This window comes from Paludibacterium paludis, from assembly GCF_018802605.1.
Lineage (GTDB): Bacteria > Pseudomonadota > Gammaproteobacteria > Burkholderiales > Chromobacteriaceae > Paludibacterium > Paludibacterium paludis.
In genome coordinates, this window is record NZ_CP069161.1 from 2,394,171 (window position 1) to 2,509,513 (window position 115,343).

Consider the following 115,343-nt stretch of genomic DNA (forward strand, 5'->3'; position numbering starts at 1 on the left):
CAGCGCGCTGGCGGAGATGGTGACGAGACTCGGTCTTGGCGCGCGCGAGCGCCTGGTGCTGGCGCTCGCGCTGGCGCCACACCTGCGCCCGCAAGCGCTCGATCTGTTCTTCGTGAAAAACACCCATTTCGACCGCGGATTCAGCGAGTTCGGCGGCACCCGGTCGCAACGCCATGCGGGATTCCTGCCCAGCGGAGAAACAGCGGCCTTTCTGGCGGCGGGTGGCAACCTCGCCGAACGCATCGCGCTGCTCGAGCTCTTTGACACCCGTCATCCGTTCGCGCGCGAAGGCATTGTGCGGCTTGACGGCGACGTGGGCGGAGAGCCGCAGTTGAGCGCGCTTCTGGAGGTCAGCGCCGAAGCCCTGCAACGATTGCAGTCAGGCGTGTGGCACAAGCCGGATTACAACGCCCGGTTTCCCGCCAAACTGGTCGAATCGGCTCTGGGGTGGGATGACCTGGTGCTCGCGCCCGACACGTTGGACGAGATCGGCATTGTGCGCGCCTGGCTTGAACGCGGTCCGGCGCTGATGAACGAATGGGGCCTGGGGCGGGCGGTCAAGCCCGGTTACCGCTGCCTGTTCTACGGACCACCCGGCACCGGCAAGACGCTCACCGCCACGCTGCTCGGCCAGAGCGCCGGCCTGGACGTTTACCGGGTCGATTTGTCCATGGTGGTGTCCAAGTACATCGGTGAAACCGAAAAGAACCTCGCGCGCGTGTTCGACCAAGCGCAGAACCGGCGCTGGATCCTGTTTTTCGATGAGGCGGACGCGCTGTTCGGCAAACGCACCGCCACCACCAACAGTAATGACCGCCACGCCAACCAGGAAGTGGCCTATCTTTTGCAACGCGTGGAGGATTTTCCCGGGATGGTGATCCTGGCGAGCAACCTGCGCGGCAATATCGACGAAGCCTTTTCCCGGCGTTTTCAAGCCATGATTTATTTCCCCATTCCCGATGCCGCCCAGCGCCTCTGCCTGTGGCGCAACCTGTGCCGGCCCGAAAGGCTCGGCGACGATATCGACCTGCCGAAACTCGCCCGGAACCATGAGCTGTCCGGCGGTTCGATGGTCAACGCGCTCGCTTTCGCCGTGTTGCAGGCCTCCTGCGAAGGCGAAACGCGGCTCGCGATGCGCCATATCGAAGACGGTCTCGCGCGCGAGATGCGCAAGGAAGGGAGACTGTCATGACCGGCAAACGCAACGCTATCCGGCTGGCGGGGCTGGTGATGATGTGCCTTGCGCTGTCAGCCCGCTCGTCGCCGGATGAACCGGTGGCGCAACCGTTACCGCTGACAATGACGAAATCCTGCCGGTATCGCGTGGATGCCTCGCCGCCGGCCGGCGCGTGCTTGCCGGGTGTGGAAGCCCTGAGCCTGCGCAAGTCGCGCGTCACCGCCCTGCCCGCGGCGCGCAAGGACCGTCCCTATCTGTACCGTTTCCAGCCGCAAGGCGGCAAACCGCCCTACCGCTTCCTGGAGGTCGGCGAAGGGCTGCCGGCGGGCATCCTGCTGACCCAGGACGGCAATGTGGTCGGCAACAGCGGATCGGCCGGACGCCACGAATTCACCGTGGAATTGCGCGACCAGTCGGGGCAGGTGCTGCGCCAGCGGTTTTCCCTGAGCGTGACGGAGCCCAAACCGCGTCCGCGCCCCGCGTCCACGCCCGCCGCTTCCGCGCCGGCTCAGCGCGTCATCGAGGCGCTGCCGGACCGCAGCGCCGGAGCGATCCTGGCACCGCAGGATGTGTTCGTCAGCTATCTGCTCGGCCAGTCGACGCTCGCTTCGATCAAGCCCGGCAAGCCCAAACCCGCCGGCAACGCGAGCGACGCGAAAGCGGACGAGGCGCCATCCCTTGCCGCGTCCGCCCCCGCCACGGCTCCGCCACGCCCGGTACCCGCCGCCAGGATGATGCTGCCGATCGGCCCGGCGGGCTCGCTGATTCCGCTGGCGAATATCGACCCGACCGCGCCGCTGCCGGGCGACGATCCGGACGAATTCGGTGTCATGCAGGCGACGGCGCCGGTCCGGGCCGCGCCGATTACCGTCAAACCACCGCCCAAACCCGCCATTCCCGAAGAGCCGGGTATCGGCGAGCTGAGCGAGGCGGCGGTGGCGCAGTTGCGGCAGATCCTGACGCCGTTGGTCGGTGTGGAGTATCCCGGCCGCGACCTCTTCGCGGCGGCGCTGGACGCGAAAGTGTGCCGTTTCGCCGCGGAACTGACCAACCGCGCCGCCCAGGAAAAGCGCCTTGCCTCGCCGACCCCGCGGCAATGGCAAACGCTGTGCCGCACCGCGTGGCTGACACCCCGCGCCGCGCCGCCCGTCGTCGTGCCTCCCGGGCACGTCAGCTGGCGCGATCTGCCGCGGCGGCTGATGCCGCCGAAGGTGCGCGCTTGGCTCATCGACGCGGCCCGGCAAACGCACCCGTTCCGTCCGGCCGCCGTGCCGGCGTGGCGCGCCACCGGCTGCAATTGTCTGATGAGCGCGCAACAGGGCAAGGTGGTCGGGTTCTTCCCCGGCTGGCACCTTCCCCCGAAAAGCCTGCCGCTCGATTTCAGCCTTTACGAGCGGATCCTTACCCTCGCCCAACCGTTCGATGAGGAAGGCCACGTCACGCCCTTGAAACCGGGAGCGGAAGAGCTCGAGTTTTTCCGGGCGGTGCGCCGATTCGGCAGCAAACTCGACCTGACGCTGTACCGCCGGGACTGGGTGTTCCTGCGCAGGCTGTCCGAGGCGAAACGCGCGCTGATCGCCCAGACCGCGGCGGCCGAAGCGAGGCTGTTGGCCGATACCCCGCTCGAGCGATTCGGCGCGAACTGGCAGGACCGCGTGCCGGGCAATGGCGCAGCGCGCCTGGCCGATGGCATCGTGCTGTACCTCGATCAGATTCCGGCGCCGGGCGACGACGGCTATGCGGAGTTCGACGCCTTCCGCGACGCGCTGATCAAGGCGCTGATCGAAGAGCTGCGCAAGGGCGGGCGCGCCTACACCCTCTCACTCGTCGTCAACGGCAACGATCTTCTCGGGCTGCGCCAAGCGGACAAGCCCGGTCAGACCGGCGCCCCCGCCTGGACCATCGACAAGCTGTTCAGCTACCTCCTGCTCGCCGAGGATCCAAGGATCGACAACCGGCGCATTCTCGCCGGGAAGAACGGCGAAACCGGGCGCACCAATCTGACTTTGCACTACGTGGTGTTGCTGCCCGAACCGGTCAACGACACCAAGAAAGCGCTGCGTGAACTGGCGGAGCTCTCGCCCGCCCTGCCCGGCAACAACCGCCGGGTGTTCTTGCGCAAGGTGCTGCCGCTGGTCTCGCTGGGCAGCGTTCCCGAGCAGCCGCTGAAGGACGACATGGCCTACTTCTCGGACAACTTCGGCGGTATGGCGCTGTGGCCCAAACCCGAAGCCGACGCGAAGCTCGCGGCGTTTTTCGCGCAGTCCGTGCAAAGCGTCATTCTGGGCAACGAGTCGCCCGAGACCCCTGTCTGCACCGTGGTATGCGACTGGCGCTGGCCGTTGCGCGCGCTGTTCGGACTGTTTCTCGCGGCGGGCCTCGTCTCGCTCCTGCTGTACGCCGTCTCCTGCCGAGTACGCGCCCTGGGGCGGCCCTATCAGCTCTACCTGATCGCCATCGCGATCGTCCCCATCGTCATCGGCACGTTACTGATGTCCTGCGACCCCGACCTCGTGCGCCTCGGCCTGAGCACCTACCTGCTCGTCGCCGTGCTCGCCGCGGTCATCCTGAGCCTGCTCATCCCGCTGCTCAAGCCGAAAGTGGAGAAACCGTGACCATGAAAGCCCGTGAACACGCCCCCCGGACAAGCACCGACACCCATGATGCCCCCCGTCAGCCCAAAGGCGCGCTGCAACGGCAGGTCGACGAAAGCCCGCGCCAGCTCGCGCAAGGAGAACGGCTGGCGCAACTGCAAGCCGACACGCACCCCAACGGCCTACCCGCTCAACTGAGGCACGGCATTGAAAACCTTTCGGGCCTGGACATGGGCGACGTACGCGTGCACCGCAACTCGGACAAGCCCGCGCAACTGAACGCCCACGCCTATGCGCAAGGCAGCGACATCTACCTGGGACCGGGACAGGACAAACACCTGCCCCACGAAGCCTGGCATGTGGTTCAGCAGAAACAGGGACGCGTCAGGCCGACGGTACAGATGCAAGCTAACATTCTATTGAATGATGAAAATAAATTAGAAAAAGAAGCCAATGTAGCTGGAGAGAAAGCACTACAGCCAATCAATATGGATACCTCGAAAAAAGAAATTTATCAATTTCACAACAAAAACATCATCCAAATGTCCAATAAAAAGGAAGAAACGGGCAAAAAGAGAAACAACAAGGAGGTCGATAACAAAACCAAAACACCTAACAAAAAAATAAAAAAAACACTTACAAAGAGAAAGATGACGTAACTCTAAAAATATTAAAAGAAACCCTGCAAAATAACAAAGAAAAATCCAACCAAGAAAAATCCAACCCAGAAATATACGAGCGGAATAATGCACAAAAAAATTTTAACGAAGCTTTAACTCTTATAAAGGACAACTACAAAACAGCTCCAGAGGAGGGAAGGATAGCATACCAAAAAACACTATCGGAATACCTCGGAAAAAATCTCGACAGAATACCACGAGATATGAAGGACTTTTATTTGTCTATATTTTATAATGCAAAAAGCACTGAAGCAGAAAAAGAGTTTTCTAAAATAACTGAAACTTTCAAAAAAGAAACAGAAATGTCAACTGGCAGAGCAACATTTAGTACCACCCCTAGAGAGCATGCCGGACATAGATGTACGCTGAAAGATCTATTTGGCGCTGAATCATTATCAAATGAAATAGATCAAGACGAACCTCAGGCCAAGCTTGGCAAAAACGCCTCGGCTGAAATATCAGCAGCCACAATCGCACCTAAACAGATAGAACGAGACTCTGCTCCAGCAGGTTATAGTAAAATCGCGGCAAATGAAATATACCTCCTCACAGGCATACCGCCCAACATGCAACCTGTCACCTTTGACGCCGGCCATCTAATTGGCGACCAATTAATCGGCGGCTTATTCAACTCAAATAAAGAAGGCAATATCACACCTCAGATCACCAAATTTAACACTCCAGCGTATGTCAACGCATTGGAAAATCCAATAAAAAATGCGGTAGACCCAAATCCAGAAAAGCACAACAAGACCAATTCCACCGAAGTAAAAAATAAAGAAAATCACGTAAGGATAGAATATAAAGTAGATCTTGAATATGATTCTGATTTCATCATACCAACAAAGAAACTTGTATATGCAAAAATAATCAAAGGGGACATAGATGAAACAGCAAATAAAATCACAATAAATAAAAAAACTTTCCCCATAAATCATGAAGTCAAATTCAATAGATCAATACCCAGCAAATGGAGTGCTTCGGCGAAATCCGCAGACAAAAAAACACCAATACATATAAAAACCACTAGAGAAGCGAAAACATTCAAGAACCTTGTTAAAAAGCATGAAGAAAAAAAAGATCTGTCCAACACTCCTGAATTCAAATTCACACTAGAACACACAGACAATGGAAAACTGAAACAATATCCAATTAACGAAAAGAATAGAAAAGACAAAAACGCTGGGAAAGACGACTTACACCTCAACTCTATAACATACATTCCAACACCGAAATTTAGCATAACAAAAGAAGATGCCATTCTTGCCTTAAAAAAAACATTTCCATATATAAGCGAAAACGAAATTATAGAGCTATTTGCCAATAAAAAATAACCAAACACAAATCGATGGGTCGCTCTGGTGTATCAATGGTTCGAACGTCCGCGCGCATACAGTCGCGGCTGGGGCGAAAAAAACGCACCGGCGAATGAGTCGGCTGATCACGCTTTGGGACGCCGTAGAGGGGGATGGGGAACCAAGCTCCCTATCGTCACCGATGGTGCCGGCTTGCCGCTGAAGGTGAGGCTCAGCCCCGGCCAGTCTCATGAGTCCCGGTATTTTGAACTCTTGCTTGAGGCCATCCGGATTGGCCGTCGGAGCGGAACGGTACGGCAACGACCGCAAAGGGTGGCGGGTGACAAGGGGTACAGCCATCGATGGATTCGTCAATGGCGGCGTAAGCGGGGAATACCGGCCGTCATTCCCGAGCGTAAAGACCAGAGAGCCCACCGTCGGGGCCGACCGCCCAAGTTCGAACGGGAACAGTATAGGCGGCGCAACGTGATCGAACGCTGTCTTGGCTGGCTCAAAGAAGCGCGCGCCGTAGCGACACGCTACGAAAAACTGGCGCTACATTATTTGGCAAGCATTCACATTGTCATGATACGACGATATTTGAGGGCCTTAGCAAACAGAGCCTAGATCCAGGCCGATCATTCTCCAGTTTATGGTGATGCTCCCCCCTTCCTGAGCCGGCATCGAGGTGCCACCACGAGATTGCTACCCCCTCACTGCCTGTGAAGGGAGATCCATCCCATAAACAAAGTTCTTACCAATCCACCGGACTCAACCCCTCCCGCATGGCGTAGCGGGTGAGTTCGGCGATGGTTTTGATGTCGAGTTTCCGGAAGATGTTTTCCCGGTGGGTGCCGATCGTTTTGGTGCTGAGAAACAGGCGGCTGGCGATCGCCTGGGTGCTGTGCCCCTCCGCGAAGAGCTGCGCCACCTGGCGCTCGCGCGCCGTGAGTTTGGGCAGCCTGATCCGCTCTTCGACACTCTGCGGGGCACGGCGGGCCTGCACCACGGAGCCGATGAGCTCTCCGCTCAGGTAGATCTGGTTGGCCATGACCCTGCGTATGCCGCGGGCGAGCTCTTCGTACGAGTTGTCCTTGAGCACGTAGCCGGCGGCCCCGGCATCCAGCGCATCGAGCACCGACTGGGGCCGGTCGGTCACCGACAGGCACAGCAGTTTGCAAGGCAGCGCCTCGGCGCTCAGGCGTCGGATCACTTCAAGGCCGTTCATGATGGGCATGGCCAGATCGGTGATCACCACATCGGGCTGGAGGGTTCGAGCCAGTTGCAGGAGTTCCATGCCGTTTTTCGCCTGGGCCAGCACCTGAATATCGTGCTCCCGCTCCAGCAGCGCGATGAGACCTTCGCGCAGGATGGCATGGTCGTCGCCGAGAATGACGCGAATGCTCATGACCGGCTCCCGGGCATCGATGGCCAGACCAGTTCGGCGCACACGCCCGCGCCCGCGCCCTTCTCCGTGCGCAAGGTCAAGCCGATGCCTTCGGCCCGCAACCGCGCGGGCAGGCGGCACAGCCCGCTCCCGCCGGCACGCGGCGCCAGAATGCGTTGCGGATCGAAGCCCGGACCGTCGTCCCGCACGGTCAGTTCGATGCCTCCGCGCCGCTCGCGCAGCCGCAGGGCAATACGCGCCTCCGGCGCATGCTTGCAGGCGTTGACCAGCAACTCGCGCGCGGCATCCAGCAGAAGGCGGGCAACAGGTTCGGGAAGGCTTATCCGGACAGCAGGGCAATCGGTGCCAATGATCTTGCCGGCCATGGTCCCGACCTCGCGGGCGACGGACTCGCAGCGCTCCGCGAAATCGTCGGCATTCGGCATTCGCCCGCCGGGGTTTTCTCCCTGTAACTGACCGATCAGTTCCCGCGTGGCCCCCAACGCCTCCCGAACCAGTCCGCGGCAATGCGCCAAGGGAGCCGGGTCGTTCGCGCCGGCGCGGGCATCGTCAAGATGGATCAAGGCAAAAACCAGACGTTGGGCCAACTCATCGTGCAGCCGCCGGGCGATCTCCTCGTTCGCCGCTACGAGCTGCCCGAATCCCGCTTCGTATTCGATGCCGCATTGTCGCGATCCATGCATGATATCCTCTTGTTCTGGCATGTGACGGCCGGGCGCAGACTGCGTGAACTCGCCGTCGCTCTCGTGTCTGTAAGACAATAATCAAACTGACTGGATAGTTTCTGTTGAACGTCTTATCAAAGATACCAATAGAATAAATACTACCAAAAAACATTCCCATTCTGGAAGATTTGACGCTACCCTCTGGTACAGGCGGAAGATCCAACGCCAATGCGAGTGCTCCCTGTCCCGTGACGACTTGATTGCCGTGCCCCATGACCCGACGATTACCGCAATGAATACACCCGACATCCCCCTCCCGCGCCTGCGACTGCGCGACTTCACCGGACATGACCTGCCCTTCGTCTATGCGGGCTTGTCCCATCCTGACGTCATCAAGCATTACGGCATTTCCTATGACAGTATCGACGCCTGCCAACTCCAGATGGACTGGTTCCAATCCATCCGGCGGGATGGTACCGGCCGCTGGCTGGCCATCGAACGCAAGGATGACGGCCAGCCGATCGGCGCCATCGGACTGAGCTCGCTGTCCCGCGAACACCGGTGCGCGGAATTGGGATACTGGCTGCTTCCCCAATTCTGGGGGGAAGGCTACATGCGCGAAGCGCTGGCCGGTTTTGTGGAGTATGCGTTTCGCGAATTGGGATTGCACCGGATCGAGGCGGAAGTGGAACTGGACAATACCGCGTCGCAAAAGCAGCTGGCCGCCGCCGGCTTCACTCTGGAAGGTATTCGTCGGGAGTGCGAAATGAAAAATGGCGCCTTCCTTTCCCTGGCCGGCTACGCGCGACTGAGCACCGACCCCGACCCGCGCGCCGGACGCGCCAATGCTGCCCACACTTGAGACCGGGCGCCTAGCGCTGCGGCAGCGCGCCCTGGCCGACCTTCCGGAATGTCTGGCGATGGATCGCGACCCGGAGGTCACGCGCTACATCGAGGGTCCCTGGACGGATCCCGTGGCGCACGAAGCATTCGTGCGCGAGCGGATCGCCCGTTGGCCAGGACCCGACTTCGGCTACTGGACGGTCATTCCCCGAACAGGGCTGTCATGCGTTCTTGGCTGGATCATGCTGCTGCCCACCTCATCCCCGCACAGCGCCGAACTTGGCTGGCGTTTCGCGCGCGCCGCGTGGGGAATGGGCTACGCGACCGAAGCCGCCCTCGCCGTCATTGCCCACGCCCGCCGGATCGGCACGGTGCGCAGCCTGATCGCCGACATCGACACGCGCAATACCGCCTCGCGGCGGGTCGCCCACAAGCTTGGAATGAGGCCTGACAGCGCGCATGGGACGCGTGGCGAACAGCGCTTCGAACTGTCTCTGGACGACATCCGCGCGCACTGACGTTGCGTTCGCGGCCCATGCCCGCCCAGCTCTCCGTCGCTCGCCGGATTTTCCCGAGAGAAACGCCGTGTCACGGGGCAAGGCGCGTCAGCGCGAGTCGGCGCGCAGCACGGTCACGCCCAGCGCATCGATGGCGGCAAGGCACGCCGACGCCGCGTCGTGCTCCACGATCACCCCGCTGACCTCGGCGCATGGCGCGATCACCCAGGGCGACGCCGCATCGAGCTTTTCCGAGGACGCCAGCACCCAGGTTTCGGCGGCACGGCCCATCAGCGCGCGCTTGATGCCGCTCTCCTCCTGATCCCCCGTGGTGAGTCCCGCGCCGGCGCTGATGCCGGTCACCCCCATGAAGTACAGATCGGCGTGGATTCTGCCGGCCATTTCCACCGCCGCCGCGCCGACCGTGACCATCGAATGCTTGAACAGACGACCACCGATCAGCACCACATCGATACCCTCGTGATCCGTCAGTTCCACCGCGACGGTCGGACTGTGGGTGACCACGGTGGCCACCAGATCGCGCGGGAGCTGGCGGGCCAGCTCCCGGCAGGTGGTTCCGCCGTCCAATAGCACGATCTGCCCCGGCCGCACCATGGCCGCCGCGGTTTTCGCGATGGCGCGCTTGCCTTCCGGCTCCACCTTCGCCCGGCCGGCCAGGTTCGCCGTGGCCGGCGACGCCGGCAGAGCGCCGCCGTGCACCCGCAGCAGGCATCCCCTGGCGGCCAGATCGCGCAAATCGCGCCGGATCGTGTCCTCGGAGACGCCCAGCTCACGGCTGAGCGTGGCGGCCACCACCAGTCCTTCCTCGCGAAGCCGGCTCAGAATCCATTGTCGGCGTTGACGGGTCAGCATCGAAGTCTCCCCATTGGCATCAAGTTATGCACGATATTACTTGTTAGTGCACGATACTGCACGATATTATGCATAAAGCATCACCTTCATTCACCCACAGGAAGGCGCACGCTCATGAACGATCCCATCCGCATCGTCGCGGTGGAAGTTCTTTCCGACGACTGGTTCATCCTGAAAAAAACCACCTTCGACTACCGTCGCCGCGACGGCAGCTGGCAGCGTCAGAGCCGCGAAACCTATGATCGCGGCAACGGTGCGACCATCCTGCTTTACAACAGGGAGGCGCGCACGGTTATCCTGACCCGCCAGTTCCGTTTTCCGGCGTTCGTCAACGGCTCCCCGGACGGCATGCTGATCGAAAGCTGCGCGGGCCTGCTCGATCTTGACGATCCGCTGACCTGCATTCGCCGGGAAACCGAGGAAGAAACGGGATTCCGGGTAACGGACGTGCGCAAAGTGTTCGAGGCCTACATGAGCCCCGGCTCCGTCACCGAAAAGCTGTACTTTTTCGTCGGTCATTATCAAAGCGCAAACCGGGTCCGCGACGGCGGCGGAGACGCCAGCGAAGGCGAGGATATCGAGGTGCTGGAATTACCCATAGAGCGGGCGATGGCGATGATCGACAGCGGAGAGATCCGAGATGGCAAGACCATCATGCTGCTTCAGCACGCCTGCCTGCACGGTCTTTTCGAACACTGAACCTTGTATGGCGATTACCGTCCGTTTCGTGCGGGCGGACCTTATCCGGAAAAAGCGGTCGGCGCTCTTCTTTCCTGTCTAACGTCATACACACGCTTTCTTGTCCATGACATGATATCGGAATACGTGAAGCATGATCGAACCCCCGATTCCGCGACGCCTCATGAGGAGCGCCCTGCCCATGGCGACAGAAACCGAATTGACACTGCGCTTGCCGCCCGGCCGGAATGCCGTTTTCCGCCGTTTCATCGCCCGGCACGCGGGCGAACACAACGGCCCGGTACGGGAGCGTCTGCGCCGCATCCACTACGACACCGAGGATGTCTCGCTGGCGCGGCACGGCCTGAGCCTGTGTCTGATCCGGCAGGACGGGCGATGGCGGCAATGTCTGACGCGGCGGGGACGGAGTAGCCGAACACCACGAACCGTTGAGATGCCCCTGAACGGGCCGGCACCGGGCCTGCATGGATTCGCCGGAACGGCAATCGGCAAGACCCTGGCAAAAGCGGTCGGGAACCACGCCATCGTCCCCCGGTTTTCCGAGACGTTGATCCGGACCGTCTGGATCGTGGGCGGATCGTCCGGCCGGCGGATCCGCGTACAACTCGATCAGGGCTCGCTGCGCGGTAACGGCCGGATGTTCGCCATCAACGATGCGACCTTTGCGCTCGAGCAGCAGGGGCCCGCCGAGGCCCTGTACGCGCTGGCGCTGGAGGTGGCCGCCCGCTTGCCCGTGGAGCCGGTCGCTTCCGACCCCGGCGCGCGCGGCCGCATGCTATACGAGCCCGCGCAAGCGCCCGCGCCGTCACGGGCATGCCGCTTGGAGCCCGAATCGGGAGAAACCCGTTCCGGAGCCTTCCGTCTCGTCGTCCGCGAGTGCCCGCGCCATTTGCGCGCCAATGTTCCGGGCATTCTTGACCGCTCCGACCCGGAGTGCATCCACCAGGCTCGCGTGGCGTTGCGCCGGCTGCGCAGCGCGCGCGCCCTGTTCTTGCGTGCGCAAACGGACGATGCCTGGACGATCATCGACACCGAAGCGCGCTGGCTGGCCGGCCGGCTTGGCGCCGTGCGCGATCTGGACGTGTTTCTGGATGAAACACTGGCTGGCGCGGGAACCAATCATGACGACATCACGGCGCTGGCTGCCGCTATCGCGGCAAAGCGCGAAGCGAGCCGTGGAGAGCTGGCGGCAGCGCTGACGTCGTCCCGTTACGGCCTGTTTTTGCTTCGTCTGACGCTCTGGCTGGCGCAAGACGGAACCGGCAAGACCGCATGGAACGGATTCGCCCGCCGTGCGCTTGAGCGGCGCAGGCGCGCGCTCGAAAAGCCCCCCCCTGTCGCCGGCAAGGAGAAAAAACGGCACATATTGCGCAAACGGGCGAAGAAGCTGCGCTATGCGGCGGAATTTCTCGCGTTCCGGTTCGATCGCCGGTCCGTTCGGCGTTATCTCGCGCCACTGAACGATCTGCTTGCCGTTCTGGGCCGGATGAATGACGCCGCCGTGGGGCGCGCCCTGCTGCTCCGGCTCGCCGAAGACACTCCATCGCTCGCACCGGCCGCGCGGACGGTGATCGCCCGCCTCGACGCCATGGAAAGCCGCAGGAAACCACAATTGGCGCGCGCTCGCCGGCGGTTGAGACATACCTCTGCGTTCTGGTGAGGCGGCCGCCGCGGATTCACCCCTGCCAGGTATCCCGGATCCGGCGGATTTCGGGCAAAATGGAGACAAATGTCCCGACGTAGTCCGGCGCGAAATGCGATCCCGCCGAACCGGCGATTTCCGCCACGGCAGCCTCCATGGACCACGGTTCCTTGTAGGGCCTTCGCGTTGTCAGCGCATCGAACACGTCGGCGATCGCCACGATCCGGGCGCTCTCGGGAATGGCGTCCCCGGCCAGGGCATCGGGGTAACCGCTGCCATCCCATCGTTCGTGATGACGGAGCGCCACTTCGGCCGCCATCACGAACAGCGGCGTATCGCTTTTTCTGAGGATTTCATAGCCGATATCCGTGTGCCGCTTCATCACATCCCATTGTTCGGGCGAGAGCCTGCCCGGGAACTTCAGGATGTCGTCGGGTATACCGATCTTGCCGGTATCGTGCATCGGCGCGGCCAGCTCCAGCATGTCGGCGCGCTCGGCCGACCAGCCGGCGGCAAGCGCCAAGGCCCTCGCGTAGGCGGCCATACGCCAGATATGCGCGCCGGTGTCCGTGTCGTTGTAGTGTCCGGCCTCGCCCAGCATGAAAATCGCTTCGCGCTGGCGGTTCTCGACCTCGCGCGCCTTCACCAGCATCAGGTGCGTCTGGATGCGGCGCAGCACGATCGGCGCGGATACCGGCTTCTGGATGTAGTCGACCGCGCCGACATCGAACCCCAGCGCCTCGTCGTCCACCGACTCCATGGCGGTGACAAAAATCACCGGAATGGCCTGCGTCTCTGGCAAGGCCTTCAATTCGCGGCACAACTGATAACCGTCCATGTCCGGCATCGAAATGTCGAGCAGAATCAGATCCGGCCGGTGCTGCCGCGCCGCTTCCAGCCCCTTTCTGGCGTTTGTCGCGAAAACGAGCTGATAGCTGCCTTTGAGGATTTGCCGCAAAAGCTGCAGGTTGTTGGGTTCGTCATCCACCGCCAGGATTTTTTTCAGCATGGCCTCACTCCTTCACTTCCCCCGAGCCACCGGAGAGTTTTTCCACCTCGTCCCGTGCCCCGTCAAAATCGAAGGCGGCAATCCGGGTTCGTAGCGGGGCCAGAGCGGCATCACCCACGCATCGGGCCAATTCGTCGATCACGGGTTCCACCACATCGGGGTCGAGCGAATCCAGCCCCGCCCGGATCGCCGCCAGAAGCCGCGCGACCGTCGATGGATCGGCGTCGCCCGCCCACGCGGATCCGCCATCCGGCAGCACCAGCCGGGCGATGCCGCGCGCGACCTGGGTCAGCTCATTCGCCAGATCATGAAGCACGGCCCCGATTTGCTGCATGTCGCCCGATTTGAGCTGCGCATCCACATGCGCGGCCAGGCTCGCCACCCGATCCAGCGCAAGGTTCGCCGCCACACCCTTGAGCGCATGGGCGACCACTCGCGCGCGCTCCTTGCCGTTCTCCTCGCCAAGCCGGCGCGCCATTTCACCGGCGTCATCGGCATTGCGCTCGGCGAACTGGATCAACGCTTTGGCATAGGCCTGCGCGTCGCCCCAGGACAGCAACGCCCGCGGAACATCGGCGCAGCGCGATACCGGGGCAAAGTCCACCTGAACTCCCGTGGCTCCCTCCATATCGCGGGCAAGATGCAAACTGCCCCGGCCTTCCGGCACATGCTGCTCCATAGTGGCCAGCAAATGGTTGAAATCGATCGGTTTGGCTTCGATTCCGTCCATGCCCGCGGCGAAGCAGCGGCGATTGTCTTCGCGCATCACGCTCGCGGTCAGCGCCAGAATCGGCGTGCGCGCACCAGCGGCCGACTCGAGGGCACGGATAGCGCGCGTCGCCTCCAGGCCGTCCATTTCCGGCATCATGACGTCCATCAAAATGATATCGAAAGACTCGTGACGAATTTTTTCCAGGGCTTCCAGACCGTTTTTCACCCACGTCACCTCGTGCCCCTGACGTTTCAGCCGCAAGGTCACCAGGATGGCATTGGCCTCGATATCCTCGGCCAGCAACACTCTGAAAGTGCGCGGTGACTGAAATTCGTCGCAGGTGACAAAACCCTCGTCGGGCAAGCATTCCTCGCCCTGGCTCCAGGTCGGCATCCTAGCCGTGAAATGGAAAACCGACCCCTGTTCCGGCTCGCTTTCCACCCAGACCTCGCCCTCCATCAATTCGACGATCTGCCGGGTGATGGTCGTTCCAAGCCCGGTGCCGCCGAACCGGCGGGTCGTGCTGATGTCGGCCTGGGAAAACGCTTCGAAGACTTTTTCGACCTGTTCCGGCGTCATTCCGATACCGCTGTCGCTGACGGAGAAGTGCAGCATGTCAGGCCGGTTCGCCGCTGCCACGGCAAGCCGCACGCCACCCTTTTCGGTGAACTTGATCGCATTGCTGACCAGGTTGAGGATCACCTGGCGCAAGCGTGTCGGGTCTCCGACAAAATGCACCGGAAGCGAAGCCGGGTAATCGACAGACATCGTCAACCCTTTTTCGGCGGCGCGATGCTCGATCGTCCCCAGCGCCGCCACCAGCGTGTTGGGCAGATGGAAGCCGACCCGCTCGAGGGTGAATTTGCCGCTCTCGAGCTTGGAGATGTCCAGGACATCATTGATGATGCCAAGCAATGACTTGGCCGAACCGAGAATGGTTTGCACATAGCGCGTCACTTCGGCGGACAAATGCCGCTCCTGCAGGACAAGTTCGGCGAAACCGATGATGGCATTCATCGGTGTGCGGATTTCGTGACTCATGTTGGCGATGAATGCCGCCTTGACCCGAACGCCGGCCTCGGCGTCTTCCTTGGCTCGCTGCAATACCGCTTCGGCGCGTTTCTGGGAAGAGATATCGGAAATGAACCCGACGAAAAGATGGCGATTGGCGGAGATCTGCGCGTGCCCCACCGACAGATACGCGGGAAACTGTGTGCCGTCCTTGCGCCGGGCCAGCACTTCCCGTCCGCGTCCGATGACCGTGCTGCGGCCGGTGGCGAGGAATGCCTCCAGGTGGCGCTGGTGCAGGCCCGACTCCTCCGCCGGCATGAGAAGGGAAACATTCTTGCCGCTCACTTCCGCCAGCGACCAGCCGAAAAGGGCTTCCGCGGCGGGGTTGAAAGTATGGATCAGCCCGTGTTCGTCGATGGTGACGATACCGCTGACCGCGGTCTGCACGATGGCCTTCACCTCGGTGGTGGCGATCGCCACCAGTTCCTTCAGGTGATCCCTGTGCCGGGTCAGTTCCGCCTCGGCGGCCTTGCGCTCGGAGATATCGGCGATGATGCCGACGAACATCGGCTCGCCGCCGACCTGCATCGCGCCGACGGACAAATGCATCGGAAATGTCGAGCCGTCCTTGCGTAACCCCTCCACCTCCCGTCCCTTGCCGATCACGCGCGGATTCCCTTCCCGCAAAAAGCGCTCAAGGTAACCGTCATGCTCCGAGCGATAGGGTTCGGGCATCAGCATCCTGACATTCCGGCCGGCCATGTCGTCCGCCGCATAGCCAAAGAGCCTTTGCGCCGCGGGGTTGATCGTTCCGATGATCCCGCGCGCGTCGATGGTGATGATGGGATTGGCGGCCGTATCGAGAATGGCGCGTGTCATTTCGAGGCTGACGGCGAGCTTGCCCTCCGCCTCCTTGAGCTTGCTGATGTCGGCAATGATGCCGACGAACAGCGGCTTGCCGCCGACTTGCATCGCGCCCACGGACAGGTGCATCGGAAACGTCGAGCCGTCCTTGCGCCGGCCCTGCACCTCCCTGCCCTTGCCGATGATGCGCGGCTCTCCGCCACCAAGAAAACGCGCCAGATACCCGTCGTGCTCCGACCGGTAAGGTTCGGGCATCAGCAAGCTCACGTTGCGGCCCAGCACGTCGTCCCTGGCGTAGCCGAACAGTCGCTCGGCCGCGGGGTTGAAGGTGCTGACGAGTCCCGACGCATCGATGGTGATGATGGGATTGGCCGCCGTATCGAGGATGGCCCGGGTCATCTCCTGGCTGGAGGCGAGATCTTCCTCGACATGCCGCTGGCCGGACAGATCGACGACCGATCCGACAAATACTCGAAGTTGGCCAAGCTTCACCTCGCTGACAGCCAGCCACATCGGGAATACCGTGCCATCCTTGCGCAGGCCGACGACCTCCCGGCCCTTGCCGATGATTCTGGGATTTCCTTCGCTCAAATAACGCGCCAGATACCGGTCATGCTCCGAGTGGTAAGGCTCGGGCATGAGGCGGGAAACATTGTTTCCCTGCACCTCGTCCGCCGAAAAACCGAAAATGCGCTCGGACACGGCATCGAATGACAGAACCCGGCCCTGTTCGTCCAGGGTCACTGTTCCCACCGCGGTGATGCCGCCCCGTCGGGAACGGGATACTGATTTTTCGCCATGACTCATGGTCGCCTCCTCGAGACCGCCCTCGTCACGGGCCATGTTACTTATGGATAGCCACTCCCCTCCCTTTATGCCAAATCAAGTCGCCCGCCCAAAGAACAGTCAAAGCGCCATGCCCAGGATTTTCATCGCCGTTCTCAGTGCAACGGCAAGCACGGCGAGCGCCGCCGTGCCGCCGCACCAGAGTCCGGCGAACCACACGATTTTCTCGAGGCGTGACGATTCGCGTCTCGCGTTTTGCGGTCTCATCTAGTGGTACCCCTCGTCCGACGCGCGCACCTTCCCGCGAAAAACCCAATACCCCAGCGCCGAATACACCAGGATGACCGGGATGATGATCACCGCGCCGACCAGGGTGAAGGCGAGACTCGACTCGGGCGCCGCCGCCTGCCATAACGACACCGAAGGCGGTATCAGCATGGGCCAGATGCTGATCACGAAACCCGCGTACCCGAGCGCGGCAAGCAACAGGGCGAAGCCATAGGGCTGTCGTTCGTTCTTATTGCGGCACGCGCGCAGGATTGCCGCGACGCAGGCCAGCACAGCCAGGGGAACCGGCATCAGGAAGAACAGATTCGGCAGACGGAACCAGCGCTCGCCTATCGCCGTGTCCAGCAGCGGAGTCCAGATACTGACCATCCCAATCGCCGCCAGCCACGCCCAGGTCAGAAACGGCATGATCCGGAACAGCCGGCGCTGCAGATCGCCGTCGGTCTTGATGATCAGCCAACCGCAGCCGAGCGCGGCATAGGTGATCACGACACCGGCGCCGGTGAACAGGCTGAACGGTGTGAGCCAATCGAAAACACCTCCGGCGAACTCCCTTCCCTCGACCCGGATGCCCTGGATGTAGGCGCCCAGGGCCACCCCCTGAAAGAACGCCGCGCCGGATGAGCCCAGGATAAAGGCCAGATCCCACACATGGCGCGTTCGCCGCGCCTTGCCGCGGATTTCGAACGCCACTCCCCGGAAAATCAATCCGCACAACATCAGGATCAACGGCAGATACAGCGCGGAAAGCACGGCCGAGTAGACAACGGGGAAGGCCGCGAAGAGACCGGCCCCGCCAAGCACCAGCCAGGTTTCGTTGGCATCCCATACCGGAGCCACGGTGTTCATCATCACATTGCGGTCGCGTTCCTCCGGGAAAAACGGAAACAGTATCCCGATTCCCAGATCGAATCCGTCCAGCATCACGTAGATAAATACTCCCAGAGCGATGATGCCCGCCCAAACCGACGGTAAATCAAACATGGCCTTCGCCTCCTTCCGAATCGTCTTCCACACCGCCACCCGCGCCCGAGAGCGGTCGCCGACCCGACCAGGTCACCCACGGCCCGAACGGCTCTTTCTGGCCTGAGGGCGTCGGCTCATGGGTGCCGGGACCTTTTCTCAACAACCGCAGCAAGTAATACATTCCTGTTCCGAAAACAAGGAAGTACACAACCACAAAGATCATCAGGGACACCCCCACGGCCTGGCGTGTCACCGGCGACACGGCATCGGCGGTACGCATCACGCCATAGACCACCCAGGGCTGACGCCCGACTTCGGTGGTGAACCATCCGGCGAGCATGGCGATGAAGCCGGCCGGACTCATCAGCACGGCGAAGCGGAGGAACCAGCGGGTTTCGAAAAGCGCGCCGCGCCGGCGCAACACCCAGGAGGCGCCGGCCATCGCGAGCATCAGCAGCCCGAGGCCGACCATCACCCGGAAACTCCAGAACACGATCAGCGCATCGGGACGATCCGCTTTCGGAAAGGCCTTGAGTCCACGGACTTGACCGTTCCAGCTGTGCGTCAGGATCACGCTTCCGAGCCGGGGTATTTCCAATGCGTAGCGGGTGGTTTCCGCTTCCATGTCGGGAATGCCGAACACCGTGAAAGGAACGCCGTCCGGCCCCGACTCCCACAGGCCTTCCATGGCCGCGAGTTTGGCCGGCTGATGGCGAAGCGTATTGAGCCCGTGCAGGTCGCCCACGAACACTTGCAGCGGAGCCAGAACCAGCAGGATGCCCAGCGCCATGGACAGGGAAATGCGCACGCCTTCGGCGCGCGTTCCGCGCAACAAGTGCCACGCCGCGCAGCCCGCCACCAGCAGCGAAGTGGCGATGAAGGCGGACAGGGTCATGTGCGCCAGCCGATAGGGGAAGGATGGATTGAATATCACAGCCCACCAGTCAACCGGCACGACCCGGCCGTCGGCGATGGTAAAACCGGCGGGTGTCTGCATCCAGCTATTGGAGGCCAGAATCCAGAACGTCGAGACCAGCGTGCCGACGGCCACCATCACCGTGGCGGCAAAATGCGCCCGGCGTCCGACCCGGTTCCAGCCGAACAGCATGATCCCAAGAAAACCGGCCTCCAGGAAAAACGCCGTGAGCACTTCGTAAGTCAGCAACGGCCCAGTGATCGAACCGGCGAAATTGGAGAACGCGCTCCAGTTCGTCCCGAACTGATAACTCATCACCAGCCCGGAGACGACCCCCATGGCGAACCCCACCGCGAACACCTTCGACCAGAACCGGCACAGATCCAGATAGACCTGGCGGCCGGTTTTCAGCCACAGCCCTTCCAGGACGGCGATGAAGCTCGCCAACCCGATGCTCAGGGCGGGAAACACAATATGAAACGAAACGGTGAAGGCGAACTGGATGCGCGCCAGGTCCAGGGCGGTCAGAGTCATGTGGGGTTCCTGTTGTTTCCGGACGGTTAAGAGGGCAACACGCCACTGTTATCGGCTTAAGCGCTGACGAGCTTACTCCATCGCGCGAACCGGGGTCCGGCCGGCCGGTTCGGCGATGCGCGCCGGGCGCCACAGTGCGGTGCCTGTCCGCTTCCGGCACAGTATCGGCGAACGAAATAATGGGTAACAGAATCAGAAAAATGATATTTTTGCGTATCAGATGGGAGAGGAGGCCGAATGAAACGCTACGAAGAGATTGCCGAATCGCTGGCCGGCGAGATCCGCTCGGGGCAATGGCCGCCAGGCAGCCGCCTCCCTTCCATTCGCGAACTGACCGCGCGCCATGGCATCAGCCCGGCGACCGCGTTCAATGCGTATTACCGGCTCGAAGAGCGCGGGCTTGTCAGAGCCAGGGAACGATCGGGCTATTTCGTGACTGGCGGGCCGCAAGCGATTCGCGCCGAACCGGCCGCATGCGCCCGCACCCAACTGTCATCCCATGTCGATATCAGCGAACTGGTGTTCGACGTGCTTGGCGCGGCGCAGGATCCGGCCATGCTGCCGCTGGGCTCCGCGTTCGCATCGCCCGACCTGTTTCCGCTTTCGCGTCTGGCCCGCTCCATGGCCGCCTCGACGCGCTTCATCGACCCGCGGGAGATCGTGGCCAGTCTGCCGGCGGGCAACAGCCAGTTGCGGGAACAGATCGCGCGGCGCTACCTGGGGATGGGCATGCACGTCGCGCCGGAGGAACTGATCGTCACCAGTGGCGCCCTGGAGGCGCTCAACCTTTGCCTGAGCGCGGTGGCAAGGCCGGGTGATCTGATCGCCATCGAATCACCCGGCTTCTATGCCGCCTTGCAGGCGCTCGAGCGACTCGGCATGAAAGCGCTCGAAATTCCGGTGCACCCCAAGCGTGGTCTGGACCTTGCCGCACTGGCCAACGCCCTGGACCGCCATCCGGTCAAAGCCTGCTGGTTCATGACGACCTTCCAGAATCCGATGGGTGCCAGCATGGCGCAAGAAAGCAAACAGGAGCTGGTGGAGCTGCTCGCGCGCCACAACGTGCCTCTGATCGAAGACGATGTATACGGCGAACTGTATTTCGGTCGGCACTGCCCGCTGCCGGCCAAGGCCTTCGATCGCCTGGGCCTCGTCATGCACTGCAGCTCGTTCTCCAAGACACTGGCGCCGGGTTATCGCGTGGGATGGGTGGCGCCGGGGCGCTACGGACAGGCCATCGAACGACTCAAGCTGATGACCACGCTGTGCGCGAGCATACCCGCGCAGGTCGCGCTGGCCGATTACCTGGGAAGCGGCGGGTACGACAAGCACTTGCGCAAGCTGCGCCACACCCTGGAGGGACGGTTGGCCGTCGCGAACGAGGCGCTGGCGGCGCATTTCCCGGCCGGGGCGCGCCTGTCCCGGCCGGATGGCGGGTATTTTCTCTGGGTGGAGCTCGACGAAGGCTTCGACACGCTGGAACTGCACAGGACGGCGGCGGCCCACGGGATAGGACTGGCGCCCGGGCCGGTGTTTTCCGCGAGCCGCACACAATACCGGCATTGCCTGCGGCTCAATTTCGGGGCCGCGGGACCCGATGCGATGTCCAATGGAATTGGGAATTTGGGTGAACTGATCCGATCAGCCGGACGTGGCTCACAGAAAGCAGTCAAGCCTGCCCCCAACTGAATATGCGCAGTGATACGGGATCAAGGATTACTCGACAGCATCGCTAGTCGCGTTCTTATGCTAAGATCGCAGGTTATCTCAGAACAACCAACGGGATCGACCACAAGGTCGCTTTCTCATGACACTTTCCCCCGAGTCGTCCATTTCATCCGGCAGAGCAGTTATCCTGGTGGCAGCGCATGCCGACGATTTCGCCCTGGAATTCGCTCAACGCCTGACAGGAAGTCCAGTCATGGCGAAATACCGCTTCATTCTCCTGACCGACTCGGAGCGATCCTTCCCTCCTGGAGTCGAATGCCTGCGCCCTTCAGAAATCGACCGCCTGCTTGCCGCCAACAGGTCTCTCATTGTGCAAAGCCTGAGCCGCGAAGATCATCAGTTCGCCGCCAAGCGATTTCTGCGCAACCGCAATGGTCATTATTTGCTGGCCACTCACCTTGACGGCAAAGGCATTCCCGGCGGAATACTTCGCCATATTGTTTACAACAAGCTAACCGACATCAATCTGTTCATCGACCAAAACGCGCGCGCGCCATCTGGCGCCCCGGGGTTTCTCGGATTGAAAAATCCGATGGTGCTCGATCAGCCGCAATTGGGAGATCGGGCCGACCTGCGCATGCTGCATCATGCCTACGAAGCATTATTGCACCCCTCCCGCACGGATGTGTCCGGACTTCGCAAACAAGATGACAGCGACATATGTCTTGCTTATGTCACACACTTTTATTGCAACCAGCAAGACATCAGCTCTGTCACAAATCTGCTGGCGCGCTACGCGGCCTACCCCTCAGAAGTGATCAGCCGTGTCCATTTCGTTGTGGTCGACGACGGGTCTCCCATTGAGTACGACATCCCCGACCTCGCTCTTAACCTGACTTGGCTGAAAATCGATCAGGATATTCGTTGGAATCAGGCGGGAGCACGCAACCTGGGTGCGGTATACGCGAAATCCGACACCATGCTGCTCACTGACCTGGATCATGAGCTTCCCGTCGACGCGATGCGCCGTCTGATCGCCCGTCCGCCGTGCGGGAAGCGGATATACAAGATTTATCGCAAAAAACCGGATGGATCAGTGTACAGCGGTCACTCAAACATGTTCCTCGTCTCACGAGGACGGTTTTTCGAATGCCACGGCTATGATGAAGAGTTCGCCGGCCATTACGGCGCCGAGGATTTTCGCTTTATCAAATACCATAAAGCGCGTGGAACCTTGCAGCGCTACTTGCCAAAGTCGATCCTGTGCATTGAGAGAGAAGATATCAACCGTCGAAAATCCTACCACTCGCTGGCCCGGGATCTGTCCTTCAATACGCCGGTAGACAGCCGAAAAAAACGTGAACTTGCCGTAAACGGCCACGGTCACGGCCACAGCCGGATGTTTCTCAATTTTACCTGGCGCATCCTACTGGACCGGCGCTTGCCCGTAACCTCCAGGCGAACCCGGCACACGATCTGGAAACACCTCGCCATCTTCCGTCAGATCTTACCCAGATTCTGAACCACAGCACCGTTTTTACTGAACTCAAGAGCAGTTATCAGGAAACATTACTACAGAATAGTTAGATCGAAAGACACGTGAGAAAATCCCCTCAAATTTCGGCAAGACAGACTATGTTGAAAACATCCACATGGAGAGTCGCCTATGAAAATCTCACACAAGAGCGGTCTGCTGTCTGCCGTGGTCTTGGCCTCCACCATCGGCATTCTGTCCTGGCTACAGTACGCTGCTGTCTCATCCAGCCTGCTGGAAGGGAAGCGCCAGGAAATCGCCCAGACCAGCCAAATCCTCGTTGCGCAAATCGAAAACTGGCTCAATGGCAAATTGCGCCAGATCGATCTGGTCTCGGAGGCTATCGACTCGGGATTCAGTCCTGACCGCATTCAGGAAGTCTTTCACCGCCCTCTCCTGAAAAAAGAATTCCTGCTGATTTTCGGCGGCCTGGACACCGATGGCAAACCGCTGACCAATGACCCCACCTGGAAACCACCGTCAGACTGGGATGCCCGCAAACGCCCCTGGTATCCTATCGCCACCGGCAGCAGCCGGGCGGTGCTGACCGAACCCTACGCCGACGCGGCGACCGGCGAGATCCTGATTTCCGCCGTGGCGAAACTGACGGAAAAGGGAGCACAGCGCGGCGCCTTCGGCGGGGACCTGAGTTTGCAGACCATCGCCAAAACCCTGAATACCGTCAACTTCGACGGCGAGGGCTACGCCTTCCTGCTGTCCGCCGAAGGCAAGATCATCAGCCACCCCAATCCGAAGCTCAATGGTAAACCGGTCGCCGAACTGTTCGGCGGACAGGCTCCGGCATTCACCCCGGACCTGCAGGAAATCGAGGCCAACGGGCAAAAACTGATGGTGTCCTTCACGCCATTGACCCATCTGGATGGCACGCGCTGGATGGTCGGTATCGTGCTCGAATCGGACAAAGTCCTGGCCCCCGTCCATGCGCTCGGCTGGCGTTCGCTGATCGGCGCGCTGATCGGTGTCGCGGTGAGTCTCGTTCTGCTCAGCTCGATGATGCAGCGCATTTTGCGCAAACCGCTGGAACAACTGCAACGTTCGCTGGCCGAACTCAATAGCGGCGACGCCGATCTGACCCGACGGGTGGACGCATCCGGCAATGACGAGTTCGCCGCCGTGGCGCGCGAACTGAACGGTTTCCTGAGTTACCTGCAACAGTTGGTCGGCGACATCAAATCCATCGCGCAGCATGTCACGGACAGTTCGCGGGACAGCGCGGGCAAATCGGAACTCAGCTGCAAGGAAGTGGAGCATCTCGAAACGGAATTGAACCGCCTGGTCGATGCCATGCGTCAGATGGCCGACACGGCAGGAGAGATGGAACACAATGCCCAGACAGTCGCCAAGGTCGCGGAACAAGCCCATGAGGAGATGAGCGACAGGATGCAGCAGGTCGTTCAATCGGGCGTGACGACGCGCCGCATGGCCGAAGTCATGGAGGAAACCTCCCAGTCGATGAACGAACTGGCGACATTCAGTCAGAACATCGAATCCATTGTTTCGGTCATCACCGTGGTCGCCGACCAGACCAACCTGCTTGCCCTGAATGCCGCGATCGAAGCGGCACGGGCCGGAGAAGCGGGACGCGGATTCGCCGTCGTGGCCGACGAGGTTCGCAAGCTGGCATCCCAGACGCAGCAGGCGACCCAGGAAATCCGCAGCATGATCGATCAGTTGCAAAAGGGTGTGTCGCAGGCCAAAAACAAGATGCAGGAAAGCCGGGACATGGCGAACACCTCGGTCAACGACTCGGAACAAACCAGCGAAGTCCTGGCCAGGATCAAGGATGCGATCGCCGACATCAACGAGAAAAACTCGCAGATCGCCCGGACGGTTTACCAACAAAGCAGCGCGACGAGGGATATCAGCCAGAACGCCGGAGAGCTGCTGCAGATCGGTCAGCGGGTTTCCGCCTCGGCGCAGAGCCAGCGACGTCTCTCCGGAGATGTCGCGCACAAAGTGGACGAGCAGGATTCGCTGATTTCGCGCTTCCGCATCTGAACGCGGTAAATGCCAAGGGGGAGACACGGCATGAAGTTCGGAAAAACGCTGGGGTGGTGCGGCCTGATGGCCTTGACGCCGCCCGCCCTGGCGGCCGGCGGCGTGACCGAAGTCGTGGTGTACGCCGATGCCGGATATCCGCCCTACGCTTATCAGGAAGGAGGCATGCCGCGCGGGGTTTATACAGATATACTGAAACAGGCGTTTTCCAGGATGAAAGGCTACTCGGTCACGATCCGCGCCGAGCCGTGGCCGCGCATTCTCGCCTCAGTGAAGCGCGGCGAGTATTTCGCTTTTTACCCTCCCTACCAGCATCGCAAGGAACGACCGTATGTGGAACCCTATTCCGTCGCGATACTGGAAGAGCGGGTGGAACCCCTATGCCGCGAAGCGGTGATGCATGCCAAACGCACGCGCTTCCCCGACGACTTTGGCGGACTGCGCATCCTTCGCAATGCGAGTTTCGCGATCGGCGGAGAAGGGCTGGCATCCTTCAGCGCCCAAGGTCGGATCCAGCTGGCCGAAGTGGCCAGCACCTCCCAGGCACTCAGGATGATTGCGGCCAACCGCGCAGACTGTTATCTGGGCGATCCGCAGGCGGTCGGTTTTGAATTGCGCGCCAACCCGGTCTACGACGTTTCGGGCAAGCTACTGACACTGCTTCCCGGCCCGGAGATTTCGCGAAACACGGGTCACGTGGGGTATGCGGCCGATGGCCGGCGCTTCCCGTTCAAGGATGATTTCGTGCGTCAGCTGGACGCCATTCTTTCCCGCATGCGACAGAACGGCGAGATCGATGCGATCGCCAAACGCCATTTCAAACAGGAAAACGCCAAACAAGGGAGGCTTGACGCCCCGCCCAATGGAAGGTAGCGTGTCGCACGCCCCCATGTTACTCCGGTTATCCCGATGCAACCCTTGACAACCTACGGTGTGCTCCTGCTGGCGATCGTTCTTGAAGTGATCGGCACGTCCTCCATGCAGGCATCCCAGCAGTTCACCCGCTTGTGGCCGAGCCTGCTAACGCTATGTTGCTATGCCGGCGCTTTTTTCTGTCTGTCGCTCACACTCAAGCACATCCCCGTCGGTCTGGCCTACGCCATGTGGAGCGGCATCGGCATCGTGCTGGTTTCGCTGATCGGCTACTTCGTCTTCGGGCAGAAACTCGATCTGCCGGCGATTGCCGGCCTTGGCCTGATCATCGCGGGGGTGCTGGTGATCAACCTGCTCTCGAAAACCGCGGCTCACTGAGCCCGGTGCTCAAACGTGCCGGTAACGCCAGCACAGCAGGGTCACGGAAGCCAGAATTCCGGTCAGCACCGGTCCGGAAATCGCCGGCAGATACCATGTCACCGTACTGGCGACGCCGTAGCTCGCGGCGCTGGCGAGAACCACAACGCCCACTTGTTTTTTCACATCGATTCGCATTTGTCGGATCTGTGTGCTCCCGGGGCACGGAACGGCTGAAACAGCCGTAATGCTACGCCGCGGGAAGGCGCGGGCACCAGCGCGAAACCGTGCGATTCGCTGACCTGCGTCAACAAACGGCGAAATCACCGCCCCTCGTCACGCCTCGGGGTACTGCACGATCTGCAGCTCGTTGCCCGACGGGTCGCACAAAGTGGCCAACACCCCGCCCCACGGCTGCGCCTCGGGCAAAACAGTGAATACCGCGCCGCGCGCGGTCAGCTCGGCATGCCGGGCCGGCACATCGGTCACGGTAAAGGACAGGCCGGTAAAACGGCCGACCAGTTCCAGCTCATCCTCGGGCGCGTCGTTGGACACTTCCTGCACGACCAGAATGGCCGCACCGGCGGTGAACACGCAAAACCCTTCCTCGCAGCGGTCGGCCTTGAGCGGCAACCCCAGAATGTCGGCATAAAAAGAACGGGCCTCGGCGATATCCCGGACAAAAATGCGCGCAGTGCTCAGTTCCACAATCGTTCCCTTCAGAAAACAGAAAATACCGTATCCGCCATCCTACCCGATCTTGCCGTTGTCCGGCTGCCGACACATTGAGATCAATGACATCGGCAAACCTCCGGCGTGTCCGTATAATGACGCCGAAATCCGTAAAAACCCAAGCACAACGCCACCAATGCCAACACGCTCCCACCATACCCGTCACTTTCTCGCCGCAGGAGGACTGGCCTTCGCCACCGAACTGAACCGGCTTTATCGCGCGCGCTGGGCGCTGACGGCATCCCGGCGCCAGCTCCACACCCCGGGATGCTTCGCCTCGGCGATCTACCGGATCGAATCGGCCGAACGCCGCGGGTTCGCCTTTGTCAAATCCCACAGCCGGCCTGTTAACGGCGCTTCGCGCCGATTCGTTGACGGCCTGTGGCAGTTGAACGGCACCGGCGCCGCCCAGCCGCCTTGGATCCGCTATCCGGCGACCTTCGCCGCGAATCGCCAGGGCAAGTGCTACTTGCGGACCTCCGACGCGGAATACCTGATCGTCAATCACCTGGCGGTCATCATCGCGGATGAGTTTGCCGGAAGAGCGGCGGGCACGCTTGCACTGGCGATCGAATACCCGCCCTGCGCATCGTGCAGAAAGGTCATCGACCGACTGCGCAAGGCGCATCCCGCCTTGCTGATTTCCGTTCAATGGCCACGCTACCGCAGCCATAAACGCATATCGCGCAATACTGTGAGAAGGAGCCTAAAACGGCGATGAGCCCCGCGGGGCTCATCGTTTCTTGCAGAAAAACGCGAAGACTGGCCGGCGGCCGCCGGCACCGGTCAGGCGGCCGCGTTCAGGTAGGCGTCGGCCGGGTAAACGGCGCTCGCCAGACCGAGCAACGAACGGAATGTCACCTCGAAGCGGCGGCCTGCCGGCTCGACGCGGACGACTTCGAAGCGTTCGATGTCGCCATTGTCCTTCTGTTCACAGATTTGGTAACCAGGCTTCAACTGGCTGATCTTCATCATCATTATTGTTATCCTTTTCAATAATCATTTTCATTTTCATATTTCGAAAGCCGATAACCGGCGGCAGCGCGCAGCAAGGCGCGCGCCGGCGGACGTTCAGCATCAAAAGCATTGTCAGAGCCGGGCGAAGAAGAGGCCGCGGGAGCGTGCGGCCGCCGGTTTGCGGGCGACATTCCCAAGAGAATGCGCATAGCCGGAAACACGGAATATTCGGCGAAAGTGGGTTCGGTGTCGCGAACCGAGATCAGGGAGTACCGCGCGAAGCTGGAAAAATACCGCTTGGAGAGGAAACGTGGAACTACAGATCTACAACTTGAACTGACGTTAGCCAAGCAATCTACCCGACTTCAAAACAACTGTCAAGCAAAATTCAAAACCATCCCGGCCGATGGCATGAAGAGGCCCATGGGAAAACGCCACCCCGCATACTGAACAAAAAAGCAGTCAAAGCCCGAGCGCCCGGCCCTCACTTGCCGAGGCAAGCCCGAGATCCAGCCAGCGCATCACTTCGAGCGCGTCGCCGGGCGGCACGGGATTGGCGGCACCCGTCACAATCGCGTCGCGCACGCCAGCATAATAGCAACGGTAATCCCCCGGCACGCCATCGCATGCCCGCCGCGTTTCGACACCGTCGCACACCGTCACGAGCCAGCCCGGATCGGGGTCCAACCCCCAACCTTCGCCACCGGGCTCCACGCCCGCTTTGAGCCTCTCTTCCTGGCGATCCGGACCGCGCTTGACGAAACTGCCGCGCGTGCCGTGCAGCGTGAAGCGCGGACCCGGCTCGGCCGCCAGCGTGCCGCCATGAAGAATGACACGCAGCCGATCGTAACGCAGCACGGCGTGAAACCAGTCGACGCAACTCGCGCCGTCACGCTGCGTATCCAGATCGAGCGACAGGGCTTCCGGCGGACCGAACAGCATCAGCGCCTGGTCGAGCAAGTGCGGCCCGAGGTCATACCACAGCCCGCTGCCGGGTAAATCGATTTCGCGCCAGCGCGCCCGTACTTCGGGCCGGTAGCGGTCAAAATGCGATTCGAAATGAACGAGCCGCCCCAGCGCCTGCGACGCCAACAACTGCCGCACTGTCAAAAAATCCCCATCCCACCGGCGATTGTGAAACACCGACAAAAACCGCCGGCTCTCCTGCGCACGGGCAATCAGCTCGCGGGCCTCGGCGGCGTTGAGGGTGAACGGCTTGTCCACCACAACATGCTTGCCCGAGGCGAGCGCGGCCAGCGCCAACGGAAAATGACTGTCGTTCGGGGTCGGGATCACGACCAGATCGATATCCTCGCGGGCAAACAGCTTGTCAGGCGAGTCGCATGTTTCCACGCCCGGCAGTGCCGCCGCGACCCTTCCAGGGTCACGACTGGACACCGCGGCAAGACGCAACCCCGGCACGCTGGCGATCAGCGGCGCATGAAACGTGGAAGCGGCATAGCCGTAACCGACCAGACCGACCCGCAAGGATGAGGGCATGACTGTCCTTTCCGAGTGAACATCATTGCTTTAACATAGTGCTGTCATTAGTCTATCAGCCCGGAGCCTTTCCGAAATGAACAACTGAAGCCGGGAATCCTTTCCCTCCCCCTCGAACCCGAATCTCTCAAGATGCCCGGTCCGAAGGCATGGCTTCGTTCATGACAAAAGGTTTTCATTCCGCCCGGTGCGCGACACCCGCAGACATCACCTTGGCCACCCCCGGTCCGGCATCGTTTCTCAATGAAACGGCCATGCAGCAATACGACTCCGACATCATCGACCACAACCGGCAGGCCTGGGATCGCCAGGCGCACAACGGAGGCGACTGGTCGCGCCCCGTTGATTCCGACACCATCGCCGCCGCCCGCCAAGGCCGCTGGCAAGTGCGGCTGACACCCTCCAACCTTCCCGGACACTGGCTCGGCGACGTAACCGGCAAAGAAGTGCTGTGCCTCGCCTCGGCAGGCGGACAGCAGGCGCCGGTCCTGTCGGCGGTCGGGGGCCGCGTCACGGTATTCGACGTTTCGCCCGGGCAGCTGAACAAGGATCGCGAGGTCGCACTGCGCGACGGACTCGCACTGACCCTCGAAGAAGGCGACATGCGCGATCTGTCGCGCTTTGCCGACGCAAGCTTCGACATTGTCTTCCATCCGATTTCCAACCTCTACGTACCGGATATCCGCCCCGTCTGGAAAGAATGCGCACGAGTACTGCGACCCGGCGGCCGACTGCTGTCGAGTTTTTACAACCCGGTGGTGTTCGTGGCGGATCGCAATCCTGAGGATGCCGCGAACGGGCTGATCCGGCCGCGCTACCGGCTACCCTACTCGGACCTCGCCGATCTTGACGCTACCGCGCTGGCGCAAAAGCGCGAGAAAGGAGACGCACTGGCGTTCGGACACTCGCTCACCGACCAAATCGCGGGGCAAATCGACGCGGGCCTGCTCATCGCCGGGTTTTACGAAGACGATCCGCCGTCGCCCCGCTTCCTGATCGATCGGTACCTGCCGACTTTCCTCGCCACGCTGGCGGTCAACCCCAGACAAACCGGAGCACGCCGGCGAACCTGCCCGTATGCGCCGACTCCCCCGGCGAGGCGGGCGCTGATATAGTGGAACCCTTTAATCATGGGTGGAGACGTCAGTGCGGCTTACCTGCCTCATCGACAATGCATCAGCCCGGGATGACCTTACCCGGGCCAAAGGTTTTTCGGTTTACGCCGAGCATGGCGGCCGCGCGCTGCTGTTCGACACCGGTCCATCCGGCGCGTGCGTGGAACACGCTCACACACTGGGGGTCGATCTGGAGCGGGTTTCCGCCATTGTCCTGTCCCACGGGCATTATGACCACAGCGGCGGCCTGCCCGCGCTGGCGGAGTGGTTCGCCCACCGCCCCCTTTCGCAGCGACCGTCCGTCATCGCCCATCCCGACGCGTTCTTGCGGCGTTATGCGGGCGCCAGGCTCGGCCCATGGCGACTGAACCTGCGCGAGCTGGGCGCGCCCATGGACAGGGACGCGGTAATGCGGGCCTTCCCTCTGCAAGAAAGCCGCGCGCCTTTATGGATTGACGACGAATGGCTGTTTCTTGGCGAAATTCCCCTTCGCCATCCGGAAGCTCGGCCGATCGGCAGACTGATCCGCGGCGCAACCGATACCCGCGACCCGGTGCGCGACGACAGCGCCTTGGTGCATCGCGGGCCGCTCGGCCTGACCGTGCTGATCGGCTGTGGCCACTCCGGGGTTCGCAACATCATCGACCACGCCCGCGAGGTGACGGGCGAGAAGCGCGTGCATGCCGTGATGGGCGGGCTTCATCTGCGCAGCGCCGGTCCGAGGACGGTTCGGGATGTGGCCGACTATTTTTCGCACCTCGCCCCGCCCCACTTGCATGCCTGCCATTGCACAGGCCATGCCAGGCATCATTTGCCTGGCCAGAAGAATATCGGAGCAGGCTCGATTATCGATCTGGGTTTTTGAGCTCGCTCCCCAACCCGGACAATCGCTCATCCCCGCCGCATAACCGGGTCTGCTCGATCAGCCGGGCGATCCGCCCCTTCTCCAGACACGCCATCACCATCACTTCGAAGTGCGCCTGCGAACCCTCGCGGGTTCTCACGCGCACCTCATGGCGATCCGCGAGCATGCCGCCCGCGCATACCGCCTCGCGCACCGTGAAGGCAATCTCCCCGGCGCGTTCGCGCACGTGCTTCAGGTGCTCGACAAACATGTCGCGGTCACTCCAGACGCCGTCGGTGCACTGCCGGTAGTCCTCCGCGAAATAATCCCGGCACGCCTCTTCCCGGGCAAAAACATCGTGATACATCGCCTCCAGGCGACGGCACAGTTCCGCTTGGCCGGCATGCGCCAGAAACTCCGGCAGATCATCGTTGTTTGCTTCACTCATAATCCCTCATTCCTCGTTCAAAAATCGAGCGCCCAGTCTAGCGCCAGGCACGAATGGCGTGTTATCTTCAAAATGCCAAAATATAACGAAAATACGCCAATCATGCCTGCCGGACTGTTTTGCGAGCGTATCCGCCACCCGCTCGGAGACCCCACCCCGCTTCACGCCCATGCCGAAGGTCAGCTTTTCTGGCTGCGGGACGGCGCGCTGATCGTTCACGAAGCGAGCGGACGCAGCACATTCACGGCCGGGCAGACCGGCTGGATACCCGCCGGCATGCCTCACTGGACAAGCGGCCATGGCCGCGTCGATGGCTGGGCATGCCGCCTGGACACGCCATTCGCGCCGGCATTGCCGGACACGGCCTGCCGGCTGGAAGCCTCGTCCCTGCTGCCCGCGCTCCTGGAACGGCTCGCATCGGACGAGCCGCAAGGCGATGCCCGCAACCGGCTGGTTGGCGTATTGCTCGACGAGATCGTCGCCGCGCGCAAGGTTCAGTGCAGACTGCCCTACCCCGCGGAGGCGAGGCTCCGGCGACTTGCCGATGCGCTGATCGCCACCCCGGGCGACACCCGGACGCTGGCGCAGTGGGCGCTATTCGCCGGCGTGTCGGAACGCTCGCTCAGCCGGCGCTTTCCGGCAGAAACGGGCATGACCTTCGAACGCTGGCGCCACGCGGCCCGGCTAGACCTCGCCTGCACAAGACTCGCGCGCGGCGAAACCGTTCAGGATGTCGCCCATGCATTGGGCTACAGCACCGCTAGCGCTTTCATTTCGGCCTTTCGCAAGGCATTCGGCATACCTCCGGGACAGTACGGCCGTTTGACGCACGAAAATCAACCGGACATTTCGAAACCCGAATAAATGCATAGAATAAGAGCAAGGGGGCGATAACCGACCATTTGTGCGATACCGCGGCCACCGTCATCAAGGGGAGATCGTTTGAGACGCAAAACCCAAGGCATCGTCTTGTGTATTCTGCTGTTCGTGGCTGCTTTCACGGCCGCCGGCATCGACCTTTACCGGTCGCGCAACGAAATCCGCGAGCGCGGCTTCGCATCAGCGGAGGCCATGAGTTTTCTGGTATCGGAATGGCTGGCCGGCTCGTTCCGCGAGGTCGATTATGTGGTCCGCAATGTCACCGATGTGATCCACCCCGGCGACCTGCCCCCTTTCGCCCCCGACGCCGAGCGCAGGGCCGACATCACCCGCCTGCTGATCGACAAACACAAAAGCCTGCCGCACAGTGATGAAATCGGTGTTTTCGACGGGCAATGCCGTCTCGCTTTCGCCGCGTACAGTCCGATCGGCTGGGATGCCAGCGACCGCGACTACTGCAAGGCGCTGCGCGCCAATCCGGCGCTGGACCACTTCACCACCAACCTGCTGTGGAGCAACCTGAACAAGTACGAAGTGGTGCACCTGCGGCCGCTGACCGATTCGCGCGGACGCCTCGTCGGCATCGCCGGCGCGGGGCTCGATCTGTCGTTTTTCCAGCGCTGGCTGGATCGCGTGCATATCGGCCCGCATGACACGGTCGCCATTGTCGACAACCGCGGACGCATTCTGGCCAGACACGGGCCGGCCACCCCGGGAGCCCCCAAGGGGCCTGGCCATCAACTGGACTACCCCCTGCAACGCCAGGTGGCCGCGCTCTCGCTGACCGGCGCGGCCAGGCGCTTCCCGGCGGAGCTCGACGACCGGCCCGCGCTGGTTTCCCTCCAGCATCTGGGCGCGCAACCGATCGCCGTGCTGGTCGGCCTCGACGAAGCCACGCTCATGCGGGAGTGGAACGACAAGGCGGCCCAGTTCGCCTTCGGACTCGCCCTGATCGGCATACTCATCGTGCTATTGCTGCGCAACGTCTGGCTTGCCGAAGAGCGGGCCGAACTGCTGTTCCAGCAGGCCTGCACCGACCCGCTGACACGGCTTGCCAACCGCCGGCACTTTTTCGAGACGGCCTTGCGCGAACTGGCCCGCGCCGACCGCAACCTGACTCCCTGCGGCTTCATCCTTCTTGATATCGACAACTTCAAGGAAATCAACGACCTTTACGGCCATCGCATTGGTGACCTGGCGCTGGTTGCCGTGGCCAATGCCTGTCTCGCCATCATTCGCGACACCGACACCCCCGCCAGACTGGGGGGCGACGAGTTCGTGATCCTGATCCCCGATGCCGACCCGGCGGGCGCCATGGCCATGGCCAACCGTCTGCTCGACGCCATTCGCGCGATCCGGATACAGGAAGACAACTCACCGACCCTGCAAATCACGGCCAGCTTCGGCATCGCGTTGAGCCAGCATGGCGAATTGACGCCGGAAGCTCCCCTGTCGCGCGCCGATTCGGCCATGTACGAGGCCAAGCGGGCCGGCCGCGACACATTGTGCATGGCAGCGGACCGAGGATTACCGCCGACCGGCCAGGCAAGCGCGTAGCGGTCCGGAGGCACGATAAAGCGGAAACAGACCACGCAACAGAATTTGCGCGCTGCGCGTATAGGCCGCGCCGCTTATCTCGACACCATCCACTGACGTCTGCGCGTCTATCCGCGTAGCGAGCACGCCGACAGGGTTTTCCAACAGAATTTCGCGCGACGCCCCGTCATCGGCGGGCAGTGCGCACATCGCGTGCGCCACCGTCCCCGGAACAAGGCAGGCGGCGGCCAGACAGCATCCGCCCGATACCGCGAGCGAGGCATGAGCGTGTTGCGGGGTGAAATAGCGGGCCGACAGGTGCCCGCCCTCGCGGGCCGGAGCGATCAAGCACAGTTTTGGCAGGGTTTCGCTCCGGGCCAGATCATCCGCGCTCATCGCCGCGCCGGACGGGTGACGCAATCCCATACGCAGCCCCGCCGCCACCCGCACCTCGCGCATCCGGACCCGCAGCGCCCCATCGGCATCGAGTTCGGCGGGAGTCTCATACCCGGTCTTGCCGAACGCCGCCGCCTCGGCGATCACCATCGGCACGGCGACATCCATGCAGGTGACCCACATATCCCCGATCCGCTCCCGGGGCACCCCGGTCGGCAATAACCTGCCGGTCTTGGCGCCAACCGGCGCATCAAGAAACAAATCAACACCGGAAAAGCCGCCGTCCACCCCGGGTATCACCGTATCGGCGGGCACTCCGCCGTCCCGATCCAGGCGCAGCGCGGCGCGCAGCCGGCTTTCCGTATTGGTGTTCCGGATCGTCACACTTATCCGGTCCGCGCCGGCAGGCGGAACCAGCAAACCACTATCCAGAGCGAACAGCGGCAGGGCCGCGGACAGGTTCCCGCAATTGACACTCCAGTCGATGGCGCTGGTATCGGCGGCCAGTTGCGCGAGCGTGCCGACCAGACCATCCGCTTCCCTATCGGCGATGAACACTTTGTTGCCGGTCGGCGCGATCCGGCCAAGCCCGTGGCATTGCCGGTTGCCGGGCAACGCGCCATCCAGCGGCACACCCATCAGGTGCCGCAGCAGTTCATCGCGCAGGTCCGGATCATCCGGCATGTGCCGGGCCCACAGAACAAGCCCGGTGGAGGTGCCGCCACGCACATGAAAAACGGGGAATTCGACCACGCCCCGGCGCAGGGAAGGCACCAGATGCGCAAGCGCGGGATCGGGGAAACAGGGCCACATGACAGCGGCACTCAGGCGACGGCCAGACCGCGGTCGGCGAACAGCGCCCGGGCGCGCGCCACGGCCTCGGGCGTCGGCACCGGCGTATCACCCAGCTCGTAGACCTTGCCCAACTTCGCCCATTTGTCCTTGCCCAACTGGTGGAACGGCAGCACTTCCACCCGTTCCACCACCGGCCCCAGGCCCGCCACGAAATCCGCCAGCGCCGCGATGTCCGCGTCCGCGTCGGTCAGTCCCGGCACCAGCACATAGCGGATCCACATCGGTTTCCCCAGCCGCGCCAGACGCCGCGCGAACGCCAGCGTCGGCGCCAGATCCTGGCCGGTCAGACGCCGGTAAACCGCCGGATCGCTATGTTTGATGTCCAGCAGCACCAGATCCACCGCCTCGAACCAGGCGTCGTCCACCTCTTCGTGCAGGAAGCCCTGGGTGTCCAGCGCCGTGTGCAGGCCGAAGCGCGCCTTGATCTCACCGAGCAGCGCGCCGACGAAGTCCGCCTGCATCAAGGGCTCGCCGCCCGACACCGTCACCCCGCCGGCGAACTTCAGGAAACGCGCGTAGGGCGCGACCTCGGCCAGCGCCGCGTCCAGGCTCACTTCCCGGCCGTCATGCAGCTTCCAGGTGTCCGGGTTGTGGCAGTACAGGCAGCGGAACTGACAACCTGACATGAAGTAGACAAAGCGCACACCCGGACCGTCCACGGCCGCGCCGCTCTCCACCGAATGCAAGAAGCCGGTGGACGGCGAGTGGACTGTTTCTGCGTGCGACATGGCTTGACCTCGAAAAAAAACCGGGGCAACGGCCCCGGTTTCGATCTTAGCAGCTATTACAGCGTTCCGTGGAAAGTGCGGTTGAGAACGTCCAGCTGCTGCTCGCGCGTCAGCTTCACGAAATTCACCGCGTAACCCGACACCCGGATCGTCAGCTGCGGATAGCGCTCCGGATGCGCCATCGCCTCCAGGAGTGTCTCCTTGCGGAACACGTTCACATTCACGTGGAACCCGCCCGCCGCCGCGAAACCGTCCAGGCAGTTGCCCAGGTTCGCGATCCGCTCTTCGGCCGTGTGCCCCAGCGCGTCCGGCGTCGCCGACGCCGTCCAGCTGATCCCGTCCAGCGCCGCCTCGTACGGCAGCTTCGCCACCGACGCCCCGGCCGCCACGAAGCCCTTCACGTCCCGGCCGTTCATCGGGTTCGCCCCCGGCGCGAACGGCTCGCCCGCCCGCCGGCCGCACGGCGTGTTGCCGGTCTTCTTGCCGTACACCACGTTCGAGGTGATCGTCAGCACCGACTGCGTCGGCAGCGCGTCACGGTAGAACACCGGCTGCGCCCGCACCTTCGCCATGAAGGTCTCGGTCAGCCACACCGCGATGCGGTCCGCCCGGTCGTCGTTGTTGCCGTAGGCCGGGTACTCGCCGATCACCCGGTAGTCCACCGCCAGCCCCGCCTCGTTGCGGATCACTTCCACCCGCGCATGGCGGATCGCCGACAGCGAGTCCGCCGCCACCGACAACCCGGCGATGCCGCACGCCATGGTGCGCAGGATGTCGCGGTCGTGCAGCGCCATCTCGATGCGCTCGTAGGCGTACTTGTCGTGCATGTAGTGGATCGCGTTGAGCGCCTTCACGTAGGTCGCCGCCAGCCAGTCCATCATCGTGTCGAACTTCGCCAGCACCTCGTCGTAATCCAGCACGTCCGCGGTGATCGGCGTGAAGCCTTCGGCCACCGTCACGCCGCTCTTCTCGTCCACCCCGCCGTTGATCGCGTACAGCAGCGCCTTGGCCAGGTTCGCCCGCGCCCCGAAGAACTGCATCTGCTTGCCGATGCGCATCGCCGACACGCAGCAGGCGATGCCGTAGTCGTCGCCCCAGTGCGGCCGCATCAGGTCGTCGTTCTCGTACTGGATCGCGCTGGTGTCGATCGACACCCGGGCGCAGAAGTCCTTGAAGCCGCGCGGCAGCGCCGTCGACCACAGCACCGTCAGGTTCGGCTCCGGCGCCGGCCCCAGGTTGTACAGGGTATTGAGGAAGCGGAAGCTCGACTTGCTCACCAGCGGACGGCCGTCCTCGCCCATCCCGCCGATCGATTCGGTCACCCAGGTCGGGTCGCCCGAGAACAGCTGGTCGTAGTCCGGCGTGCGCAGGAAGCGCACGATGCGCAGCTTGATCACCAGGTCGTCGATCAGCTCCTGCGCCCCCTCCTCGGTGAGCGCTCCCGCCGCCAGGTCGCGCTCGATATAGATGTCCAGGAAGGTCGACACCCGGCCGAACGACATCGCCGCGCCGTTCTGCTCCTTCACCGCCGCGAGGTAGGCGAAATAGGTCCACTGCACCGCTTCGCGCGCGCTGGCCGCCGGCCGGCGGATATCGTACCCGTAGCGCGACGCCATCTCGCGCAATTCGTCGAGCGCGCGCCACTGCTCGCTCAATTCCTCGCGCTGGCGCAGCACCGCCTCGCTGAACGGCACGTTGTCCAGCTCGTGGAACGCCTTCTGGCGCTCCTCGCGCAGGAAGTCGGTGCCGTACAGCGCCACGCGGCGGTAGTCGCCGATGATGCGCCCGCGCCCGTAGGCATCGGGCAGCCCGGTGATCACTCCGGACTTGCGCGCCGCGAGAATGTCCGGCGAATAGACGTCGAACACCCCCTGATTGTGGCTCTTGCGGTAGCGGCTCCAGATCTCGCGCACCGCCGGCTCCAGCTCGAAGCCGTAAGCCGCGAGGCCGCTCTCGACCATGCGCAGGCCGCCGTTGGGCATGATGGCGCGCTTGAGCGGCGCGTCGGTCTGCAGGCCGACGATCAGCTCGCGCGAAGCGTCGATATAGCCCGGGTCATGGGCGGTGATCGAACTCGCGCGATCGGCCGACACGGCCAGGACGCCACGAGCGCGTTCTTCGCGGAACAGCTCCTCCAGCTTCGCCCACACCGCGCGGGTGCGCTCGGTGGCTCCGGCCAGGAAGGCCGCGTCGCCTTCGTAGGGTCGGTAGTTCGACTGGATGAACCCGCGGACGTCGATGCGCTGCATCCACTCGCCGCCCGTGAAGCCGCGCCAGGGATCGGCCGCGACAGCCGCTGTATTGATGGCATCCATGATTGACTCCTGAATATGTTCGGATTTCGACAACCACTACTCGTTTATAGACCTAGATTAGCGCCGAATGTTCATTTGCAAACTTGATCGAGATCAAGATCGGCGCAAGCAAAATCGCGTCGAGACCTTTTAAAAACCGTCAGTTACCACACCGCACGCAGGGCTTTTACCCGAGGCGCAAAGAAGATCGAAAAACAACAAAAACAACACAAAAAAGTTCGTTTGAGAACATTTTCACACAACACCACGAACCCATGCAGACTGATTATTTCGAACGTGTTACAATTAGCCGCTGGACTCATCAGACCCGTTCGAAATTTCCAACAATGCGTTTCTCCCATCTGGACGGCGTAAGAGGCTGGGCATCGCTCATGGTCCTCTTCAGCCATCTGGGGCCGTGCTTTTTGCTTGCCGACCTCGATCTCACGATTTATCCGGTATTCAGTGACGGCGCGCTCGCCGTCTACCTGTTCTTCGTCCTGTCAGGGCTTGTGATGTCGATTCATCACTTCCGCGCCCCTTCGCGCGAACGACTGATCACCGCCGCCCTGCGCCGCTACCCCCGGTTGTGTCTGCCGGTGCTCGCGGCCTCGCTGATCGCGGTGATGCTGGTGCAATGGGACGCCATGTGGAACCTGCCGCTGGCCAAAGAAGGCGGTTACCGATGGCTCGGCCAGTTTTATGCCTTCACCCCAGACGCCAAGGACTGGTTGCGGTTCTCGCTGCTTGACGTGTTTTTCCGGTACGACAGGGAAACCACCCTCATTCCGGTATTGTGGACCATGCAGCACGAACTGGTGGGATCGATGGCGATTTTCGCGTTCCTCGCCGTGGCGGGCCAAAGCCGCCTGCGCTATCCCCTCTATCTTGCCGCCTTCGCCTGGCTCGTGAAAACGGAAAGTCCGCTGGTGGCATTTCTCATGGGCATGATGCTCGCCGACCTGATCGCGTCGCCGGCGGGCCGGCGTCTGGCGGCCCTTCGCGGGGCACGGGCGGTCTGCATCGCCATGCTGATTCTGAGCCTTGCCGCCGCGATGTTCCGTGCGCGCTACGCGACGCCGCTGCATCTGTCCGTACTGGCGACCGGCATACTCGCCGCGATCTCGTTCAACCCGGCCCTGCAACGGCCTTTCGCGACTCCGCTGTCCCAACAGCTCGGCGCCATGTCGTTTTCCTTGTACCTCGTGCATTTTCTGGTATTGTGCAGCGCCGTATCGGCACTGCACCTGTGGCTGCTGCGCAGTGGAGTCGGCCAATTGCCGGCCGGCCTTCTGACCTTCGCCACGGGTACAGTGACCAGCCTGGCCGCCGCGCGGCTTTTCCAGCCGCTGGAAGTCGCCTCGATGCGCCTCGCCCGGCAGATCGGCGACGCCGTCAAGTCCGTCGCCGGACTGCTTGGCGGTCCGGTGCTGCGACGCGCTCCCTGAGCGCGCGTCAGAGCGTATAGTTTTCCAGGATACGGATCTGCTCGCGGGCCAGGTCGTCCAGCCGGCCGGATAATTCCGTGGTATGGCGCGACACGCCGTTCGCCTCTTCGGCCATGCCCGCCACTTGCTCGACGCGGGAGGCGATCACCTGACTTGCCGCGCCCTGCTCGCTGATCGCCTCGCTGATTTCATTGACCTGCCCCGCCGCCGCGCGCGTCGCCGCGCCGATCTCCCGGATCGCCCGATCGGCGTGGTCGGCGCGGCGCTCGCCGGTCTCGACCAGCTCCTCCACATTCTGCATCTGCCCGGTCGCCAGCCTCGCGTGCTCGCGCATCTTGGCGATCGTTCCGGTAATCTCCACCGTCGACTGCGACGTGCGCTCCGCCAGCTTGCGCACCTCATCGGCCACCACGGCGAACCCCCGTCCCTGCTCACCGGCGCGCGCCGCCTCGATCGCGGCGTTGAGCGCCAAAAGGTTGGTCTGGTCGGCGATGTCCTTGATGATCTGGACGACGCTGACCACCCGCTCGCTGTAACCCTCCATCTCGCGAATGCTGGCGGCGGCCTGCTCCACGACCTTGGCGATGCCATGAATATCGTCGATGGTTTCGGCGATGGAAGACAGCCCCGCCTCCGCCTTCACGCCGGCAAGATTGGCCGCATCGCGCGTCTCGGCGGCCCGGTCTGCCACATGCGAAATGCTCACCGACATTTCTTCGATCGCCGCCGCCATGGCCGACGAAGCCTCGTTCTGGTTTCCCGCGCTGGCCGATACCCGGCCGGAGGCTTCCGAAACATGGCCGGCCACACGGGCCACCTCGCGAGCGCCCATCAGTATGGTGCGCAGATTGGCCTGCATGCGCTCAAGCAACAGATTGAAGTCGCGCGCGGTCTGCCCGATCTCGTCATGGCGCCCGACCCGGGCCCGAACCGTCAGGTCAAGGTCATGCTCTACTCTGTGAATACTGTCTTTGAGCGCGAACAGGCCCTGCCGGATGCTGCCCGTCATGCGCCAGCCGAACAGAGCCGCGAGAAGGGCCGACACGGCGACCAGGCCGCAGAGCACATTGCGCGAACCGAGGTAATTCGCCTGATTGGCTTCGGAGACGGCGTTGGCCAGGCGGAAATTCATCTCCATGTGGGATGCCAGAGCGGTTCGCAGCTTTTCGCCGGCCGCCTCGAACGCCGGCGCGGCAACACGCAGCGACGGCCGGTCATTGGCCCGCGATGCCACAAGAAAACCTTCGCGGGCATCGCGCCACGCCTTGAGCGCGGCCAGATCCGCCGCATACAGCGTCTTGTCCAGGGCGGCGTACTCGTCCACACGGGCCTTGCCGAGCATGCGGACATCCTGCTCATCGTAACCGGAGCCGGCCTGATAGCGGGCGAAGCCTTCATCGACGATCTTGTCCAGTTCGGCGATGCGCGCCTCGACCTCATGCTTTCTGTCATCGTCGGCCGACCAGTGCCGGTAGACCGCGATGCGCAGCTGATCAATGCTGCCGATCAATTGCGACATGGTCCGGATGCTCGGATAAGTGACATTGCTGTTGTAATCGAATCGCTCCTGCGATTTGGCCAACGTCAGAATGCCGATGGTTCCGACGACGACCAGAGCGGCAATGCACAGGCTCAGCGTGCCGAAAAGACGCTGGGTCAATGTCAGGGAATGCTTCACTTTGTCATGTCTTTCCTGGAGGGGGTTTGTTATCGTATTTATTCGAACGGTACGCGCTTGACTATACAATTATGCGTTTTGCGCATTATAAAGGTTTGATTATTGCCGTACAGCGCAGTTTTGCATTTCGCTTGAAATACATCGCCCTTGCCATCAGGAACCATTCGCGATCAAGCGCTGTCTGTGTCAGCGTCATCAGCCGAATTGGACTTCATGACAATAATTTTGAAATAATGCAAACGTCATCAATCATCGTCGGCCAGACCCGGCGCCGACCCCGGAGCTTCCGCATGCGCTTTACTCCACTCTGCCTTGCCCTTGTTTTCGCCCTGGGCGCGCTTCCGGCCGCGCAGGCCGCCGACAGCGTGCCCTCCACCGCGACCATTCCGGCCGGTGCGACACGCATCGTCAGCATCGAGGGGATCACCGAATACCGCCTGCCTAACGGCTTGAAGGTACTGCTGGCTCCCGATGCTTCCAAACCCGCCACCACGGTGAACATCACCTATCTTGTTGGCAGCCGCATGGAAAACTACGGTGAAACCGGCATGGCCCACCTGCTCGAGCACCTGCTCTTCAAGGGCACGCCGGCGATGCCCGGCAAGACCCTCGTAGAGGAACTGTCCCGGCGCGGCATGAGCTTCAACGGCGCCACCTCGTTCGATCGCACCAATTACTATGAAACATTCGCCGCCGACGACGCGAACCTCGACTGGGCGTTGCGCATGGAAGCGGACCGCATGGTCAACAGTTTCATCGCCCGCAAGGATCTGGACACCGAGTTTTCGGTGGTGCGCAACGAGATGGAGGCGAACGAAAACAACCCGATGACCATCCTCACCCAGAAGATGGCATCCAGCGCCTACCAATGGCACAACTACGGCAAGAGTCCCATCGGCGCGCGCTCCGACGTGGAAAATGTCGACATCAGACGCTTGCAGGGCTTCTATCACAAGTACTACCAGCCGGATAACGCCGTGCTGACCGTCACCGGCAAATTCGACGAACAGAAAACCCTGAGCGCCATTGTCCGGTATTTCGGCGCCATCCAGCCCCTGCTCCGCCTCATCGAGCCGAGCTATACCCGGGAACCGGTGCAGGACGGCCCCCGCCAGGTCATTCTCGAGCGGGTCGGCGACACCCCGATCGTGGCCGCCATGTACCACATCGCGCCGGGCGCCCACGCCGACGCCGGCTACCTCGGTCTTCTTGCGCAAATTCTCGGCGACGAACCGAACGGCCGCCTGTACAAGGCACTGGTGGAAGGCAAGAAGGCCGCGGCGGCCGGCGCCAATCTGCTGAACCTGAAAGATCCGGGTTCGGTGTATTTTCTGGCGGTGCTGAACAAGCAGCAGTCCCTGCCCGCTGCGCGCGCGGCGCTGCTCGCCACGCTGGAGCAGATCGGCAAGAGGCCGATCACCGAAGGGGAGCTCGGGCGTGCCAAACTGGCGATCCTCAACAGCTACGACAAAATCATGACGGATCCGACCCGGTTTGGCATCGCGTTGTCCGAGAGCATCGCCAAGGGAGACTGGCGCCTGTTCTTCTGGCAACGCGACGTGATCGAGAAGGCCACGCTCGCCGATGTGAACCGCGTGGCGCGGCAGTATCTCAAGGAATCGAACCGAACGCTCGGCGAGTTCCAGCCCACCGCCAAACCCGACCGCGCGGACATTCCCGATACGCCGGACGTCACCAAGTCCCTGGAAAACTACAAGGGGCGCGCGCCCGAAGCGAGCGGCGAAGCCTTCGATGCCTCGTCCGCCAATATCGAAGCGCGCACGCGGCGCCTTACTCTGGCCAACGGCATGCAACTGGCCCTGCTCCCCAAATCCACTCGGGGCAAGACGGTTCGCGGAGATCTGGTGCTGCACATGGGAGACGAAAAAAGCCTGTTCGGCCGATCGCAGATCGCCGGCGTGACGGCGGCCATGCTGCTGCGCGGCACGGAGTCCATGACGCGCAGCCAGATCGATGACCGCCTGCAGGCGCTCAAGGCCAGCCTGTCCGTCGGCGGCGGCGCGAGCGCGGTCAACGTACATTTCGAAACCCGGCGCGAACATCTGCCGGAACTGCTGACGCTGATCAATGACATCCTGCGCCGCCCGACTTTCCCGGCCGCCGAGCTCTCCTCGCTGGTCACCGAAAGCCTCACCGGCATCGACGCGGCGCGCACCGAACCGCAGTCGCTCGCTTCCCAGGCCATGGCAAGGCACGGCAACCCCTACCCCAGAGGCGATGTACGCTACGCACCGACCTTCGATGAGAGCGCGGCGGAGCTCAAGTCCGTCAAGACCGGCGATCTGAAGGCCTTCCATCAGCGCTTTTACGGCACGCAGAATGCGCAGCTCTCGCTGGTTGGCGATTTTGACGCGACCGCCGTCGAGAAGCAGTTGCGCAGCCTGTTCGGCACCTGGAAAGCCCCGGCTTCCTTCACCCGCATTGTCCAGCCCTTCGTTCCCGAAAAGCCCGACACCCTGACCCTGGCCACGCCGGACAAGGCCAACGCGGTCTGGCTGGCCAGCCTGGCCTTCCCGCTCAGGGATTCGGCGGCGGATTTCCCCGCCTTGCTGCTGGCCACGGAAATCCTCGGAGGAGGTTCGCTCAAGAACAGGCTGATCGACCGCCTGCGCCAGAAGGAAGGCATCAGCTACGGCGCGGGCGCGAGCGTGTCCGCGGCCTCGCTGGATGACAATGGTGGCATCGAGTTTTATGCGATTTACGCACCGCAAAACCGCGCGCGCCTGGAGGCCGCCGTGAAGGAAGAACTGGAACGTTTCGTGCGCGACGGCGTCACCGATGAAGAGCTGGCCGCCGCCAAGAGCAGCATACTGAAATCACGGGCGCTGGCGCGGGCGCAGGACGGCGCGCTCGCGTCGCTGCTGGTCTCGCAACTTTACCTGAAGCGCACCATGGCGTTCAGCGAACAAAGGGAAGCGCAAATCAGCGCGGCAACGCGAAACGAGGTGAACGCGGCGATCCGCAAATACCTCGTGCCGGCCAGTCTGGTGAACATCTACGCGGGGGATTTTGCCAAGGCATCGCCGGCGAAGTGATGTTTCCGCCCTGCCACAACGCCGACTCATCAATTCGTTTGATGGGTTGGCGTTGTTTTTTGCGCTTTTCCTCCGACTGATTCGATTATTTAATACAGGCATTATCCTGATTACGGAGCATGCCATGACCACACGCAAACTTGACACCACCATCACCGCCATCCCGGTCTCCGACGGAGCCGGTGTGAAACTGCTGCGCAGCCTTGGGCAAACGGGCCAAGCCCGTCTGGATCCGTTTCTGATGCTCGATTGCTTCTACTCGGACAATCCCGATGACTATCTTGCCGGCTTCCCCGCCCACCCCCATCGCGGTTTCGAAACAGTCACCTACATGCTGGAAGGGCAAATGCTGCATGAGGACCATCTGGGCAACCGCGGGGAGCTCAGAAGTGGCGGCGCACAGTGGATGACCGCTGGACGGGGTATCATCCACTCGGAGATGCCCCGCCAGGAATCCGGACGGATGCGCGGGTTCCAGCTGTGGATCAATTTGCCGGCCAGGGAAAAGATGAAACCCGCGCATTACCGGGATCTCGCGCCGGAAAGCATTCCCGAGTTGCCGCTCCCCGGGGCCGGGATCGTTCGCGTCATCGCCGGAGTCTACAGGATGGAACACCGCAGCATCACGGGGCCGATCGCGGGGCTTAGCCGGGCGCCGCTGTTTTTCGATGTCAGGCTTCCGGCCGGACAACATTTTGCCCATCCGCTCGACGCCGGCCAGCAAGCCTTCGTCTACCCTTATGAGGGCAGCTTGATGGTCGGCCCGGAAAACGATGCCAGGCCGCTTGCCGCGCATAGCGCCGGCATTCTTGGCGCAGGCGGGGAGGTCCGGGTCGCCGCGCAGACCGACTGCGGTTTTCTGCTGCTGGCGGCCGACCCGATCGGGGAACCGATCGTGCAATACGGTCCCTTCGTGATGAACACCCCGGAAGAAATCGACGAAGCCATTCGCGACTACCGGAACAACACACTTGTCTGAAAGGAGTCTCCGCATGAGTCCCGCTCTTGCCAAACGTATCGCTGGCGTCACGCGCGATGTGGGCTTCGCTGTCAAGCGCCTGTTGCCCGCCGGCGAAGCGCGCTCGATCGGCCCCTTCGTGTTTCTGGATCACATGGGACCCGCCCGTTTTGCCGCGGGCACCGCCGAAGGGGATGTCCGCCAACATCCGCATATCGGACTGGCCACCGTCACCTATCTGTTCAGCGGCGCGCTGATGCATCGTGACAGTCTCGGCACGGAACAAAGGATCGAGCCGGGCGCCGTGAACTGGATGTCGGCAGGCCGTGGCATCAGTCACTCGGAACGGATTCCGGCGGACATCCGGCAGACGGCGGATGCGCTTCACGGAATACAGATGTGGATCGCGCTGCCCACGGGGCTCGAAGAATCGGAACCGGTGTTCCGGCACTATCCCACAAGCGATATCCCCGTCGCCAGCGCCGAGGGCGCAAGCATCGCCGTGCTCATCGGTACGTTCCGGGAACTGGCGTCCCCGGTACCCTCACCCTGGGACATGCTGTATGCCGCACTCACCCTGGAAGACGGCGCGAGCTTTACCTGGCCGGCGGGACTCGCCGAACGGGCCGTTTACGTGGCGGAGGGCTCAGTGCGTATCGACAACGAAACCATACCAGCCGGCCACCTTGCGGTACTCAACGATACCGATGCCACACTGTCGGCAACAGCGGCCAGCCGCGTCATGCTGCTGGGCGGAGAACCACTGGACGGTCCGCGCCACATGTGGTGGAACTTCGTATCACGCCGCAAGGCGCGCATTGAAGCCGCACGCGAAGATTGGGAAGCGGGTCGCATCCCCCGGGTTCCCGGCGAGAACGACTTCATCCCGGCTCCGCCGCTCAAGCGTCTCCGATGAAATTTCAAGATCAACCCATATCGATTTCGTCAAATTTTTCATCGTCTCAATCAAATGCTTATGTATTGTTGCGCGAATGTCGGGACGGGTGCAGCAAACCGACGATTTTCAAGCATTGAAATTGACGAGTTGTTAGTCTTTCAATAAAGTGAGCGACCGAAACCAATGTTTTATATCGAAAAATATAAAGGATTACCATCAGATGCGACTCGCACAACTTGTGACCGCCGCCATTTTTGCGGTCTCCGCCACGGCAAGCCAGGCCGCGGTGTATGACTGGGGCACCCATGGAAAAACCCAGGTAGGCTCCCTGAGCGTTTCCGCCGGCGACTTCAGCGATCTCTACCGCTTCACCCTGGGCAAGACGTCGTCCCTCGGCGGTTCGGCCGTGTCGGTCGAGAACAAGTTCGGCAATATCGACATCCTGAAAATCACCAACGGCAGCTTCGCCCTCTACAAGGGCAGCGATGAGGCCCATTCCCAGCTGGTCAAGACCTTCTCTTTTGACGGCACCACGGCGAATATTTCCCATGTTTTCAGCAACCTGGACGCCGGAAGCTACTTTTACAAGATCAGCGGCAAGGGCGCCGGTCTGGCCGGAGGCGTATACACTTTCACGTCGTCCCTGACGCCGGCCGTTCCGGAGCCTGAAACCTATGCGCTGATGGGGCTGGGCCTGACCGGATTGCTGCTCGCCCGGCGCAAGCGCGCCCGATAAGCCTCCCGCCTCCCGGCGAAGTGTCGGTCGTGACGCCCCTTCCGGGGCGTTTTGCATTTTTGCGTGCATCGCTGGCATCCTGCCGGCCAACTGCTACTCTGGAGAGAAGCCCGACTCCCCCGTGGTTGTCCAATGAAGCGTCCCGTCTCCCTCGCCCTCTTCATCGCCCTGTCGCTCACCGTGGCCGCGACGCGGGCGGCCTGCCCCCAGGGAGGTCTGAAAGTGGGCTATCTGGCATTCGGGGCCGCCTACAGCGATGGCAGGGGCATTGATGTCGATCTGGTTGAAACACTGGCCAACCAGCTCGGCTGTCCGATTGCCCGCGCCCAGGCTTATCCCCGGGCACGGGTGATGAAGATGCTCGAGCAGGGCGAACTCAATCTTGTCACTTCGGCGGCCCGCTCGCCCGAGCGCGAACGGCTCGGCTATTTCCTGGTGTATGAAAAAAGCAAGAACATGACCCTGCTTGACGCCCGCTTCGGCCGCCCCGGCGCCGAAACCATCCTGAAACGGGAGGAGATCATCTGGGGGAAAGTGCGGTCATTCGTTTACGGCCCGGCGCAAATGGCGTTTCTCGACAAGATGACGCAGCTTGGCCGGGTGATCGAGGTGGCGGACAACGACGAACTTTTCCAGCTGCTCGCGCGCGGAGCGATTCAGGGCATGTTCTGTCACCCGTTCGTGTTCGATGAACGCTTCCGCCACACCCCGCTGGAACACCGCCTGATCGTCTACGATGCCTTTCCCGCCGATCCTGAGTTGCAGGGCGGGCTACTGCTGGCCAAATCGGCATTCGATACGAAGGAAACGCGCCGCTGGCAAGACAAACTCGATGAGTTGCGCGGGAACGGCACACTGGCTGGCATTTTTCGCAAGCACCTGAGTCGGACCCTCGCCGAGGCGCTGCTGCCGTGACCGCCGGCTATTCGTAAAGGCCGGTCCGAGTGTTTTCCGTCAGTGCGACATGACGGCGATAACGCATGCCGAGCTTCTCCAGGATACGCACCGACGCGGCATTGCCCGGATCGGCCAACCCGACGATACGCGTCTTGCCAAGCGCCAACCGTCCATATTCCACGCACGCCCGCGCGGCCTCGAATCCCAATCCCTGCCCCGTGAAGGCCGGCAGCAAGGCGTAGCCAACATCCGTGACATCGAGCGCATCCCGGTAAAGCAGTCCGCAAATACCGATGGCGCCGCCTCCATCCTTCAGCGACACCCGCCACAGGCCATGCCGGTGCCGCGTATAGCAGGGCATGATGCGCGTCTCGATAAAGACACGGGCATCCTCCCCGGTGCGCAAGCCTCTATCGCCTATGTTGTCCACAAATGTCTTGTCGTTCATCAGGGCAAAGATAAAGGCCGCATCCTCCGGACCGAGTTCACTCAAGGTCAGACGCGGGGTTTCCAATACGATCACATCCACTCCCTGTCGGTTTCACTGAACCGAGTCTACCCGTTTTCCCTTTCGCGGGCAGCGGAGCAGGCAAGGCGAGAGCGTGGTCATTTCACCGGGATGAAAACTGAAGGATGAGCCTGTCCGAATTTTTGTGTAAACGGGGTTTGGGTTACGCCTTTGGAATGCGTTCCTCGAACTGAATGGTAAAGCGAGTCAGCGCTGCCTTCCAATCCCGAATCGGCATGGTCCACTTCTGACTGATGTTCCTCAGCGCCAGATAGAACAGTTTCAGCAACGCCTCATCACTCGGGAACGAGCCCCGATTCTTGGTCAGCTTTCGCAGACTCATATTCACCGACTCGATGGCATTGGTGGTGTAGTAGATCACTTTCCTGATCTCCGGCGGGTAGTCGAAGAATGGCGTCAACCGAGCCCAGTTGCGCCACCAGGACTGACCGATCGGAAAATATGTCAACGACAACCGAAATCTGACCCCCCATTCCCTCACATCGACATTTCAAATCTGACCCACCCGGGTCTCATGGGGTGGTCGGTTTCTTGACCGCCCCGGCTTTACGTTTGTCTTTCAGTCGATAGCTTTCTCCGCTCATGCTGACGATGTGCGCGTGATGCAGCAACCGATCAAGCATGGCCGCGGTCAGCGTGGCATCGTCCGCAAAGGTCGTCGCCCATTGGCCGAACGGCAGGTTCGACGACAGGATCATCGAGCCTTTTTCATAGCGCTTGGCCACCACCTGGAAGAACAGATTGGCCTCTTCCCGGCCAAAGGGGAGATAGCCGATTTCATCCACGATCAACAGGCTTGGCCCCATCACGGTACGATTGAAGTACTCTTTCAGCCGTCCCTGTCGTTGGGCCGCCCCCAGTTGGAGCATCAGATCGGCCGCCGAAATGAACTTCACCTTCAACCCCGCTTGCGTTGTGCGGATACCCATCGCCGTGGCCAAATGGGTTTTGCCAATGCCACTCGGACCGATCAAGACGATGTTCTCGGCTCGCTCCAGAAACGCCAGTCCCGCCAATTCCTGTATCTGCGATTTCTGGACACCACAGGCGAAACCAAAGTCAAATTCCTCCAAGGTTTTGATGGCGGGGAACCCCGCCATCCGCAACATGACTTCACGTGTACGTTCCTGGCGCAGTCGGGTCTCGCGTTCCAGCAGTCTTTCCAGGAAATCACTGTAGGGCAGCGCATCCCGCGCGGCGTCCTGCGCCACCGCCGGATACAGGGTGGCCATGGATTCCAGCTTCAATTGGCGGCACAGATGGCCGATGCGTTCTTGTTGCAAGTTCATGCGGCCTCTCCCAGCAAGGCGGTATACACCGATAGCGGGTGCTGGAGCGACTCAAACGGCATGCCGCGAGCCAGGGCCGCGGCCGGCGGGGTCGTGTTCCGGGGCGGCAACGCCTGTAAGGCATCGAGCTCGTGTCGCCAACGGTCAAGCGGCCGCTCTTTTAGCGTGGCATGCAGGCGGACATTGGCCACTTCCGCCAGCCATCGCTCCACCTCGCGGTTGGCGGTGGCCACATCCACGCGCAGGCCGGCACCTTTGAGCCGGCTCGCCAGAGGGTTGTAGAAACTTTCCCGCAAGTAGCGGTTGAAGCGCTCCGCCTTGCCTTTCGTTTTGGCCCGATAGGGGCGGCACAATTTGGGCACAAAGCCCTGCGTCTTCGCCAGCGACAGCAGCCCAGGATGGAAACGATGTTGCCCGGGCCCATAGGCATCGCGCTCCAGAACCACTGTCTTCATGTTGTCGAAGAGGGCCTGACGGGGAACGCCGTGAAAGTAGTGGCAGGCAGCCAACAGGCACTCCTGCACCGATTCGAAGTCTTCGCTGTCGACAAAGCGGACAAAGGACAAGCGGCTGTAACCCAATGTGGCCACGAATGCGGACAATGGCGAGGCGCCGCGCCGGAACACCACGAAATCGGCTTGCATCTGCTGGCCTGGCTCGGTCTCGAAGCGCACCACCGGGTCGGCGTCTTGTGACCGCGTCGGTCTCAAGGGCAGGTAAAACTGCTTCAGCAACGACAGACTGCCGGAGTACCCCAGCGGCTCAATCTCCCGCATCAACACCGTGGTCGGCAACCATGGCGGATGCGCCTCGCGGATACGGCGCCGCAGATAGCCGATAAATGGATCGAGCTTGCTCGGACGTGGCGGGCGTTCTTTATAACGGTGGCTGTTGGCTTCCCGCAGATGGCGTCGAACGGTATTGCGCGACACGCCGAGCATTCGGGTGATCTCCCGAATGCTCTTCCCTTGGCGGATCAAAATCTGGATTTCCACTACTTGCTCCTGGGTCAACATAATCGGCGGCGCAAAGCCACCACGTTACCCCAGGTGGGTCAGTTTTGGTTTGTCTAGGTGGGTCAGTTTTACATTGTCGCTAACACCGACATCGACAAATTCGATGCCGCGCCGTCGGCGCCATGACCATCCAGGAAGCGTTCATTGCATCCGCCACCCGATCCGTCCAGGCCGCGCAGCGCCCGCAGGGCTTGGCCTTGACGGCGCACCGACGAGATACGCTCGCGCGTGCGGTGCAAGGCGACTCGGCGGCTTGCACCGCATGTCGAACACGCGCGTAAAAAAGCCGCTCGCCCCGGCGTCCGAGGGAACGGCTTCTTATGCAACTCCGCTATCCGGCCGATGGATCGCGCGCCGGAGTGCAAAAGATTTTGTAGCGCCGATTCTTACGTCGGGTCTGTTTCCGGCGTCCATCCAGATTCAATTCGTTCGATCAGCAAGGTATCGTTCCATACCCCGCGAATCGGGAATTTACGCTGCTCGGCAGTTAATTCACCGGCCCGCCATTCCTTTTCACCGTCCCACAGCCACCACACACCCACCTTGCGAGTGGACGGGTCAATGACACCCGCTCGGAATGTCGGAAACGCCTGCGCCTCCGATTGCACCGCAACGTTATCGACAATCGAAACAATGCCTTGATCCACCGCCGCACTTAGCGGAAAGAAGCATATAAATGCCGGCCTGTTTTTCACAAGCTCGGCAAAATCGCCAGGGCGAGCGCAGTAGAAATTCCCAAACACACGCAATAACGCCCCATATTGCTTATGCTTGTGGGTGTACTGCGCATAGGTCAAGCCCTTCCCAGTCTTGATTTCGACAATATCGCCGATCTTCAATTTCGCCATTTTAGAAACCTGGATAGCCGGCCTGCCTCAAGAGTTCAGCCCCTCGTTGCAACGCTCCAGCGTATGCAGGGTTCGATGTGGAAATGCTGTTAATCCTGTTCATCAGCATTCCGCCGTTCTTGGACAAGCCGTGGTTCTCGATCAAAACCTGCTCGACCGCTCTAGCATCGGCACGAGACAGATTGCTCAATCCGGGGATCGCATCAATGGAAATGGCTTTTGAACTCAGGTGTTCAGCAGCACGGCGCTCAAGGTTATTTGTGATACCAACATAGTTCACCTCTCCCGCCGCATTAACAGAGCGATAAACAAGGTTTTCACCAGCCGCTACCCCCTTTGCCGCAACAGAGCACCCCGCGGCGTCGCGCCGTACACCAAGCCCTCAGCCCCAGCATGGATACCGCTTCACAGGGTGTTACCTCCGATTTGCCCGCTATTGTACCGAGCGAGCCCCCTGACGCGGTTTTTGCTGTCAATCGGCCCCTACTTCGTACCGGACCGCATCCAAGTATTTTTTCCAATTCTCAAATAAGCGTTTCTCGTTTTCCGCTTTGCTATGCAAACTCGGTTCATAACCATCCGTCACTGGCATATATCGAACGAAGTTTTCAATTTCACTTGGATAATCGAATTCAGCGTAAATCGTCTCGACCTCCCCTATGACCTTTCCCCTAACAGGTATCCCAGTCATTAGTTAGCATGAAGGCCAAAAGGAGCCAACATGCGCAAGTCCCGTTTCACCGAAGAGCAGATCATTGCCATCCTGAAAGAAGCCGAGGCCGGTCTATCTGCGACAGAGTTGTGCCGCAAGCATGGCATCTCGGATGCCACGTTCTATAAATGGCGTGCCAAGTTCGGCGGTATGGAGGTCTCCGAGGCCCGGCGTCTGAAGCAGCTGGAAGACGAGAACAACCGGTTGAAACGGCTGGTGGCCGAACAAGCGCTGGATATCCAGATGCTGAAAGAGGTGGTCTCAAAAAACTAACGCGGCCCGACCTGCGCTGTGATGTCGCCCGGCAACTCATCGTCAGGCACGGCATCTCCGAACGTCGGGCCTGCCGCTTGTTGTTGGTGACGCGTAAGACCTTTCGTCGCAAGCCAGCAGAGGACCGTAATGCGACGTTGCGGGCTAGGTTGCGTGAACTGGCCGAACAACGCCGACGCTTCGGCTCGCCACGGTTGCATGCCTTGTTGCGCCGAGAGGGCTGGGCCATCAACCATAAGCGGGTTGAGCGAATCTACCAAGAAGAAGGCTTGTCGCTACGCTTGCGACGGCGGAAGAAGCGGCCAAGCCACCTTCGAGTGGTGCTGCCGATGCCAGAGGGCCCAGACCAGCGCTGGGCGATGGATTTCGTTTCGGACACACTGTGGAACGGCCGCCGTATCCGAGCGTTGACGGTGGTGGATACCTGGAACCGTGAGTCAGTATGGATCGAGGTGGACCACTCGTTACCTGGACGGCGTGTCGCCCGCGTCTTGGAGCAATTACGCTGCGCCGGTCGTTGTCCGAGCCGGATTCAGGTGGATAATGGACCAGAATTTACCAGCCGGGCATTAGATGAATGGGCGTATCGTCACGGTGTTACGCTGCAATTCATCCGGCCAGGCAAGCCCGTTGAGAATGCCTTTATCGAGAGCTTCAATGGACGCTTCCGGGAAGAATGTTTGAACCAGTCCGTTTTCCACAATTTGCAGGATGCAAGACAGACGATTGAAGCATGGCGGCAAGACTACAATCATGCCCGTCCGCACAGTGCATTAAATTACCTGACCCCGGTCGAATTCCGGGAGAAACACTTACCCCAACCAAGCAGGATTGCTAACTAAGCGGTGGTATACCAACAGGGGAAAGGTCAGCACCGCATGCCGGCCACGCGCGTAAAAAAGTCGCTCGCCCCGGCACCGAGGGAACGGCTTTCTTTCTGGCCTACGCGAAACTAGGCTAAATCGATCAGCTTTTCAGCGATGCTCAAAGTGCGTTGACGATCAACAGTGAGCCCCATGTGCTCCGTTTCAAGCCACGCAAGATACTCGAACACTTCGCTAACTGGCTTGCGCGAGATTAGCATCGAGTAGAGCGTGGGGACATAACTATCATATTCATCTTCCGCTTCAGGTATCGCTTGAACCCCAATCGGGTCCCAATCCCGCATCAGCACACTTTTTATTTTCTGGTGCAATGCCCGTGCTTGCTCTATTGCGCTGCTCATCATGGTGCTCCTCTAATCACTGTCACAACTCGACCGGTTTCAGAATTCACGATGACCCGTACATTGTCCACGGCATCGTAAAAACCAGTCGTTCCCGCTCGCGTCGGGAATTGCGTCCCAGTGCTGAGGGCATTTTCGACAACAGATGGCATCACGCCACGGTTCTGCATCTGATCAAGGGCGTGGCCGGAAAAGTCGCGACCGTTGATTTGCGTCGCTTCGTTCCGCAACTTCTGATAAGGCGCGTTCTTCAACTCATTGCCGGCGCGGCCAAGGAAGCCAGTCGCTTCTTCTGCACCCTTTGCCGCAACAGAGCACCCCACCACGTCCTGCCGTACACCAAGCCCTCAACCCCCAGCACCGATACCGCTTCCCAGCCCCATGCCCAGGCTCTTCCGCCATTGTACAAGCAGACACCCCCTAATGCGCTTTTTTCCGGTAAATGCACGCCGGGCCTGATGCGGATTTCCGGCGCAAGCGGCCACTAAAAAGGGAGGCCCATGCCTCCCTGTCTTCACTGCGGCCGATCCGGTGTCAGCGGTTCCACCACGGATAGCCGACACGCTCGTAATACTCGCTCGCCATACTGCGGTCGTCCGAGCCGTTGCTGCTGCAGCCGTCAGCACGCGGGTTGGCCACCCAACTCATGATGCCGGCCAGGTCGGCAATAAAGCCGCGCAGTACGGTTTCCGGGGCTATGCCGTCTTCCTCGCACAGGTCCAGGAATTCGTCGGGTAGATGCAGGGTGAGTTTGTGCTTGCGGCGCTTGCTCATGGCGTGTCGTGTCGTAATGGAATGGACGCCCCCGATTCCCGATCCGGCGCATCATCGCCGTGGCTGATCGTGGATTGCTGTCCACCGATAACCTAGCCGAATGGCAATCGATTACCTTGCCCTGCGGCCATCCGCTGCATCATTCTTGTTGGTCTTGACGTAGGGTTTGACGAACTGGGGGGCCATCAGCTTGACCGTATGCCCAAAGCCTTCAAGCTTCCGTGCCCAGTAATGAGCCCCACCGCAAGCCTCCAGACCGATGAGGCAGGGAGGTAACTTGGCGAAAAAGACAGCCATTCGATCACGGCTAAGCTGTTTCTGGAGAACCACTTTTCCGTGTCCGTTTACCCCGTGGATTTGGAACACATTCTTTGCCAGATCGAGGCCGATTGTCGTAATCTTCATGGTGGACGCTCCTTCTGTTTGAGCGGTTAGTGACACTACCACTCTGGCACATTGATGCCGATTAGGAGGGGGCGTTCATTCCATTACGACAGACAGCAAAAAGCCGGTGCGGATTTCTCGACACCGGCTTTAAATTAAAACCGCGTTGCTCGCAAAAACATCAAGGGTCTTCCCTTAGCATGATTTCCCTTTCGCGCACAAAGATCGGATATATCGCAGGGTCATGCTCAAAAAAACCCTCGTTAAAGCTCGGGTCTTGCCAAGCAACCGGCGAAATTCCAATCGCGGAAGAATTATGAATCCAAGTACGCCAGTTTGAAGGCACAACTGTACTCACAATTTCAAAACACTCCGCTTGGTGACTTACCATGCTCGGCCATTCGCCTTCACGCTCGTGACTCACGATTGCATAGCTACGCTTACCGTCATGATCAATAAATATTGACAATACATTATAGGTCTGTCCTAGTGCTAGCCAAACGGAATGCTCAACCTCGCGTCCTGCCGAATCGAGTAACCGAATGCATTTGACCTTCATTATTTAGCCACTCCAGACATGCTGTTAAAAATGGCTTTGCAGTCAAGGCTATAGAGCATTCACCGGCCTGAAGGAAATCGTGAAAATCGGAAAATGAATGAAGCGAATGAACAGGAAGCCTCGGGGCGGCAAGTGCGGCGTCAAATCGCAGCCCTGAGCGAGGATCATCAATACGGTTGTTGTTGATACGACTCAAGGCAAAGTTTGCTTGAACAACCAAGGCAGCCAATACCCCGATCACTATGGCGAGGACAAGCTGCAGCATGACTGCACAGAGGCCATGGCGCTGGTAAAACCGAAATCCATAAAACCTGATTTTTCGAACAAACTCGCCGTGCGTCATTCCATCGAACCACAAGCACCGGAGTAAGAGAAAAAACACTTGTCAATCGGTACTTTACCTGTGCCCATAAATGAAAGTCAAACGTCATAATATTACATTCAAATCAAAATGACAACCCATTAGGGTTATTGTATTCAACCAAAAACAAACAGCACAGGCACAATCAGGCGCTCAGTTTATACAATCAAACTATTGATAGTTACATTAATTCATTTAACACACTTCAAACCACGAACAAATATTTACATAACCGCATATAACCCATGAATGAAATTATGTGGTTCCAGTTGCGCAAGCCATGCAAAGAACAAAACACCACTTTTTAATACGTAAAACTCAAAAAACCATGCATTAAGCATGAAAGCCCAATAAAAAACAGGAAGCCTTCGCACAATTAAAAAAGCCGGCACGGATTTCTCCACGCCGGCTCACCGCTTGAATCAGGACAATACCCGCAAAACTGGGCCATGACGAAAATGATTTCAACCTAAGACAAGACCTCTCATCTTGAAGTCATTGAACAGCGGTCAGGGCACTTCCATCATCATATTCGGCACGATGCAGCCTTTGCCCAAAGAATCAGATTGTCATGAGAGGGCCAATCTTGTCCTTGGCGAACAATCTTGTCTTATCGTCTGACGCGGGCTCGAACCCACAGTAGTACTCGGAAACATTCGCCCTACTGGCAACTGCTTTAGCACCGGCCGCCAACGTTTCGCCCACATTTAGCCGAACAGCCTCATCAACGTCACCCCGGTCAAATATGACAGTAATTTCGTTTACCCCCCCGCAGCGAAGAATGCGCACCATTGGGCTACGAATCGTCACGTCCTCCACAGTAACAGTAGTAGTCCGCACAAAAAGGGATAAGGGTTCAGCCTCTTGTTCAAGCAGAGTCATCAAATCAAAGTTGGCCTTCTTAGGGTCAAGACGGCCCAGCTCGCTGTGAGAGAGTTCGAGGATGTCGACACCTTGCAGCAAGTCGTTCATCAGCCTGCCAACGGCTTCATCGGGAACTTGCTCGAAGATCAATTCAATCAATCCGTCCATAATCAGTCCAAAAATCCCTTGAATGAGCCATCCATGTTGAGTCGAACCCCTCGTCCATCTGGAAGTCGTTTCTCCAGGAACATGAGGCCATTTTCGTAGGTCTGCGTTGTAAACTGGCCGGAGCCACGAAGGATATCCCGTAGATGTACCATACCCTGTTCGTTCCACGTTTTCATTGACCCTGTCATTGCACCCCACGTCGCAGGATTCCGGCCTGATTGCTGTTGTGCTGTTTCGGCGCTGGCACCGGCGTCGCGTCGATGATTTGGCCACCCCGCGCGATATATCCGTGCTTGAGTAATTGCGCCGACACGCCATCGAACAGTGCACGGGCCCCGCTTTCGCCAATCCGATTCTCGAAGGTCCAGATCGTAGTGCGGTCAGGAATGTTGATCGCCTGGCCCAGCCCACAGAAGCGCTGATAGCTCAGCCCCAGTCGAGCAATTGATACTCTATTTGCTCGTCGGACAGGTTGTACAGCCGCTTCTAAACCAGAATCCGCACCATCGTTTCGGTTGGAAACGGTGGCCCACCGCCCCGCTGGCTGACACGCCGGGGCGCAACTCAATCAACCTCGGCCGCCAAGGCGCCAAAGTGAATATGCTTCTTGATCTCTGCAAGCGGGTCGCCCAGGCGGTTGATCTTCTGCCGGAGGTGGTCGTCGGCGAACAGGTCGTTCTTGATGGCGTTGCGCGTCAAGCTCGGTCAGAGCCAGGACCACGTAATTTTTTCAGCTGGCGTGCACTCAGGGGCGGTCTAGGTGCCCTGATCATCAAGCGAGAATGCCATGACGTCTGGCTGCGTTAGCCAGACTACTGGCCTCGCTTGCGCCCTTTGCCGCAAATCATTAAAGTTTTCCTAACCAGCTTTTCTGATCGTCGGCAAGCAATAACCCACCAACCATACCGCTCATGGCCACAACCCTAAAAAAATTCACGACGTCGGTAATCGCTTCGTCGTCATGGAAAGTGGTAAGTACACTTTCTTCACACGCCCGATTCAGGATCACGTCATCGATTTGATCATGAACAAACTCAGACTGCGGCCCAAAGCAGACGTAGTACCGGCAACCCATGTCCAATAGCTCAGCAACCTTTTGATTAAGAAACGTACTGTCAGCCCATAGCGGGTCTCGAGTATCCAAGAGGACTGCGAAGGGTTTCTTCAAGCCAGCGGTCGAGCATGGCTCGGTAGGACTAAAAACAGAGATATTTGATCGATACATCATAGCTCTCCATCCAAAATTTTCTGGAGATTGTTCTTGAATGTTTGAATTTCTGTTTCCAAGTGCTGAATGCGGCGTTGCTGTTGTTTCTCTATTACGTCTTTCGGTAGGTTTTCCATACCGGGCCGCACTGTTGGGTTATTGCGAAACTCTTCCAATTTCTTCTCGTGGGAGGCGATTTGCTTTTCCAGCGATTTGACGCCTTTCTGCGCTTCCTTGCTGAGCTGAGTCGCCTCCTTTGCCGCACCTTCGGCCAGCCCCTGCGCGGCGTCCTTCCCCGCCGCCTTCTCCAGCCCCTGCGCCATTTTAGCGGCTTTGAACGCCCCCTTCATCTCCGAGAACGGCGTCAGCCCCATCACGACCCAGAAGGCCTCCGCGGGCCACAACTCCACCCGGCCCAATCAATCCCATCGGCATGACTTCCGCCCGTCACCTCCAACGTCAGGCCTGGCCCAATGCTCCGATTTTTTCAGCGTCTCTTCTCTCAACCCACGCGCCGTGACGCATTTACGACAAGCGCCCACCTGTCATTCACCATCTTCGCTCATTTCGGTTAGCTACAACGAGCAGGGAGTTCGGTTGTACGTTGAAGGCGAAGTGACGCAATCCGTTGCCTGGGACAAAATGGATCTGATGGCCATCTGCGTCGAAGACGAGCTCCTCCCCTGTCCTTATTGGCCTGAACCTGCCACAGCACCGCCCCCTGCCGTTCGATGCGCTCCAGATAGCCTTGCGCGTTGTAGCGGTAGTCGAATCCGCAGGCCGCTTTCTTACCGCGCTGGTGGCTGATGCGCGGCACCCGCCCCAGGTCGTCGTAGTCGGTATGTATAGAAGTTGGCTTCACACGAAGATGAAACAAAAATTTCATCCATTAGACATAAAACAGCCGTAGAAGGAGGAAGAGAGAAAAAGAGAAAGACATGGCCTCAAGGTTTGAGGCAAACAAACCCCGCCATGGGCATCCGGAGCGACGGTCACTCCGGATGCTTGGGAACACCCGACAAGTCAGGCCGGCGAAGGCCCGTCGCGCAGTTGACGCCGCAGGATCTTGCCGACATTGCTCTTTGGCAAATCTTCGCGGAACTCGATGTATTTGGGTTTCTTGTAGCCGGTGAACTGTTCCTTGCAGTAGCGCATCACCTCCTCGACCGTCAACGAGGTATCACGCGGCACCACAAAAAGTTTCACCGCCTCGCCGGCGTGCTCGTCCGGCACGCCGACACACGCGCACTCCAGTACGCCAGGATGTGCGGCGACGACCCCCTCGATTTCGTTGGGATACACATTGAAGCCCGAGACCAGGATCATGTCTTTTTTACGGTCGACAAGCGTCACAAAACCGTTTTCATCCATGACACCTATATCCCCAGACCGGAAATACCCGTCCCGGGTCATGACTTTGGCGGTTTCCTCGGGCATGTTCCAATAGCCGCGCATGACCTGAGGGCCGCGTATCCCCACCTCGCCGCTTGCGCCGACCGGCAGGGGCTGACCGGCATCATCGAGAATGGCGATCTCGGTGGATGGCAGGGGAAGACCTATCGTGCCGCTGAACGCGGTCAGATCATGGGGATTGAGCGAAGCGACCGGCGAGGTCTCCGACAAACCGTAACCTTCCAGCACCGGACACCCCGTCACATGATGCCACCGCTCGCTCACGGCCTTTTGCATCGCCATGCCGCCACCCAGCGAGACGCGCAGGCTGCTGAAATCCAGCCGTGCGAACGCCGGGTGGTTCAACAGCGCATTGAACAGGGTGTTGACCGCCGGGAAGAAGTGAAAGCGATGTTTGCCCAGCACCTTGATCAAGCCCGGAATATCCCTGGGATTGGGCACCAGAATCGTCATCGCGCCCCAGTGAATGCCCATCAGCAGGCATCCCGTCAGGGCCATCACATGATACAGCGGCAGGGCGCAAACCGTGACCAGCTGCTCGTTTTCCCCGTCCTTCATCAGGGCGGGAGCGGCCCAGGCGTCATTTTGCAGCGCATTGGCGACAAGATTGCGGTGCGTCAGGATGGCGCCCTTGGAAACCCCCGTCGTCCCCCCCGTGTATTGCAGGAAGGCGATGTCTTCGGCGTCCGGCACAATCCTTTCGAACGGCATACTTTCCCCATCTTTCAGTGCCTTCTCGAACAGGACCGCGCCGGGCAGGGAAAACGGCGGAACCATGCGCTTCACCTGTCGCGCCGCGAACTTCAGCACCGCACCTTTGATGCGTCCGTGCATGTCGCCCAGTGTCGCGACCAACACATGCTTGACCTCTGTCTCATCCAGAACCTGCTGCAATGTGGCGGCAAAATTCTCCAGGACAATGATCGCTTCGGCCCCGGAGTCGGCCAGTTGATGGCGCAGTTCCCTGGGCGTGTACAGCGGATTGACATTGACGACCGTATAGCCCGCCCGAAGGATTCCGGCCACGGCGACAGGATACGGCAGGATGTTGGGCATCATCACCGCCACACGGGCGCCTCTGGCCAGCCCCCGTCCTTGCAACCAGGCGGCAAGGCTCCTGGAGTAATGATCAAGCTCTCCGTAGTTGAGGAAGGTATCCAGGCACACATAGGCCTGCCGCCCAAGATTGCGTTCGAACGACTCCTCCATGAGATGCACGAGCGAAGGGTAACGAGCGGGATCGATCTCCGCCGGCACGCCGGTCGGATAGGATCGCAGCCAGATTTTCTCCATCAGTTGTCTCCTCTGTCCTCTTTCCATACATACCCATAAAGCGCGAGATCCCTGTCGCCTGTGGGATCCATGTCGGGCAGATCTTTTATATTTATTGATAGCAATGAATTATCCTAATTGAATAAGAAAATGCGTCAACCCCACCTCGCTCCTCCGAGCGGAAATAGTCGGAAAATTCTCCCCGAGCGCATGCACGGGTTACACTGTCGGCTTGTGGCACAGGCATTCCCGCCCCGGCCCATCCGGCAAAGACTTGAACATGGAAACAGCATTCGAACGAGGCAATCTCCTTTTCGCCGAAGGCGACTACCAGGGCGCCGAAGAGGCGTTCGGCCAGTGTCTGGAAACCGACCCGGAGGACTGGCAGGCCGCGGGCAACCGCGCCAATGCCCGCATGAAACTGCGGCGGCACGACCAGGCTCTCGACGATTATCTGTACGCGCTGAATCTCAATCCCGCCGCGCTGGGAGTCAAAGTCAATCTGGCGGCGCTGCTCAAGGAATTGGGAGAATTTCCGCTCGCCGAGGCCTTGCTGCGGGAGGTGCTGGAGAGCGAACCGGCGCATGTCGACGCCTGGAGCAATCTGGGAATGGTCACACACTACGCCTTGCGCTACCGGGAGGCGATCGACTGCCATCTCAAGGCGATCGAACTGGCGGGGCCGTCCGCCGCGCGCCTGAACAACCTGGCCAACGCCCTCACCTGCGACTTGCAGCTCGATGAAGCCATAATGGCTTACCGGGCGGCCTTGAGTCTGGCCCCGGAGGATGCCTGCGCCCGCTTCAACCTGTCGGTGGCATTGCTGATGAAAGGGCAATACAAGGAGGCTTGGCCTTATTACGAATCACGCTGGGAAGCCATCCTGACGCGCCGCTATCGGGACAAGCCCTGGAAAGGCGAACCGCTTCGAGACAAGACACTGCTCATCTGGTCGGAGCAGGGTCTCGGCGATACCTTGCAAATGATCCGGTTTCTACCGCAACTGAGGCGTACCCATCCGGACGCGCAGATCATCCTCGCCTGCCCCGTTTCCTGCCACCGCCTGTTGCGTCAGCTGGACATCGAACTTGTCGACGTGGAAGCCCCCCCTCCGCCGCACGATGCGCAGCTCCCCTTGCTGTCCCTGCCGGGCATTCTCGGTATCGACTCGTGCGACGTAAACCCCGCCCCCTATCTTGACGCCGACCCGGCGCTGGTCGCGGACTGGCGCGAGCGACTGGGGGCGCCGCCGGCCGGCCGGAAACGCATCGGCATCGTCTGGGAAACCGGTGTATGGGGGGTGGGCATCGCCGATCACGGCCGCCAGAATAAATCCATACCGCTGGACACCTTCCTGCCACTGCTTGACATGCCGGATACCGAATTCGTGTCCTTGCAACTGGGAGAGCTTCCCGCCGCGATGCACGGGCGGGTCGTGGCACCGGAAATCGGCGATTTCGCCGATACGGCGGCCATCATGGCGGGGCTGGATCTCGTCATCAGCGTCGACACGTCGGTCGTGCACCTGGCCGGCGCGCTGGGCATTCCGGTCTGGGTGCTGATGCGGGCGGAAAGCGCCCCCTTCTTCATGGCCCGGGGGGACCGTTCGGTGTGGTACGACAGCATGCGTGTCTGGCGTCAGCCCCGTCCCGGCGACTGGGCCCCGGTCATCGGCGCGGTCCGCCAGGCTCTGCACTTCACTGCGGACAGCCCCGACTGATGCCGGTCGGTTATACCAGGGTTTCCTCTGACACCGCCAGCGGGTTATCGCAGACCTCCTTCACGCACTGCCGGAACCACCTGTGCGCGGGATCGGCGTCAAACCGCGGGTGCCAGAACATGCAGATCGAGATCTCCGGCAGCCGCACCGGCAACGCGAAAGTGCGCATCCCGGCGCGCAGGGCGAAGGTATGCCGACAGGGCACTGTCGCGATCAGATCCGAGGCACGCGCCAGCGACAGCGCCGCGGCGAACCCGCCCACGATCGTGACAACCTCCCGCGTCATTCCGAGCGCCTTGAGCGCTTCGTCGACCGGCCCTCGCTCGAGACCTCGCCGCGACACCAGGACATGCCGGCCACCAACGAATTGTTCGAGAGACATGCCTTCCTCGCACAGCGGATGATCCTCGCGCACGACGGCGACAAAGCGGTCCTTGAACAATGCCCGGACCCGCAACTCCGGACTCGCGCCCACGCCGATCACGCCGGTATCCAGATCGACCTCGCCCTGACGCAAAGGCGCGCTGTCCTTGTCCGCCTTGAGCGCGAAACGCAAACGCACCCCCGGGGCTTCCTCGCCGACTCGCGCGATCAACCGGGGGCCGAAGTTTTCAACGAAGCCATCACCGGTGCGCAGCGTGAAAGTGCGCGACAGATTGCCAAGATCGACATCGCGCACCGGGCTTAGCACCGCCTCGGCATCACTCGCCAGCCGAACGACCCGCTCGCGCAGCGCCACGGCTCGCGGAGTGGGCACAAGTCCGCGACCGGCCCTGACCAGCAGGGGGTCCCCCGTCGTCTGGCGCAGTCGCGCCAATGTCCGGCTCATCGCCGAAGGACTCAACTTGAGCCGCCGGGCCGCGCGTGCGACGCTGCCTTCCTCGAGCAAGGCCGCGAGCGCGACGAGAAGGTTGAGATCGGGTGTCGTCATGCGCCAACCATAACACAGCCTGACATGACGTCACATGCACGAATATATTGCAACCCATGCGCCTTACGCCATAACCTCATGCCGACTAAGCTCCAGACATCACCGTTCAGGGAGCCAACCTTGAAATCCGCCAGATCCCCTCTTTTCCGAACACCCACAGACAATGCCCCTTCCTTCCGCCAGGCACTGGCCGGATTGTCGCTGAGCGTATTGCTGTCGTCGTTGGGCAACAGCATCGCCAATGTCGCGCTTCCCGAACTGACCCGCGTATTCGGCATTGCTTTCCAGCAGGCGCAATGGATCGTTCTGGCCTATCTGCTGTCCAGTACGGCGCTGCTCGTCGCGGCCGGGCGCCTGGGCGACCAGATTGGCCGGCGGCGCATGCTGTGCGCCGGTCTCGCGCTTTTCTGCGCGGCCTCCTCGCTCGGTTGCATTCCGTTTTTTCCGCTGGTGCTCGCCGCGCGGACCCTGCAAGGACTGGCCGCCGCATTCATACTGCCCCTCGCCATGGCCTTTGCCGCAGGCATCGCTCCGCGTGAACGCCTTGGCCGCGCGACAGGATGGATGGGATCGATGTCGGCGGTCGGCACCGCGCTCGGCCCATCCCTGGGAGGCATGCTGATCGCCACGTTCGGCTGGCGGGCCATGTTCCTCGTCAATGTGCCGATAGGCATCGCGGCGCTATGGCTCACGTATCGCAATCTGCCACCCGACACTCCCGCGCCCCCGGTCGTTCCGGCACGTTTCGACTCCGCCGGAACGCTGACGCTCACCGTTTCGCTGACAACCTGCGCACTGGCATTGACAACGGGACGCGGGGAATTCGGCGCGATCCAGGCCCTTCTGCTCTTTGCCTCGATCGCCGTCGCCGGCCTCTTTTTCCGCATCGAGCGACGGGCCGGAGCGCCCTTGATCCCGCCCATCCTGTTACGGGACCCGGCGCTTCGCGCCGGCCTCGCGACCACGTTCCTGGTGTCCGCCGTCATGATGGCGACGCTCGTGGTGGGACCATTCTATCTGTCCCGCGCGCTGAACCTCGGCACGGCTTCGATAGGCATGGTCATGTCGGTCGGGCCGGTGGTCGCGGCGCTGTGCGGTGCGCCGGCGGGCCATGCGGTGGATCGCTTCGGCGCGCGCGGCATGACGATCGGCGGGCTCTCCGGGTTGCTCGGGGGCGTCATCGCCCTTGCTGCGCTGCCATCCGGACTCGGGATAGGCGGCTATATTGTCCCCGTGGTGATTGCCACGTCGGGATACGCGCTGTTCCAGGCGGCCAACACGGCCCGGATCATGGCGGACGCCCCGCCGGATGGCAGAGGCGCGATATCCGGCCTGATCAACCTGTCGAGAAACCTGGGGCTTGTCACGGGCGCGTCGGTGCTGGGGAGAGTGTTCGCGATAGCATCCGGACCGGCCGGCGTACTGGAGGCGCCACGGGCATCCGTGGCAACGGGCATGCACGTCACGTTTGCGGTGGCCTCCTTGCTGATGCTCATTGCCGTGCTGATAGCGGGAAAAAACCGCTGACTCCGCACACGCCCTGCGCCGCGTCGCCCCCGTCATTCGTCGCGCCCCAGGCGACGCAGGACGCAAAACGGTTGAACACCCGTTTTTTGAAAGCGGCCATGCACCACACCGTATTAAGGTTGCGTCAACGAACGCCACTACAGGACACACAGATCATGAGCCTTTCCTCCATCACACGCAGCACCATCACGCTGGCAGCGTCAGATGTTCAGAACCAGACAGATACTCTCGCCAATCTCATCGCCTCCCAGTTGAGGAGCGCCAGCAATCTCTCCGTGACCATCACCCGCCAACAGAACGGCGACATCACCGTCACCCAGAAAACTCCCGGCCAGCTCGGCGCCAAGCTGAAGGCCGCGCTCAACAGTGCCAGGGGAGTGCCCGGTACCGTTTACCATGGGGCAAAAACCGCCGGCTCCGCTGCATTCAACGGCATGAAAAAAGCGGGTGCGGGCATCGCTCATGCCGGTAAGGGAATCGCCCACGGCATGGAAACCGGAGCAAAAGTCGCCGGTCTGGGTGTCGCCACAGCGGGCCTTGGCATAGCCTACGGCGCGGTCGCGGGAGTCTCCGGCGTTGTAACGATTGGCGGCAAAGCCGTTGGCGCGGCGAAACGCACCTATCGCCAACTCTCCGAACTGGACATGCAGAAGGTAAAGAAACACTTCGCCAGCTATCCGGGCAAGATTCGCAAGGGCAAGGCCGCTGTGATGCGGACCGTCCGACGCGCCGATGAGAAATTCACCAAGGCTCTCTCGCAAGGACTGCACAACCTGGCCGACCGGATCACCATGGAACGCAAGCCGGCTTTCCCGGCGGCGACCGCGAACATGGACCGACGCTACTCCTCCCCACTCTGATCCTGCGAGTCTCGCCTTCACGCCCCCGTCCTCCCGGACCGGGGCGTGATTTCGTGCGGATCACGCCGGATATACCCGCCTTGGGACATCCGGTGCAACATCCCCGGCCGCTGACGGTCCAAACAACGAAGGGGAAATGAGGCGGGCGCCGACACACGAGAAAGCCGGCGGCACGACGTGCCGATAACCTCGAACCGCGCTACCCTATGTTGGCAGAAGAACGTTCATGGCAGTCCGAAAAACTTCGGCCATGCCAGGCAGCCCGGCTTGACGGAACGGACCCTCCCTTTCAAACCTCATTCGGCAAACTCATCGAAGGAGAAACAATCATGCGTAATGTCCTGTTGCTGGTGCCGGTTTTGCTCGTATTGGCAGGTTGCGCCGATCATGTGTCGTTTACCGAGGCCGCGAGCCGGGAACCCGTCGGATTCCTGCATGGACTATGGCACGGAGCCATATTGCCATTCTCGTTCGTCATTTCTTTGTTTGATGGCGGCACCGCCATTTACGCGATTTACAACACGGGTGGATGGTACGATTTCGGCTATCTGCTGGGTGCATCCGGGATCGTGGGTGGCGGAGTGGCGGCCTCCCGCTAGCAGCCTGCATCAACGAGCAACCGATGCGGCCATTGCCGTGCAACGGGGCGGTTAGGGAAAGCCCCCCCTGATTGATCCTGCCCCGGTTTCTCGCGACAACGGGCGCACGGCCCGGGCATTCCGGTTCCGCGCGCCGCGCTCGCCCCGGACGGGAGCGTCGGTCTAATGAATCTCGATGTCTTTTACATAAACAACCGTTGGCGGCTCGCTATTGTCACCGCGCTTACGCAAAGGGCGATAAATCCCGGTTTTAAAGTAAGGGGTACGTTCGATCAATCCGCTGTAACAGGTGGGTGTCGCCTGCTCATGGAGGTGAACTCCGTTGCGCCACACGCTAACAGATCCGTCGGCAGTCGGCGACCAGCGGACGTGGAACTGCCATTCGGTCCACTGGCCAGGCTGGGCCTCCCCCAGATCCACCGTGCCGCGCTGAATATTGTCCGGAGTTCCATAGGCCAGTTTCAGGGTCCAGCGATTGCCGCTTACCCATAAAGCCAGATTAGGGAAATCGCGATCGACCCGCGACTTTCCCATTTGGGCATGCCACTGCATGACAATCTGACCGGACGGATTTGTCGGCACCTTTTCCACGAAAACACTCGCGCGGTACCAACGATCCTGAAAATCCTCTTCCGCCGGCAACGAAATTTCAGAGCGGAACTCCCCGGGGCGTCCGGTCAGCTCAAAGCGCATGGCTTTCTGGCCAGCCCCCCCTGGAGCATCGACGACACGAGCACGAGGATTCTGCCCCGCCGGGTGGTCATACTGATCGTCCAGGACAATTTTCCAGGCGCTCAGCTCCCCACGAAAATCCTCCTTGAAGGGATAGGAAACAGGACGCGACGCCGACGACGGATGAACCACCCCATCGCTTTTGCGCCCCTCCCAATCCGCTGTATTCTTTACATCACCGGAGACGGCCGCCGCGGCCACGCCGCTGCAGACAAAAAGGCAGGACAGGAACACGTGGCGCAGATAGCCCGGAAAGCCATTCTTCCATTTCAACGCGCGGAACAAAAAAACTCACCGATTTGTTTTTTAACCAAGAAAGTCATCATCTCGCTCGCACCATTTGATAGAGGGAAAGTGGTTATGCCACCGACAGGGAACCGATCGCGTCGTCCGGTTGAAGAAACGATGGCCGAACCGATGATATGCAAATGGAGACACTGACTCCAGTGGCATTATGCACATGCCTGAACACCGTCATTATGGTAGTCCGTCGATGCTGGAGCGCGTCGTCCTGCTCATCATGCAGTGCAAACAACGTCACATTCATGAAGGTTCACGGCACGGCCGCACCCACTATGCGGCCATGATTTTGGCGCGATTCGGGTACGAAACTCACCGGTATGAGTCATGAGCCGTCATCGGGGCCCTTTACGATGGATTCAGCTCATTCGATCCCTCATTGCATCTCAAGCCACCTTCGCACCCGCTCGCCGAGGTCATGAGATCCATGGCCACAGCGGCAGAAGGTTCGCCATGTCATGCTTGCCACCGTTGAACAGAGTCCCGGGCGGCAACGTCCCGCATGCCGTTGCGTTTATGCATATCGGCTGTCAAGCGCAAATCATTCCAGTATAGTGAGGCATGGACTCGCGGACCGCCCGGCAACCCGGCGAAAGTGAAAGCGGTCGATACACGCCAAAAAACACTGAAATTGCATTACAAATCAACAGGTTGACAAAATGCTTCTGATGATCGACAACTACGACTCCTTTACGTATAACCTTGTCCAGTACTTCGGTGAACTCGGGCAGGAAGTACGTGTATTTCGCAATGACGAAATCACCGTGGAAGAGATCGAAGCATTGTGGCCCCGCTATCTGGTGATATCACCCGGCCCTTGCACGCCCGATGAAGCCGGCGTGTCGGTGGCGGCCATAAAGGCTTTTGCCGGCCGCCTGCCCATCCTTGGCGTCTGCCTGGGCCACCAGAGCATCGGCCAGGCGTTCGGCGGCAAGATCGTGCGTGCCCGCACGCTGATGCACGGCAAGGTTTCCGACGTGCGCCACACCGGCGAGGGAGTTTTCCGCGACCTGCCCTCCCCGATATCCTGCACACGCTACCACTCGCTGGTCATCGAACACGAGACCTTGCCCGATTGCCTCGCCATCACGGCCTGGACCGACGATGGCGAAATCATGGGGGTGCGGCACAAGACGCTGCCCATCGAAGGCGTGCAATTCCATCCCGAATCCATTCTGACCGAGCATGGCCATGCCATGCTGAAAAATTTCCTTGAGGAACACGCATGATCACGCCACAGGCAGCCCTCAACCGGTTGATCGACAAGAACGAACTCTTTTACGACGAAATGCTGGACCTGATGCGCCAGATCATGCGCGGCGAAGTGTCGCCCGCCCTGACCTCGGCCATTCTGATCGGACTCAGGGTCAAAACCGAAAGCGTACTGGAAATCGCCGCCGCCGCCACGGTGATGCGCGAATTCGCCACCCCCGTCCCGGTCGCCGACCGCCGGCACCTGGTCGACACCTGCGGCACCGGCGGCGACAAATCCCATACGTTCAACATTTCCACGACCGCGGCGTTCGTGGCCGCCGCCGCCGGCGCCCGTGTCGCCAAGCATGGCGGCCGGTCCGTGTCGTCAAGCTCCGGCAGCGCGGACGTACTGGAAAAACTCGGCGTCAACCTGAACATCGACGCGTCGGCTGTCGGCCACTGCATCGACACGCTGGGCATCGGTTTCATGTTCGCCCCCAACCATCACAGCGCGATGCGCCATGTCGCACCGATCCGCAAGGAACTGGGGGTGCGCACCGTGTTCAACATCCTCGGCCCCCTGACCAATCCGGCCGACGCCGGCGCGCAGGTGATGGGCGTGTTCCATCCGGACCTGGTGGGGATCCAGTCGCGCGTTCTCAAGGAACTGGGCAGCCGGCACGTCCTGGTGGTGCATGGCATGGACGGGCTTGACGAGATCACCCTGTCCGGGCCGACCATGGTGGCCGAACTCAAGGACGGCTGGATCCGGGAATACACCCTCAAACCGTCGCAATTCGGCATGGCCGAAGCGGAGACGCGGGACATCCGGGCCGACACCGCCGAAGCATCCCGCGACATCCTGCTGTCGGTTCTTGACGGCAAACCCGGGCCGGCCGCCGACATTGTCGCCCTCAATGCCGCCGCCGCCATTTACACGGCGGGCATCGCCGATTCACTGGAAGACGGTGTCGACCGGGCCCGGGCAGCCATTCATGACGGGAAGGCCCGCAAAAAGCTGGATGAACTGGTACAATTGACCCAATCGTTCACGTCGTGACCAACCACGGGACCGACGGCCACTCCTGCCGCGTCCCCCCTATCTAAAGTACGACCTCACCATGAGCAAACCGTCCAAAGAGATTTTCAAGGCCTACGATATCCGTGGCATTGTCGGCAAAACCCTGACCGTCGACACCGCCCGCCTTATCGGCCAGGCCATCGGCACCGAGGCGCGCTCGCGCAAGATCAGCACTGTCGTGGTCGGCCGCGACGGCCGCTTGTCCGGCCCCGAGCTGTCAGACGCGCTGAGCGCGGGCCTCATGGCCTCGGGCATCAATGTGATCGACGTGGGCCGCGTGGCCACGCCGATGCTGTACTACGCCGCTTACGAACTGGGCCACCTGTCGGGCGTGATGGTGACCGGCAGCCACAATCCTCCCGACTACAACGGTTTCAAGATGCTGCTCGGCGGCGATACGCTCGCCGGCCCGGACATTCAGGACCTTTATCGCCGCATCGTGGAAAAGGATCTCGCGGAAGGCGAAGGCCAATTGTCGACCCACGACATCGCGGATGCCTATCTTGACCGCATCACCGGGGACATCAAGCTGGCCCGCCCGATGAACATCGTGGTCGATTGCGGCAACGGCGTTCCCGGCGCGTTCGCCCCCACCCTGTTCCGCCGCCTCGGCTGCCGCGTGCGAGAACTGTTCTGCGACGTGGATGGAACCTTCCCGAACCATCACCCGGACCCGGCCCGCCCGGAAAACCTTCAGGATGTCATTGAAGCGCTGGCCAAGACCGACGCCGAGATCGGCCTCGCGTTCGACGGCGACGGCGACCGGCTGGGCGTGGTCACCAAGGAAGGCAACATCATCTGGCCGGACCGGCAACTGATGCTGTTCGCCGCCGACGTGCTCGAACGCAATCCCGGCGCGAAAATCATTTACGACGTGAAATCGACCCGCCTGCTCAAGCCGTGGATCACCGAAAACGGCGGCGTCCCGGTGATGGGCCGCACCGGCCACAGCTTCATGAAAGCGAGCATCAAGGAAACCGGCGCGCTGCTGGCCGGCGAGATGAGCGGCCACGTGTTCTTCAAGGAACGCTGGTACGGCTTCGACGACGGCATTTATGCCGGCGCGCGCCTGCTCGAGGTGCTGTCGCGGGTCGATGACCCGAGCGCGCTGCTCAACGCGCTGCCCAACGCGGTCAGCACGCCGGAACTGAACCTCGCCACCGCCGAAGGGGAAAACCACCGCCTGATCGAGACGCTGCAAAAAGAGGCCCGTTTCGAGGGCGCCGACGAAGTCGTCACCATCGACGGCCTGCGCGTCGAATACCCGGACGGTTTCGGTCTTGCCCGCGCCTCCAACACCACGCCGGTCATTGTGCTGCGCTTCGAAGCCGACAACGAAACCGCGCTGGAGCGGATCAAGGCCGACTTCCGCCGCGTACTGTCCTCGGTCACCTCCGCCAAGCTCCCCTTCTGAGTCTTGCCAACCCGTTTTACCCGGGGACACGGCCTTGCCGTGTCCCGTTGTTTTGAAAGGACCCCCATGTACGCACAAGCCGCCGTCACGTTTTCCACGGTTCGCGACCTGCTGCGTTTCGCCGTGTCGCGCTTCACGGCCTGCGAGCTGGTTTACGGTCACGGCACGACCAACGCCTACGACGAAGCCGCCTACCTGATTCTCGCCACCCTGAATCTCCCGCTGGACACACTGGAGCCGTTCCTGGACGCGACACTGCTGCCCGACGAAATCCGCGATGTGGTGGAGATGATCGAAAAGCGCGCCGAACAGCGCATCCCGGTCGCCTACCTCACCCACGAGGCCTGGCAGGGAGAGTTCAGCTTTTATGTCGACGAACGCGTGCTCGTGCCGCGCTCCTTCATTTACGAGCTCCTTGGCGCGCCGCTCGAACCCTGGATCGAGCACCCGGAACTGGTCCATCGCGCGCTCGACCTGTGCACCGGCTCGGGCTGCCTCGCCATCCAGATGGCCCACCATTACCCGGACGCCGAGATCGACGCCGTCGATATTTCGCTGGACGCGCTGGAAGTCGCCGCGATCAATGTCGAAAACTACGGTCTGGAAGAGCGGATCCAGCTGCTGCACACCGACCTGTTCCAGGGTATCGAAGAAACCTACGACCTGATCGTTTCCAATCCGCCCTATGTGGACGAGGAATCGGTGGACGAACTGCCCGCCGAATACCTGCACGAACCGGAGCTCGCACTGGGCTCGGGACGGGACGGACTGGACGCGACACGGGAAATCCTGCGCCGCGCGCCGGAATTCCTCAACGAACGTGGCGTGCTGCTGGTGGAGATCGGCCACAACCGCGAGGCGCTGGAAGCGGCCTTCCCCGAACTGCCTTTCGTCTGGCTGGAAACCTCCGGAGGGGACGGTTTCGTCTTCCTGCTGACCCGGGAAGATCTCGTCACCGCCGGAGAGCCGTGATCACAGGCCGAAATTGACCAGCAGCATGCCGCCGGTGAAGAACATCACCACACCGATGGCGCCATCGAGGACCCGCCAGCTGGCGGGTCTGGCGAACCAGGGCGCGAGCTTCGCGGCGAAGGCGCCAAGCGCGACAAACCAGCAGGCGGACGCCAGCGTGCTGCCGATCAGGAAGGACACCTGGTTGTGCTTGCCGTAGGCAGAGGAAACACCGCCGATCAGTACGATGGTATCGAGCAGCGCGTAGGGATTGAGCAACGTTACCATCAGCAGGGTCCGGCACACGGCCCGGCGCTCGCGCTCGACATTGCCGTCGAGCGACAACGCGCCATGCTGCCGGGCGAACGCCGCGCGAAACGCCTTGAACCCCAGCCAGAAGATGAAGCCCGCCCCGCCCCAGGCCAGAACCCGGACCAGCCCCGGCACGCCGGCGATGACGCCCCCCATGCCGAATACTCCGCAACTCATCAGAACTATGTCGCAGACAATGCAGACCAGCACGATCAAGCCGACATGGCTGCGCGCGATACCCTGACGCAGCACATAGGCATTCTGAGGACCGATACCGACGATCTGGGCGAATGCCAGACCAAACGCTGAAAACATCACACTTGCATCAAACATCGTCACTCCCTGGTTATTCCGATCCAAGACTAAGGGAGTGAGCGAGGTTTGCCAAATGCATCCTTTTAATCGCTCATCAGCAGAACTGATCACCAAGCGGGGTAAACCCCGACGCTTCCACAACAAAATCCGGATCCGGCGACGCGAGTTCAAGCTCGCCGATCCATTCCATCAGCTTGCCGGAGTTCACTGGCGGCGAAATCGCGTAACCCTGCCCCGACGAGCATCCAAGCTCGAGCAGACGATCCCAGATCGGCTGGCTCTCCACGCCTTCGACCACCAGTTGGCGACCGGTATAGTGGGCGAAGGAAATCATACTGCGGATGATCGCTTCATTGCCCGGCGCTTCGAGCAGCATGCGCACAAAACGCTGGTCGATCTTGATGGTGTCGAACGGCAACTGCTGCAGATGCACCAGCGACGACGCGCCGGTGCCGAAATCGTCGAGTGCGATCGATACTCCGATTTCGCGGCAGGCCGCCAGTTTGTGCACGATGGCTTCGGCTTCCTTCTGCGAAATGGTTTCCAGCACCTCCAGCTCGAGATGACCGTCGGGAATCGGGTAACGCATGATCAGCGCCTGCACGCGCGATAAAAAATCGCTGTGCTGCAGGGTCATCGCCGACAGGTTGACGCTGATGGGAATGCTCCGCCCCTGGCCGAGCCAACCGGTGGAGTGACGCAAGGCCTCCTCCATCACCCACCAGTCTAGCTCCCTCATCAGATCGGTATGGTCGATCGCCGGAAAAAACGCCCCCGGAGCGAGGTATCCGCCGTCGCGGCGCCAGCGCACCAGCGCCTCGACACCACACACCCGGTGGTTCTTGAGATTGATTTTGGGCTGGTAGAACAGTTCCAGGCCGTCGCCGCGCAAGGCCTCGGCGAATTCGGCGCGAATCCGGTGCAGCCGATGGATTTCCTCGTCCATCGCCGCGTCGTAGTAGCGCACCTGGCCACCGCCCGCCTCCCGCGCACGCGTCAGCGCCAGATCCGCCCGGCGCATCATAACGCCGGGGTCGGCCGTATCGGCGGCTTCGACGACGATGCCGACGCTCGGCACGGCGTAGACCTTTTCCGTTTGCCAGTCGACCGCGTCCTCGAAGGACGCCATCACCGCGCCGACCAGCCCGTCGAGCATGTCGAAACGGTCGGAAATAATCACAAAACGCGCCGCTCCTACCCGGCCCACACTGCCCGAGGGCAGCACGATCTGGCTGAGCCTCAGCGCCACCTCGCGCAGGATGATATCGCCGCACTCATGCCCCAGACGGGCATTGATATCGTGAAATCCGTCGATCGCCACCGCTATGCTGGCGACGCGTCCGGAAGGCCGCGCGCCGGCGATCAATTGCGCGAGTTTCTCGGTCATGCGCTGGCGGTTGGGCAAGCCCGTCAATTTGTCGTGCTGGATCAGGTAGGCCAGCTCCGACTCGGCGCGCCGGCTGCGCTCCAGCGCATCCTGACGTTCCAGCGCATAGCCGATCTCGCTGGTCATGGTCTGCACGAGGCCCACCGTGTCCTGATCGAAAAACCAGCTGTTCACCGAATAGAGCACCAGCGTCCCCACCGTTTCGCCGCACAGGATGAGTGGCGAAACGAGCAGGCTGCGCACCCCGGCCTCCATCAGCACGGAGGTCCATTTTCCCATGGACGCGTCATTGGCGATGTCGTTGATAACCTGCGGTCGCTGGGTGCGCACGGCGCGAGCCGACGGCCCGTTGGCATCGTCGGTATCGATCTGCAGCACGAGGTTTGCCGGCAAAGCATGGTCGCGGTGGCTGCAAACAGCTTCCTGGCTCAGCGTGCCGCCGTCGAGCCTGCCTATCCAGGCATGACTGAAGCCGCCCTCCTCGACACAGATCCGGCAAATGGATCGGAACAGTTCATCGCGCCCGGTCGCGTGGATCAGCGCGAGGCTGACCTTGCTGAGCGTCGCGTACAGCCGCGCCGTCGCGAACATCGAATGGTGGTGCTCACGGGTTTTGGCATCGGCCGCCTCGGTATGGCCGTGCAACTGCAGCAGGATATCGAGAAGAACGCGCTTGCGCAGCGCCTCGTCCAGTTTCAGCCGCTGTTCGTCATTGGCGGCCAGAACCTGGGACTGGGCAAGCAGATGCCCGAGATAGCGTTCGTACGCCCCGCACAACCAGACGGGGCTGACGCCGAGGCGATGGTGCATTCGCCCCAGCGCCACCACTTTTTCGGCATGGGCCGCGTCGACCGGACATGTCAACATGGCTTCGATATATTCGGTCTGACTGGTCATCAGGCGCGCCAGGCCAGCTTCGCCGAGCGAGACGATCAATTTGGATGTTTCTTCATTCGTCAGCAAATACCAGTAAAATTGCTTGGCCAGGACATCCCGGCGTGCAAGCAAGCCCGCACTGAACTCGGCGATCAGGTTCAGGTGGTCTTCCCCAAGACCAATGAACCGGCAGAGTTTGCCGACAAGACTCGTGTTTCCCATTAACATGCCTGCTTGGCCCGTAGTGTGTAGTGATTGTTGTTGCCAGTCGGCCTGGCTTGTTCTGCAACCCGGGGAAATCGTTGTTATGTAGCGCTCATGACGCGGCCCGCCTTGTGCGGACACATTCTTCGAAGCCTAGCAGATTAGTATTACCTTTTCCATCCGGATTAAACATAAATAACGTAATCTATTAGACCATGCTGGATCCCAAATTGCTCGAGGCATTGCAGGCCGTCGTCGAATGCGGCGGCTTTGAAAAGGCGGCGCAGCGCCTGTTTCTCACCCAGTCGGCGGTCTCCCAGCGCATCAAGCTGCTGGAAGAGCGGCTTGGCCAGCCCGTGGTCACGCGCACCTCGCCGATCGACACCACCGTCGCGGGGCGACGGCTTTTGCGGCATTTCCACCAGCTGTCCTTGATGGAAAAGGATCTGCTCGACACCCTGCAGGTCACCCGCACCGACTCGGCTTTCACCATGCTCGCCATCGGCGTCAACGCCGACAGCCTCGCAGGCTGGTTCCTGCAGGCCGTCAAACCGTTCCTGAAGCGCCACCCAGTGGTGCTCGACCTTTTGATGGACGATCAGGACTACACCCACGAACTGATGCGCAACGGTCATGTCGCGGGCTGCGTCAGCACCCGCGCCCAGGCCGTTCAGGGCAGCGAATGCCGGCTGCTCGGCCACGTCCGCTATCTGTGCCTGGCCACGCCGGCGTTCCGCGACAGGTTTTTTTCCAGCGGCATGACGCCCGAGGCGCTGTCGGCCGCTCCGGCCATCCTCTATGACCGTAAAAAGGATGACATGCATCATCAGTTCCTGTCCGGCACGCTGGGATTCACCGGGCACTTCCCGGCCTTCGCCCTGCCCACTCCGGAAGGCTTTCTCGACTACACCCGGGAGGGACTGGCCTACAGCCTGCAGCCAGAACTGATGCTGGCCGACGATCTGGACACGGGCCGGCTTGTCGATCTGTGCCCGGGGCTCTGGATGGACATGCCGATGTACTGGCACCACTGGCGCATCGAATCGAATCTGATCAGCGAAATAGAGGAAACACTCGTCGAGTTTGCGCTCGCGCATCTTCGGCAACCGTGAACCCTTGACAGGCGGCACGCCCGGGAGGAATATCGCTGCCCCCACCTCGCATGGAGATATCATGAGCGAACGTGTTATCGACTGGGCGCATCTCGAGCGCGAGGCGCGTGCCGCCGCCGCCCGCGCCTATGTGCCATACAGCCGCTTTGCCGTCGGCGCGGCGATTCTCACCGCCGACGGCCGGGTGTTCACCGGATGCAATGTGGAGAACGCCTCCTTCGGCCTGACCAACTGCGCCGAACGGACCGCCGTATTCACCTCGCGCGCCAGCGGCGATACCTCCGACATCCTCGCGGTGTGCGTCTACACCCCGACCGACGAACCCACCCCGCCCTGCGGCGCCTGTCGGCAAGTGCTCAACGAATTCGGTCCAACCATGCGGGTGCGCACCATCTGCCGTACCGAGCAGCGCGTCGACACCACTCTGGACACACTGCTGCCGGGGGCGTTCGGGCCTCGCAACCTCGACACAGCGGGCAACGGATAAGCGACAGGACGTGGCGGAGTCCGCCGCGTTTTCACAACGTTTCGTCTCGCCCCGCCCTGCCGCTGGCCGCTATTGACCTGGTCTTGATAACGGCCAGCGGCAGCATCCACGGTACGTTGTGCTGGCTCACCCCATTCCGAACCGGAAACCTGCGCGCCGATGAGCGTGGAACTCGCCGCCGCGTCGCCGCAAGCGTGGTTGAGAGGCAAAAAAAACGCCGGGGTGGATCATCCCGGCGTGCAGCAAATAGAGAGAATAGACTACAGGAACTTCAGAAAAACCCGTTGATCGGGAGCACGTGGCCGCCCTCCCTTCCCAACGCACTGCATAAAGAACCCGGCGCCAAGCCACGCTTCCAGCACGGCGCCCGATCCCCTATATCCTTTCATGCTCAGCTGTTGCGCTCGGCCACGCTGCCCGCGTGCGCGGCAATCAGTTCGACGCTTCCAACCTCCACGGGCTGTCCCGCGTTGCCACAGATCAGCGCCTTGCCGGGGGCGTTCGGCGCCTGGCCGCAGCTGACCGCATCGGCCAGCAGCCGGGCATTCGGCTGCAAGGCGTGACCAACCGACACGGTCAGTACGGCAAAGAAACCGGCGGAAATCACGGTGCCGGCGGCGACGGCCAGCAGATCAATCGTCTTCATGATGCGTTCCTCTTGCTGGTGAGTATTGCACTGTACCTTGCATAACACGAATCTGATTTCGAGCGTGCTTGCATTTCATCTGCCGTCAGCATAATGAAAGATACCTTGTAGTGCAAGGTATCTTTCATAGGAACCTACCTTGCATAGACAGAAATACAACACCGGGTGGGAGACATCACGATCACTCATGTCTTACCTGACCGCCTCCACCCGCAAAAAGTTCCTTTTCGCGGGTGGAGCGTCATCATTTCATCACCCCCCATCTCCAACCTGCCCGATTCGCCAGTCCCCCCGCGCCTGAAATCGACTAACACGAAATGGAGCGACGCCCGAAATGTTCACGAGTCCAGTCAGGAGATCCCATGAAAACCGTACTTGTCGTCGGAGCGACAGGCCTGATCGGCTCTCATGTCGTGCAAGCCGCGCAAACCCGCGTCAGGGTATTGCAAGCCGCCTACAGCCAGGCGCCTCTCAGGGTGGACATCACGTCCACCGATTCGCTACGCTCGCTTCTTGCCCGCGCGGGCAAGGTCGACGCCATCATCTGCACGGCGGGCAAAGCCCGTTTCGCCCCTTGGGACAGCGTGCGTGACGAGGACTGGGCACATGCCCTGGCCAACAAGCTGATGGGACAGATCAATCTGGTTCGCTTCGGCGCAGCCAGCATCCGCCCGGGCGGCGCCATCACCCTGACCACCGGCACGCTGGCGCACCAGCCAATGACCGGCAGCACCATCATCGCGTCGGTCAATGCGGCGCTGGAAGCCTTTGTGCGGGCCGCGGCGCTGGAGATTGGAAATCACGTCAGAATCAATGCCGTTTCGCCAGGCTGGCTGAGCGAAACGCTCGAGGCGCTGGGCATGGATCCGGCGGACGGTCTGCCGGCAAGCGAAGCCGCCAAGATTTATTTGCGTCAGATCGAACAAGGCGAGGCCGGAACGATCGCCATCGCCGCGAAGACACCCCGGCCGCACTAGATCGGCGAACGCGGGATGATGCTAGAATCAGGCCGTCTTCGCCACAGGACCCGCCATGTCCAAACGCAGTCTGCACTTGCGTCCCCTCTCGCCGACGGCCAATTCGAAACGCCACTGGCGTTTCTTTCCGATGCCATTCCCTTTTACGAGGCGCCGGGCGATAGACACGTGCGCCGGCTGCGGAACGGCGCCAACCCTTCGCGCTTCAACGAAATCATCGACGAGGATCCGCAAATGCGCCGGTATTTGGAAAGATGGCGCGCCCTTCCTGACGGACCGCCCGGCGTCGAGGTTTTTGACGAACTGGCCGCAGGACACCGCGGCCCGGACACCAGAGGCACTCATGCGATCGGAGACAGTCGCCCTGGCGCGAGGAATGAGGCGATGCCGGGCACGGCCGGTCGGCGGTGCCCGGGAGCGGCACTGACGGCCGCCCGAGGAAACGTCTTTCGGCTTACAAGCTGCGCTCGGCGGCTTCCACCGTCTGCTCGATGAGCGTCGCGATGGTCATCGGGCCGACACCGCCGGGCACCGGCGTGTAGGCCGAGCAGCGCTCGGCGACGGCCGACAACTCGATGTCGCCCACGCCGCCCGGATGATAACCCGCATCGACCACCACCGCGCCGTCCTTGATCCATGCGCCCTTGATGAACTGCGGCTTGCCCACCGCGCCGACCACGATATCGGCCGTCCGCACATAGGATTCGAGATCCTGGGTGCGGGAATGGCAAATCGTGACGGTGGCGTTGGCGTTGAGCAGCATCATCGCCACCGGCTTGCCGAGGATGGGACTGCGACCGACCACCACGGCGTGACGGCCGGCCAGTTCGATACCGTAATGTTTGAGCAGACGCATGATGCCGGCCGGCGTCGCCGAGCCATACGCCCTCTCGCCCATCGCCATGCGGCCGAAACCGAGCACGGTGACGCCGTCCACATCCTTTTCCAGGGCGATGCGGTCAAAACAGCGGCGCTCGTCGATTTGCGCCGGCACCGGATGCTGGAGCAGGATGCCATGCACGTCCGGATTGGCGTTCAGCCGGTCGATTTCGGCAAGCAGCGCTTCCGTCGTGGTCGAGGCGGGCAGCACGACCTTGAGCGACTCCATGCCGACACGGCGGCAAGCGTCGCCTTTCATCTTGACGTAGGTGGCGGAGGCCGGATCGTCGCCGACCAGGATGGTCGCCAGAATCGGGGACACGCCATTCGAGCGCTGCTTGACGGCGGCGACCCGCACGGCGAGTTCGGCTTCGATCTGGCGCGAAAGCGCCTTGCCATCGAGAACGGTCACTGACATCTCTTTCCTTTCAAAGACTTCATATCAAGAAAAATCCCCCGGGTGCGGCTCGGGGGATTTTTGTGCATCGGGCTTAACCAACCCATTTCCTGGCGCTGGCGAACATGCGGAACCAGGCGCCGTTCTCACCCCAGTCTTCCGGGTGCCAACTGTTCTGCACGGTGCGGAACACGCGCTCCGGGTGCGGCATCATGATGGTGAAGCGCCCGTCCCCGGTGGTCACGCCGGTGATACCCTGGGGCGAGCCGTTGGGATTGAGCGGATAGGTTTCCGTCGGACGGCTGTCGAAGTCGATATAGCGCAGCGCGACGCGCGCCGACTCGCGGGCGCCCGGCGCGAATACCGCACGCCCTTCCCCGTGGCTGACCACCACCGGCAGACGGCTGCCGACCATGTCCGTCAGAAAAATCGACGGCGACTCGGTCACTTCCACCATCGAGAAACGGGCCTCGAACTGCTCGGAAGCATTGCGATGGAAACGCGGCCAGTGCTCGGCGCCGGGAATGATTTCCGCGATGCGCGACATCATCTGGCAACCGTTGCACACCCCCAGCGCGAAAGTATCGGAACGGGCGAAGAAACGTTCGAAATCCTCGCGCGCGCGCGGATTGAACAGAATGCTCTGCGCCCAACCACCACCGGCCCCCAGCACATCGCCGTAGCTGAAGCCGCCGCAGGCGGCGAGTCCACGGAAATCGGCCAGCGACAGGCGGCCGCCGATGATGTCGCTCATGTGCACATCGACCGCTTCGAAACCGGCGCGATCGAAGGCGGCGGCCATTTCCAGATGACCATTGACCCCCTGCTCGCGCAGGATGGCGATCCGCGGACGCTTGCCGCTGGCGATGAACGGCGCGGCCGGATTGGCGTGCACATCGAAGGTCAGTTCGGCGAACAGGCCACGGGCCTTGCTATCGGTGCGCAGGATGTGCTCGCTGTCGGCGCAGACCGGATTGTCGCGCAGACGCTGCAGGTGATGCGACGTTTCCGACCAGGCCTTGAACAGGTCGGTGCGCGTTTCGTTGAAGAGCTCTTCGCCACGATGCTTGACGATCAGGCGGTCGCGGGTGTTGACCTTGCCGATCACGAACAGTTCGCGGCCGATCCCTGCGCGCATGAAGCGCGAGATCACTTCCGAGGTATGCGCCTTCTTCACCTGCAGCACCGCGCCCGGCTCCTCGTTGAACAGCACGCGCATCAGGCGGCCATGCACAGCGGCATCCTGGGTGGGCTGTACGAAGTCGTCGATATAGCGCTGGGTGTTCTGACGCTCGATCACCAACTCTTGCAGATCGATGGTCATGCCGGTGCGACCGGCGAACATCATTTCGCTCAGGGTGACAAAGAGGCCGCCATCGGAGCGGTCGTGGTAGGCGATGACAATATCGTCGGCGACCAGCGACTGCACGGTCTCGAAGAACGCCACGAGCTGGGAAGGGTCCTCGACATCGGGCGAGCGGCCGCGCATCCAGTTCCAGACCTGGCCGTAAATCGAGCCGCCCAGACGGCAGCGTCCGTAGCCCAGGTCGATCAGGATCAGGTCGGTGTCGCGATCGGGGCGCAACACCGGCGTCACCGTCTTGCGCACGTCCTCGACCGGCGCGAAGGCGGAAACCACGAGCGACAGCGGCGCGGTCACGCTCTTCTTGCCGTCCGCGTCGTCCCAGACGGTTTTCATCGAGAGGGAGTCCTTGCCCACCGGCACGCTCAGACCCATCTCCTGGCAGATCGAGGAAACCGCCTCCACCGCCTCGTAGAGTTTCGCATCCTCGCCGGGGTGCCCGGCGGCGGCCATCCAGTTGGCGGACAGCTTGACCCGGGAAATCGGTCCGATGTGGCTTGCCGCGATATTGGTCAGCGCCTCGGCCACCGCCATGCGCGCCGACGCGCCGGCGTTGAACAGCGCGGACCCGGGGCGTTCGCCCATCGCCATGGCTTCGCCGCGATGGCTGTAAAAGCCGAGCGTGGTCACCGCCACGTCCGCCACGGGCACTTGCCAGCGGCCGACCATCTGGTCGCGCGCGGTCATGCCGCCCACGCTGCGGTCGCCGATGGTGATCAGGAAGGACTTGTCCGCCACGGTCGGGTGGCGCAATACACGGTAAGCCGTTTCGCGCAGCGGGAACAGCGAGGCGTCGAAGACGCGGAACTCGCTCTCCTCGCGTGACACGTCTCGCGTCATGCGCGGCGGTTTGCCGAGCAGCACGTCAAGCGGCATGTCGACCGGACGGTTGCCGAACAGATCGTCGCGCACTTCGAGCCGGCCGTCGTCGGTCGCCACGCCCACCACGTAGAACGGGCAGCGCTCGCGTTCGCAGATGGCGCGGAACGTGTCGAGATCCTGTTCCAGGATGGCCAGCACATAGCGCTCCTGCGACTCGTTGGACCAGATCTGCATCGGGGTCATGCCCGATTCCTCGATGCGCACCGCGCGCAGGTCGAAACGCGCGCCGCGACCGGCGTCGTTCACCAGTTCCGGGAACGCGTTGGACAGGCCGCCAGCGCCAACGTCATGGATCGAAACGATTGGATTGCGCTCGCCGCGCTGCCAGCAGCGGTCGATCACTTCCTGACAACGCCGCTGGATCTCGGGGTTGCCACGTTGCACCGAGTCGAAGTCGAGATCTTCGCTGTTGGCGCCGGTGTCCATGCTGGATGCCGCGCCTCCGCCCAACCCGATCAGGAAACCCGGGCCGCCCAACTGGATCAGCAGGGCGCCTTCGGGAATGACATTCTTGCGGATCTGGCGCCCCTGGATATTGCCCAGGCCGCCGGCCAGCATGATCGGCTTGTGATAACCACGCACCTCGCCGTCGAACAGCTGCTCAAAGGTGCGGAAATAGCCGGTCAGGTTCGGCCGGCCGAATTCATTGTTGAAGGCGGCGCCGCCGATCGGCCCCTGAATCATGATGTCCAGCGCCGACGCGATGCGCTCGGGCCGGCCGTAGGCGCTCTTGCCGTCGACATAGCGCTCCCAGGGCTGGGTGAAGCCCGGGATGTTGAGATTGGAGACGGTAAAGCCCGTCAGCCCGGCCTTGGGCCGCGACCCGCGACCGGTGGCGCCTTCGTCGCGGATCTCGCCGCCGGAACCGGTCGAGGCGCCCGGGAACGGAGAGATCGCCGTCGGATGATTATGGGTTTCGACTTTCATCAGGATATGCGTCGGCTCCTGATGATAGGCGTAGACATTGTTCGCGTCGGGATAGAAACGGCCCGCCTCCGCGCCCTCGATCACCGAGGCGTTGTCGCTGTAGGCGACAAGCGTGCCTTCCGGATGGGCCTCGTGCGTGTCGCGGATCATGCGGAACAGCGACTTTTCCTGTTTCACGCCATCGATGATGAATTCGGCATTGAAAATCTTGTGGCGACAATGCTCGGAATTGGCCTGAGCGAACATCATCAACTCGACATCGCTCGGGTTGCGGCCAAGGCGCACGAAACTATCGACCAGATAGTCGATTTCGTCGTCAGACAGGGCGAGTCCCAGGTCGGCATTGGCGTCGGCCAGCGCATCGCGTCCGCCAGCGAGCACGTCCACCTGGCGCATCGGTTGCGGGGGCACGTGAGAAAACAGGCGTTCGGCATCGTCGAGGGAGCCCATGACCGTTTCGGTCATGCGGTCGTGCAATTGGGCGATCAGGGTGCCGCGCTCGGCATCGGTCAGGGACCGCGCGGCGGCGACATGATAGGCCGTGCCGCGCTCGATGCGCAACAAGCCGTCAAGACCGCAGTGCCGGGCGATGTCGGTGGCCTTGGAGGCCCAGGGCGACAGGGTGCCCAGGCGCGGGGTCACAAGAAAGAGCTCAGCGCCTTCGGGCGCGTCCGGGGCCGCATCGCCGTAGGCGAGCAGCGCCGACAACACCTCCAGCTCGCGCTCGCCAGGCTGCGTCTTAACCTCGGCGAAGTGCCAGAATTCCGCCGTCACGGCCAGATCGGGCAATCCCGATTCGCGCAGCGACGCGAGAAGTTTATCCAGACGGAACTGGGACAGGGCGGTGCCGCCCCTGAGCTTGAGAATGTGAGACATTCAGCACCCGCGACAAGTATCAGGAAGCGCGTAATAATACAGCAAAACGGCACCGAATTTAAGGCCGACGGCATCATGCCTGTCCGATTAAATCAAATTTTCAGCGAATTTCCTGAAAAATACCGGGAGTACCTTGACATGAAGAAAATTGAAGCGATCATCAAGCCCTTCAAACTCGATGAAGTTCGCGAAGCGTTGTCCGACATCGGCATCAACGGATTGACGGTGACCGAGGTCAAAGGATTCGGCAGGCAAAAAGGCCACACGGAGCTTTACCGCGGCGCCGAATACGTGGTGGATTTCCTGCCCAAGGTCAAGGTGGAGGTGGTGCTGGACGACTCGCTGACCGACCGCGCCATCGAAGCCATCGTCAACACCGCCCGCACCGGCAAGATCGGCGACGGGAAGATTTTCGTGACGCCGGTCGAGCAGGTGGTGCGCATCCGCACCGGGGAGACCAACGAAGACGCGGTCTGAGCCCCCCCAAAAAAACGGACAGCCCGCGAAGAACGCGGGCTGTTGTCGTGTCGGCGGAGCGGCCCGGACTTACTTCCAGAACTTCCACCAGGGCAGCTCTTCCACCGCCCATTTGCCCTGCAGGTAGGCGCTCTTGGGGAAAGTCGCCGCCAGCACGCGGCGGTTGTCGTCGGACAGTTTGGTCAGACCGAGGCGCCGGTAGGCCTCGACGGACAGCGCCAGCGCTTCTTCCACATAGCGCGTGTTGGCGTAATCCTTCACCACGCCCTGGGCGCGGTTGACCGCCGCCACATAGGCGCCGCGCTTCATGTAGTAGCGGGCCACATGCATTTCGTGTCCGCCGAGCGCGTCCACGAGCTTGTTCATCTTGTCCAGCGCGTCCGGCGCGTAACGGCTGTCAGGATAGCGCACGGTCAGCTCGCGGAAAGCGAGGAAGGCTTCTCGCTGGGCCTTGGGATCGCGTTCGCTCATGTCCTGCCCGGCCCACTTGCCGAGCAGACCCGAGTCGTCATTGAAATAGACGAGACCCTTCAGATAGTAGATATAGTCCAGATTCGGATGGGTCGGGTGCAGCTTGATGAAACGGTCGCACGCGGTAATGGACAGGGCCGCCTCGTTGTCCTTGTATTGGGCATAGGCGATATCCATCTGGGCCTGCTGGGCGAAGCGTCCGTACGGATAGCGCGCTTCCAGCGTTTCGTATAACTTGACAGCCCGGTTATAATTACCGCTATTCAGTTCATCATGGGCTTCGGCGTACAGTTTTTCCACGCTCCAGCCGCGCGTCTCATCGTAGGTTTCGGTAGTGGCGCAAGCGGTGAGGCCCGACACAACCAACAGTGCTGCAACGTATCTCTTCATGACCGATCCTTATTTCGATTCCGACGATTATAGCGACATCTCGGAGAACGAGGTATCCACCTCGACACGGCTTTTCGACGTTCCGCTCTCCATGGGCGGTGAACGGCTCGACGCGGCTCTCGCCCGCCTGCTTCCGGACTACTCGCGAAGCCGCTTGCAGCAATGGATCAAGGACGGCGCGGTGCTTGTCAACGGCAAGCCCGTTCCCCCGAAACACAAACTGCTCGGCGGCGACAAAATCGAGGTGGCCGTACAACAAAGCCGGGAAGAAACGTCATTCGCGCCCGAGCCGATGGATCTGCCCATCATCTACGAGGACGATCACATCCTGGTCATCGACAAGCCCGCCGGTCTCGTGGTTCACCCCGCCGCCGGCAACTGGAGCGGCACCCTGCTCAACGGCCTCCTGCACCACTGCCCGGCGCTTGCCCAGGTCCCGCGCGCCGGCATCGTGCACCGCCTGGACAAGGAAACCAGCGGCCTGATGGTGGTCGCCAAAACCGTTCCGGCTCAGACCGAGCTTGTGCGGCAGCTTCAGGCCCGCACCGTGAGCCGCATCTACCGCGCGGTGGCCGACGGCGTGGTGCCGTTCGACGGCGCGATCGACGCCAATATCGGCCGCGATCCGCATAACCGCCTGCGCATGGCGGTGGTGAAGTTCGGCGGCAAGAGCGCCATCACCCACATCCGGGTGCTGCAACGTTTCGCCAGCCATTCCTATATCGAGTGCCGCCTGGAAACCGGCCGCACCCACCAGATCCGCGTGCACATGCGCGAGGCGCGTCACCCACTGGCGGGCGACCCCCTCTACGGCAATCCCCGGCAAGCGATGCAGGACGAGGTCGCGGCCGCCGTGAAAGCCCTCGGCCGCCAGGCGCTGCATGCGTTCCGCCTGAGCCTCGTCCATCCCGCGACCGGCGAAACGATGAGCTGGGAAGCGCCCCTGCCCGATGACATGCGCCATCTGCTGGCCATCCTGCGCGGCGAATCCGGCTTCGAACAGGCCATCGAGGACGGGGACGACGACGAGGACGACTGGGACGACGACGATTACGACGTGGAGGTGCACTATGTCCGGCATTGACGGCTTCGCGGCGGACTGGCCGGCGCCGGCCAACGTGCGCACGCTGATCACCACGCGCCGCGGCGGGGTCAGCGAACCGCCGTTCGACGGCGCGAATTTCGGGCTGCACGTGGGGGACGACCCCGAGGCGGTCCGCCGCAATCGCGAACTGTTGCGCCGCGATCTGCCCGCCGAACCCGCCTGGCTCAACCAGGTGCACGGCACGACGGTCGTCGATGCCGCGCGCGCGCAAGACATGCCCGACGCGGACGCCAGCGTCGCCCGGGCGCCCGGCGCGGTCTGCGTGGTGATGACCGCGGACTGTCTGCCGGTGCTGTTGTGCGATCGCGAAGGCACCGTGGTGGGCGCCTGCCACGCCGGCTGGCGCGGCCTCGCCAACGGCGCGATCGACGCGACGGTCCGCGAAATGGGCGTGCCGGCCGGCTCGCTGATGGCCTGGCTCGGCCCCGCCATCGGCCCCGATGCGTTCGAAGTCGGCGGCGAGGTGCGCGAAGCATTCATCGCCACCGATCCCGCCTGCGTCGACGCGTTCGCGCCGATCGGCGACGGCAAGTTCCTCGCCGACATCTACCGGCTCGCCAGGCTGCGCCTCGCGAAGCTCGGGGTCGGCGATGTGTCCGGCGGCGACTTCTGCACGGTGATCGACCGGGCGAGGTTCTTCTCCTACCGGCGCGACCGGCGGACCGGACGCATGGCGAGCCTGATCTGGCTCGATGGCGCCGGATCCTGACCGCCTGGTAAAAATTCACACAAGGGTGTGGCGTATTCGCCAATGCGTCACACCCGCGTCACACAGCCCGTCCATACTGCCTTTCCCGCCCGCCCGACCGCGCTCAGCCAAGTCCCGCGAAAATTTCTCTCCGCCTCCGATCCCGATTTGATGCGGCTTTCCGTATTTTTGCCTTGTGTCAAGACTTGAAGCCTCCCTCTTTCACCACTAGAATTTGCGTCAGCGTGACTGAAATACCGCATATATTGTGTTTACCCACAGGCCGCGCACAGGTTTTCAACAGAATTGTCCACAAGCCCGGATTGCTGCGAAAAAACATCGAACGATGAACGCGGGCTGAAGGCCGATACCACCCAACAGAGGGCAACATGCAACTGACCACCTTCGAAGGGCAAACCGCCGCCGAACTCGGACGCGCCGCCGCACCTTCCGCCGATTACAGCCAGTACAAGACCATCCGCCGCAACGGCTCCGTCGTGCCGTTCGAGCCGGTCAAGATTTCCATCGCCACGACCAAGGCGTTCCTGGCTGTCGTGGGCGGCCAGGGCGCCACCTCGGCCAGCATCCGCGACAAGGTTGCCCAGTTGACCGAGATGGTGGTCGGCGCGCTGATGCGCAGAAAACCCGAAGGCGGCGCGATCCATATCGAAGAGATCCAGGACCAGGTCGAACTCGCGCTGATGCGCTCGGGCGAGCACGACGTGGCCCGCGCCTACGTGCTCTACCGTGAAGAACGCACCCGCGAGCGCGCCGCGCGCGGCGAAGCGCTCGCCAACGTGACCATCAACGTGCTGCGCAAGAACGGCGCGCGCCAGCCCCTCGATATGGCCCGGCTGCGCGCAACCATCGAGTCGGCCTGCGCGGGCCTTGCCGCCACCGACGTGGACGCCATCCTCGGCGAAACCCTGAAGAACATCTATGACGGCGTGCCCGAGGAAGAGGTCAACAAGTCCTCCATTCTCGCCGCGCGCGCCCTCATCGAGCAGGATCCGGCCTACGATTACGTGACCGCGCGCCTGCTCCTGAACAACATCCGCCTGGAAATCCTCGGCGAAGCGGTCAGCCAGGAAGAGATGGGTGCCCAGTACGCCGCCTACTTCCCGCAATACATCGCCCGCGGCATCGAGGCCGAGCTCCTTGACGAACGCCTCGGCGAATTCGACCTCGCGCGTCTTGGCGCCGCGCTCAACGCCGACCGCGACCTGAAGTTCGGCTACCTCGGTCTGCAAACCCTGTACGACCGCTACTTCCTGCATGTCGACGACGTGCGCATCGAAATGCCCCAGGCCTTCTTCATGCGCGTGGCGATGGGCCTGTCGCTCAACGAAGTGGACCGCGAGACGCGCGCCATCGAGTTCTACAACGTGCTGTCGACCTTCGACTTCATGTCCTCGACGCCCACCCTGTTCAACTCCGGCACGCGCCGCAGTCAGCTCTCCAGCTGCTACCTGACCACCGTGGGCGACGACCTGGACGGCATCTACGAAGCCATCAAGGAAAACGCCCTGCTCTCCAAGTTCGCCGGCGGCCTCGGCAACGACTGGACCCCGGTGCGCGCGATGGGTTCTCACATCAAGGGCACCAACGGCAAGTCCCAGGGCGTGGTACCGTTCCTGAAAGTGGTCAACGACACCGCCGTGGCGGTGAACCAGGGCGGCAAGCGCAAGGGCGCGGTGTGCGCCTACCTCGAAACCTGGCACGCCGATATCGAGGAATTCCTGGAACTGCGCAAGAACACCGGCGACGACCGCCGCCGCACCCACGACATGAACACCGCGAACTGGATTCCGGACCTGTTCATGAAGCGCGTGATGGAAGGCGCGGACTGGACGCTGCTCTCCCCGTCCGAATGCCCGGATCTGCACGATCTGTTCGGCGCGGCGTTCGAGAAGCGCTACCGCGAATACGAAGCGATGGCCGAGCGCGGCGAGCTGAAGGTTTTCAAGCGCATTCCCGCCCTCTCCCTGTGGCGCAAGATGCTCACCATGCTGTTCGAGACCGGCCATCCGTGGATGACGTTCAAGGATCCGTGCAACATCCGCAGCCCGCAGCAGCACATGGGCGTGGTGCACAGCTCCAACCTCTGCACCGAGATCACGCTCAACACCAATGACGACGAGATCGCCGTGTGCAACCTGGGTTCGGTCAACCTCGCCAACCACATGAAGGACGGCAAGCTCGATGGCGAAAAGATCGGCCGCACGGTGCGCACCGCGATGCGCATGCTCGACAACGTGATCGACATCAACTTCTATCCGGTGAAGAAGGCGCGCAACGCCAACCTGAAACACCGCCCGGTGGGCATGGGCATCATGGGCTTCCAGGACTGCCTGCACATCCAGCGCATTCCGTACGGCTCCGACGCCGCCGTCGAGTTCGCCGACGAGTCGATGGAGCTCGTGGCCTATCACGCCTACTGGGCGTCGACGGAGCTCGCCGCCGAGCGCGGCCGCTACCCGTCCTACAAGGGCAGCCTGTGGGATCGCGGCATCCTGCCGCATGACAGCCTGAACCTCCTGGCGGCCGAGCGCGGCGGTTATCTCGAGATCGACCGCACCGAGCGCCTGGACTGGAACGCGCTGCGCGAACGCATCCGCGAGCACGGCATGCGCAACTCGAACTGCCTGGCCATCGCCCCGACCGCGACCATCGCCAACATCATCGGCGTGTCGGCGTCCATCGAGCCGACGTTCCAGAACCTGTTCGTGAAGTCCAACCTGTCCGGCGAGTTCACCGTCACCAACGAGTACCTGGTGCGCGACCTGAAGAAACTCGGCCTGTGGGACGAAGTGATGGTCGGCGACCTGAAGTACTTCGACGGCAGCCTTGGCCGCATCGACCGCATTCCGGCGGAGCTGAAGAGCATCTACGCGACCGCGTTCGAAGTGGATCCGAAATGGCTCGTCGAAGCCGGCGCGCGCCGCCAGAAGTGGATCGACCAGGCCCAGTCGCTGAACCTCTACATGGCGGGCGCCTCGGGCAAGAAACTGGACGAGCTTTACAAGTTCGCCTGGACGCGCGGTCTGAAGACCACCTACTACCTGCGCACCCTGGCGGCGTCGAACGCCGAGAAGTCGACCGGCCGCGGCGGCGAACTCAACGCGGTGCCGGTGACGGGCGGCTACGCGGAAGCCCGCGCCGAGGAAATGCTGCCGGCGACCGACGCGAAGTTCTGCTCGATCGACAACCCGGATTGCGAGTCCTGCCAGTAACCTCCCATCTTCAAACCGGTCCGTACGGGCCGGTTTCGGGATGGCGGGATACGCCCAACCCTGCAAGGGACATGATCATGAGCGCAACGCTTTATACTTCGCTGGGAATCGGAAACGACGGTGCGGCGCGCACCCTCGCCGACCGCACCGTGGTGGTCAATGTGGCCACCCGCGGCCTGACCGGCCAACCCGACGACGCGACCGGCACGATCGCCGTCGCCCAATCCCCCGGCGGCAATCCGCTCGGTACCGAGCTGTGCGCGGTGCCGCAGGCCATCGCCCTGCCCAACTGAACCACCCTCACCGATTGAAGCGGCCCGACGTGGCCGGACCAACAGAACAAATCAAGGAAACCGTGATGCTGAATTTCGAAGAACCGTCGGCAAAACAGCCGGCCGCCGGCACCAACTCGATGGATATCCACGGCACCCACCGGGTGAACGTGGTCGACAAGCGCGTCATCAATGGCACCACCGACGTCAACCAGCTCGTTCCGTTCAAGCACAAGTGGGCTTGGGAAAAGTACCTCGCCCAATGCGCGAACCACTGGATGCCGCAGGAAGTGAACATGCAGCGCGACATCGAGCAATGGAAAACCGGGCAGCTGAGCGAAGACGAGATGCGCATCGTCAAGCGCAACCTGGGGTTTTTCGTGACGGCGGACAGCCTCGCGGCCAACAACATCGTGCTCGGCACCTACCGTCAGATCACCTCCCCCGAATGCCGCCAGTTCCTGCTGCGCCAGGCCTTCGACGAAGCGATCCACACCCACGCCTACCAGTACATCGTCGAGAGCCTGGGCCTCGATGAAGGCGAAGTGTTCAACGCCTACCACGAAATCAAGTCGATCCGCGACAAGGACGAATTCCTGATCCCGTTCATCGATGTGCTGACCGACCCGAGCTTCAAGACCGGCACCCTGGAAAACGACCAGAAACTGCTGCGCTCCCTGATCGTGTTCGCCTGCATCATGGAAGGCCTGTTCTTCTACGTCGGCTTCGTGCAGATCCTGGCCCTCGGCCGCCAGAACAAGATGACCGGCGCCGCCGAACAGTACCAGTACATCCTGCGCGACGAGTCGATGCACTGCAACTTCGGCATCGACCTGATCAACACCGTGAAAATGGAAAACCCGCAACTGTGGACCGAGAGCTTCAAGGCCGACATCACCCAGCTGTTCAAGGTGGCGGTCGAACTCGAGTACGCCTACGCCGAGGACACCATGCCGCGCGGCGTGCTGGGCCTGAACGCCAGCATGTTCAAGGAGTACCTGCGCTTCATCGCCAACCGCCGCATGCAGCAGATCGGCCTCGAACCGCTCTTCCCGGGCGTGACCAACCCCTTCCCGTGGATGAGCGAGATGATCGACCTGAAGAAGGAAAAGAACTTCTTCGAGACCCGGGTCACCGAATACCAGACCGGCGGTGCGCTGAGCTGGGACTAAGAGGTGTTGTCAGAAATCGGAAAGGTTGAAATTTTGTAGTCAAAGTTTGCAATTTCCGATAGCCAAAGCATGAAATCTTGCTTTGGCCAAAGAAAAGGCCCTGTTATTACAGGGCCTTTTTCATAGCGTGATCGGTAGTATCAAAAATTGGAGTGAGTTCTCACCGAAACATTGGCATGTATCCGCCTCCGCCCCTTCCCGATTATCCACATCGCCGTGGCACGCTCAATCGGGGTCAGAAGCCAGGTGCGAGAACATTTTGAAATTGCCCGGCACGCCGCGAACCATGCGATAAGCACGTAATAACCCTTCATATTGATACCCGCACCTCTGAAGCACGCTCTCCGAGCGTGCATTCGTTTCCAGTGTCGTACCTTGAATGCGCAGAAAACCACGTGTGCGGTGCGCCCATGCCGTTACTGTACGACACACCTCGGTACCGATGCCTCGACCCCAATACTGAGGAGCGAGATCGTAGGTGATCTCGGCACTTCTGTTCACGTCAGAGATGGTATGAAAACCAATGACACCAACCAGTCGACCTATTTTACGATCCACGATAGCCAACCGAATAGGCGACGTGGGTGTGAAAAGCTTAGCGGAATCGACGAAAGGCTCCAGGTCTTTCTCCGATTGAAGATTCCAACTCGTAAATTCGTTCACCTCCGGCATGCGCAAATATGCATACCAATCAGCCACATCTTCTAGCGCCAATTGTCGCAGGTAAAATCCATTCAAATTCAGCTCTGGCGGCAAATCTACAATTACACTAGCCTCCCATTCATTCAATTCCACTAGAACTTGAATATCTCCCCAGCTTGACGAGTTCAGGGTTGGCTTTGGTGCATTTGGTACGAGTGCGTTTCAGTTCGGTCATTACGGCGCCTTCGATACAGTAGTGTGCGGCCAAATGCCCATTCACACAAAATTATGTACACCTTCCCGTGCACAGTGGCTGTAACGTAAATCCGCTTGAAAAAAGGGGGAACCTCCCTCTGTTCAGGATTTATGCAACAGTGCCCAACAATAACAAACATTCAGATAAAATATTGTGCTATTTTAAATGAAAAAATATTTACTTCTTTTTAGCCACCACATCGCCACGAACAATCCATGCTCAAACGCATCCTCTCCGCTTTGGGCGGCAAAAATTCTCCCTCTACCGTTAGAGGACCTATTTCCCCAACTGAGGAGGCAAATAACGAGCCCATTACGGTCTATGATGCCTACGGCCGAGAGCTCAAGATCACGCGCAGCGAGTGGCGTGACAAAGTTTTCCTGCCGAACCTGCAACAGAAGTGGAATGACGCAGCCGAGATTTACAACCTGATTATCTCTGGTATTAACGATGGCTTCGCAACAGACCTGCTGGCTGCAACTGAGCGCTTGCTGGAGATTGACGGCATTCCCGAGCGCAGCCACTCGGTCCGTGGCATCGTGTTAATGAAAAACGGTCTGCTTGACGAAGCAGAAGACGTGTTACGCAAAGGAATCACGAAAGCTGGCGCAACCGCTACTCTCCTGACCAATCTGGCCAAGGTGTTTGCTGAACGAGGAAATCAGCCCCGCGCCGACGAAATCCTCTGGCAAGCGGTACAAACCGATCCAAATATGGATAATGGCCTGCTCTGGTGGGCCGCCATCCAACGGGAGCGCGGTGGCGAAGCCGGTTATTTGCAGGCTCTGCATACAGCAGCAGCACTGCCCGGCAGCTGGCGCGCAAAGCTATGGCTGGCCCGCCATCATTTAGAACACAAGGCGATCGAAGCCGCCCGTACTCTGTACACCGAAGTGCTTGCTGCTGGCTTATACGACAGCGGTACACTAACGATGATCTCCGGTGACTTGGGCAATAATGGCCAAGTTCCCCTGATCTTGGAGCTGATCGGCCCGATCTACAATGAGCACCAACATGACCCGGTGACAGGCCTTAACCTGTTGAAAGCCTATCATCAGCTCGGCAAGGTCGATGAGGGCGAAGCTCTACTTTCTCGCATGTACGCGCTGGGCTTGGCACCTTTCAAGCAGTATCTCGATCAATGCGCTCAAGCCTTCCAGGAAATGCGCAAGGAAGCTGAACAAGACAAGCCGTTTGATCCGGATAGTCTGAAAGTTGCCACCCTTGCCCTGAATCAGCCAATATGGCATTACGGCCTGCGCAATGCGGACTGGCTCTTCGCGCAGAAACCTGAAGATGCCCCAAGAATAGGCTTCTTCGCTTTTTCAAAAATCATGGACGGACACGAACGCGCCGAATCTCAACGGGAAGACGATCTTGGACGTCTCACGCGTGCCATTCCGCTCTATCTGGCTGAGGCTGCGCACTACTGGAGCGACTACGCCAGCAGCTTCTTCATCCAGATCGTTGAAGACGGTGGCCCGGTTGTATCGGGCGATGAAATCGATGGCAATGCGCTCTTCGATATAGCCCCGCCCGAGATGAAGTACTTCGTAACGGGAAAAATTGGTAGTTCCGGTGAGGGCGATGCCACTGAGTGGCAGATTTCCCTGAGCCTCTGGGACTGTGGTACCCGTGCCAAGCAAGCCAGCGAAAGTGGTAAGGCAATTCAGGCGGAACTCGGAGCCATGATACTCGTGCTGGAGAAGCGCCTGCTAGCCCGTATCGGCCTTAAGCGTGCGCAAGCATTGGATACCTTCTATCAGCACCCCAATGCCGAAGTTATGCCGGTATATCTGACCGAGCTTGGGCAGGCTTTTATTCTGATGCTTTTAGCTAGCAAACACATATCCAAGTCCGTTTTGTGGGGCGAGCGTTCCATGCTCGACTGGCCTCTCAATATGGCGCTTCATTGGCCGACGGTAGAAACACCAAAGCTAATGTATTTGTCCGGATTGGGCAAAGCGTTTGATTACAAATCCGACGTCCTTGCCGAGTACAAGGAACGCAGCCTGCAGCTGCTACGTGAAGCAGGGCAGTCGAATAGCCCCACAGCACGCCTCGCGCCACTGGTATGGAAAATATTCGGCATGTCGGATGAGCTCAACGCGCACATGGAGGCTCAGCCAACGAATGTCGCCTCAACATATCAGGCGTGGCTGCAAAGAATTTCAGAGGGGTAATGAATCGCTTGTTTCGCAGAGGTTCCCAGCTCGCGTCACTTCGGATTTTGCATGATCGTTCGCCCGAAAGCACGGCTGAAGATCCGCGCAGGCGCCTCCTCGAGCACAGAGGTCACCGTTCGGAAGCGATCGGCCAACCTCGCGCACCATCCTGTTCAGGGGCGCCCTGCCCGGCTTGGGGCTCACTCTGACTTTGTCGTGAACGCCCTATTCCGGACAGTTACGCAGGCAACCGTTTTTTGACCTTCGCGCGGGCCGGCGAATGCCCGCCAACCCGCGTTCCGTTCACCACTTGTAGCTGGCGGTAGCGGAGACGTTGCGTCTTTCGCCGTAATAGCAGGCAGACAGGCTATAGCACGAGGCCACGTAGGTTCTGTCGAACAGGTTGTTGGCGTTCAGGCGCAGGCTGACACCCTTGAGCCCCGGGCTGAACCGCGCCAGATTAACGCGGATCGACATGTCGAACAGCGTGACGCCCGGGATTTCGGCCGTATTGGCGCTGTCGGCCCACATGCGGGAAATGTAGCGCACACCGCCGCCGATCCCCACGCCATTGTCCGCGGCGTAGTCCGCCCACAAGGAGGCCTTGCCTCGCGGCGCCAGATACGGCGTTTTCCCCTGCATCGCCCCCTGCGTCACCCTCATGTCGGTATAGGTATACCCGGCGAGCAGCGACCAGTTCTTGCCGAACTTCCCATTGGCCTCCAGTTCCACGCCGCGCGAGCGCACCCGGCCCACCGGGTCGTACGAGAACGTGGTCGGGTTGTACTGCGCGACGTTGTCCTGCACCAGGTTGTACACCGCCGCCGACAACAGCGTTTTGCTACCCGGGGGCTGGTAGCGCAACCCCAGCTCGCTCTGACGGCTGACAAGCGGTTTCAGGATATTGCCGCTGCGGTCGGTAGCGTAGGCCATGCTGGGGTCGAATCCCTCCGAATAGCTGGCGTACGGAGACACGCCGTTGTCCGCCAGATACACCATGCCCAACCGCTTGCTCAATCTGGAGCCGGACCATCGGGTGGTCATGTCGGCTTGCGGGTTGGTATCCGACACCGCGGCATGGTCCTGCCGAAGCCCCAGGGTAAGACGCCATTTGTCCATGGCCAGCTGGTCCTGCACATACACCCCGGTCTGGGCGCGATGGCGCCGGAAATGCGTGGGTCGGAACGGCGTTTGGCTATCGTCGTACACCGGATTGTTCACGTCGATGGTCGTACTCGGATACTGGTAGGAGTTGTAGCCGTTGTTATGGCCCTTCTGGTAATCCACGCCCAGCAGCAGCGTGTGCGCCAAGTCGCCGGTCCGCAGCCGCCCCTGCAGCTGATTGTCGACGATGAAGGACTCGGACCTTTCGTGGGCTTGCGCGTACGAGCGCATCAGTTTGCCGGGGGCGGCCGATGACCAGCCGATTTGCGAGAACTGCCTCAGGTCGGCGGTGGAGGTCTGGTAGCGGAAATTCTGGCGCAGCGTCCAGTCGCCGCTCAAGGCATGCTCCAGCTGATAACCATAAAACTGCTGCCGGCGCGACATGCCGTCGCCGGGAGAGCTTTCGTTAAAATGGGTGGAAATGCGCTGGCCATTGTGATCGACCACCGTCCCCTCGTACGGCAAGGCGCCGTGGTAACCGGTTTTGGGCTGGTTTTGCAGATAGGCCTGCAGCAGCACGCTGGTGGTGCCGTTCATCTTCCACAGCAGCGACGGCGCCAGGGTATAGCTTTCGCTCTTCGCATGATTCTGCTGTTCGTCCGCGGCGGAGCCCTTGGCCACCAGCCGATAGGACAGGTCGCCACCGCCGCCGAGCGGTCCGCTCAAATCGATGGCCGCCGAGCGTTGCCGGCGATTGCCCGCCGTTACCTCGATCGCGTGGTAGGCATCGGGCAGCGGCCGCTTACTGGTCAGCGCCACCAGTCCGCCCGGAGAGGCCTGGCCATACGTCACGGAGGCCGGGCCCCGGATCACGTCCAGCCTCTCGAGAAAGAACGGATCCACCTGGAGGGTATTGTAACCGTCCGGGTCGCCCACCAGCCGCAAGCCGTCCAGGAATTCATTGGCGGTGGGATGATCGCTGAAACCGCGCAGCACGATGTAGTCGTAACGGGTGGTGCTGCCGACCGCGCCGGTGAACACACCGGGCGTGTAGCGCAGCGCCTCCGTGACGGTACGCGGCTTCTGATCGTTCATTTGCTCGCGGGTCACGACCGATATCGCTTGCGGAATCTCCTTGAGCGGAGTATCGGTTTTGCTTGCGGAAAGACTGGAGGATACCTGGTAGCCCTGCGTCGGCTGGTTGGCGCCGGCATCGCGATTACCGGTGACCGTCACGGTCTCCAGCACGGTTTCACTCACCTTGGCGGCGTGCGCCAGCGGCACGGCCAAACCCAGCCCAGTGGTGCAAATCACGCGGCCAAACCGCTTGGCCAGGCACAGCATCTTGGATGACGACATCAAAAGCGACCTCTGTTTTGCGATAGATCAAATGATAATGATTTCCATTAGCAAAAAAGTCAAACCGTGGTCCCCGTCCTTCGTACAGGTGTTGTTCTGTGGTATTTTTCGCATCAAATGATATTGATTATCATTTATTTTCATGGCAACATCGCCGGGAAATCACGTTGAAGCCGACGCACTCAACCGAAAGGAAAGAAAAATGTCCTGTCTCATCTAACCCCTCGAGGAAGACATGGTGAAGCCCCAGGACTCACTTTCGCCGGACCCCCGACCGACCGGCACAGACAAGCCGCAGTCCGCCGTCCACATTGACCGTTTCGCCCATTGCCGCGCGAACCGCGCCGCCGCATTCAACTGAGGAGCACCACATGGACAACACCGTGCATGACTTCATCGGTATCGGCCTTGGGCCGTTCAATCTTGGCCTCGCCTGCCTGACCGAGCCGCTGCGCAGGGTCAAGGCCCTGTTCCTGGACAAAATGGAGAGCTTCGACTGGCATCCCGGCATGATGCTGGAAAACGCCACGTTGCAGACGCCTTTCCTGGCCGATCTTGTCACGCTGGCCGATCCGACCAGCCGCTACAGCTTTCTCAACTACGTCAAGACCAGCGGCCGCATCTACTCCTTTTACATCAAGGAAAACTTCTTCCTGATGCGGAGCGAATACAATCAGTACTGCCAGTGGGCGCTGCGTCAATTGTCCAATGTGCGACTGGGACACTATGTGGACCGGGTGGAGTACGACGAGGCTTCAAGGCTCTATCACGTGCACTGCCTCGATCTGCGCGGTGGCGGGCGGCACCGCTATCTCACCCGCAAGCTGGTTCTGGGAACCGGAACCACTCCCTGCATTCCGGAGTGCTGCCAGGCGCTGGGCGATCAGGCGAGCCATAGCGCCAGCTACCTGCAGGACAAGGCCGAGCTGCAGTCCGGGCGCTCCATCACCATCGTCGGAAGCGGACAAAGCGCCGCCGAGATTTACTACGACCTGCTGCGGGACATCGACAGCCATCACTACACCCTGCACTGGTTCACCCGCGCACCGCGTTTCTATCCGCTGGAGTACAGCAAACTGACCCTGGAGATGACATCCCCGGACTATATCGACTACTTCCACAGCCTGCCGCCGGTCACGCGCGACCAACTGATCCATGACCAGAAGAGTCTGTACAAGGGCATCAACAGCCAGCTAATCAACGCGATTTTCGATCTGCTGTATACCAAGCGACTGACCGGTGAAGTGCCCACCAGCCTGCAGACCAACGCGGAACTGCGCCGTTGCGGCTTCAACCGCGACACGAACGAGTTCGAGCTGACCTTTTTCCAGGAAGAGCAGCGGCAGCACTACCGCCACCGCACCGCCTCCCTGGTGCTGGCCACCGGCTACACCTACCGGCTGCCCGCGTTCATGGACCCTCTGGAACACCGTATCAGCCGGGACAGCAAGCAGCGGCTCGATGTCGCGCGCAACTACAGCGTGGACAGGAACGGCGGCGAGATTTTCGTGCAGAACGTCGGCCTGTACAGCCATGGCCTGGCAACGCCGGATCTGGGCATGGCCTGCTATCGCAACGCCTACATCCTGCGGGAAATCACCGGGGAAGAGCATTACCCGCTGGAGAAAAAAATCGCCTTTCAACAGTTCGCCGTCCCGGCTCAGGAACCGGAGCGGGAGCTCGCCCCGGCATCAGGGATGGTCCACCTATGAACCCCGTTGAATTCGAACACCACTACCCGGATGTCGGCACCATGCGGCTGCGTGGTCTGGATCTGCCGGGCGACGCCAACCTTCTGCACGACTGGGTCAACCGCGACCATGCCCGTTTCTGGGGCATGCAGGGCACCTCCTTGGAAGATGTCCTCGACAACTACCGGAAACTGCAGGAGTCGGGCCATGCGCAAGCCTACCTCGGGTGGCTGGGAGATCAGCCGGCATTTCTGCTGGAAGTCTACGACCCCGGCCACGATATCGTCGGTCAGCACTACCCGGTGGAACCCGGCGACGTTGGCATGCATTTCCTGACCGCGCCGCCCACCCGGCACACGCCGGGTTTTACCCGCGCCGTGATATCGACAATCCTGGCCTTTCTGTTCCGGCACCCCGCCACGCAACGCGTGGTGGTGGAGCCCGACGTGCGCAACGCCAGGATTCATCCGCTCAACCGCTGGGCGGGCTTCGTCTACGAACGCGAAATCCCCCTCCCGCACAAGCAGGCGCACCTGGCCTTTTGCCAGCGCCGGCACTTCCTCGCCACCCAGGACAAAGGCACGCCATGAACACGGTAATGATCCCGCCCGCCAGTCAACCGGCCGAACAGGCCAGCCAGCACCTCAACCCCGAGGTCTGGGCCAAGGTCAACCGCCTGCTGTTGCGCAAGGCGCTGTCCGAATTCGCCCATGAACGGCTGCTGCGGCCGGAAGCCATCGACGCGAGCGAAGGCCGGTACCGGCTCGGCGCGCCCGGGCAAGCGATAGAGTATGGCTTCGAAGCGCGCCGCATGAGCCTCGACCACTGGCAGATCGACGCCGCCTCGATCAGCAAACGCATCAACGGCCAGGACGCGCCCCTGGACGCGCTGCAATTCATCATCGAATTCAGCGCGCCGCTGGGCATCGGTCAGGCCACCATGCCGCTCTACCTGGATGAGATCAGCAGCACCCTGTACGGCAGCGCCTTCAAGCATGGCCGCCACGCGCTCAGCGCCGACGAGCTGACCCGCGCCGACTTCCAGTCGGTGGAAACCTCGATGAGCGAGGGCCACCCGAGCTTCATCGCCAACAACGGCCGCATCGGTTTCGATGCCGTCGACTACCGTGCCTATGCGCCTGAGGCCGGGTCGCCGATACGGCTGGTCTGGCTGGCGGTGCACCGAAGCCAGGCCACGTTCTCCAGCCTCTCCGACCTGTCCTATCAGCAGCTGATGCAGGAAGAGCTCGGCGCCGCCACGCTGGCCGCCTTCGAGCAGCGGCTGCGCGCGCTGGCGCTGGACCCGGACGACTACCTGCTCATGCCGGCCCACCCTTGGCAATGGCACAACAAGCTGTCCATCGCCTTCTGCGCCGATGTCGCCCGAAGACACATCGTTTGCCTCGGCTACGGCGAGGACGCCTATCGCGCGCAGCAGTCCATCCGCACCCTGTTCAACATCAGCCGGCCCGAGAAACGCTATGTGAAAACCTCGCTGTCGATTCTCAACATGGGCTTCATGCGCGGCCTGTCGCCCTACTACATGCTGGCCACGCCGGCGATCAACGAATGGATAAAGCAGCGGATAGACGCCGACCCCTATCTGCGGGCCAACGGTTTCAGCATCCTGCGCGAAGTCGCGTCGATCGGTTTTCGCAACCACTACTACGAGAGCGCCATCGAGCAGGACAGCCCTTACAAGAAAATGTTCTCGGCGCTGTGGCGCGAAAGCCCTGCGCCACAATTGGGTCCGGGGCAAAGACTGATGACCATGGCCGCGCTGCTGCATCTGGACAACGACGGACACGCCGTGCTGGCCGCATTGATCCGCAGCTCCGGCCTGACGCCCGACGACTGGGTGCGCCGCTATCTGCGCGCCTATCTGGCCCCGCTGCTGCATTGCTTCTACCACCACGACATGGTGTTCATGCCGCATGGGGAAAACCTGATCCTGGTGCTGGAAGACAATGCGCCGGTACGGGCGCTGATGAAGGATATCGCCGAGGAAACCGCCATTCTCGACGCCAACGCCGCCCTGCCGGAAAAGATCTCGCGCCTGTCGGTCTCGGTGCCGGAGGAGTTGAAGATCCTGTCGCTGTTCACCGATATCTTCGACGGTTTTTTCCGCTACATGGCTCCGATCCTGGAAGAGCAGGCTGGCTATCCGGAACAGGGCTTCTGGCGCGCGGTGGCGGACTGCGTGCGCGACTATCAGTCCGGACGGCCCGATCTGGCGGAGAAATTCGCACGCCACGACCTCTTCGCGCCGCGGTTCACCCTGTCGTGCCTGAACCGGCTGCAACTGGCCAACAACCAGCAGATGATCGACTTGGCCGATCCCGCGAAAAACCTGAAATTCGCCGGCACGCTGGTCAATCCGATCGCCGCCTTCCGCCAGCCCGACTGACACAGGGGACACGATCATCGTGATCAACATCGCCACACGCCGCGCGGCTTGCGCTTTCAACGTCACCGCTATCGCTGGACGAATATGGACAACACGCTTCCCCTGCTGCTGCACCGGGTAAAGAACTGCCTGCCCGGCTTGGATGGCCGGGTGGGCGCGCCCGATCCGGACGCCATCGTGGTCGGCGCCGACAACCGCCGCCAGTTGCAGGCGCTGCGCGATCATTGGCAGCAGGCGCACCCCGAGGCCGGACCGCACTACTGGTCCAGCCGCTGCTGGAGCCTGCTGGTATGGCAGCCGGTCTACCTCAGCGTGCTCAGCGTACATCTGGGCCATCTGGCCCCGCGCCTGGCCACGCTTGGCCAGCGCGCCACCCAAGGATTCATCTCGGGGTTTTCCCTTCCGGAACACCAGCCTCATGCCGGCAGCGAAACGCAATTGATCCAGGCCGCCTGCGCGGAAATCCGGCTCGTCTGCGAGCGCCTGTTCGCCGACCTGAACGCCGTGCAGAAAGTCCACGCCAAACTGGCGGGCCGGCTGAAGGCCGACTGCGTCATGGCGGCGCTACTGCATACGCAGCAATGCCATCCCGGCCTGGACGACGAAGCGCTGGAACGGCTGGGGCGACGCTGGCTCGCCGCGCTGGAGCTGCCCGACGCCAGCGGCCTGATGCGGGTGCCGCTGTCCGGCGGACGGCAGCGGCTGGCCCTGCACCGCAAAGTGTGCTGCCAACACTTTCGCCGTTGCGACGGCGAACTGTGCAGCACCTGCCCCAAACTGAGCCTGGAGCAGCGCCTGACGCGCCTCCGGCAGGAATTCGCCGATGCTGTCTCTGACTGATATCCGGGTGCGCCGTGATCAGCGCCTGATCCTGCAACTGGAACAGCTGACCCTGGCCGGGGATCAGCTCACCGTCATCCTTGGCCATAACGGTTCGGGCAAGTCCACGCTGATGAATCTGCTGGCACGCCAGATCGCCCCCGATCAGGGCCGGATCACCCTGCGCGGCGAGCCGCTGCACAACCTGTCGCAGCGCCGCTTCGCCCGGCAAGTGGCCTTTTTGCCTCAACGGTTGCCGGACGTGGCGGGACTGACCGTGCGCGAGCTGATCCGCCTGGGCCGTTTCCCCTGGCGCGGCCTGCTGGGACGCTGGAACCGGGAAGACCGGCAACAGGTCGAACAGGCGATGCGCCAGACCGACATCGTCCATCATGGCGACCATCTGTTGGATCTGCTCTCCGGCGGCGAGCGCCAGCGGGCATGGATCGCCATGCTGCTGGCGCAGCAGGCGCCGTTGCTGTTGCTGGACGAGCCCACGTCAGCCCTGGACCTGTCGCACCAGTACGAATTGCTCGCGCTGCTGCGGCGGCTCAGGCAGGAGGCCGGACGCGGTGTGGTGGCGATCCTGCACGACGTCAACCTGGCCTGCCGGTTCGCCGACCGCATCATCGCGCTCAAGCAAGGCCGGCTGTTTTTCGATGGCGCACCCCGCCAGTTGCAATCCGCGTCGCTGCTGTCGGAACTTTACGACATCGACATCGACTTGATTCCCTACCGGCAACAATGGATCGCCACCGTCGCCTGAACCGCCCGCCGATGCTTACCAAACCCATAGTTTCCCGCCGTCGACCGCAACGTTACGTCCTGACCGCCCTGTTGGGCCTGATACTGCTGTTCGGCCACCTGCAGCTCGACACCCGGCTGCCATTGAGCAGTCAATGGACGCTGCTTGACGGCCGAAGCGCCCTGTCCTTCGACGATTGGCAATACCTGGACACCAGTCTGCCGCGCGCGGCGATGGCCGTGCTGGTGGGCGCGGCGCTGGGCCTTTCCGGCAGCCTGCTGCAACAGCTGACGCAGAACCGGCTGCTGTCGCCCATGACCATCGGCGCATCGTCCGGGGCCTGGCTGGGGCTGGTGCTGAGCACACTGTACTGGCCGGCCCTCGCGGCACGGCATGGGGAATGGGCGGCGCTCGGCGGCGCCCTGCTGGCGGTGCTGCTGGTGCTGCTGATCGCCGGCGCCCGCGGCATCAACGGCTTGCCGGTCGTGTTGTCCGGGATGGCCATCAACCTGCTGCTGGGCGCCGTCGCTTCGGCGCTGGTGATGTTTCACGACCAGTACACCCGCCACCTGTTCATCTGGGGAGCCGGAGACCTCGCGCAAAGCGATTGGCGCTGGCCGCAATGGCTATGGCCAAGGCTGCTGCCCGCCGCGCTGCTGGTGGCATGGCTGGCGCCACGGCCGCTGATGCTGCTGCGTCTGGGCGGCAGTGGCGCGCAAGCGCGCGGACTGGCCTTGTGGCCGATGATGCTCCTGCTGTTCCTGGCCGCGCTGTGGCTAAGCTCGACAGCGATCACCGCCGTCGGGCTGATCGGTTTCATCGGACTTGTGACGCCCAATCTGGCACGCTTGCTTGGCGCGCGCGGCGCGCGCGACGAACTGCTCTACAGCGCCCTGCTCGGCGCCGTGCTGCTGTTGAGCACCGACGGGATCGCCCTCGCCTTCAGCCACTGGTCGGCCGACGTGGTGCCCAGCGGCGCGGCGGCGGCGCTGGTCGGCGCCCCGGCCCTGCTGTGGCTGGCCCGGCGGCCGCTCAGCGCGGAAGACCAGTTCGGCATGGCCCGCACAACGCCGCAGGGCAAGCGGCGCGCCTGGTTCTGGCCGCTGCTGCTGGTTTGCTGCGTGCTGCTGGCCGGGCTCAGCCTGACACTGGCGCGCGGCACGCATGGCTGGCAGTGGGCCTGGCCATCCGCGCTGGTCTGGGAACTGCGCTGGCCGCGCACACTCGCCGCCCTCGCCTCCGGCGCCGGACTCGCCCTGGCCGGCGTGCTGCTGCAAAGACTGCTGCGCAACCCGCTGGCCAGTCCGGACATTCTGGGACTGTCCTCCGGCGCCACCATGGCCTTGCTGCTGTATGCCTTTATCCGGGGCGGCCCCATCAACGAAGCGGGGCCTCAGGTCGCGTTCGGCGGTTGCATGCTGGTGCTGCTGGCTCTGTTGTGGCTGGGCCGCCGCCACCGCTACTCGCCGGCGATGCTCGCGCTGGTGGGCATTTCGCTGTCGGCGCTGCTGGACGCGGCCTTGCAGTTCGCCCTGGCCAAGGGCGAAGTCGACAGTTTCGCCATCCTCGGCTGGCTGGCGGGCTCCACCTATCGCGTCCTGGCCGACCAGGCCCTGATGCTGGCGTTCGGGGTTCTGCTGCTTGGTGGTCTGGCCTTGCTGCTCCAGCGCGCATTGACGCTGATCGCCATAGGCGACGGCATGGCCCTGGCACGCGGCCTGCCGCTGGGCCGCGTACGGCTGCTGTTGCTGCTGCTGGCGGCCCTGCTGTGCTCGCTGGTAACCAGCGTGATGGGACCGGTCACCTTTCTTAGCCTGCTGGCGCCGCACATGGCCACGTTGCTAGGCGCCCGCCGGGTGGTGCCTCAGTTGCTGCTGGCGCCGCTGCTGGGCGGCCTGCTGATGCTGCTGGCCGACTGGCTGGGCCGCAACCTGATCTATCCCCTGCAGATGCCGGTCGGCATTGTTGCCTCGGTGGTCTGCGGCACCTATTTCATGCTGCTGCTGTTGCGCGCGCGCGCCAGGCAGGGAGGAAGACCGTGAGACACCTCGCCCGCTGCTTCTGCCTGTGTGTCTGCCTGCTGTTCTGCCGCCAGGCGTCGGCCGCGCCGACCCGTGTGGTCGCGCTCAGTTGGGAGTCCGCCGAACAATTGCTGGAACTCGGGGTGACACCGATCGCGGTGGCCGATGCCGGCGACTACCAGCGCTGGGTGGTACGCCCCGCGCTACCCGGCAAGGTGCTCAACGCGGGCAGCAGGCTGGAGCCGAATCTGGAACTGCTGGCCGAGCTGAAGCCGGATCTGATCATCATCAGCCCGACCCTGTCCGACCTTCACCCCCGATTGTCCAGAATCGCGCCAGTCCTGCTGCTGGACAGCTACCGCGCGGACCATGACAACGCCCTGGTCGCGCGCCAGCAATTCCTGCAGCTGGCCGAACGGTTTGGCCGGGAAAGGCAGGCCCGGGTACGCCTTGCCGCCATGGACAGGCGCTTCGCGCAACTGCGCCGGCAACTGCACGCCCACTACGGCGACCGACTGCCCGGCGTCGCGGTCATCCGCTTCGCCAATCCGGCGGTGCTCTATCTTTATGGCGACAACTCGATGCCGCAGTACGCGCTCAAGCAGCTCGGTATTTCCCCCCTCTGGCCTCAAGCGGCCACCACCTGGGGGGTCACCCAGAAAAAAGTGGCCAGCCTGGGCCGGCTGCCTCCCGGCAGCGTGCTGTACCTCGAGCCATTCGACGCGTCCGAAAAACTGTTCAACACCCCCTTGTGGCGGGCCATGCCCTTCGTGCGTAACCGGCAGTTCGCCGCGGTGCGTTCCACCTGGACCTATGGCGGAGTCGCGTCGCTGCAATATCTGGCCGAAGCGTTGAGCGAAGCCTTGCTGAGCCTTCCCCGCCCGGCCACCTCTCCCTGATGCCGCAGCGGAACGGCGGCGATCCACCTTCACGCGTGGGAAGTGAGCTCATTCCCGTTCCGCAACGCCCGTAACCCTTCCGTGTCATGCAGCCACAGCGTCCGACCGCCATCGTTCTTCGCGGCGTACATCGCCTTGTCGGCGTATTGCATCAGCAGCTCCGGGCTTGTCGCGGCGGAGGGGTAGACGGCGACGCCCACGCTCGCCGTGATGTCCAGCCGCCGGCCGTTCTGTTGCCGGCTTATGCTCACGGCGTGACGCAGCCGCTCCAGCAAGGGCAAGGATACGGAGGTGCCGGTGATGTCGGGCAGCAGAATGGCGAACTCGTCCCCACCCCAGCGCGCCACCAGATCGCCCGCCCGGCTCGCTCCGCGCAATTGTTGCGCCACTTCGCACAGCACCTGGTCGCCCACTTCATGGCCCAGCAGGTCGTTCACCTGCTTGAAACCATTGAGATCCACGAACGCGATGGCGACTTGCCGGGAATGGGCCGCGGCCTCCTGAATATGCCAGCGCAACTGGTCACTGAAGCGGGCGCGGTTGGCAAGCCCGGTGAGTCCGTCGAAATAGGCCATGGTACGCAGCTTGCGCTCGGTTTCCTTGATGCCGGAAATATCCGTCAGCACCCACACGGAATCGGCGCCGGTCTCCCCGCTCGCGTCCGGCCGCAGGCGGGTGACGGACACCAGAGCGGACACCGGCCGACATCCGGCGCTCACCAGATTCAACTCCCCCTGCCACTCAGATGCCTCGGCAAGCAGCGCGCGCAGCTCGTTTTTGCCGAGCGTGCGGTCTTCGTCGTACAACTGGAAAGACGGCATGGCCTTCAGCAAATCGGCGCCACCGGATTCGCACATCCGGCTCAAAGCGGGATTCACATACAGCCAGTTCATCTCGCTGTCGGCGATGGCGATCCCTTCCGAGCAGTGCTCGACCGCCAGTTGGGAGAGCTGCAGCTGATGCTTCAGCCTTTTGTGCTCGGTCATATCGATGACGGTGCCCCACAGGTGGTCGATCTGCCCGGCATCCGTGCGGTGAACGTGATTGCGTTCCAACAGATCGCGGACCTGCCCATCGGGACGGGTAATCCGGTACTCGACATCGAATGTCGGGGAAAATCGCGTGTGGTAGTCCAGCTCGGCCCGCACCCGCTCCCGGTCATCGGGATGCACACACTGAAAATACGCCTGCTCGGTTGGCGAGAACGTGTCCGGATCGGTGCCGAACAGACGGTGCACCGCGTGGCTCCAGTCCAGTTGTCCGCTTTTCACATGCAGCACCCAGGAGCCGATGCCGGCGTCGCTTTCGGCGGTTTTCAGGAGCTTGTCGGCAAGATAGAGCCCGGGTTGATCCGGATGCTGTTCGTGGGGCACCCGTAAAACCAGCATCACCGCCTTGTCTTTCGGCATTGCCGTGGCATGCATCTGCAACGTTGCCGCGCCGCCCTGCTCGTCGCGCCACTCATGCAGTCCCAGATTGCCGCTGGCCCGGGTGCCCGATGCGGCGAACAGCGTGCGCCAGACCGGCTCGTAATTGCCCTTGTCCCCCGGCAGCCAGCGGCGGATCGGGGTTCCGCAGAGCGCGTGCGGCGCAAGTCCGGCCAATTGCGCGGCACGGATATTGGCATAACGGATGGCGCCGGATTGATCGACCACCAGAATCGCTTCCGGATAACCGTGCATCCAACGCCGGAAACGGCTTTGATGCAGAGCGAAAAAAACCATGCCCGGCACCAGCAAGAGAAACAGGCCGCTCAGAAAAATCAGCATGAAAAAGTATGGGCAATGTCAGGGTGGCTCACAGTGTAGTCCAAACGCATGACAAACCGCATGTGCAATGCATCGGCTCCGCGGTGACGGATGCCGCACCGGGACCCAATGACCGACATCGCGCGGCACGCCAGCGCATTTCACCGCGCGACGAACCGTCGACCAGGCCCTCTTGCGCACTCACTCCTGCGCAACGCGCTGTTTTCGCGTAAGATCCGTGCTCGTTTCCAAGCAAAGCCCCTGCCCATGCATACAGAAGTCAACGAGAAGCCACTCCTTGCCATCGTGGCCTCGGTCCAGTTGCCGACGGTCAGCGACGAGGAATTCGAGGCGTCCCTCACCGAACTGCGCGAACTGGCCAAAACCCTGGGTTATCGGGTCGTGCGCACCTTCACGCAAAAACGCGGCGGCTTTGACCGCACGGCGTATCTTGGCACGGGCAAGCTGGACGAGATCAAGCTCTTTGTCGAACGGGGTCTCGAAGAAGCTCAGTCGCACCTGCCCCCCAAAGACCGCGACCCGTCGTTCATGGAAATCGACGCGGTGCTGATCGATCACGAGATCTCCCCGTCCCAGGCCCGCAACCTGGAGCTGGCCGTCGGCTGCGAAGTGATGGACCGCACCATGGTCATCCTGGAGATTTTCCATCGCAACGCCCGCTCGCGCGCCGCCCGGGCGCAGGTGGAAATCGCCCGTCTGGGCTATATGGCCCCGCGCCTGCGCGAAGCGGCCAAGCTGGCCGGCCCGCAAGGCCGTCAGCGCAGCGGCACCGGCGGCCGCGGCGCCGGCGAATCGCATACCGAACTGGACCGCCGCAAGGTACGCGACCGCATCGCCGAGCTGCAGCGCGAGATCGTCGCGATGGAACTGGAACGCAAGACCCAGCGCGCGCGCCGTCTGGAACGCCAGGGTCAAGGGCTCGGCGGTGTTTCGCTGGTCGGCTACACCAACGCCGGCAAATCCACGCTGATGCGCGCGCTGACCGGCAGCGACGTACTGGTGGAGAACAAACTGTTCGCCACGCTGGACACCACCGTGCGCGCCATCCATCCGGAAACCGTGCCGCGCATTCTGGTCAGCGACACGGTGGGCTTCATCAAGAACCTGCCTCACGGCCTCGTCGCCTCGTTCAAGTCCACCCTGGAAGAAGCGCTGGATGCCGCCTTGCTGCTGCATGTGATCGATGCCAGCGACCCCGGCTTCGAACGCCAGCTGGAGGTGACCGACGAAGTGCTGCGGGAAATCGGCGCCGACGAGGTGCCACGCCTGCGCGTGTTCAACAAGATCGACCATGTGGGCGACGAGGAAGCCCGGGCCGCCCGGACTCTGGAACTGCAACAGCGCTACCCGGGCTGCGTCATCACCAGCGCATTGAACCCCGGAATGGTCGCGACCCTGCGCGACACCATCGTATCCTTTTTCCGTCAGGAGCTGGTCGACGACGAAATCCTGCTGCCCTGGGCCAAACAGCAACTGCGCGGCGAGATCTACCGCTACTGCGAAGTGCTGGAAGAACGCACCGAGGACGACGGCAGCCGGTTCCGCGTGCGCGGCGAACCGGAAAAACTGCGCGAACTGCACGAAACCCTGAACCCCGGTTCGCGCGGCCGCGAAAAGGAATACTGGGAAGTCTGAGCGCCCCCTCCCCGGCCCGGGCCAGCCCCGGGCCGCTTCACATGGATTTCTGTACGGACCCTTCGCATGCGTATCCGCGAATTGCACCAGTCCCTGGCCGATATCGGCGCCCGCCCCTGCCACGTCGGACGAATCACCCGCGCCTGGCTCAAGGGCATCGCGCTGGACGCCGGCACCCGCCGCCAGAAGGGCGAGGATTATTTTCCGGTACGGGTACGCGACGGACTCGCACCCGTCGCCGCCCGACTCGACGCGCTCGCGCGCGTCCGCTCGCAACACCCGGCCGCCGACGGCTCGCTGCGACTGTTGGTGGAACTGGAGGACGGGCAAATGGTGGAAAGCGTGCTGCTGCCACGCGGCGGCCTGTGCGTATCCAGCCAGGTGGGTTGCGCCGTCGGCTGCGCCTTCTGCATGACCGGCAAGTCCGGCCTGCTGCGCCAGCTTGGCAGCGCCGAGATCGCCGCCCAGGTGGTACTGGCGCGGCGCCTGCGCGCGGTCAAGAAAGTGGTGTTCATGGGGATGGGCGAGCCGGCGCACAACCTGGACAACGTGCTCGAGGCCATTCACCTCCTCGGCACCGACGGCAACATCGGCCACAAGAATCTGGTGCTCTCCACCGTGGGCGACTCCAGGGTCTTCGAGCAGTTGCCCAAACAAGCGATCAGGCCCGCGCTCGCCCTGTCGCTGCACACCACGCGCGCCGACCTGCGCGCCGAGCTGTTACCGCGCGCGCCCCGCATCGATCCGGCCGACCTGATCGAACAGGGCGAAGCCTACGCCCGCCTCGGCGGCTACCCGATCCAGTACCAGTGGACCCTGCTGGCCGGCATCAACGACACCCGGGACGAAATGGACGCGCTGGTGCGCCTGATGAAGGGCAAGTACGGCGTACTCAACCTGATTCCCTATAACAGCCTGGAAAACGATACTTTCCAGCGCCCCGATCCGGCGCACATCGCGGCCATGCGCCGCCACCTCCACGACAACGGCATTCTGACCAAGATCCGCGATTCGGCCGGGCAGGACATCGACGGAGGTTGCGGCCAGCTCAGGGCCCGCGCCGCCGAGACCCTCGATACCAGCCGCCTGAGCCGTCGGCGCCAGCACGTCCTCGCGCCGGACACCTCCGGGCCCTCGAACCGGGTCTGAACGTCAGCCCGCCGTCGCGCAACCGCCCGGGCATCGCTAAGTCTTCAGGCTCAACGAAGCGATGCCAAGACCGCTGGATTTTTCCACCCGGATCTGCGCGGCGATGCGCTCCTTGAGGCTTTCCACGTGGCTGATGATGCCGATCATTTTCCCGCTGGCGTTCAGGGCATCGAGCGCATCCAGGGCGATATCCAGCGTTTCGCCATCCAGCGTGCCGAAGCCTTCGTCAAGGAACAGCGAATCGATCGAGGTCTTGTGGCTGACCAGATCGGAAAGCGCCAGAGCCAGCGCGAGGCTCACCAGAAAACTCTCGCCGCCCGACAGCGTGCGGGTATCGCGCGCCACCTCACCCTGCCAGGCATCGACGATCTCCAGCTCCAGCTCGCCACCGGTCTTGCGTCGCAACAGGTAACGGCCGTGCAGGCGCCCGAGGTGACGATTGGCCAGGTGCATCAGGTGATCCAGCGTCAGCCCCTGCGCGAACTTGCGGTACTTGTCGCCTTCTTTCGACCCGATAAGACCATTGAGCCGTTGCCATACCTCGGCATCGGCCGCCTGACCGTCGATCCGGGCGAACAGATCCTGCTGATTCCGGCGGCGCTGCGCGTCATCGTCCAGCAGCGCCTGCAGGGCGCCCCTTTCACGGGACAGGGCGTGCCGGCGGGCATCGAGATCGGCAAGACGGGCATCGAGATCGGCAAGACCAAGCGGCGTCAGCGCCCGCTCCTCGAGCGCGGCGCGTGCCGCCGTGGCGGTGCCGAGCAGGGTTTGCGCCCGGACGAGCTCGCCTTCGGTGTGCTCGCGCAAGGCTTGCAGGCGGTCGCGTTCGCCGCAAGGCAGCAATGCCCCCAGGAATCCGGCCTCGTCATCGAACGGACTCGCCGCCAGGGCGGCCGACCAGGCGGACTCGGCCATTTCTCTTTGCCCGCGCAAAGCCAGCAGATCCGCATCAAGCTGACTTTGCCGGCCCTGCAAGGCGGCCAGTTCCGCCGCGACCCGCTCCACCTCCCCGGCGCAATGCGCCGGTGTCGCGACATCGAGGTCAGGCGCGTCGACCGGATCCGGGGCCGCGACGCCCAGCTTGATCCAGCGAGCGAGCCAATCGGCGGCAAGATTTGCCGCCTGGGTTTCGCGCGCCTCATGCCCGGCCAGCTCGGCCTCTTGCCGCCGGCACGCATCGCAGGCCTCCTGCCAGCGCAGCCGATCCTGGCGCCGGGCGGCCAGCCACTCGTTCATCGGGCCATCTATCGCGGCGAACCCGGCTTCGACGATCGTCTCGCGCAAAACCTCCTCCGCCGACAGAATGGCCCGCGCGGCGATTTCCTTCTGATCTTGCAGCACGACAAGACGCTCGGACACGTGATCGCGGCGCAATCTTAGCAAGTCGAGCCGTCCGGCCTCCTGCTGCTCGAGCGCAAGCGCGGCGTTTTCCTGGCGCTGGGCCTCTGCCAGCGACTGCTGCGCGGCTTCCGCCTGCCTCAGCGCGGCGCCAAGCTCCGCCTCCAGCCGTTCGGCCGCGGCCAGCCCGTCCTTCACCAGGCTTTCCCGATGCCAATCCTCATCGCCGGCCGGCACAGGGCGCGCCAGTTCCTTCCATTCGGCCCGCCCCTGGAGGAGCGAGCGTTCAAGCTCGCGCAAGTCGGCACGCTGCTGCTCCTGCCGGCTCTCCAGCGCCGCGAGCTCCGCCTTGACCGCTCCGCCGCTCTCTTCGAGGCGCCGCAGTTCGGTCTCCTTGTCCAGCAAGGCGCGCTCGGCGGCGGAAACATCGAGCTGCCGGTACGCACCGATGCCAGGATGCTCGCACGAACCGCACAGCGGGCAGGCCTCGCCGGGCCGCAACCCCGCGCGGTGCGCCTCCAGGCTCAGGATGCGCTGCTCCTGCGCCAGCAGGGCGCGTTTGTCCTCCACCTGCTCCTTCACCTGCCGGTAGCCGCGGCGCAAACCGTCCAGGTCGCCCTGCCGACGGGCGATCTGCGCGGCGATACCGGTCAACGCCGTTTCCAGCTGCGTCCGCTGCCCGGCCCATTGCCGCATGGCGGCCGCCTGCAGGTCAAGCCGTCGCCATGCCTGCACCTGCTCCTGCGCCTTTTGCCAGGTGTCGCGCAATTCCGCCAGAGAACGTCCCCGCAGCAGACCGGCCAGGCGCTCCTCCGCGCCTTTGACGACCCCGCGCAGGTCCTCGCTCGCGCTCCGGGCTTCCCGCACCGCCCGTTCCTGGCGGTCGGCCTCCGAAGCGGTTGCGGCGAGCTCGGCGGCGAACCCGTCGATTTGCGCCCCCCACTCCCGCAAGGCATCGCGTTCTTTGGCGATCCGGGTCAGCTCGGCGTCCCACCCGCCAAGCTTCTCGCCAAGCCCGGCAAAATGCCCATGCCGCGCAAGCCAGTCCTGCGAGGTCCGCAATCCGCTGCGCAGCGCCTCGCCCTGGCGACGCGCCTGCGCGGCCAGCCCCTCGGCGACCGTCACGGCTTTCCAGTGCACGGCGATCCAGCGCTGGCGGCAGGCGTCGATCTGTCCACTTACCGCCTCCTTCGCGGCATGCGCCCGCGCCTCGCGGGACCTCGCGTCCTCCAGTGCCTGAAACACCGGCAGGACAACCCGGGCGGGCGCATCGTTATCCAGACTCCGCAGCGCCGGCTCCGCCTCGATCAACGCCGCCCGAGCGCGACGCTCCGATTCGCGCGCATTCCCTTCGGCGTCCTGCGCCCGCGACAGATCATGACGCCACTGGCGCAACTCCCGTACGGACTCCTGTTCGGCCTGCAACGCCGACAAGACTCCGGCCAGCCCGTCCGCTTCCTGCCGCATGCCCAGCCGGCGTTCCTCCGGCAGCAACTCCACGCCATCGGCACGGGCTTTCAAACGCTCCAGCGCCTCCCTGGCATCGCGCGCCCGCTCGAACACCCGCTGCGAGATCTGTCCGTAAATATCCGTGCCGGTCAGCTCTTCCAGCAATTCGGCGCGCTCGTTGGCGCTGGCGTTGAGGAAAGCGGCGAATCCGCCCTGGGCCAGCATCATCGACTTGGTGAAGCGGGCGAAATCCAGGCCGGTGATCGCCTCGATGCGCTTGAGCTTGTCGCCGACATGCGTGGCAAGAATGGCGCCATCCGCATCGGCCAACTCCACTTTGGGTGCCTGCAACGCGCCGTCGGCGCGGTCGCGCGCGCGGCGCTGACTCCAGAACGCGCGGTACGCCCGCCCCTTCACCTCGAACTCCACCTCGGCCAGGCAATCGGCCGTGTGGCGTGTCATGATTTCGTTGGTCGAAGCCGAAATGGTCTTCAGACGCGGAGTTTCGTGATAGAGAGCAAGGCAGATGGCATCGAGCAAAGTCGACTTGCCGGCGCCGGTCGGGCCGGTGATCGCGAAAAGGCCGTTATCCCGAAACGGCGGCCGGGTGAAATCGATCCTCCACTCGCCCTTTAGCGAGTTGAGGTTCTTCAGGCGCAGAGAGAGGATCTTCATGGGGCGGTCTCCCGCAGATCAGCCACGATCTCCCGGTAGCGCGTTTCAAGCTGCGCCCGCAGACCATCTTCCAGCGTCTCGCCCTGCAGCCGCCGGGCAAACACCTCGAACGGCGTCAATTCATCCAGCGTCATCCCGGGATCCGATGCCAGCGTCGCGGCGGCATTGCCCCGCTCGCGGCGGATGCGCAGCACCTCCACCGGCAGGCCTTCGGTCATCGTCTGGATGCGGGACGGCAGATCCGCGAGGTAATCGTCCGCGGCCACCACCACTTCCAGCCAGACGGGCACCGTCTCATCGCCCTGTTTCGCGGCATCCTCGATGACCTCCCGCAGCGTGGCAAGATTCCCTTTCACCGAAACCAGCTCCTGAAAACGCGGCACCGGCAGCGGCGTCACCCCGGTCAGGCCCGACGCATCGAGATCCACCAGCAGCACCTCTTTTTGCTGGCCCGCCTCATCGAAGCCCAGGGGAATCGGTGAACCGCAGTAACGGATGTGTTCGAACCCGCCCACCTTTTGCGGACGGTGGATATGGCCGAGGGCCAGGTAATCGGCGGGCGGAAACGAGGCCGTCGGGAATGCTTCGAGCGCGCCGACATAGATTTCCCTCACCGACTCGCCGGCGCTCGCGCCGACCGTCGTCAGATGCCCCGTGGCGACAATCGGCAACGGCAGTCCCAGCTCGTCGCGCCGCTCGCACGCCAGACGGTAAACCGTCCGGTAATGCCGGTGGATGGCATCCTGCAAGGAAAGCTGCTTGTCGTCCGCGCTCTGCCCCGCCCGGCTTTGCATGACATCGCGCGCCCGGATGAACGGCACGGCGCAGACAATGGCGCCGGGAGAACCGTCGCGCTGCCCGAGCACAAGCACCTGGCGGGCGGTATCCTCTTCGACACCGGGCACCACAGTGGCGCCAAGGCAGGACAGCAAGGGCCGGCTCTCGCCCAGCGTGGCCGCCGAATCGTGATTCCCTCCGAGCACGACCAGCGCCGTTCCGGTTTCGTGCAACGCCACCACCAGACGGTTGTACAACTCGCGCGCGTAGCTGGGCGGCGTGCCGGTATCGAACACGTCGCCGGCCACGATCACCGCGTCGACCGCCCGCTCGCGCACTTCGTCAATCAGCCAGTCAAGAAAAGCCTGATGTTCCGCGTGACGGGTCTTGCCCATGAAATGCTGGCCAAGGTGCCAATCGGAGGTATGAAGGAGTCGCATGGAAAAAACGCCGCGCCAGTCGGGGAAAACCGGCATTTTACCCGTCCGCCTCCGCCCTGTCCCGGCGCGGGTTCAGCGAAAGGCGCCGGGGTAGGTTCTGCCGTAGTAACCGTCCAGCGCCTCGTCGCAAAGACCCAGGACACGCCGGGTGTCGCCCGACGTGGCGATAACGGGCAGCATCGCGAGAATGACCAGCCCCCCGTCGACAGCACGGCAGGCAAAGACCAGGCTTCCAGAACAAAACCCGCCAGCCACACGCCAAGCGGATTGAACAGGGTCGAGACGAACACCGCCGCCGCGCTCACGCGCGACCGGTAACTGTCCGGCAACGCCGCCATCGCCAAGCCGATTGCCGTGGCCGCCCCCATGGCCCCCAGCACCGCGCAAGGCAAGACAAAACCGAGGCAAACGCTCCGGATACGCCCGACACGCGCGCCGAGCCGTTCGGCCATGCCCCAACTGCAGACGATCATGCCGGCGCCGAACG

The 115,343-nt window shown here is 62.0% G+C and carries 99 protein-coding genes and 3 pseudogenes (2 of these 102 cut by a window edge); 53 read left to right on the top strand and 49 right to left on the bottom strand.

Translation table 11 applies throughout. From position 1 onward, the window contains the following. The 5 genes from JNO50_RS10830 to JNO50_RS19260 all read left to right on the top strand — a co-directional run. On the top strand, nt 1–1,192 hold the 3' portion of the coding sequence (locus JNO50_RS10830) for an ATP-binding protein (RefSeq protein ID WP_189533178.1). Its footprint begins 155 nt before the window's first position; 1,192 of the gene's 1,347 nt are visible here — the last part of the coding sequence; its start codon lies off the left edge, out of view; its stop codon occupies nt 1,190–1,192. Next, complete coding sequence (locus JNO50_RS10835) at nt 1,189–3,792, top strand: putative Ig domain-containing protein (RefSeq protein WP_189533180.1); 2,604 nt, start codon at nt 1,189–1,191, stop codon at nt 3,790–3,792. Before JNO50_RS10830 ends, JNO50_RS10835 begins: the two co-directional genes overlap by 4 nt. Nucleotides 3,793–3,794: 2 nt before the next feature. Further along, nucleotides 3,795–4,430: an eCIS core domain-containing protein gene (locus JNO50_RS10840; protein WP_189533182.1), complete on the top strand. Its 636-nt coding sequence runs from the start codon at nt 3,795–3,797 to the stop codon at nt 4,428–4,430. A gap of 224 nt (nt 4,431–4,654) precedes the next feature. Further along, the gene (locus JNO50_RS10845) at nt 4,655–5,785 is read left to right on the top strand and encodes a DNA/RNA non-specific endonuclease (RefSeq protein WP_189533184.1); all 1,131 of its coding nucleotides are present in this window, start codon (nt 4,655–4,657) and stop codon (nt 5,783–5,785) included. 27 nt (nt 5,786–5,812) lie between these two features. Further along, nucleotides 5,813–6,373, top strand: coding sequence for an IS5 family transposase (locus tag JNO50_RS19260; RefSeq protein WP_189533187.1), 561 nt, complete (start codon nt 5,813–5,815; stop codon nt 6,371–6,373). 127 nt (nt 6,374–6,500) lie between these two features. Here the strand turns inward: JNO50_RS19260 and JNO50_RS10855 are convergent, their stop codons facing one another. Together JNO50_RS10855 and JNO50_RS10860 are read right to left on the bottom strand one after the other, a co-directional pair. Beyond that, nucleotides 6,501–7,154 carry a response regulator gene (locus tag JNO50_RS10855; RefSeq protein WP_189533189.1) on the bottom strand — a complete coding sequence of 218 codons (654 nt, stop codon included), beginning with the start codon at nt 7,152–7,154 and terminating at the stop codon, nt 6,501–6,503. Beyond that, nucleotides 7,151–7,837 carry a sensor histidine kinase gene (locus JNO50_RS10860; RefSeq protein WP_189533191.1) on the bottom strand — a complete coding sequence of 229 codons (687 nt, stop codon included), beginning with the start codon at nt 7,835–7,837 and terminating at the stop codon, nt 7,151–7,153. The genes JNO50_RS10855 and JNO50_RS10860 overlap by 4 nt, the downstream gene beginning before the upstream one ends. A 274-nt stretch (nt 7,838–8,111) precedes the next feature. Between JNO50_RS10860 and JNO50_RS10865 the strand changes: the two genes are divergently transcribed. After that, nucleotides 8,112–8,681, top strand: coding sequence for a GNAT family N-acetyltransferase (locus JNO50_RS10865; protein WP_189533193.1), 570 nt, complete (start codon nt 8,112–8,114; stop codon nt 8,679–8,681). Next, a complete protein-coding gene (locus tag JNO50_RS10870) occupies nt 8,665–9,180 on the top strand; it encodes a GNAT family N-acetyltransferase (protein WP_189533195.1) in 516 nt (171 codons plus the stop codon). Before JNO50_RS10865 ends, JNO50_RS10870 begins: the two co-directional genes overlap by 17 nt. Nucleotides 9,181–9,267: 87 nt before the next feature. Here JNO50_RS10870 and JNO50_RS10875 read toward each other — a convergent pair whose 3' ends face one another. Next, on the bottom strand, nt 9,268–10,032 hold the full coding sequence (locus tag JNO50_RS10875; RefSeq protein WP_189533197.1) for a DeoR/GlpR family DNA-binding transcription regulator: 765 nt from the start codon (nt 10,030–10,032) through the stop codon (nt 9,268–9,270). 114 nt (nt 10,033–10,146) lie between these two features. Here JNO50_RS10875 and nudK point away from each other — a divergent pair, with 114 nt between their 5' ends. Together nudK and JNO50_RS10885 are read left to right on the top strand one after the other, a co-directional pair. Continuing rightward, nucleotides 10,147–10,731, top strand: a complete 585-nt coding sequence (gene nudK / locus JNO50_RS10880) for a GDP-mannose pyrophosphatase NudK (protein WP_189533199.1) — start codon at nt 10,147–10,149, stop codon at nt 10,729–10,731. 181 nt (nt 10,732–10,912) lie between these two features. Next, entirely contained in the window at nt 10,913–12,391 is a 1,479-nt protein-coding gene (locus JNO50_RS10885; protein ID WP_189533201.1) for a CYTH and CHAD domain-containing protein, read from the top strand. Between the two features lie 16 nt (nt 12,392–12,407). On the opposite strand, the gene JNO50_RS10890 is transcribed toward JNO50_RS10885, so the two are convergent. The 5 genes from JNO50_RS10890 to JNO50_RS10910 form a co-directional block, all read right to left on the bottom strand. Beyond that, entirely contained in the window at nt 12,408–13,382 is a 975-nt protein-coding gene (locus JNO50_RS10890) for a response regulator (RefSeq protein ID WP_189533203.1), read from the bottom strand. Between the two features lie 4 nt (nt 13,383–13,386). Beyond that, entirely contained in the window at nt 13,387–16,776 is a 3,390-nt protein-coding gene (locus JNO50_RS10895) for a PAS domain S-box protein (RefSeq protein WP_189533205.1), read from the bottom strand. A gap of 99 nt (nt 16,777–16,875) precedes the next feature. Then, nucleotides 16,876–17,022 (bottom strand): hypothetical protein, encoded by a 147-nt coding sequence (locus tag JNO50_RS10900; RefSeq protein ID WP_189533207.1) that lies wholly within the window; start codon nt 17,020–17,022, stop codon nt 16,876–16,878. After that, complete coding sequence (gene cydB / locus JNO50_RS10905; protein ID WP_189533208.1) at nt 17,023–18,027, bottom strand: cytochrome d ubiquinol oxidase subunit II; 1,005 nt, start codon at nt 18,025–18,027, stop codon at nt 17,023–17,025. Beyond that, the gene (locus JNO50_RS10910) at nt 18,020–19,459 is read right to left on the bottom strand and encodes a cytochrome ubiquinol oxidase subunit I (protein WP_189533210.1); all 1,440 of its coding nucleotides are present in this window, start codon (nt 19,457–19,459) and stop codon (nt 18,020–18,022) included. The genes cydB and JNO50_RS10910 overlap by 8 nt, the downstream gene beginning before the upstream one ends. Nucleotides 19,460–19,696: 237 nt before the next feature. Between JNO50_RS10910 and JNO50_RS10915 the strand changes: the two genes are divergently transcribed. From JNO50_RS10915 to JNO50_RS10935, 5 genes are all read left to right on the top strand, one after another. Beyond that, on the top strand, nt 19,697–21,148 hold the full coding sequence (locus JNO50_RS10915) for an aminotransferase-like domain-containing protein (protein WP_189533212.1): 1,452 nt from the start codon (nt 19,697–19,699) through the stop codon (nt 21,146–21,148). 118 nt (nt 21,149–21,266) lie between these two features. Then, the gene (locus JNO50_RS10920; RefSeq protein WP_189533214.1) at nt 21,267–22,649 is read left to right on the top strand and encodes a glycosyltransferase family A protein; all 1,383 of its coding nucleotides are present in this window, start codon (nt 21,267–21,269) and stop codon (nt 22,647–22,649) included. Between the two features lie 144 nt (nt 22,650–22,793). Further along, nucleotides 22,794–24,680 (top strand): methyl-accepting chemotaxis protein, encoded by a 1,887-nt coding sequence (locus JNO50_RS10925; protein ID WP_189533216.1) that lies wholly within the window; start codon nt 22,794–22,796, stop codon nt 24,678–24,680. Nucleotides 24,681–24,710: 30 nt separating this feature from the next. Next, nucleotides 24,711–25,553 (top strand): substrate-binding periplasmic protein, encoded by an 843-nt coding sequence (locus tag JNO50_RS10930; protein WP_189533218.1) that lies wholly within the window; start codon nt 24,711–24,713, stop codon nt 25,551–25,553. 36 nt (nt 25,554–25,589) lie between these two features. Beyond that, nucleotides 25,590–25,931 (top strand): SMR family transporter, encoded by a 342-nt coding sequence (locus tag JNO50_RS10935; protein ID WP_189533220.1) that lies wholly within the window; start codon nt 25,590–25,592, stop codon nt 25,929–25,931. Between the two features lie 9 nt (nt 25,932–25,940). Here JNO50_RS10935 and JNO50_RS10940 read toward each other — a convergent pair whose 3' ends face one another. Next, on the bottom strand, nt 25,941–26,096 hold the full coding sequence (locus tag JNO50_RS10940; protein WP_215796344.1) for a hypothetical protein: 156 nt from the start codon (nt 26,094–26,096) through the stop codon (nt 25,941–25,943). A gap of 150 nt (nt 26,097–26,246) precedes the next feature. Continuing rightward, nucleotides 26,247–26,618, bottom strand: a complete 372-nt coding sequence (locus JNO50_RS10945) for a VOC family protein (RefSeq protein ID WP_189533224.1) — start codon at nt 26,616–26,618, stop codon at nt 26,247–26,249. A gap of 160 nt (nt 26,619–26,778) precedes the next feature. On the opposite strand from JNO50_RS10945, the gene JNO50_RS10950 reads away from it, so the two are divergent. Beyond that, a complete protein-coding gene (locus JNO50_RS10950) occupies nt 26,779–27,363 on the top strand; it encodes a deaminase domain-containing protein (protein ID WP_189533226.1) in 585 nt (194 codons plus the stop codon). A gap of 65 nt (nt 27,364–27,428) precedes the next feature. Here JNO50_RS10950 and JNO50_RS10955 read toward each other — a convergent pair whose 3' ends face one another. The 3 genes from JNO50_RS10955 to JNO50_RS10965 form a co-directional block, all read right to left on the bottom strand. Further along, nucleotides 27,429–27,620, bottom strand: a complete 192-nt coding sequence (locus tag JNO50_RS10955; protein WP_229804602.1) for a hypothetical protein — start codon at nt 27,618–27,620, stop codon at nt 27,429–27,431. Between the two features lie 14 nt (nt 27,621–27,634). Beyond that, nucleotides 27,635–27,949 carry a hypothetical protein gene (locus JNO50_RS10960; RefSeq protein ID WP_189533227.1) on the bottom strand — a complete coding sequence of 105 codons (315 nt, stop codon included), beginning with the start codon at nt 27,947–27,949 and terminating at the stop codon, nt 27,635–27,637. Nucleotides 27,950–28,061: 112 nt separating this feature from the next. Beyond that, nucleotides 28,062–29,099 carry an oxidoreductase gene (locus tag JNO50_RS10965; RefSeq protein ID WP_189533229.1) on the bottom strand — a complete coding sequence of 346 codons (1,038 nt, stop codon included), beginning with the start codon at nt 29,097–29,099 and terminating at the stop codon, nt 28,062–28,064. A gap of 161 nt (nt 29,100–29,260) precedes the next feature. Here JNO50_RS10965 and JNO50_RS10970 point away from each other — a divergent pair, with 161 nt between their 5' ends. Next, nucleotides 29,261–30,214, top strand: a complete 954-nt coding sequence (locus tag JNO50_RS10970; RefSeq protein ID WP_215796345.1) for a class I SAM-dependent methyltransferase — start codon at nt 29,261–29,263, stop codon at nt 30,212–30,214. 31 nt (nt 30,215–30,245) lie between these two features. Next, on the top strand, nt 30,246–31,079 hold the full coding sequence (locus JNO50_RS10975; RefSeq protein ID WP_189533231.1) for an MBL fold metallo-hydrolase: 834 nt from the start codon (nt 30,246–30,248) through the stop codon (nt 31,077–31,079). On the opposite strand, the gene JNO50_RS10980 is transcribed toward JNO50_RS10975, so the two are convergent. Beyond that, a complete protein-coding gene (locus tag JNO50_RS10980) occupies nt 31,060–31,506 on the bottom strand; it encodes a nuclear transport factor 2 family protein (RefSeq protein ID WP_189533232.1) in 447 nt (148 codons plus the stop codon). The two genes, JNO50_RS10975 and JNO50_RS10980, sit on opposite strands and share 20 nt — an antisense overlap. A gap of 102 nt (nt 31,507–31,608) precedes the next feature. Between JNO50_RS10980 and JNO50_RS10985 the strand changes: the two genes are divergently transcribed. Together JNO50_RS10985 and JNO50_RS10990 are read left to right on the top strand one after the other, a co-directional pair. Continuing rightward, on the top strand, nt 31,609–32,370 hold the full coding sequence (locus JNO50_RS10985; RefSeq protein ID WP_189533234.1) for a helix-turn-helix transcriptional regulator: 762 nt from the start codon (nt 31,609–31,611) through the stop codon (nt 32,368–32,370). A gap of 78 nt (nt 32,371–32,448) precedes the next feature. Next, nucleotides 32,449–33,942 carry a sensor domain-containing diguanylate cyclase gene (locus JNO50_RS10990; RefSeq protein WP_189533236.1) on the top strand — a complete coding sequence of 498 codons (1,494 nt, stop codon included), beginning with the start codon at nt 32,449–32,451 and terminating at the stop codon, nt 33,940–33,942. On the opposite strand, the gene JNO50_RS10995 is transcribed toward JNO50_RS10990, so the two are convergent. From JNO50_RS10995 to pflB, 3 genes are read right to left on the bottom strand one after another with little or no spacing between them, the layout of a single operon-like run. Further along, entirely contained in the window at nt 33,913–35,130 is a 1,218-nt protein-coding gene (locus JNO50_RS10995) for a PrpF domain-containing protein (RefSeq protein ID WP_189533237.1), read from the bottom strand. The two genes, JNO50_RS10990 and JNO50_RS10995, sit on opposite strands and share 30 nt — an antisense overlap. Before the next feature lie 11 nt (nt 35,131–35,141). Continuing rightward, complete coding sequence (gene pflA, locus JNO50_RS11000) at nt 35,142–35,900, bottom strand: pyruvate formate-lyase-activating protein (protein WP_215796346.1); 759 nt, start codon at nt 35,898–35,900, stop codon at nt 35,142–35,144. A gap of 56 nt (nt 35,901–35,956) precedes the next feature. After that, nucleotides 35,957–38,215: a formate C-acetyltransferase gene (pflB, locus tag JNO50_RS11005; protein WP_215796347.1), complete on the bottom strand. Its 2,259-nt coding sequence runs from the start codon at nt 38,213–38,215 to the stop codon at nt 35,957–35,959. A gap of 371 nt (nt 38,216–38,586) precedes the next feature. On the opposite strand from pflB, the gene JNO50_RS11010 reads away from it, so the two are divergent. Next, on the top strand, nt 38,587–39,642 hold the full coding sequence (locus JNO50_RS11010) for an acyltransferase family protein (RefSeq protein WP_189536926.1): 1,056 nt from the start codon (nt 38,587–38,589) through the stop codon (nt 39,640–39,642). Between the two features lie 7 nt (nt 39,643–39,649). Here the strand turns inward: JNO50_RS11010 and JNO50_RS11015 are convergent, their stop codons facing one another. Beyond that, on the bottom strand, nt 39,650–41,320 hold the full coding sequence (locus tag JNO50_RS11015; RefSeq protein ID WP_189536928.1) for a methyl-accepting chemotaxis protein: 1,671 nt from the start codon (nt 41,318–41,320) through the stop codon (nt 39,650–39,652). 290 nt (nt 41,321–41,610) lie between these two features. Here JNO50_RS11015 and JNO50_RS11020 point away from each other — a divergent pair, with 290 nt between their 5' ends. The 5 genes from JNO50_RS11020 (at nt 41,611) to JNO50_RS11040 (ending at nt 47,883) form a co-directional block, all read left to right on the top strand. Next, nucleotides 41,611–44,376, top strand: coding sequence for a M16 family metallopeptidase (locus JNO50_RS11020; RefSeq protein ID WP_189536930.1), 2,766 nt, complete (start codon nt 41,611–41,613; stop codon nt 44,374–44,376). Between the two features lie 124 nt (nt 44,377–44,500). After that, nucleotides 44,501–45,355, top strand: a complete 855-nt coding sequence (locus JNO50_RS11025) for a pirin family protein (RefSeq protein WP_189536931.1) — start codon at nt 44,501–44,503, stop codon at nt 45,353–45,355. Nucleotides 45,356–45,368: 13 nt separating this feature from the next. After that, nucleotides 45,369–46,250: a pirin family protein gene (locus JNO50_RS11030; protein ID WP_189536933.1), complete on the top strand. Its 882-nt coding sequence runs from the start codon at nt 45,369–45,371 to the stop codon at nt 46,248–46,250. A gap of 202 nt (nt 46,251–46,452) precedes the next feature. Next, nucleotides 46,453–46,968 carry an FxDxF family PEP-CTERM protein gene (locus tag JNO50_RS11035; protein ID WP_189536935.1) on the top strand — a complete coding sequence of 172 codons (516 nt, stop codon included), beginning with the start codon at nt 46,453–46,455 and terminating at the stop codon, nt 46,966–46,968. Nucleotides 46,969–47,100: 132 nt separating this feature from the next. Beyond that, entirely contained in the window at nt 47,101–47,883 is a 783-nt protein-coding gene (locus JNO50_RS11040) for a substrate-binding periplasmic protein (RefSeq protein ID WP_189536938.1), read from the top strand. A 7-nt stretch (nt 47,884–47,890) separates the two neighbouring features. Here JNO50_RS11040 and JNO50_RS11045 read toward each other — a convergent pair whose 3' ends face one another. From JNO50_RS11045 to JNO50_RS11080, 8 genes and pseudogenes are all read right to left on the bottom strand, one after another. Continuing rightward, nucleotides 47,891–48,388 carry a GNAT family N-acetyltransferase gene (locus tag JNO50_RS11045; protein ID WP_189536940.1) on the bottom strand — a complete coding sequence of 166 codons (498 nt, stop codon included), beginning with the start codon at nt 48,386–48,388 and terminating at the stop codon, nt 47,891–47,893. A gap of 148 nt (nt 48,389–48,536) precedes the next feature. Further along, a pseudogene (locus JNO50_RS11050) lies at nt 48,537–48,836 on the bottom strand (transposase); the annotation flags it as partial. A 70-nt stretch (nt 48,837–48,906) separates the two neighbouring features. Next, the gene (istB, locus tag JNO50_RS11055) at nt 48,907–49,683 is read right to left on the bottom strand and encodes an IS21-like element helper ATPase IstB (RefSeq protein WP_215796348.1); all 777 of its coding nucleotides are present in this window, start codon (nt 49,681–49,683) and stop codon (nt 48,907–48,909) included. After that, nucleotides 49,680–50,699, bottom strand: coding sequence for an IS21 family transposase (gene istA / locus JNO50_RS11060; protein ID WP_215796349.1), 1,020 nt, complete (start codon nt 50,697–50,699; stop codon nt 49,680–49,682). The genes istB and istA overlap by 4 nt, the downstream gene beginning before the upstream one ends. A gap of 68 nt (nt 50,700–50,767) precedes the next feature. Then, nucleotides 50,768–50,938: a hypothetical protein gene (locus JNO50_RS11065; protein ID WP_189534812.1), complete on the bottom strand. Its 171-nt coding sequence runs from the start codon at nt 50,936–50,938 to the stop codon at nt 50,768–50,770. 147 nt (nt 50,939–51,085) lie between these two features. Beyond that, nucleotides 51,086–51,547 (bottom strand): hypothetical protein, encoded by a 462-nt coding sequence (locus JNO50_RS11070; RefSeq protein WP_189534810.1) that lies wholly within the window; start codon nt 51,545–51,547, stop codon nt 51,086–51,088. 1 nt (nt 51,548) lies between these two features. Next, nucleotides 51,549–51,827, bottom strand: a complete 279-nt coding sequence (locus JNO50_RS11075; RefSeq protein WP_189534808.1) for a GIY-YIG nuclease family protein — start codon at nt 51,825–51,827, stop codon at nt 51,549–51,551. A 192-nt stretch (nt 51,828–52,019) separates the two neighbouring features. Continuing rightward, nucleotides 52,020–52,238, bottom strand: a complete 219-nt coding sequence (locus JNO50_RS11080) for a DUF2247 family protein (RefSeq protein WP_189534806.1) — start codon at nt 52,236–52,238, stop codon at nt 52,020–52,022. Between the two features lie 30 nt (nt 52,239–52,268). Here JNO50_RS11080 and JNO50_RS11085 point away from each other — a divergent pair. Next, nucleotides 52,269–53,374 (top strand): IS3 family transposase gene (locus JNO50_RS11085; RefSeq protein ID WP_189534805.1). Its coding sequence is split into 2 segments (ribosomal slippage): nt 52,269–52,521 and nt 52,521–53,374, totalling 1,107 coding nucleotides; the frame shifts between segments, so codons are not numbered across the junction. Nucleotides 53,375–53,484: 110 nt separating this feature from the next. Here the strand turns inward: JNO50_RS11085 and JNO50_RS11090 are convergent. The 9 genes and pseudogenes from JNO50_RS11090 to JNO50_RS11135 form a co-directional block, all read right to left on the bottom strand. After that, entirely contained in the window at nt 53,485–53,760 is a 276-nt protein-coding gene (locus tag JNO50_RS11090) for a hypothetical protein (RefSeq protein ID WP_189534802.1), read from the bottom strand. Between the two features lie 531 nt (nt 53,761–54,291). Next, nucleotides 54,292–54,531: a hypothetical protein gene (locus tag JNO50_RS11100; protein ID WP_189534798.1), complete on the bottom strand. Its 240-nt coding sequence runs from the start codon at nt 54,529–54,531 to the stop codon at nt 54,292–54,294. Between the two features lie 129 nt (nt 54,532–54,660). Beyond that, nucleotides 54,661–54,936 (bottom strand): annotated as a pseudogene (locus JNO50_RS11105) (IS110 family transposase); the annotation flags it as partial. Nucleotides 54,937–55,424: 488 nt separating this feature from the next. Then, the gene (locus JNO50_RS11110) at nt 55,425–55,817 is read right to left on the bottom strand and encodes a hypothetical protein (protein ID WP_189534796.1); all 393 of its coding nucleotides are present in this window, start codon (nt 55,815–55,817) and stop codon (nt 55,425–55,427) included. A 579-nt stretch (nt 55,818–56,396) separates the two neighbouring features. Continuing rightward, nucleotides 56,397–56,867 (bottom strand): hypothetical protein, encoded by a 471-nt coding sequence (locus tag JNO50_RS11115; protein WP_189534794.1) that lies wholly within the window; start codon nt 56,865–56,867, stop codon nt 56,397–56,399. Between the two features lie 220 nt (nt 56,868–57,087). Beyond that, a pseudogene (locus JNO50_RS11120) lies at nt 57,088–57,566 on the bottom strand (transposase); the annotation flags it as partial. Between the two features lie 148 nt (nt 57,567–57,714). Continuing rightward, entirely contained in the window at nt 57,715–58,095 is a 381-nt protein-coding gene (locus JNO50_RS11125; RefSeq protein ID WP_189534792.1) for a DUF7684 family protein, read from the bottom strand. Next, nucleotides 58,092–58,451 carry a hypothetical protein gene (locus JNO50_RS11130; protein WP_189534790.1) on the bottom strand — a complete coding sequence of 120 codons (360 nt, stop codon included), beginning with the start codon at nt 58,449–58,451 and terminating at the stop codon, nt 58,092–58,094. Before JNO50_RS11130 ends, JNO50_RS11125 begins: the two co-directional genes overlap by 4 nt. Nucleotides 58,452–59,097: 646 nt before the next feature. Continuing rightward, nucleotides 59,098–60,780 carry a long-chain-fatty-acid--CoA ligase gene (locus tag JNO50_RS11135; RefSeq protein ID WP_189534789.1) on the bottom strand — a complete coding sequence of 561 codons (1,683 nt, stop codon included), beginning with the start codon at nt 60,778–60,780 and terminating at the stop codon, nt 59,098–59,100. Between the two features lie 259 nt (nt 60,781–61,039). Here JNO50_RS11135 and JNO50_RS11140 point away from each other — a divergent pair, with 259 nt between their 5' ends. Next, nucleotides 61,040–62,479, top strand: coding sequence for a tetratricopeptide repeat protein (locus tag JNO50_RS11140; protein ID WP_189534787.1), 1,440 nt, complete (start codon nt 61,040–61,042; stop codon nt 62,477–62,479). A 10-nt stretch (nt 62,480–62,489) separates the two neighbouring features. Here JNO50_RS11140 and JNO50_RS11145 read toward each other — a convergent pair whose 3' ends face one another. Next, nucleotides 62,490–63,410: a LysR family transcriptional regulator gene (locus tag JNO50_RS11145; RefSeq protein WP_189534785.1), complete on the bottom strand. Its 921-nt coding sequence runs from the start codon at nt 63,408–63,410 to the stop codon at nt 62,490–62,492. 120 nt (nt 63,411–63,530) lie between these two features. Between JNO50_RS11145 and JNO50_RS11150 the strand changes: the two genes are divergently transcribed. The 3 genes from JNO50_RS11150 to JNO50_RS11160 all read left to right on the top strand — a co-directional run bounded on the left by JNO50_RS11150 (nt 63,531) and on the right by JNO50_RS11160 (nt 66,396). Then, on the top strand, nt 63,531–64,937 hold the full coding sequence (locus tag JNO50_RS11150) for an MFS transporter (protein WP_215796351.1): 1,407 nt from the start codon (nt 63,531–63,533) through the stop codon (nt 64,935–64,937). A 71-nt stretch (nt 64,938–65,008) separates the two neighbouring features. Further along, nucleotides 65,009–65,797 carry a TrbL/VirB6 family protein gene (locus tag JNO50_RS11155; RefSeq protein ID WP_189534781.1) on the top strand — a complete coding sequence of 263 codons (789 nt, stop codon included), beginning with the start codon at nt 65,009–65,011 and terminating at the stop codon, nt 65,795–65,797. 329 nt (nt 65,798–66,126) lie between these two features. Further along, entirely contained in the window at nt 66,127–66,396 is a 270-nt protein-coding gene (locus tag JNO50_RS11160; protein ID WP_189534779.1) for a hypothetical protein, read from the top strand. A 162-nt stretch (nt 66,397–66,558) separates the two neighbouring features. On the opposite strand, the gene JNO50_RS11165 is transcribed toward JNO50_RS11160, so the two are convergent. Then, nucleotides 66,559–67,413 (bottom strand): polysaccharide lyase family 20 protein, encoded by an 855-nt coding sequence (locus tag JNO50_RS11165; RefSeq protein ID WP_189534777.1) that lies wholly within the window; start codon nt 67,411–67,413, stop codon nt 66,559–66,561. A 674-nt stretch (nt 67,414–68,087) separates the two neighbouring features. On the opposite strand from JNO50_RS11165, the gene JNO50_RS11170 reads away from it, so the two are divergent. From JNO50_RS11170 to prmB, 4 genes are all read left to right on the top strand, one after another. After that, a complete protein-coding gene (locus JNO50_RS11170) occupies nt 68,088–68,657 on the top strand; it encodes an aminodeoxychorismate/anthranilate synthase component II (protein ID WP_189534775.1) in 570 nt (189 codons plus the stop codon). Then, a complete protein-coding gene (gene trpD, locus JNO50_RS11175; RefSeq protein ID WP_189534774.1) occupies nt 68,654–69,682 on the top strand; it encodes an anthranilate phosphoribosyltransferase in 1,029 nt (342 codons plus the stop codon). The genes JNO50_RS11170 and trpD overlap by 4 nt, the downstream gene beginning before the upstream one ends. Before the next feature lie 61 nt (nt 69,683–69,743). Next, on the top strand, nt 69,744–71,117 hold the full coding sequence (locus tag JNO50_RS11180) for a phosphomannomutase/phosphoglucomutase (protein WP_189534772.1): 1,374 nt from the start codon (nt 69,744–69,746) through the stop codon (nt 71,115–71,117). Between the two features lie 66 nt (nt 71,118–71,183). Further along, a complete protein-coding gene (prmB, locus tag JNO50_RS11185) occupies nt 71,184–72,089 on the top strand; it encodes a 50S ribosomal protein L3 N(5)-glutamine methyltransferase (RefSeq protein WP_189534770.1) in 906 nt (301 codons plus the stop codon). Here the strand turns inward: prmB and JNO50_RS11190 are convergent, their stop codons facing one another. Both JNO50_RS11190 and JNO50_RS11195 read right to left on the bottom strand, forming a co-directional pair. Then, the gene (locus tag JNO50_RS11190) at nt 72,090–72,713 is read right to left on the bottom strand and encodes a LysE/ArgO family amino acid transporter (protein ID WP_189534768.1); all 624 of its coding nucleotides are present in this window, start codon (nt 72,711–72,713) and stop codon (nt 72,090–72,092) included. A gap of 76 nt (nt 72,714–72,789) precedes the next feature. Then, nucleotides 72,790–75,186, bottom strand: coding sequence for an EAL domain-containing protein (locus JNO50_RS11195; RefSeq protein WP_215796352.1), 2,397 nt, complete (start codon nt 75,184–75,186; stop codon nt 72,790–72,792). A gap of 191 nt (nt 75,187–75,377) precedes the next feature. Here JNO50_RS11195 and JNO50_RS11200 point away from each other — a divergent pair, with 191 nt between their 5' ends. Continuing rightward, nucleotides 75,378–76,274, top strand: coding sequence for a LysR family transcriptional regulator ArgP (locus tag JNO50_RS11200; RefSeq protein ID WP_189534763.1), 897 nt, complete (start codon nt 75,378–75,380; stop codon nt 76,272–76,274). A 61-nt stretch (nt 76,275–76,335) separates the two neighbouring features. Next, on the top strand, nt 76,336–76,761 hold the full coding sequence (locus JNO50_RS11205) for a cytidine deaminase (RefSeq protein ID WP_189534762.1): 426 nt from the start codon (nt 76,336–76,338) through the stop codon (nt 76,759–76,761). 391 nt (nt 76,762–77,152) lie between these two features. On the opposite strand, the gene JNO50_RS11210 is transcribed toward JNO50_RS11205, so the two are convergent. Continuing rightward, nucleotides 77,153–77,407, bottom strand: a complete 255-nt coding sequence (locus JNO50_RS11210; protein WP_189534760.1) for a hypothetical protein — start codon at nt 77,405–77,407, stop codon at nt 77,153–77,155. A 362-nt stretch (nt 77,408–77,769) separates the two neighbouring features. Between JNO50_RS11210 and JNO50_RS11215 the strand changes: the two genes are divergently transcribed. Beyond that, on the top strand, nt 77,770–78,384 hold the full coding sequence (locus tag JNO50_RS11215; protein ID WP_189534758.1) for a short chain dehydrogenase: 615 nt from the start codon (nt 77,770–77,772) through the stop codon (nt 78,382–78,384). A gap of 454 nt (nt 78,385–78,838) precedes the next feature. Here JNO50_RS11215 and folD read toward each other — a convergent pair whose 3' ends face one another. Together folD and purL are read right to left on the bottom strand one after the other, a co-directional pair. Further along, entirely contained in the window at nt 78,839–79,681 is an 843-nt protein-coding gene (gene folD / locus JNO50_RS11220; protein ID WP_189534756.1) for a bifunctional methylenetetrahydrofolate dehydrogenase/methenyltetrahydrofolate cyclohydrolase FolD, read from the bottom strand. A 73-nt stretch (nt 79,682–79,754) separates the two neighbouring features. Next, entirely contained in the window at nt 79,755–83,708 is a 3,954-nt protein-coding gene (gene purL, locus JNO50_RS11225; protein WP_189534754.1) for a phosphoribosylformylglycinamidine synthase, read from the bottom strand. Nucleotides 83,709–83,846: 138 nt separating this feature from the next. On the opposite strand from purL, the gene JNO50_RS11230 reads away from it, so the two are divergent. Continuing rightward, the gene (locus tag JNO50_RS11230) at nt 83,847–84,185 is read left to right on the top strand and encodes a P-II family nitrogen regulator (protein WP_189534752.1); all 339 of its coding nucleotides are present in this window, start codon (nt 83,847–83,849) and stop codon (nt 84,183–84,185) included. A 69-nt stretch (nt 84,186–84,254) separates the two neighbouring features. On the opposite strand, the gene JNO50_RS11235 is transcribed toward JNO50_RS11230, so the two are convergent. Beyond that, nucleotides 84,255–85,046: an outer membrane protein assembly factor BamD gene (locus JNO50_RS11235; protein WP_189534751.1), complete on the bottom strand. Its 792-nt coding sequence runs from the start codon at nt 85,044–85,046 to the stop codon at nt 84,255–84,257. Here JNO50_RS11235 and rluD point away from each other — a divergent pair. From rluD to JNO50_RS11260, 5 genes are all read left to right on the top strand, one after another. Then, on the top strand, nt 85,045–86,130 hold the full coding sequence (rluD, locus tag JNO50_RS11240) for a 23S rRNA pseudouridine(1911/1915/1917) synthase RluD (protein WP_189534749.1): 1,086 nt from the start codon (nt 85,045–85,047) through the stop codon (nt 86,128–86,130). The two genes, JNO50_RS11235 and rluD, sit on opposite strands and share 2 nt — an antisense overlap. After that, complete coding sequence (gene pgeF / locus JNO50_RS11245) at nt 86,117–86,860, top strand: peptidoglycan editing factor PgeF (RefSeq protein ID WP_189534747.1); 744 nt, start codon at nt 86,117–86,119, stop codon at nt 86,858–86,860. Before rluD ends, pgeF begins: the two co-directional genes overlap by 14 nt. Nucleotides 86,861–87,228: 368 nt before the next feature. Further along, the gene (locus tag JNO50_RS11250; RefSeq protein ID WP_189534745.1) at nt 87,229–90,072 is read left to right on the top strand and encodes a ribonucleoside-diphosphate reductase subunit alpha; all 2,844 of its coding nucleotides are present in this window, start codon (nt 87,229–87,231) and stop codon (nt 90,070–90,072) included. A gap of 77 nt (nt 90,073–90,149) precedes the next feature. Next, the gene (locus JNO50_RS11255) at nt 90,150–90,365 is read left to right on the top strand and encodes a hypothetical protein (RefSeq protein WP_189534742.1); all 216 of its coding nucleotides are present in this window, start codon (nt 90,150–90,152) and stop codon (nt 90,363–90,365) included. A 65-nt stretch (nt 90,366–90,430) separates the two neighbouring features. After that, complete coding sequence (locus JNO50_RS11260; protein WP_189534740.1) at nt 90,431–91,516, top strand: ribonucleotide-diphosphate reductase subunit beta; 1,086 nt, start codon at nt 90,431–90,433, stop codon at nt 91,514–91,516. 225 nt (nt 91,517–91,741) lie between these two features. Here JNO50_RS11260 and JNO50_RS11265 read toward each other — a convergent pair whose 3' ends face one another. Then, nucleotides 91,742–92,311, bottom strand: coding sequence for a GNAT family N-acetyltransferase (locus JNO50_RS11265; protein WP_215796353.1), 570 nt, complete (start codon nt 92,309–92,311; stop codon nt 91,742–91,744). 318 nt (nt 92,312–92,629) lie between these two features. Here JNO50_RS11265 and JNO50_RS11270 point away from each other — a divergent pair, with 318 nt between their 5' ends. Continuing rightward, complete coding sequence (locus JNO50_RS11270) at nt 92,630–94,597, top strand: tetratricopeptide repeat protein (RefSeq protein WP_189534738.1); 1,968 nt, start codon at nt 92,630–92,632, stop codon at nt 94,595–94,597. A gap of 285 nt (nt 94,598–94,882) precedes the next feature. Here the strand turns inward: JNO50_RS11270 and JNO50_RS11275 are convergent, their stop codons facing one another. Beyond that, on the bottom strand, nt 94,883–97,042 hold the full coding sequence (locus tag JNO50_RS11275) for a TonB-dependent siderophore receptor (protein WP_189534736.1): 2,160 nt from the start codon (nt 97,040–97,042) through the stop codon (nt 94,883–94,885). A gap of 371 nt (nt 97,043–97,413) precedes the next feature. Here JNO50_RS11275 and JNO50_RS11280 point away from each other — a divergent pair, with 371 nt between their 5' ends. The 7 genes from JNO50_RS11280 (at nt 97,414) to JNO50_RS11310 (ending at nt 105,624) form a co-directional block, all read left to right on the top strand. Then, complete coding sequence (locus tag JNO50_RS11280; protein ID WP_189534734.1) at nt 97,414–98,754, top strand: lysine N(6)-hydroxylase/L-ornithine N(5)-oxygenase family protein; 1,341 nt, start codon at nt 97,414–97,416, stop codon at nt 98,752–98,754. Next, on the top strand, nt 98,751–99,323 hold the full coding sequence (locus tag JNO50_RS11285) for a GNAT family N-acetyltransferase (RefSeq protein WP_189534732.1): 573 nt from the start codon (nt 98,751–98,753) through the stop codon (nt 99,321–99,323). Before JNO50_RS11280 ends, JNO50_RS11285 begins: the two co-directional genes overlap by 4 nt. Next, nucleotides 99,320–101,140 (top strand): IucA/IucC family protein, encoded by a 1,821-nt coding sequence (locus tag JNO50_RS11290; RefSeq protein WP_189534729.1) that lies wholly within the window; start codon nt 99,320–99,322, stop codon nt 101,138–101,140. The genes JNO50_RS11285 and JNO50_RS11290 overlap by 4 nt, the downstream gene beginning before the upstream one ends. Nucleotides 101,141–101,224: 84 nt before the next feature. Then, a complete protein-coding gene (locus JNO50_RS11295; protein ID WP_189534728.1) occupies nt 101,225–101,980 on the top strand; it encodes a siderophore ferric iron reductase in 756 nt (251 codons plus the stop codon). Beyond that, a complete protein-coding gene (locus JNO50_RS11300; RefSeq protein ID WP_189534726.1) occupies nt 101,964–102,725 on the top strand; it encodes an ABC transporter ATP-binding protein in 762 nt (253 codons plus the stop codon). Before JNO50_RS11295 ends, JNO50_RS11300 begins: the two co-directional genes overlap by 17 nt. Nucleotides 102,726–102,736: 11 nt before the next feature. After that, nucleotides 102,737–104,746 carry a Fe(3+)-hydroxamate ABC transporter permease FhuB gene (fhuB, locus tag JNO50_RS11305; RefSeq protein WP_189534724.1) on the top strand — a complete coding sequence of 670 codons (2,010 nt, stop codon included), beginning with the start codon at nt 102,737–102,739 and terminating at the stop codon, nt 104,744–104,746. Next, nucleotides 104,743–105,624 carry an iron-siderophore ABC transporter substrate-binding protein gene (locus JNO50_RS11310; protein ID WP_215796354.1) on the top strand — a complete coding sequence of 294 codons (882 nt, stop codon included), beginning with the start codon at nt 104,743–104,745 and terminating at the stop codon, nt 105,622–105,624. Before fhuB ends, JNO50_RS11310 begins: the two co-directional genes overlap by 4 nt. A 29-nt stretch (nt 105,625–105,653) precedes the next feature. On the opposite strand, the gene JNO50_RS11315 is transcribed toward JNO50_RS11310, so the two are convergent. Next, entirely contained in the window at nt 105,654–107,393 is a 1,740-nt protein-coding gene (locus JNO50_RS11315) for a diguanylate cyclase domain-containing protein (RefSeq protein ID WP_189534722.1), read from the bottom strand. A 246-nt stretch (nt 107,394–107,639) separates the two neighbouring features. On the opposite strand from JNO50_RS11315, the gene hflX reads away from it, so the two are divergent. After that, on the top strand, nt 107,640–109,028 hold the full coding sequence (hflX, locus tag JNO50_RS11320; RefSeq protein WP_189534720.1) for a GTPase HflX: 1,389 nt from the start codon (nt 107,640–107,642) through the stop codon (nt 109,026–109,028). A gap of 66 nt (nt 109,029–109,094) precedes the next feature. Further along, a complete protein-coding gene (locus JNO50_RS11325; protein WP_189534718.1) occupies nt 109,095–110,177 on the top strand; it encodes an RNA methyltransferase in 1,083 nt (360 codons plus the stop codon). Between the two features lie 36 nt (nt 110,178–110,213). Here JNO50_RS11325 and JNO50_RS11330 read toward each other — a convergent pair whose 3' ends face one another. The 3 genes in view from JNO50_RS11330 to JNO50_RS11340 are tightly spaced (each overlapping or abutting the next) and all read right to left on the bottom strand, a layout consistent with a single transcriptional unit that may run on beyond the window. After that, nucleotides 110,214–113,639 (bottom strand): AAA family ATPase, encoded by a 3,426-nt coding sequence (locus tag JNO50_RS11330; RefSeq protein ID WP_189534716.1) that lies wholly within the window; start codon nt 113,637–113,639, stop codon nt 110,214–110,216. Next, nucleotides 113,636–114,856 (bottom strand): exonuclease subunit SbcD, encoded by a 1,221-nt coding sequence (gene sbcD, locus JNO50_RS11335; RefSeq protein WP_189534713.1) that lies wholly within the window; start codon nt 114,854–114,856, stop codon nt 113,636–113,638. Before sbcD ends, JNO50_RS11330 begins: the two co-directional genes overlap by 4 nt. After that, a protein-coding gene (locus tag JNO50_RS11340; protein WP_189534711.1) for an MFS transporter crosses the window boundary here: on the bottom strand, nt 114,763–115,343 show its 3' portion. The gene runs 208 nt beyond the window's last position; only the last 581 of its 789 coding nucleotides appear in the window; its start codon lies beyond the right edge, outside the window; the stop codon is at nt 114,763–114,765. Before JNO50_RS11340 ends, sbcD begins: the two co-directional genes overlap by 94 nt.

What these genes read in the sequence shown, in the direction of transcription:
- JNO50_RS10985 (WP_189533234.1), top strand. Translation starts at nt 31,609, where the DNA reads ATGCCTGCCGGACTGTTTTGCGAGCGTATCCGCCACCCGCTCGGAGAC.
- JNO50_RS11135 (WP_189534789.1), bottom strand. Translation starts at nt 60,780, where the DNA reads ATGGAGAAAATCTGGCTGCGATCCTATCCGACCGGCGTGCCGGCGGAG.
- JNO50_RS11020 (WP_189536930.1), top strand. Translation starts at nt 41,611, where the DNA reads ATGCGCTTTACTCCACTCTGCCTTGCCCTTGTTTTCGCCCTGGGCGCG.
- JNO50_RS11250 (WP_189534745.1), top strand. Translation starts at nt 87,229, where the DNA reads ATGCAACTGACCACCTTCGAAGGGCAAACCGCCGCCGAACTCGGACGC.
- JNO50_RS11145 (WP_189534785.1), bottom strand. Translation starts at nt 63,410, where the DNA reads ATGACGACACCCGATCTCAACCTTCTCGTCGCGCTCGCGGCCTTGCTC.
- JNO50_RS11035 (WP_189536935.1), top strand. Translation starts at nt 46,453, where the DNA reads ATGCGACTCGCACAACTTGTGACCGCCGCCATTTTTGCGGTCTCCGCC.
- JNO50_RS10920 (WP_189533214.1), top strand. Translation starts at nt 21,267, where the DNA reads ATGACACTTTCCCCCGAGTCGTCCATTTCATCCGGCAGAGCAGTTATC.
- JNO50_RS11255 (WP_189534742.1), top strand. Translation starts at nt 90,150, where the DNA reads ATGAGCGCAACGCTTTATACTTCGCTGGGAATCGGAAACGACGGTGCG.
- pflA (WP_215796346.1), bottom strand. Translation starts at nt 35,900, where the DNA reads ATGTCGCACGCAGAAACAGTCCACTCGCCGTCCACCGGCTTCTTGCAT.
- JNO50_RS11040 (WP_189536938.1), top strand. Translation starts at nt 47,101, where the DNA reads ATGAAGCGTCCCGTCTCCCTCGCCCTCTTCATCGCCCTGTCGCTCACC.
- JNO50_RS11330 (WP_189534716.1), bottom strand. Translation starts at nt 113,639, where the DNA reads ATGAAGATCCTCTCTCTGCGCCTGAAGAACCTCAACTCGCTAAAGGGC.
- JNO50_RS11275 (WP_189534736.1), bottom strand. Translation starts at nt 97,042, where the DNA reads ATGTCGTCATCCAAGATGCTGTGCCTGGCCAAGCGGTTTGGCCGCGTG.
- JNO50_RS11270 (WP_189534738.1), top strand. Translation starts at nt 92,630, where the DNA reads ATGCTCAAACGCATCCTCTCCGCTTTGGGCGGCAAAAATTCTCCCTCT.
- JNO50_RS10895 (WP_189533205.1), bottom strand. Translation starts at nt 16,776, where the DNA reads ATGAGTCATGGCGAAAAATCAGTATCCCGTTCCCGACGGGGCGGCATC.
- JNO50_RS10935 (WP_189533220.1), top strand. Translation starts at nt 25,590, where the DNA reads ATGCAACCCTTGACAACCTACGGTGTGCTCCTGCTGGCGATCGTTCTT.
- JNO50_RS11230 (WP_189534752.1), top strand. Translation starts at nt 83,847, where the DNA reads ATGAAGAAAATTGAAGCGATCATCAAGCCCTTCAAACTCGATGAAGTT.
- JNO50_RS10885 (WP_189533201.1), top strand. Translation starts at nt 10,913, where the DNA reads ATGGCGACAGAAACCGAATTGACACTGCGCTTGCCGCCCGGCCGGAAT.
- JNO50_RS11325 (WP_189534718.1), top strand. Translation starts at nt 109,095, where the DNA reads ATGCGTATCCGCGAATTGCACCAGTCCCTGGCCGATATCGGCGCCCGC.
- fhuB (WP_189534724.1), top strand. Translation starts at nt 102,737, where the DNA reads ATGCTTACCAAACCCATAGTTTCCCGCCGTCGACCGCAACGTTACGTC.
- JNO50_RS10835 (WP_189533180.1), top strand. Translation starts at nt 1,189, where the DNA reads ATGACCGGCAAACGCAACGCTATCCGGCTGGCGGGGCTGGTGATGATG.
- JNO50_RS11215 (WP_189534758.1), top strand. Translation starts at nt 77,770, where the DNA reads ATGAAAACCGTACTTGTCGTCGGAGCGACAGGCCTGATCGGCTCTCAT.
- JNO50_RS11100 (WP_189534798.1), bottom strand. Translation starts at nt 54,531, where the DNA reads ATGAGCAAGCGCCGCAAGCACAAACTCACCCTGCATCTACCCGACGAA.
- JNO50_RS11280 (WP_189534734.1), top strand. Translation starts at nt 97,414, where the DNA reads ATGGACAACACCGTGCATGACTTCATCGGTATCGGCCTTGGGCCGTTC.
- JNO50_RS11190 (WP_189534768.1), bottom strand. Translation starts at nt 72,713, where the DNA reads ATGTTTGATGCAAGTGTGATGTTTTCAGCGTTTGGTCTGGCATTCGCC.
- JNO50_RS11070 (WP_189534810.1), bottom strand. Translation starts at nt 51,547, where the DNA reads ATGGCGAAATTGAAGATCGGCGATATTGTCGAAATCAAGACTGGGAAG.
- istA (WP_215796349.1), bottom strand. Translation starts at nt 50,699, where the DNA reads ATGTTGACCCAGGAGCAAGTAGTGGAAATCCAGATTTTGATCCGCCAA.
- istB (WP_215796348.1), bottom strand. Translation starts at nt 49,683, where the DNA reads ATGAACTTGCAACAAGAACGCATCGGCCATCTGTGCCGCCAATTGAAG.
- JNO50_RS11285 (WP_189534732.1), top strand. Translation starts at nt 98,751, where the DNA reads ATGAACCCCGTTGAATTCGAACACCACTACCCGGATGTCGGCACCATG.
- JNO50_RS10995 (WP_189533237.1), bottom strand. Translation starts at nt 35,130, where the DNA reads ATGTGGCCCTGTTTCCCCGATCCCGCGCTTGCGCATCTGGTGCCTTCC.
- JNO50_RS10855 (WP_189533189.1), bottom strand. Translation starts at nt 7,154, where the DNA reads ATGAGCATTCGCGTCATTCTCGGCGACGACCATGCCATCCTGCGCGAA.
- JNO50_RS10870 (WP_189533195.1), top strand. Translation starts at nt 8,665, where the DNA reads ATGCTGCCCACACTTGAGACCGGGCGCCTAGCGCTGCGGCAGCGCGCC.
- JNO50_RS10890 (WP_189533203.1), bottom strand. Translation starts at nt 13,382, where the DNA reads ATGCTGAAAAAAATCCTGGCGGTGGATGACGAACCCAACAACCTGCAG.
- JNO50_RS10970 (WP_215796345.1), top strand. Translation starts at nt 29,261, where the DNA reads ATGACAAAAGGTTTTCATTCCGCCCGGTGCGCGACACCCGCAGACATC.
- JNO50_RS11025 (WP_189536931.1), top strand. Translation starts at nt 44,501, where the DNA reads ATGACCACACGCAAACTTGACACCACCATCACCGCCATCCCGGTCTCC.
- JNO50_RS11315 (WP_189534722.1), bottom strand. Translation starts at nt 107,393, where the DNA reads ATGCTGATTTTTCTGAGCGGCCTGTTTCTCTTGCTGGTGCCGGGCATG.
- JNO50_RS11170 (WP_189534775.1), top strand. Translation starts at nt 68,088, where the DNA reads ATGCTTCTGATGATCGACAACTACGACTCCTTTACGTATAACCTTGTC.
- JNO50_RS11205 (WP_189534762.1), top strand. Translation starts at nt 76,336, where the DNA reads ATGAGCGAACGTGTTATCGACTGGGCGCATCTCGAGCGCGAGGCGCGT.
- JNO50_RS11160 (WP_189534779.1), top strand. Translation starts at nt 66,127, where the DNA reads ATGCGTAATGTCCTGTTGCTGGTGCCGGTTTTGCTCGTATTGGCAGGT.
- JNO50_RS10915 (WP_189533212.1), top strand. Translation starts at nt 19,697, where the DNA reads ATGAAACGCTACGAAGAGATTGCCGAATCGCTGGCCGGCGAGATCCGC.
- nudK (WP_189533199.1), top strand. Translation starts at nt 10,147, where the DNA reads ATGAACGATCCCATCCGCATCGTCGCGGTGGAAGTTCTTTCCGACGAC.
- JNO50_RS11195 (WP_215796352.1), bottom strand. Translation starts at nt 75,186, where the DNA reads ATGTTAATGGGAAACACGAGTCTTGTCGGCAAACTCTGCCGGTTCATT.
- JNO50_RS10965 (WP_189533229.1), bottom strand. Translation starts at nt 29,099, where the DNA reads ATGCCCTCATCCTTGCGGGTCGGTCTGGTCGGTTACGGCTATGCCGCT.
- JNO50_RS11290 (WP_189534729.1), top strand. Translation starts at nt 99,320, where the DNA reads ATGAACACGGTAATGATCCCGCCCGCCAGTCAACCGGCCGAACAGGCC.
- JNO50_RS10860 (WP_189533191.1), bottom strand. Translation starts at nt 7,837, where the DNA reads ATGCATGGATCGCGACAATGCGGCATCGAATACGAAGCGGGATTCGGG.
- pflB (WP_215796347.1), bottom strand. Translation starts at nt 38,215, where the DNA reads ATGGATGCCATCAATACAGCGGCTGTCGCGGCCGATCCCTGGCGCGGC.
- JNO50_RS10930 (WP_189533218.1), top strand. Translation starts at nt 24,711, where the DNA reads ATGAAGTTCGGAAAAACGCTGGGGTGGTGCGGCCTGATGGCCTTGACG.
- JNO50_RS10955 (WP_229804602.1), bottom strand. Translation starts at nt 27,620, where the DNA reads ATGATGATGAAGATCAGCCAGTTGAAGCCTGGTTACCAAATCTGTGAA.
- purL (WP_189534754.1), bottom strand. Translation starts at nt 83,708, where the DNA reads ATGTCTCACATTCTCAAGCTCAGGGGCGGCACCGCCCTGTCCCAGTTC.
- JNO50_RS11080 (WP_189534806.1), bottom strand. Translation starts at nt 52,238, where the DNA reads ATGACTGGGATACCTGTTAGGGGAAAGGTCATAGGGGAGGTCGAGACG.
- rluD (WP_189534749.1), top strand. Translation starts at nt 85,045, where the DNA reads ATGACCGATCCTTATTTCGATTCCGACGATTATAGCGACATCTCGGAG.
- cydB (WP_189533208.1), bottom strand. Translation starts at nt 18,027, where the DNA reads ATGTTTGATTTACCGTCGGTTTGGGCGGGCATCATCGCTCTGGGAGTA.
- JNO50_RS10840 (WP_189533182.1), top strand. Translation starts at nt 3,795, where the DNA reads ATGAAAGCCCGTGAACACGCCCCCCGGACAAGCACCGACACCCATGAT.
- JNO50_RS10910 (WP_189533210.1), bottom strand. Translation starts at nt 19,459, where the DNA reads ATGACTCTGACCGCCCTGGACCTGGCGCGCATCCAGTTCGCCTTCACC.
- JNO50_RS11295 (WP_189534728.1), top strand. Translation starts at nt 101,225, where the DNA reads ATGGACAACACGCTTCCCCTGCTGCTGCACCGGGTAAAGAACTGCCTG.
- JNO50_RS11140 (WP_189534787.1), top strand. Translation starts at nt 61,040, where the DNA reads ATGGAAACAGCATTCGAACGAGGCAATCTCCTTTTCGCCGAAGGCGAC.
- JNO50_RS11125 (WP_189534792.1), bottom strand. Translation starts at nt 58,095, where the DNA reads ATGATGTATCGATCAAATATCTCTGTTTTTAGTCCTACCGAGCCATGC.
- JNO50_RS10845 (WP_189533184.1), top strand. Translation starts at nt 4,655, where the DNA reads ATGAAGGACTTTTATTTGTCTATATTTTATAATGCAAAAAGCACTGAA.
- trpD (WP_189534774.1), top strand. Translation starts at nt 68,654, where the DNA reads ATGATCACGCCACAGGCAGCCCTCAACCGGTTGATCGACAAGAACGAA.
- JNO50_RS10865 (WP_189533193.1), top strand. Translation starts at nt 8,112, where the DNA reads ATGAATACACCCGACATCCCCCTCCCGCGCCTGCGACTGCGCGACTTC.
- JNO50_RS10875 (WP_189533197.1), bottom strand. Translation starts at nt 10,032, where the DNA reads ATGCTGACCCGTCAACGCCGACAATGGATTCTGAGCCGGCTTCGCGAG.
- JNO50_RS10980 (WP_189533232.1), bottom strand. Translation starts at nt 31,506, where the DNA reads ATGAGTGAAGCAAACAACGATGATCTGCCGGAGTTTCTGGCGCATGCC.
- JNO50_RS10925 (WP_189533216.1), top strand. Translation starts at nt 22,794, where the DNA reads ATGAAAATCTCACACAAGAGCGGTCTGCTGTCTGCCGTGGTCTTGGCC.
- JNO50_RS10950 (WP_189533226.1), top strand. Translation starts at nt 26,779, where the DNA reads ATGCCAACACGCTCCCACCATACCCGTCACTTTCTCGCCGCAGGAGGA.
- JNO50_RS11210 (WP_189534760.1), bottom strand. Translation starts at nt 77,407, where the DNA reads ATGAAGACGATTGATCTGCTGGCCGTCGCCGCCGGCACCGTGATTTCC.
- prmB (WP_189534770.1), top strand. Translation starts at nt 71,184, where the DNA reads ATGTACGCACAAGCCGCCGTCACGTTTTCCACGGTTCGCGACCTGCTG.
- folD (WP_189534756.1), bottom strand. Translation starts at nt 79,681, where the DNA reads ATGTCAGTGACCGTTCTCGATGGCAAGGCGCTTTCGCGCCAGATCGAA.
- sbcD (WP_189534713.1), bottom strand. Translation starts at nt 114,856, where the DNA reads ATGCGACTCCTTCATACCTCCGATTGGCACCTTGGCCAGCATTTCATG.
- JNO50_RS11260 (WP_189534740.1), top strand. Translation starts at nt 90,431, where the DNA reads ATGCTGAATTTCGAAGAACCGTCGGCAAAACAGCCGGCCGCCGGCACC.
- JNO50_RS10900 (WP_189533207.1), bottom strand. Translation starts at nt 17,022, where the DNA reads ATGAGACCGCAAAACGCGAGACGCGAATCGTCACGCCTCGAGAAAATC.
- JNO50_RS11090 (WP_189534802.1), bottom strand. Translation starts at nt 53,760, where the DNA reads ATGATGAGCAGCGCAATAGAGCAAGCACGGGCATTGCACCAGAAAATA.
- JNO50_RS11235 (WP_189534751.1), bottom strand. Translation starts at nt 85,046, where the DNA reads ATGAAGAGATACGTTGCAGCACTGTTGGTTGTGTCGGGCCTCACCGCT.
- hflX (WP_189534720.1), top strand. Translation starts at nt 107,640, where the DNA reads ATGCATACAGAAGTCAACGAGAAGCCACTCCTTGCCATCGTGGCCTCG.
- JNO50_RS11115 (WP_189534794.1), bottom strand. Translation starts at nt 56,867, where the DNA reads ATGGACGGATTGATTGAATTGATCTTCGAGCAAGTTCCCGATGAAGCC.
- pgeF (WP_189534747.1), top strand. Translation starts at nt 86,117, where the DNA reads ATGTCCGGCATTGACGGCTTCGCGGCGGACTGGCCGGCGCCGGCCAAC.
- JNO50_RS11010 (WP_189536926.1), top strand. Translation starts at nt 38,587, where the DNA reads ATGGTCCTCTTCAGCCATCTGGGGCCGTGCTTTTTGCTTGCCGACCTC.
- JNO50_RS11300 (WP_189534726.1), top strand. Translation starts at nt 101,964, where the DNA reads ATGCTGTCTCTGACTGATATCCGGGTGCGCCGTGATCAGCGCCTGATC.
- JNO50_RS11180 (WP_189534772.1), top strand. Translation starts at nt 69,744, where the DNA reads ATGAGCAAACCGTCCAAAGAGATTTTCAAGGCCTACGATATCCGTGGC.
- JNO50_RS11030 (WP_189536933.1), top strand. Translation starts at nt 45,369, where the DNA reads ATGAGTCCCGCTCTTGCCAAACGTATCGCTGGCGTCACGCGCGATGTG.
- JNO50_RS11110 (WP_189534796.1), bottom strand. Translation starts at nt 55,817, where the DNA reads ATGACGCACGGCGAGTTTGTTCGAAAAATCAGGTTTTATGGATTTCGG.
- JNO50_RS11200 (WP_189534763.1), top strand. Translation starts at nt 75,378, where the DNA reads ATGCTGGATCCCAAATTGCTCGAGGCATTGCAGGCCGTCGTCGAATGC.